General features: G+C 47.5%; 103 protein-coding genes, 1 pseudogene and 1 riboswitch (1 of these 105 cut by a window edge). Of the genes and pseudogenes, 69 read left to right on the plus strand and 35 right to left on the minus strand.

Annotated features, from left to right (window positions below):
* From DXZ20_RS07855 to DXZ20_RS07865, 3 genes are all read right to left on the minus strand, one after another.
* Window positions 1–2,689 (minus strand): glycerol-3-phosphate acyltransferase (locus DXZ20_RS07855; protein WP_163703434.1); only part of this gene is annotated, 2,689 nt, incomplete at its 3' end.
* A gap of 247 nt (window positions 2,690–2,936) precedes the next feature.
* Complete coding sequence (locus DXZ20_RS07860) at window positions 2,937–7,832, minus strand: WD40 domain-containing protein (protein ID WP_163697494.1); 4,896 nt, start codon at window positions 7,830–7,832, stop codon at window positions 2,937–2,939.
* A 58-nt stretch (window positions 7,833–7,890) separates the two neighbouring features.
* The gene (locus DXZ20_RS07865; protein ID WP_163662805.1) at window positions 7,891–9,207 is read right to left on the minus strand and encodes a P-loop NTPase family protein; all 1,317 of its coding nucleotides are present in this window, start codon (window positions 9,205–9,207) and stop codon (window positions 7,891–7,893) included.
* A 264-nt stretch (window positions 9,208–9,471) separates the two neighbouring features.
* Between DXZ20_RS07865 and DXZ20_RS07870 the strand changes: the two genes are divergently transcribed.
* The 3 genes from DXZ20_RS07870 (at window position 9,472) to DXZ20_RS07880 (ending at window position 10,679) form a co-directional block, all read left to right on the plus strand.
* Window positions 9,472–9,618: a hypothetical protein gene (locus tag DXZ20_RS07870; RefSeq protein ID WP_163697496.1), complete on the plus strand. Its 147-nt coding sequence runs from the start codon at window positions 9,472–9,474 to the stop codon at window positions 9,616–9,618.
* A gap of 184 nt (window positions 9,619–9,802) precedes the next feature.
* Window positions 9,803–10,288: a hypothetical protein gene (locus tag DXZ20_RS07875; protein WP_163697498.1), complete on the plus strand. Its 486-nt coding sequence runs from the start codon at window positions 9,803–9,805 to the stop codon at window positions 10,286–10,288.
* A 79-nt stretch (window positions 10,289–10,367) separates the two neighbouring features.
* Window positions 10,368–10,679: an antibiotic biosynthesis monooxygenase family protein gene (locus DXZ20_RS07880; RefSeq protein ID WP_163697500.1), complete on the plus strand. Its 312-nt coding sequence runs from the start codon at window positions 10,368–10,370 to the stop codon at window positions 10,677–10,679.
* A 168-nt stretch (window positions 10,680–10,847) separates the two neighbouring features.
* Here DXZ20_RS07880 and DXZ20_RS07885 read toward each other — a convergent pair whose 3' ends face one another.
* Window positions 10,848–12,008, minus strand: a complete 1,161-nt coding sequence (locus tag DXZ20_RS07885; RefSeq protein ID WP_163662794.1) for a pyridoxal-phosphate-dependent aminotransferase family protein — start codon at window positions 12,006–12,008, stop codon at window positions 10,848–10,850.
* A gap of 206 nt (window positions 12,009–12,214) precedes the next feature.
* On the opposite strand from DXZ20_RS07885, the gene DXZ20_RS07890 reads away from it, so the two are divergent.
* On the plus strand, window positions 12,215–12,922 hold the full coding sequence (locus DXZ20_RS07890; RefSeq protein WP_163697503.1) for a C40 family peptidase: 708 nt from the start codon (window positions 12,215–12,217) through the stop codon (window positions 12,920–12,922).
* Between the two features lie 166 nt (window positions 12,923–13,088).
* The gene (locus DXZ20_RS07895; RefSeq protein ID WP_163697505.1) at window positions 13,089–14,396 is read left to right on the plus strand and encodes a lysylphosphatidylglycerol synthase domain-containing protein; all 1,308 of its coding nucleotides are present in this window, start codon (window positions 13,089–13,091) and stop codon (window positions 14,394–14,396) included.
* A 58-nt stretch (window positions 14,397–14,454) separates the two neighbouring features.
* Here the strand turns inward: DXZ20_RS07895 and DXZ20_RS07900 are convergent, their stop codons facing one another.
* Window positions 14,455–15,447, minus strand: coding sequence for a M28 family peptidase (locus DXZ20_RS07900; RefSeq protein ID WP_163697507.1), 993 nt, complete (start codon window positions 15,445–15,447; stop codon window positions 14,455–14,457).
* 14 nt (window positions 15,448–15,461) lie between these two features.
* Between DXZ20_RS07900 and DXZ20_RS07905 the strand changes: the two genes are divergently transcribed.
* The 9 genes and pseudogenes from DXZ20_RS07905 to DXZ20_RS07940 all read left to right on the plus strand — a co-directional run bounded on the left by DXZ20_RS07905 (window position 15,462) and on the right by DXZ20_RS07940 (window position 22,394).
* On the plus strand, window positions 15,462–15,944 hold the full coding sequence (locus tag DXZ20_RS07905) for a VanZ family protein (RefSeq protein ID WP_348918550.1): 483 nt from the start codon (window positions 15,462–15,464) through the stop codon (window positions 15,942–15,944).
* A 175-nt stretch (window positions 15,945–16,119) separates the two neighbouring features.
* Complete coding sequence (locus DXZ20_RS07910) at window positions 16,120–17,118, plus strand: coiled-coil domain-containing protein (RefSeq protein WP_163697509.1); 999 nt, start codon at window positions 16,120–16,122, stop codon at window positions 17,116–17,118.
* 1 nt (window position 17,119) lies between these two features.
* Window positions 17,120–18,214, plus strand: a complete 1,095-nt coding sequence (locus DXZ20_RS07915) for a coiled-coil domain-containing protein (RefSeq protein WP_163697512.1) — start codon at window positions 17,120–17,122, stop codon at window positions 18,212–18,214.
* A 193-nt stretch (window positions 18,215–18,407) separates the two neighbouring features.
* A complete protein-coding gene (locus DXZ20_RS38455; RefSeq protein WP_348918551.1) occupies window positions 18,408–18,752 on the plus strand; it encodes a DUF4145 domain-containing protein in 345 nt (114 codons plus the stop codon).
* A 73-nt stretch (window positions 18,753–18,825) separates the two neighbouring features.
* The gene (locus tag DXZ20_RS38460) at window positions 18,826–19,290 is read left to right on the plus strand and encodes a type I restriction endonuclease (RefSeq protein ID WP_489670953.1); all 465 of its coding nucleotides are present in this window, start codon (window positions 18,826–18,828) and stop codon (window positions 19,288–19,290) included.
* Window positions 19,274–19,837: pseudogene (locus tag DXZ20_RS07925) on the plus strand (N-6 DNA methylase); the annotation flags it as partial. The gene DXZ20_RS38460 and the pseudogene DXZ20_RS07925, both read left to right, overlap by 17 nt.
* Window positions 19,838–19,840: 3 nt before the next feature.
* Window positions 19,841–20,446, plus strand: coding sequence for a hypothetical protein (locus DXZ20_RS07930; RefSeq protein WP_163697513.1), 606 nt, complete (start codon window positions 19,841–19,843; stop codon window positions 20,444–20,446).
* A 209-nt stretch (window positions 20,447–20,655) separates the two neighbouring features.
* Window positions 20,656–21,492, plus strand: coding sequence for a restriction endonuclease subunit S (locus DXZ20_RS07935; RefSeq protein WP_163697515.1), 837 nt, complete (start codon window positions 20,656–20,658; stop codon window positions 21,490–21,492).
* 107 nt (window positions 21,493–21,599) lie between these two features.
* Window positions 21,600–22,394, plus strand: coding sequence for a restriction endonuclease subunit S (locus DXZ20_RS07940; RefSeq protein ID WP_163697517.1), 795 nt, complete (start codon window positions 21,600–21,602; stop codon window positions 22,392–22,394).
* A 353-nt stretch (window positions 22,395–22,747) separates the two neighbouring features.
* On the opposite strand, the gene DXZ20_RS07945 is transcribed toward DXZ20_RS07940, so the two are convergent.
* Window positions 22,748–22,972 (minus strand): helix-turn-helix domain-containing protein, encoded by a 225-nt coding sequence (locus tag DXZ20_RS07945; RefSeq protein WP_163662767.1) that lies wholly within the window; start codon window positions 22,970–22,972, stop codon window positions 22,748–22,750.
* Window positions 22,973–23,206: 234 nt separating this feature from the next.
* Here DXZ20_RS07945 and DXZ20_RS07950 point away from each other — a divergent pair, with 234 nt between their 5' ends.
* From DXZ20_RS07950 to DXZ20_RS07965, 4 genes are all read left to right on the plus strand, one after another.
* Window positions 23,207–23,374 carry a hypothetical protein gene (locus tag DXZ20_RS07950; protein ID WP_163662764.1) on the plus strand — a complete coding sequence of 56 codons (168 nt, stop codon included), beginning with the start codon at window positions 23,207–23,209 and terminating at the stop codon, window positions 23,372–23,374.
* Window positions 23,375–23,527: 153 nt separating this feature from the next.
* Window positions 23,528–23,782 carry a DUF4926 domain-containing protein gene (locus DXZ20_RS07955; RefSeq protein WP_163703436.1) on the plus strand — a complete coding sequence of 85 codons (255 nt, stop codon included), beginning with the start codon at window positions 23,528–23,530 and terminating at the stop codon, window positions 23,780–23,782.
* A 99-nt stretch (window positions 23,783–23,881) separates the two neighbouring features.
* Entirely contained in the window at window positions 23,882–24,379 is a 498-nt protein-coding gene (locus DXZ20_RS07960) for a hypothetical protein (RefSeq protein WP_250565676.1), read from the plus strand.
* Window positions 24,380–24,472: 93 nt separating this feature from the next.
* Window positions 24,473–25,306, plus strand: coding sequence for a hypothetical protein (locus DXZ20_RS07965; RefSeq protein ID WP_163662760.1), 834 nt, complete (start codon window positions 24,473–24,475; stop codon window positions 25,304–25,306).
* Window positions 25,307–25,398: 92 nt separating this feature from the next.
* Here DXZ20_RS07965 and DXZ20_RS07970 read toward each other — a convergent pair whose 3' ends face one another.
* Together DXZ20_RS07970 and DXZ20_RS07975 are read right to left on the minus strand one after the other, a co-directional pair.
* Window positions 25,399–26,007, minus strand: coding sequence for a Uma2 family endonuclease (locus tag DXZ20_RS07970; protein ID WP_163697520.1), 609 nt, complete (start codon window positions 26,005–26,007; stop codon window positions 25,399–25,401).
* Between the two features lie 58 nt (window positions 26,008–26,065).
* Entirely contained in the window at window positions 26,066–27,490 is a 1,425-nt protein-coding gene (locus tag DXZ20_RS07975; RefSeq protein WP_163697522.1) for a hypothetical protein, read from the minus strand.
* A 128-nt stretch (window positions 27,491–27,618) separates the two neighbouring features.
* On the opposite strand from DXZ20_RS07975, the gene DXZ20_RS07980 reads away from it, so the two are divergent.
* The 9 genes from DXZ20_RS07980 (at window position 27,619) to DXZ20_RS08020 (ending at window position 36,355) form a co-directional block, all read left to right on the plus strand.
* Window positions 27,619–28,650 carry a plasmid pRiA4b ORF-3 family protein gene (locus DXZ20_RS07980; RefSeq protein WP_163697524.1) on the plus strand — a complete coding sequence of 344 codons (1,032 nt, stop codon included), beginning with the start codon at window positions 27,619–27,621 and terminating at the stop codon, window positions 28,648–28,650.
* A gap of 164 nt (window positions 28,651–28,814) precedes the next feature.
* Window positions 28,815–31,115 carry a hypothetical protein gene (locus tag DXZ20_RS07985; RefSeq protein ID WP_163697526.1) on the plus strand — a complete coding sequence of 767 codons (2,301 nt, stop codon included), beginning with the start codon at window positions 28,815–28,817 and terminating at the stop codon, window positions 31,113–31,115.
* A 198-nt stretch (window positions 31,116–31,313) separates the two neighbouring features.
* Entirely contained in the window at window positions 31,314–31,658 is a 345-nt protein-coding gene (locus tag DXZ20_RS07990) for a rhodanese-like domain-containing protein (protein WP_163662752.1), read from the plus strand.
* Window positions 31,659–31,776: 118 nt separating this feature from the next.
* Window positions 31,777–32,247, plus strand: coding sequence for a globin family protein (locus DXZ20_RS07995; RefSeq protein ID WP_006516398.1), 471 nt, complete (start codon window positions 31,777–31,779; stop codon window positions 32,245–32,247).
* A gap of 37 nt (window positions 32,248–32,284) precedes the next feature.
* The gene (locus DXZ20_RS08000) at window positions 32,285–32,965 is read left to right on the plus strand and encodes a V4R domain-containing protein (RefSeq protein ID WP_163662750.1); all 681 of its coding nucleotides are present in this window, start codon (window positions 32,285–32,287) and stop codon (window positions 32,963–32,965) included.
* A complete protein-coding gene (locus tag DXZ20_RS08005) occupies window positions 32,965–33,255 on the plus strand; it encodes a hypothetical protein (RefSeq protein WP_163697527.1) in 291 nt (96 codons plus the stop codon). The genes DXZ20_RS08000 and DXZ20_RS08005 overlap by 1 nt, the downstream gene beginning before the upstream one ends.
* Before the next feature lie 57 nt (window positions 33,256–33,312).
* Window positions 33,313–33,807 carry a globin family protein gene (locus DXZ20_RS08010; protein WP_163662744.1) on the plus strand — a complete coding sequence of 165 codons (495 nt, stop codon included), beginning with the start codon at window positions 33,313–33,315 and terminating at the stop codon, window positions 33,805–33,807.
* 87 nt (window positions 33,808–33,894) lie between these two features.
* On the plus strand, window positions 33,895–34,560 hold the full coding sequence (locus DXZ20_RS08015) for a V4R domain-containing protein (protein ID WP_006516394.1): 666 nt from the start codon (window positions 33,895–33,897) through the stop codon (window positions 34,558–34,560).
* A gap of 37 nt (window positions 34,561–34,597) precedes the next feature.
* Window positions 34,598–36,355 (plus strand): serine/threonine-protein kinase, encoded by a 1,758-nt coding sequence (locus DXZ20_RS08020; RefSeq protein ID WP_163697530.1) that lies wholly within the window; start codon window positions 34,598–34,600, stop codon window positions 36,353–36,355.
* A gap of 9 nt (window positions 36,356–36,364) precedes the next feature.
* On the opposite strand, the gene DXZ20_RS08025 is transcribed toward DXZ20_RS08020, so the two are convergent.
* Window positions 36,365–38,284, minus strand: coding sequence for a DUF1565 domain-containing protein (locus DXZ20_RS08025; protein ID WP_163697532.1), 1,920 nt, complete (start codon window positions 38,282–38,284; stop codon window positions 36,365–36,367).
* Between the two features lie 313 nt (window positions 38,285–38,597).
* On the opposite strand from DXZ20_RS08025, the gene DXZ20_RS08030 reads away from it, so the two are divergent.
* The 5 genes from DXZ20_RS08030 (at window position 38,598) to DXZ20_RS08050 (ending at window position 44,316) form a co-directional block, all read left to right on the plus strand.
* Window positions 38,598–39,635 carry a thiamine phosphate synthase gene (locus DXZ20_RS08030; protein ID WP_250565677.1) on the plus strand — a complete coding sequence of 346 codons (1,038 nt, stop codon included), beginning with the start codon at window positions 38,598–38,600 and terminating at the stop codon, window positions 39,633–39,635.
* 21 nt (window positions 39,636–39,656) lie between these two features.
* Window positions 39,657–39,884, plus strand: a complete 228-nt coding sequence (thiS, locus tag DXZ20_RS08035; RefSeq protein ID WP_163662735.1) for a sulfur carrier protein ThiS — start codon at window positions 39,657–39,659, stop codon at window positions 39,882–39,884.
* Between the two features lie 210 nt (window positions 39,885–40,094).
* Window positions 40,095–41,048 (plus strand): DUF1517 domain-containing protein, encoded by a 954-nt coding sequence (locus tag DXZ20_RS08040; protein WP_163697534.1) that lies wholly within the window; start codon window positions 40,095–40,097, stop codon window positions 41,046–41,048.
* A 307-nt stretch (window positions 41,049–41,355) separates the two neighbouring features.
* Window positions 41,356–42,450 carry a YdcF family protein gene (locus DXZ20_RS08045; protein ID WP_163662731.1) on the plus strand — a complete coding sequence of 365 codons (1,095 nt, stop codon included), beginning with the start codon at window positions 41,356–41,358 and terminating at the stop codon, window positions 42,448–42,450.
* A 117-nt stretch (window positions 42,451–42,567) separates the two neighbouring features.
* Entirely contained in the window at window positions 42,568–44,316 is a 1,749-nt protein-coding gene (locus DXZ20_RS08050) for an ABC transporter ATP-binding protein (RefSeq protein ID WP_163697536.1), read from the plus strand.
* 111 nt (window positions 44,317–44,427) lie between these two features.
* On the opposite strand, the gene DXZ20_RS08055 is transcribed toward DXZ20_RS08050, so the two are convergent.
* The 3 genes from DXZ20_RS08055 to DXZ20_RS08065 form a co-directional block, all read right to left on the minus strand.
* Complete coding sequence (locus DXZ20_RS08055; RefSeq protein WP_006516386.1) at window positions 44,428–45,648, minus strand: type II secretion system F family protein; 1,221 nt, start codon at window positions 45,646–45,648, stop codon at window positions 44,428–44,430.
* 124 nt (window positions 45,649–45,772) lie between these two features.
* The gene (locus DXZ20_RS08060) at window positions 45,773–46,924 is read right to left on the minus strand and encodes a type IV pilus twitching motility protein PilT (RefSeq protein WP_163662728.1); all 1,152 of its coding nucleotides are present in this window, start codon (window positions 46,922–46,924) and stop codon (window positions 45,773–45,775) included.
* A 143-nt stretch (window positions 46,925–47,067) separates the two neighbouring features.
* Window positions 47,068–49,080 (minus strand): GspE/PulE family protein, encoded by a 2,013-nt coding sequence (locus DXZ20_RS08065; protein WP_163697538.1) that lies wholly within the window; start codon window positions 49,078–49,080, stop codon window positions 47,068–47,070.
* A 458-nt stretch (window positions 49,081–49,538) separates the two neighbouring features.
* On the opposite strand from DXZ20_RS08065, the gene grpE reads away from it, so the two are divergent.
* The 5 genes from grpE to rsgA all read left to right on the plus strand — a co-directional run bounded on the left by grpE (window position 49,539) and on the right by rsgA (window position 55,322).
* Window positions 49,539–50,240: a nucleotide exchange factor GrpE gene (gene grpE / locus DXZ20_RS08070; RefSeq protein ID WP_250565678.1), complete on the plus strand. Its 702-nt coding sequence runs from the start codon at window positions 49,539–49,541 to the stop codon at window positions 50,238–50,240.
* 437 nt (window positions 50,241–50,677) lie between these two features.
* Window positions 50,678–52,690, plus strand: coding sequence for a molecular chaperone DnaK (dnaK, locus tag DXZ20_RS08075; protein ID WP_163662723.1), 2,013 nt, complete (start codon window positions 50,678–50,680; stop codon window positions 52,688–52,690).
* A gap of 102 nt (window positions 52,691–52,792) precedes the next feature.
* Window positions 52,793–53,920: a molecular chaperone DnaJ gene (gene dnaJ, locus DXZ20_RS08080; RefSeq protein WP_163697540.1), complete on the plus strand. Its 1,128-nt coding sequence runs from the start codon at window positions 52,793–52,795 to the stop codon at window positions 53,918–53,920.
* A gap of 38 nt (window positions 53,921–53,958) precedes the next feature.
* Window positions 53,959–54,210 carry a sulfurtransferase TusA family protein gene (locus tag DXZ20_RS08085; RefSeq protein ID WP_163697542.1) on the plus strand — a complete coding sequence of 84 codons (252 nt, stop codon included), beginning with the start codon at window positions 53,959–53,961 and terminating at the stop codon, window positions 54,208–54,210.
* Window positions 54,207–55,322, plus strand: coding sequence for a small ribosomal subunit biogenesis GTPase RsgA (gene rsgA / locus DXZ20_RS08090; protein ID WP_163697543.1), 1,116 nt, complete (start codon window positions 54,207–54,209; stop codon window positions 55,320–55,322). The genes DXZ20_RS08085 and rsgA overlap by 4 nt, the downstream gene beginning before the upstream one ends.
* Window positions 55,323–55,400: 78 nt before the next feature.
* Here the strand turns inward: rsgA and DXZ20_RS08095 are convergent, their stop codons facing one another.
* The 4 genes from DXZ20_RS08095 to petC all read right to left on the minus strand — a co-directional run bounded on the left by DXZ20_RS08095 (window position 55,401) and on the right by petC (window position 59,340).
* Window positions 55,401–56,105, minus strand: coding sequence for a TrmH family RNA methyltransferase (locus DXZ20_RS08095; protein ID WP_163662715.1), 705 nt, complete (start codon window positions 56,103–56,105; stop codon window positions 55,401–55,403).
* Between the two features lie 6 nt (window positions 56,106–56,111).
* Window positions 56,112–57,560 (minus strand): cysteine--tRNA ligase, encoded by a 1,449-nt coding sequence (gene cysS, locus DXZ20_RS08100; protein ID WP_163662713.1) that lies wholly within the window; start codon window positions 57,558–57,560, stop codon window positions 56,112–56,114.
* Between the two features lie 210 nt (window positions 57,561–57,770).
* Complete coding sequence (petA, locus tag DXZ20_RS08105) at window positions 57,771–58,739, minus strand: cytochrome f (RefSeq protein WP_163703438.1); 969 nt, start codon at window positions 58,737–58,739, stop codon at window positions 57,771–57,773.
* Between the two features lie 55 nt (window positions 58,740–58,794).
* Window positions 58,795–59,340, minus strand: a complete 546-nt coding sequence (gene petC / locus DXZ20_RS08110; protein WP_163662711.1) for a cytochrome b6-f complex iron-sulfur subunit — start codon at window positions 59,338–59,340, stop codon at window positions 58,795–58,797.
* A gap of 403 nt (window positions 59,341–59,743) precedes the next feature.
* On the opposite strand from petC, the gene DXZ20_RS08115 reads away from it, so the two are divergent.
* The 3 genes from DXZ20_RS08115 to DXZ20_RS08125 all read left to right on the plus strand — a co-directional run bounded on the left by DXZ20_RS08115 (window position 59,744) and on the right by DXZ20_RS08125 (window position 62,918).
* Window positions 59,744–60,055, plus strand: coding sequence for a DUF3067 family protein (locus tag DXZ20_RS08115; protein WP_006516374.1), 312 nt, complete (start codon window positions 59,744–59,746; stop codon window positions 60,053–60,055).
* 763 nt (window positions 60,056–60,818) lie between these two features.
* Window positions 60,819–61,811 (plus strand): ribose-phosphate pyrophosphokinase, encoded by a 993-nt coding sequence (locus DXZ20_RS08120; protein ID WP_163662709.1) that lies wholly within the window; start codon window positions 60,819–60,821, stop codon window positions 61,809–61,811.
* Window positions 61,812–62,114: 303 nt separating this feature from the next.
* Window positions 62,115–62,918, plus strand: a complete 804-nt coding sequence (locus DXZ20_RS08125; protein ID WP_163662706.1) for an ankyrin repeat domain-containing protein — start codon at window positions 62,115–62,117, stop codon at window positions 62,916–62,918.
* Between the two features lie 21 nt (window positions 62,919–62,939).
* Here the strand turns inward: DXZ20_RS08125 and DXZ20_RS08130 are convergent, their stop codons facing one another.
* The 3 genes from DXZ20_RS08130 to DXZ20_RS08140 all read right to left on the minus strand — a co-directional run bounded on the left by DXZ20_RS08130 (window position 62,940) and on the right by DXZ20_RS08140 (window position 64,950).
* On the minus strand, window positions 62,940–63,371 hold the full coding sequence (locus tag DXZ20_RS08130) for an NUDIX hydrolase (RefSeq protein WP_163662703.1): 432 nt from the start codon (window positions 63,369–63,371) through the stop codon (window positions 62,940–62,942).
* Between the two features lie 122 nt (window positions 63,372–63,493).
* Complete coding sequence (locus tag DXZ20_RS08135; RefSeq protein WP_163662700.1) at window positions 63,494–64,243, minus strand: DUF561 domain-containing protein; 750 nt, start codon at window positions 64,241–64,243, stop codon at window positions 63,494–63,496.
* Between the two features lie 80 nt (window positions 64,244–64,323).
* Entirely contained in the window at window positions 64,324–64,950 is a 627-nt protein-coding gene (locus DXZ20_RS08140) for an adenylate kinase (RefSeq protein ID WP_348918552.1), read from the minus strand.
* An 83-nt stretch (window positions 64,951–65,033) separates the two neighbouring features.
* On the opposite strand from DXZ20_RS08140, the gene rpmI reads away from it, so the two are divergent.
* The 4 genes from rpmI (at window position 65,034) to DXZ20_RS08160 (ending at window position 67,042) form a co-directional block, all read left to right on the plus strand.
* Window positions 65,034–65,231, plus strand: coding sequence for a 50S ribosomal protein L35 (gene rpmI / locus DXZ20_RS08145; RefSeq protein ID WP_006516368.1), 198 nt, complete (start codon window positions 65,034–65,036; stop codon window positions 65,229–65,231).
* A 64-nt stretch (window positions 65,232–65,295) separates the two neighbouring features.
* A complete protein-coding gene (gene rplT / locus DXZ20_RS08150) occupies window positions 65,296–65,649 on the plus strand; it encodes a 50S ribosomal protein L20 (RefSeq protein ID WP_006516367.1) in 354 nt (117 codons plus the stop codon).
* 66 nt (window positions 65,650–65,715) lie between these two features.
* On the plus strand, window positions 65,716–66,441 hold the full coding sequence (locus tag DXZ20_RS08155; RefSeq protein ID WP_250564884.1) for a transporter substrate-binding domain-containing protein: 726 nt from the start codon (window positions 65,716–65,718) through the stop codon (window positions 66,439–66,441).
* A 58-nt stretch (window positions 66,442–66,499) separates the two neighbouring features.
* Window positions 66,500–67,042 (plus strand): tetratricopeptide repeat protein, encoded by a 543-nt coding sequence (locus tag DXZ20_RS08160; RefSeq protein ID WP_006516365.1) that lies wholly within the window; start codon window positions 66,500–66,502, stop codon window positions 67,040–67,042.
* Window positions 67,043–67,171: 129 nt separating this feature from the next.
* On the opposite strand, the gene DXZ20_RS08165 is transcribed toward DXZ20_RS08160, so the two are convergent.
* Complete coding sequence (locus tag DXZ20_RS08165; RefSeq protein WP_163697546.1) at window positions 67,172–68,059, minus strand: 6-pyruvoyl trahydropterin synthase family protein; 888 nt, start codon at window positions 68,057–68,059, stop codon at window positions 67,172–67,174.
* Between the two features lie 318 nt (window positions 68,060–68,377).
* A riboswitch (Glutamine riboswitch) is annotated at window positions 68,378–68,486 on the plus strand.
* A gap of 34 nt (window positions 68,487–68,520) precedes the next feature.
* Here DXZ20_RS08165 and pirA point away from each other — a divergent pair.
* From pirA to DXZ20_RS08190, 5 genes are all read left to right on the plus strand, one after another.
* A complete protein-coding gene (gene pirA / locus DXZ20_RS08170) occupies window positions 68,521–68,943 on the plus strand; it encodes an arginine synthesis PII-interacting regulator PirA (RefSeq protein ID WP_006516363.1) in 423 nt (140 codons plus the stop codon).
* Between the two features lie 154 nt (window positions 68,944–69,097).
* Window positions 69,098–69,541, plus strand: coding sequence for a tellurite resistance TerB family protein (locus tag DXZ20_RS08175; protein ID WP_006516362.1), 444 nt, complete (start codon window positions 69,098–69,100; stop codon window positions 69,539–69,541).
* 110 nt (window positions 69,542–69,651) lie between these two features.
* Entirely contained in the window at window positions 69,652–70,812 is a 1,161-nt protein-coding gene (locus DXZ20_RS08180) for a CobW family GTP-binding protein (RefSeq protein WP_163697548.1), read from the plus strand.
* Window positions 70,812–71,267: a D-aminoacyl-tRNA deacylase gene (gene dtd / locus DXZ20_RS08185; protein ID WP_163662690.1), complete on the plus strand. Its 456-nt coding sequence runs from the start codon at window positions 70,812–70,814 to the stop codon at window positions 71,265–71,267. The genes DXZ20_RS08180 and dtd overlap by 1 nt, the downstream gene beginning before the upstream one ends.
* A gap of 258 nt (window positions 71,268–71,525) precedes the next feature.
* Window positions 71,526–72,281: an HAD family hydrolase gene (locus tag DXZ20_RS08190; protein ID WP_163697550.1), complete on the plus strand. Its 756-nt coding sequence runs from the start codon at window positions 71,526–71,528 to the stop codon at window positions 72,279–72,281.
* Here the strand turns inward: DXZ20_RS08190 and mreD are convergent.
* Genes mreD through DXZ20_RS08205 form a run of 3 tightly spaced genes read right to left on the minus strand, consistent with a single transcriptional unit; the run spans window position 72,278 to window position 74,726 of the window.
* On the minus strand, window positions 72,278–72,832 hold the full coding sequence (gene mreD, locus DXZ20_RS08195; protein WP_163662685.1) for a rod shape-determining protein MreD: 555 nt from the start codon (window positions 72,830–72,832) through the stop codon (window positions 72,278–72,280). The two genes, DXZ20_RS08190 and mreD, sit on opposite strands and share 4 nt — an antisense overlap.
* Window positions 72,833–72,856: 24 nt before the next feature.
* A complete protein-coding gene (gene mreC / locus DXZ20_RS08200) occupies window positions 72,857–73,639 on the minus strand; it encodes a rod shape-determining protein MreC (RefSeq protein ID WP_163662682.1) in 783 nt (260 codons plus the stop codon).
* Between the two features lie 46 nt (window positions 73,640–73,685).
* Window positions 73,686–74,726 carry a rod shape-determining protein gene (locus tag DXZ20_RS08205; RefSeq protein ID WP_156828612.1) on the minus strand — a complete coding sequence of 347 codons (1,041 nt, stop codon included), beginning with the start codon at window positions 74,724–74,726 and terminating at the stop codon, window positions 73,686–73,688.
* A 350-nt stretch (window positions 74,727–75,076) separates the two neighbouring features.
* Between DXZ20_RS08205 and DXZ20_RS08210 the strand changes: the two genes are divergently transcribed.
* Complete coding sequence (locus DXZ20_RS08210) at window positions 75,077–75,442, plus strand: single-stranded DNA-binding protein (RefSeq protein ID WP_006516355.1); 366 nt, start codon at window positions 75,077–75,079, stop codon at window positions 75,440–75,442.
* An 83-nt stretch (window positions 75,443–75,525) separates the two neighbouring features.
* Here the strand turns inward: DXZ20_RS08210 and DXZ20_RS08215 are convergent, their stop codons facing one another.
* On the minus strand, window positions 75,526–75,867 hold the full coding sequence (locus tag DXZ20_RS08215) for a hypothetical protein (RefSeq protein WP_163662680.1): 342 nt from the start codon (window positions 75,865–75,867) through the stop codon (window positions 75,526–75,528).
* Between the two features lie 303 nt (window positions 75,868–76,170).
* Window positions 76,171–76,707 (minus strand): DUF2062 domain-containing protein, encoded by a 537-nt coding sequence (locus tag DXZ20_RS08220; RefSeq protein ID WP_163697551.1) that lies wholly within the window; start codon window positions 76,705–76,707, stop codon window positions 76,171–76,173.
* Between the two features lie 170 nt (window positions 76,708–76,877).
* Between DXZ20_RS08220 and mnmE the strand changes: the two genes are divergently transcribed.
* A complete protein-coding gene (gene mnmE, locus DXZ20_RS08225; RefSeq protein ID WP_163662675.1) occupies window positions 76,878–78,257 on the plus strand; it encodes a tRNA uridine-5-carboxymethylaminomethyl(34) synthesis GTPase MnmE in 1,380 nt (459 codons plus the stop codon).
* A gap of 39 nt (window positions 78,258–78,296) precedes the next feature.
* Window positions 78,297–78,704 carry a VOC family protein gene (locus DXZ20_RS08230; protein WP_163662672.1) on the plus strand — a complete coding sequence of 136 codons (408 nt, stop codon included), beginning with the start codon at window positions 78,297–78,299 and terminating at the stop codon, window positions 78,702–78,704.
* Here the strand turns inward: DXZ20_RS08230 and DXZ20_RS08235 are convergent.
* Window positions 78,701–80,992, minus strand: a complete 2,292-nt coding sequence (locus DXZ20_RS08235; RefSeq protein WP_163662669.1) for a RelA/SpoT family protein — start codon at window positions 80,990–80,992, stop codon at window positions 78,701–78,703. The two genes, DXZ20_RS08230 and DXZ20_RS08235, sit on opposite strands and share 4 nt — an antisense overlap.
* A gap of 501 nt (window positions 80,993–81,493) precedes the next feature.
* On the opposite strand from DXZ20_RS08235, the gene patD reads away from it, so the two are divergent.
* The 3 genes from patD (at window position 81,494) to DXZ20_RS08250 (ending at window position 84,196) form a co-directional block, all read left to right on the plus strand.
* Window positions 81,494–81,844 (plus strand): heterocyst frequency control protein PatD, encoded by a 351-nt coding sequence (gene patD / locus DXZ20_RS08240; protein ID WP_163662667.1) that lies wholly within the window; start codon window positions 81,494–81,496, stop codon window positions 81,842–81,844.
* A gap of 123 nt (window positions 81,845–81,967) precedes the next feature.
* On the plus strand, window positions 81,968–82,537 hold the full coding sequence (locus DXZ20_RS08245; RefSeq protein ID WP_163662664.1) for a TFIIB-type zinc ribbon-containing protein: 570 nt from the start codon (window positions 81,968–81,970) through the stop codon (window positions 82,535–82,537).
* A 21-nt stretch (window positions 82,538–82,558) separates the two neighbouring features.
* Entirely contained in the window at window positions 82,559–84,196 is a 1,638-nt protein-coding gene (locus DXZ20_RS08250; protein WP_163697552.1) for a dipeptide ABC transporter ATP-binding protein, read from the plus strand.
* A 118-nt stretch (window positions 84,197–84,314) separates the two neighbouring features.
* Here DXZ20_RS08250 and petE read toward each other — a convergent pair whose 3' ends face one another.
* Window positions 84,315–84,719, minus strand: coding sequence for a plastocyanin (gene petE / locus DXZ20_RS08255; protein ID WP_006516346.1), 405 nt, complete (start codon window positions 84,717–84,719; stop codon window positions 84,315–84,317).
* 437 nt (window positions 84,720–85,156) lie between these two features.
* Here petE and petJ point away from each other — a divergent pair, with 437 nt between their 5' ends.
* The 3 genes from petJ to ftsH all read left to right on the plus strand — a co-directional run bounded on the left by petJ (window position 85,157) and on the right by ftsH (window position 89,396).
* Entirely contained in the window at window positions 85,157–85,495 is a 339-nt protein-coding gene (gene petJ / locus DXZ20_RS08260; RefSeq protein ID WP_163697553.1) for a cytochrome c6 PetJ, read from the plus strand.
* 328 nt (window positions 85,496–85,823) lie between these two features.
* Window positions 85,824–87,398 (plus strand): alpha amylase C-terminal domain-containing protein, encoded by a 1,575-nt coding sequence (locus DXZ20_RS08265; RefSeq protein ID WP_163697554.1) that lies wholly within the window; start codon window positions 85,824–85,826, stop codon window positions 87,396–87,398.
* A 144-nt stretch (window positions 87,399–87,542) separates the two neighbouring features.
* Complete coding sequence (ftsH, locus tag DXZ20_RS08270) at window positions 87,543–89,396, plus strand: ATP-dependent zinc metalloprotease FtsH (protein WP_163697555.1); 1,854 nt, start codon at window positions 87,543–87,545, stop codon at window positions 89,394–89,396.
* Window positions 89,397–89,512: 116 nt separating this feature from the next.
* Here the strand turns inward: ftsH and DXZ20_RS08275 are convergent, their stop codons facing one another.
* Both DXZ20_RS08275 and recN read right to left on the minus strand, forming a co-directional pair.
* Entirely contained in the window at window positions 89,513–91,525 is a 2,013-nt protein-coding gene (locus DXZ20_RS08275; protein ID WP_163697556.1) for an EAL domain-containing protein, read from the minus strand.
* A gap of 373 nt (window positions 91,526–91,898) precedes the next feature.
* The gene (gene recN, locus DXZ20_RS08280; RefSeq protein WP_163697558.1) at window positions 91,899–93,617 is read right to left on the minus strand and encodes a DNA repair protein RecN; all 1,719 of its coding nucleotides are present in this window, start codon (window positions 93,615–93,617) and stop codon (window positions 91,899–91,901) included.
* Between the two features lie 460 nt (window positions 93,618–94,077).
* Between recN and DXZ20_RS08285 the strand changes: the two genes are divergently transcribed.
* Window positions 94,078–96,003, plus strand: a complete 1,926-nt coding sequence (locus tag DXZ20_RS08285; protein ID WP_163697568.1) for an ABC1 kinase family protein — start codon at window positions 94,078–94,080, stop codon at window positions 96,001–96,003.
* Window positions 96,004–96,115: 112 nt separating this feature from the next.
* Here DXZ20_RS08285 and DXZ20_RS08290 read toward each other — a convergent pair whose 3' ends face one another.
* Window positions 96,116–96,565, minus strand: coding sequence for a hypothetical protein (locus tag DXZ20_RS08290; protein WP_006516339.1), 450 nt, complete (start codon window positions 96,563–96,565; stop codon window positions 96,116–96,118).
* A gap of 487 nt (window positions 96,566–97,052) precedes the next feature.
* On the opposite strand from DXZ20_RS08290, the gene DXZ20_RS08295 reads away from it, so the two are divergent.
* Window positions 97,053–97,616, plus strand: coding sequence for a hypothetical protein (locus DXZ20_RS08295; RefSeq protein ID WP_163697570.1), 564 nt, complete (start codon window positions 97,053–97,055; stop codon window positions 97,614–97,616).
* A gap of 48 nt (window positions 97,617–97,664) precedes the next feature.
* Here DXZ20_RS08295 and DXZ20_RS08300 read toward each other — a convergent pair whose 3' ends face one another.
* A complete protein-coding gene (locus DXZ20_RS08300) occupies window positions 97,665–98,894 on the minus strand; it encodes an FIST signal transduction protein (RefSeq protein ID WP_163697571.1) in 1,230 nt (409 codons plus the stop codon).
* Between the two features lie 449 nt (window positions 98,895–99,343).
* On the opposite strand from DXZ20_RS08300, the gene DXZ20_RS08305 reads away from it, so the two are divergent.
* The 4 genes from DXZ20_RS08305 to DXZ20_RS08320 all read left to right on the plus strand — a co-directional run bounded on the left by DXZ20_RS08305 (window position 99,344) and on the right by DXZ20_RS08320 (window position 101,859).
* Window positions 99,344–99,568, plus strand: coding sequence for a Calvin cycle protein CP12 (locus tag DXZ20_RS08305; protein ID WP_006516336.1), 225 nt, complete (start codon window positions 99,344–99,346; stop codon window positions 99,566–99,568).
* Between the two features lie 195 nt (window positions 99,569–99,763).
* Window positions 99,764–100,360, plus strand: coding sequence for a DUF3177 family protein (locus tag DXZ20_RS08310; RefSeq protein WP_163697573.1), 597 nt, complete (start codon window positions 99,764–99,766; stop codon window positions 100,358–100,360).
* Between the two features lie 3 nt (window positions 100,361–100,363).
* Window positions 100,364–100,654, plus strand: coding sequence for a DUF7734 family protein (locus DXZ20_RS08315; protein ID WP_006516334.1), 291 nt, complete (start codon window positions 100,364–100,366; stop codon window positions 100,652–100,654).
* 137 nt (window positions 100,655–100,791) lie between these two features.
* Window positions 100,792–101,859 (plus strand): 3-deoxy-7-phosphoheptulonate synthase, encoded by a 1,068-nt coding sequence (locus DXZ20_RS08320; RefSeq protein ID WP_163662631.1) that lies wholly within the window; start codon window positions 100,792–100,794, stop codon window positions 101,857–101,859.
* Here DXZ20_RS08320 and DXZ20_RS08325 read toward each other — a convergent pair.
* Window positions 101,856–103,094, minus strand: a complete 1,239-nt coding sequence (locus DXZ20_RS08325; RefSeq protein WP_163662628.1) for a hypothetical protein — start codon at window positions 103,092–103,094, stop codon at window positions 101,856–101,858. The two genes, DXZ20_RS08320 and DXZ20_RS08325, sit on opposite strands and share 4 nt — an antisense overlap.
* 371 nt (window positions 103,095–103,465) lie before the next feature.
* Between DXZ20_RS08325 and DXZ20_RS38175 the strand changes: the two genes are divergently transcribed.
* On the plus strand, window positions 103,466–104,911 hold the full coding sequence (locus DXZ20_RS38175; protein ID WP_163697575.1) for a FecR domain-containing protein: 1,446 nt from the start codon (window positions 103,466–103,468) through the stop codon (window positions 104,909–104,911).
* 169 nt (window positions 104,912–105,080) lie between these two features.
* Here the strand turns inward: DXZ20_RS38175 and DXZ20_RS08335 are convergent, their stop codons facing one another.
* Window positions 105,081–107,501, minus strand: coding sequence for a CHASE2 domain-containing protein (locus tag DXZ20_RS08335; protein ID WP_163662623.1), 2,421 nt, complete (start codon window positions 107,499–107,501; stop codon window positions 105,081–105,083).
* Between the two features lie 853 nt (window positions 107,502–108,354).
* Between DXZ20_RS08335 and DXZ20_RS08340 the strand changes: the two genes are divergently transcribed.
* Entirely contained in the window at window positions 108,355–108,873 is a 519-nt protein-coding gene (locus tag DXZ20_RS08340) for a LabA-like NYN domain-containing protein (RefSeq protein WP_006516329.1), read from the plus strand.
* Window positions 108,874–108,876: 3 nt separating this feature from the next.
* On the opposite strand, the gene DXZ20_RS08345 is transcribed toward DXZ20_RS08340, so the two are convergent.
* On the minus strand, window positions 108,877–109,860 hold the full coding sequence (locus DXZ20_RS08345) for a glutathione S-transferase family protein (protein WP_163697578.1): 984 nt from the start codon (window positions 109,858–109,860) through the stop codon (window positions 108,877–108,879).
* Between the two features lie 71 nt (window positions 109,861–109,931).
* Window positions 109,932–110,684: a 5-formyltetrahydrofolate cyclo-ligase gene (locus DXZ20_RS08350; protein WP_163662618.1), complete on the minus strand. Its 753-nt coding sequence runs from the start codon at window positions 110,682–110,684 to the stop codon at window positions 109,932–109,934.
* Between the two features lie 278 nt (window positions 110,685–110,962).
* Here DXZ20_RS08350 and DXZ20_RS08355 point away from each other — a divergent pair, with 278 nt between their 5' ends.
* The 3 genes from DXZ20_RS08355 to DXZ20_RS08365 form a co-directional block, all read left to right on the plus strand.
* Entirely contained in the window at window positions 110,963–112,918 is a 1,956-nt protein-coding gene (locus tag DXZ20_RS08355) for a tetratricopeptide repeat protein (RefSeq protein ID WP_163697580.1), read from the plus strand.
* 593 nt (window positions 112,919–113,511) lie between these two features.
* Window positions 113,512–114,729, plus strand: coding sequence for a glycoside hydrolase family 10-like protein (locus DXZ20_RS08360; RefSeq protein ID WP_163662613.1), 1,218 nt, complete (start codon window positions 113,512–113,514; stop codon window positions 114,727–114,729).
* 117 nt (window positions 114,730–114,846) lie between these two features.
* Window positions 114,847–115,343, plus strand: partial view of an NAD(P)/FAD-dependent oxidoreductase gene (locus tag DXZ20_RS08365; RefSeq protein WP_163662610.1) — the start only. 700 nt of this gene lie beyond the right edge of the window; only the first 497 of its 1,197 coding nucleotides appear in the window; it begins with the start codon at window positions 114,847–114,849; its stop codon lies off the right edge, out of view.

Raw genomic sequence — 115,343 nt, forward strand, 5'->3', positions numbered from 1 at the left:
CCGGACTTGCCCCGATACCTGTTAACAGACGTCCAGTTTGTATAGGTGTCCTAGGGGCGGTAGACAAAGTGATGGGGTCTTTGCCGTAAACCAAATATGGAGGTTTCCATGCACCATCTATCTGACGTTGTTGACGACGAATAGCCACTGAACTAAGAAGGCTTCTATCTTGATCATAGACGGTCAAGCTGGAGGATGTCCCCCATGTCTGAATCTCAGGCCAGGTCAGGAAAAAGATATCCCCCGGTTCCTGTAGGCTGTGGTCGCGAAGGTAGTGCTGTTCTAACGCTAAGAAACAAGCCCTCAATTCCGCTAATAATCGGTTATATACTTCTGCAATGTTGCCTTTTAGATCCAGGCGAGTTTGTACCTGGCGTTGTTTCCAATTGGGTTTAGTAATAGTGCCCTTAGCCCCTTGGGTCGGTGCAGGGGGTTGTTTCAAGAATGTGACTAAGAGTGCTCTGATCGGAGCTGGTTGTTCCTGCCAGATCGGTACTGAAATATCTGTTGCTACCTCACTGAGATAACCATAGGAGGCCAGAAAGTTATCGAGTTGCTCAAAGAGTGGGGCGCTATCGGGTAGTTGGGCCAATGCGTGTAAACACTCTTCGCTATCGTCAGGGACAGTTTCTAGCTGTGGGAGTAAACCAGCATGCTGTCGGGCGATGTCTTTGATAGCCTCAACGGCTGCAAGTTCTGGATTAGAACGATAATTGAGCTGTGCACTATCCACTGTGAGAATTGCCTTACAGAGCGCAAAACCCAGCGGTCCCAAAATGTTATAAAGCGTTGCTCGTTTCAGCAAAGACAAAATACTTTCTATCTGTTGTTTTATGTCTTCGGGGGAGAGTGTATGGGGCGATTTAAGAGAGTGCAGCCCAGGCTGAAAATGTGTTTGATAATCTCGTTTAAAATCTTTGGCTAACTGCCATTCTCTGGTTGCTAGTTTTAGGAGCCCTGGTAAATTCCGTAATGTGGCAGCTAGAGGCGGACGGCTAAACTTTGCGCCACGGGTCAGAAACTCTAAACTTTCGGCAGGCAGACCCATGCGGATAAAAATATCTCCCAGGAGCGTAGCATTAAAGTACGCATGGGAACGATGCAGCATCGCCGTTTGTGAGAAATCTAAGCCAGCTGCCCGTTGCCCCAATACCAGAGTGAAGAGATCTCCCCAAACACCACAGGTGAGGGGCTGATTGATGGACCAGGTCAGGGGATGAATCACACCGGGAATCACCTCAGCTGCAATTTTGCGAGTCCAGAGGGGCCTTAATGTGGTGATTGGGCGACTTTGCAACACCCATATGTGTTCGCCGTCATAGGTCCATTCCACATCCTGGGGAATATCACCAAACCGTTGTTCCAGGTGGCGGGTTAGATAGGCAATTTGTTGAATCAGACGCGGGGGGATGGATTGACCAACTTGAGGGAGAGACGTTCCATGGCAAGTCTCTCCCTCCGTGGAGGATTCCTCATTTGGATCCATTGGTAAATCAACCGCGTCCGACAACTGCCAGTCATCCCCAGATTGCATATCTTCTGGCGTAATTGTCACATGGTATCGCTGCGGTGTAATTTGCCCAGAAACAACCCGACTGGCCGGACCTGGCAGTGCCTCAATCACCACATCATGACCACACCGAGCAATCGGGTCACGACTAAAGGCAACACCGGAGATCACCCCCTGAATTTGCTGCTGCACCAGAACGTTCATAGAGGCTTCAGAAAGCCCCAGATCCTGTCGATATTTGACAGCACTGGGGCGATTGTAGGCTTGGAAGCATGTTGCGATCGCACCCTCCAACCCTGCCTGGCTGACCACATCTGTCACCGACACATACTGCCCGGCTGATGACGCACCTAGACCGTCTTCCCCCACGGCTGAAGACCTTACCACCAGAGGCTGCTGGGGCGACGGCTGGCAAAGACCCAATAACGCTGACGGATCGTCCCCTGCTTGCAGAATGTAACCCATGGGCACCGGATACCCCCACGCCTTTAGCTGAGATAGGGTAGCCGCTTTATTCCCCACCTTAGTTGGGTCGAGCACCTGGTCTAGTGCCTGTAGGGCCGACTCGCCGCGAAAAAAGCGAAACAGCCGTCGCGATTCTGTCCGAGTGCCTTGGGTCGGCAGCTCCAAATCATCCGGCAGCTTCTGATAAATCCAGCCAATCAGACCCATTAAACAGGCCACTGCTGCCACTTGCATGCCATTGCTGTGAACCAATCCCGTGAGAACGGGCAGTAAAACTAATGCAAACATACGTCCCTGTTTTCGTTCTCGCAGTACTGTAAATGCCACCAAACTCAGCAGCCAGCCTAAAATTGCCACCAGCGGGTCGTAAACTAAAAAGCCCCAGCTTACGTTGGTTACCCCCGCACCTCGACTTAGCCAATAGCGTCCCATCACTAGCGCCATTAACGCCACCACTGGCCAGATCGGATCCCCTGGAAAAAAGTGCTGGGCCAGCAGCACCGCGCCAATCCCCTTAAACGCTTCCAGCGCCACAACCCCCAACCCAACTACGGTGCCCCCGTGGTAAAACGCCGCTGACACCCCCACATTGCCGGTGCCCATCTGCGACAGCCGTTTTCCCGTGGCCAGCAGCACCCACCATCCCGTTAAGGGCAGTCCCCCCCATAGCGGGCAAACTAGAAAAATCAAGAGTGCGCCCCAAACCTGTGCCATATGCTGCTCAGTCAAAGGTCACTTCTATCTGAGCACTAGTCGAGGACATTGTGGGTAATCCTTAAGCTCAGTCTTAGCAATGGGTTATTGATTGCAATCAATTAATCCACCCTTCGACTCATGCACCCGTCCACGTCACTAGTGGGTAACCTGACGCCACACAGTACTCGTTCTTGGTTCTTGGGGTGATTATTTTTAATCTAGTGGAGCTTGGTTAAAGGGCTTGAACTCAAAACCCTTGCACCTTTTACTCCCAAAAATCCTCACATACCAAGCGATCCGCGTCGCTGAGGTCGCCGTAGGCTAAATAATCCTCAATCCATTGGCAGCTCTGGCGCATTAGGTCTTGCATTTGTAGATTCCAGAGGCGCACCTGCCCATCGGCTCCGGCTGAGGCTAGACGGTCACCTGTGTTGTTAAACGAGCCTTGCCAGATGATGCCTCGGTGTCCTGTGAACGTGTGCAGCGGTTGACCGCCTGGGAGTTGCCAAAAGCGAATGGTGCCATCATCACTGGCGGAGGCAATGACATCGCCGTTGAGGCCAAAGGAAACGCTGCGGACCCAGTCATGGTGACCTCGCAAAATCTGTAGTAGGTCACCCTCTTTCCAGAGACGGATAGTGTTGTCACTGCCTGCTGAGGCGATGATTTTGCTGTCGGGGGCAACGGCAACGGCCCAGACACTGCCCGTATGGCCTGGCAAAATGGTGCCGGTTTGGTTCGCAAAGCTGGCGTCACCGATGGTTAGACCTGTTAAGTCCCATTGGCGTAGGGTGCCGTCTTCACTACCTGACACTAGATACTTGCCGTCAGGGCTGAAGGCAACGGTCCAGACCGTACCCTCGTGACCGCTGAGTTGACCGATGGGGGTGCCGTCGGTGTACCAGAAACGAATGTTGCGATCGCTCCCCGCTGACGCTAAATAGGTGCCATCGGGGCTAAAGTTCACAGACCAGATGGCATTTTGGTGGCCTTGGCAGGTATGTAATGGTTCACCATCAGCTGTCCAAAGCTTGACGGTATGGTCGGCACTGGCGGATGCAATCAATCGACCATCCGGACTCCAATCAACGCTATAGATACTGCTGTTGTGAGCTTGCTGGGTATGGAGTAGCTTATGGTCTCCCCCTACAGTGGCCCATATTTTTAATGTCTGATCGGCTCCTGCTGATACCAGTTTTGACCCGTTGGGCTGCCAGCACACATCCCAGACGATACCATGGTGTCCTTGGAGACTGGGGATGTCACGTGACTCTAGCTGCCAGAGGCGAATGGTGTTGTCATCACTGGCTGAGATCAGCTGTGTGCCCTGGGGATTAATGCCCAAACTGAGCACGCTGCTGCGATGTCCTTTGAGCGTATCCAAAAGTTTGCCATTCATATCCCATATGTGAATGTTCTGATCGTCACCCGCTGACATCAGGTATGTGCCATCAGGGCTAAAACACAAATCTCTCACCCAGTTTTGATGCCCCTCAAAATATTGAAACAACTCCCCATTTAAATTCCAAAGCTTGATCAGATGATCATCGCCACAGGAGGCAATATGTTGTCCATCTGGACTAAACACAGCCTGCAATAACCAGCCTGCATGGCTACTCATGGCCTGTAGTAACTCACCTTCCGTATTCCAGAGACAGAGGGTGCCGTCTTCTGCCGCAGAAACCAGATATTGACCATCGGCGCTAAAGGCGATGGATCTGACCCAGTCCAGGTGGCCTTCGAGGGTTTTTAACCATTGCCCATCATGGGTCCAAAGTCTGACGGTGTGGTCATTACTGGCGGAGGCAATTAGTTTTTGGGTGGGGCTAAACGCCAGACTATTGACAGCGCCTGTATGGCCCGTCAAAATTTGCAAACATTGTCCAGACATGTCCCAGATACGGACCTTAAAGTCATCGCCAGCCGAGCCAATTAAGCAACTATCATGGCTAAACGCCACATCTAAAACACTGCCCTGGTGTCCAGTAAACACCTGCAACAGTTTGCCGCGAGCATTCCATAAACGCACGGTGCCATCGTCACTGCTGGAGGCCAGGTATTGACCATCGGGGCTGAAACAGGCTGAGAGCACCCAGTCTTGGTGGGCGTGAATGCGATGTTTCTCTCGCACTGTATGCAAGGCTTGCCACAGGCGAAATAAAATTTGATTTTCTAAATACCCCGATATGGGAGTCAGCTGACTTTGTTGTGCCCCTTTTAATGCCTCTAGTAAGGCACCTAAGCCATCGTGGGAGAGCAATAATGCCTGGGAGACCGAGGCCAGGGCCTGCATCTCCGCAGTTTCTGCCCGGTAGCGTTCCTCTGTAGCTTGAGCTAGGGCCATGGCTTGTTCTTGTAGGGCTGTGCGCAGCTGAGTTTCAAATTGTTTTCTACGTCGTCGTTCTGCTTCTAACACAGTGACCAATCCCGGTATATCCTGCTGCTTGATCAGATCCGCCAGATAATCATGGGCGAGTTGATAGCGGACGCTACTGCCGACGTCTCGACTTTCAAAGAGCAGGCCCGATTCTGCCAAAATTTCAAGGACAAGACTCAGCTGGTCAGGGTCTACCAATATGCCGAGAGATTCTAAGGATTCTTCTAATTCTGTCAGGGTTTTTAGCGGGCGTGTTGTACTTTCATCACTCAAGAGATAGAGAATGGTCTGCGCTAAGGTTTCATTTTCAGGTCCACAGTCTCGAATCACCCGATTTAAAAAACTGAGCACCAGCATTCGAATGGGGTCGTCTCCTAATTCTTTTTGATATCGTCTCAGGGTTGTAATGTTTTTACGTTGCAGTTCAGCCCCAACCACCTGTAACTCAATCGGACGCACTTCATGGTCTTCCGCCGTTAGATCAGCTACAAGCGCTTTAATCAATCCCTCTTCCAAATAAAACTGCGCATTGTCCGTCAGCTGACGAAGAACAGCCTCACATTCCTTTGGGGTAAAATTCCCCAAATAGTAACGTACATCCCGGCTCAGGATATCTAAATCGAGGTTGGCCAAACGTTCCCATTCCATTAAATAGTGCAAATAGTCATTGCGCAGAGCGAGCACAATTTTTAGGTAGGGGATATTCAGACAGTCTCGCAAAAAGTAGTAAAGAGAACGACGCTTTTCAACGGTAGGGCGCTCAAAGAAAAACTCTTCAAACTGATCAAAAATAAGAATGATTTGTTGATAGTTATTCTGCGCATGCTGGCGTAGGTGGTTTAATAAGCTCTCGCCTGTGATGGGAAACGAGACTTGGAAGTTGGGAGGGGCTGAGGGTAAGGATGAAGTGACCTGCTGTAGTGCTTGCAGAATCGAAATTTCCCAACTTGTGTATTGACGTATGAGCAGTGGCAGGGTGATGCGACCTTCAGCTGTAGCTTGCTTGAGGGTGGGGACTAACCCACTGCTGAGGAGAGAGCTTTTGCCCACACCTGACTCGCCATGGAGAACCACGAGGGTGTGCTGGGGCTGTAGTAAGCGTCCCACTAGATCATTAATCGCTTGCTGCCGCCCCGAGGCACGCATTTCAATTGGGGAAATGTCACTGGTGGTCTTAGCGGATGGAGCCCGATAGGGTTGTAGGGGACTGGCTCCAATAAAAGCCCGCAACCCCATGGAATTTTCCACCTGTCGCTGTTCTTGTTTGATGGCAAACGCTTCTAAGTAAAGCTGTTTGGCAAAATACAGGCTCTGGAGATTGCTAAGAATTTTCAGGTAAAGAGATGCATCATATCGGCGATCTGTTCTTTGGCGAGCATTCTCTAAATCATGGAGCGCTTCATCCAGTAAACTATCATCGCCCTGTAGCGTTTTAGCTTGTCCCCGGAGAAAATAGTAGCGACCTTGATGGTAGCGCAATGCCAATATAACCGCTTCAGGAGAGACCTGTACTGTCCTATCGGCAGTATCCGGCATAATTTGCCCTGAAGCTTGTGTGCTTTTGACAGCTTGAGCTAACAGCCTTAATGCTTCTGTCGCTAATTGTTGGGCCTCTGCTCCATTGATATGGGACAGCTCAGCTTCTGCTAAGTAACCATAGTCTTGGGCCAGACGCACCAGATCGTTTTGATGTAGGTCTCGCCCTTCCTTGGCCAAGGTGATGAGAGCATCCCAATCCTTGAGCTTTCGTAAGGTTTCAGCTAAAACATGAATAAAATTGGCTGTGCGGTCTCTACGGTGTTGTTGTCGAAGAACATTGAGAAAGCGTTCATAAAAGCGACGAGCCTGTCGATAAGAGCCGATGGAGGTAGACGGTTGGAGTTTGCCATGGGTTTGCCACCATAGCCCCAAGTGTAAGAGTAAAACTGCTTGTTGATCGCTGGTGTTTTCAACTGTTTTGTCGACCTGTATCCAGTAGTCTAGGCTCTGTTCGTAATAGTCCCTGGCGACTTTCAACCGCTCAGGTGTGTGGGCTTCTCGACCTTGGAGAAAATTTAAGCTGGCTTGTAAGGCCCCATCCAGTTGAACGTGATGTTGGTTGAGATCTGCGATCGCAAACGATAGTTCCCGCTCAGTTAAGATTTTTAGATGCTGGCTTAAGCTGGGCAACTGCGGTGACGAATAGTCGAGAAAATGATCATTATGGTTGTCTAGAATGTGAGTAAATAGCTCATTAGCACCACGATGTAAGGCCTCAATCAAAGCCTGAATTGGGTAATTCACCCGAATAGGAACCGCCGCAAAACTCTTGAGGTCGGCGGCATAGTGAGTCAGGTTTTGTAGAACTGTGTCATTCATCCACAGCACCACCGGATAGGGAAATTTGGTCAGCAGGGCATTGCGTCCTACATTGGCTGCCTTAAACAAAACATCCTGTGCTTCTACCTGATCAAAGCCAGTGACCATGACAGCTGCTGGCGTTTCAGGGAGTGATGCTTGGCGATTGAGAATTGCTTCGGTCAGAGAACGACTCGAAGCTAACAGCTCGACAGTATGAAACTGGTGAGTTTGGGCCAGAGCACTTAGCAATAATTGAGTTAGGCGTTGATAGTTAGCGCGCACCAGAATTAACGAAAATTGGCCACTGCCCAGCGTCATTGCCCGTTGGAGATCAGTCAGGGCTGTTTGGTTATGGGTAACAATTTCGGGTAGATCAGCCTGGTACATTGGAGGTGGTGGGCAGCCCCACCGGGCAATGGGCAGTGGGCAATGGGCAATGGGCAATGGGCAATGGGCAATTGTAGGGGCTTTCCTTGTGGGTGCCCTGCTATGGGTGTCCTAATTAATTATCAGCAAGCCAATTCTTAAAGCGATTCGTCTCCTTCAAGACTGGATTGAGATCAAACCAGCGACCGCCATTGTCTCGATATTCATAGAGAAATAAACTGCGTAGCAGCAAAATATAGGCTTCATTGCCCTGGGTGTCGGGGGTGCTAATTGCTTTAAACATCAGCTGCCATTCGTTTTCATCAATTAGCGCCATGAGAGAATCTCTTTCATCTCGAATGACGGCCTCAAGAACGGCTGATTGGATCGGTGGATCACCCTTTTGTAGACAACCATAAAGCAGCCTCATGAGATTGCGCATATGCCCACCACTGAGGCGACAAAGACGGTTGAGCACAGCAATATTTTCAAAAACGTCATTGATATGGTCGATGCGCTCGTTGTAGTTTTTATTGGGAAAAGCTCGGGCCAGCACCATTTGCTGTAACAGTGCTAACCCTGGCTCTGAGGTGGTGCCATCGCGCTGGGTGACGGGCACCATGGGTAATACTTTAGGAGAAACACCAAACCGATTGGATAAACGCGGTAGGTCGTCAGAGAAAACAAGAGCAAGGGGAATGGTATATAACAGATGACAGTTCAGACGCTTGAGCTGCTCACCGCGATCAATAAATAGATATTCTGACTGGGTGCGACCATTGGCCCGTTCTACGGGATCAATGCGGTCGAGGTTGTCGACAATGACCACCAGCCCCTTTTTGCCTTTGGAACGGAGTGTGGCGATCGCAACTTCCAGTAGCTCTTCATTAATGGCATCAATAATGCTCTTCGTCCGTGGTTCCAAATACTGACGCATACGACTACGCATTTCTGGACTCTCTTTTGCCCTGGCCGTAATCGCTGCAATCCCAACCGAGAAACTGACATCGGCAATTTCCATGGGTGTTTGTAGAGTTTCCGCTAGATTGCGAAATAGATTCACTAAAGCCGATGGTTTCAGCGTAATGCCATCATTTTCTAAACTCTCCACCACCTGATGGGCAATCATCAGCAGAATATCACTGATATCCACATCAGCCATTTCTAAGTCCCGGTCTGACTCAAAATAAACCACATGCAGACCCTGCTGCTCTAGCTGGGCCTTGAGTCGTAGTAGTTCTGTCGACTTGCCACAGCCAATATTGCCTGTAAAGAGTTGTGTGGTAGCCTCATCAGGAGAAAGTAAGGTAATTGTACGCTCCAGTTCTCTGACAATATCTCCGCCTCGCACTGACGAAAAGTCAATGTAATATTGCCGATCCTCAGCCTGTACTAATCGTAATGGACGGCTGGGGTTTGCAGCACGATAAAAACGAGGCAGATCTAGAACCATTGATACAGAACATCACAATATTCGTCATCCTAGACGAATTTATAACCAATGAGTTGCGTGGTTTGAGTGCTGTTGATCACTAACTACCTAAGGGGGGGTGATAAAGACTACCTATTTTTAAGACATGCAACAGGGTTTGTCACATTATTCTACTGAAAGTAAAGATTTCCTTGGGGGTGTAGAGCCTCTAACGATCTGCCTAAACTAGATGCTGAAATATCTGTGTGCATCATCGACAAGCAGTCTAAAGGAAGCTAAAAAACGATGACCTTAATGCCAGATCATAAGCGTAGTTCCCAGGCAGGCACTTATCCCGACAATATCAACTACGCAATCTATGAATTAATTTGGGCTTTAGGTATTGTTATGGTTTGCCTATTTACAGCCATGGCGTTGATTCGCCATTCTTAAAATCTTTCGGCGTTACTGCTCCTCAGGAAGATTTAATCTGAAAAACATAGGCCTCGAATAAGCTTGCCAGATAGAAGATATTATGTAGTTCTATGCTGGGGAGGTAATTGCCTCCCCAGTGATTGTTATAGATATCATGATGGTTTGTATGACTGCTATTACCCGTAGGCTGATGATAAGCATTATGGTTCCATGTTTATCATTCATTGGCAGCTGTGTCGTTGAGGATTCGGTATCGTCACAGGTGATAGCAGAGCAAACTCAGGCAAGTAACAATATGGAACAGGGCATTCAGGGCAAAGTGATCCAGCTGTCTGGTGATTTTATGCCACAGCTTGGAGCTACAGGAGAGTCACAAAATAGTCAGTCTGCTCTAGCTACCAATGTTTGGGTATTTACTGGCAAAATTCAGCCAGAAATTCTCGATCCTCAGTGGATATCAACGGTAAATGCGAGGGACCATGCTCAGTTGTTACAGGTTGTTGAGTCAGACAGCAATGGTGAGTTTTCCATTGCTCTAGAGCCCGGTGTCTATACTCTTTTCTCTCAAAATAACGAGGCTTTATATCTTAATTCTTTTGATGGTGAGGGCTATTATGCTTCTGTTGATGTCAAAACAGGGGCTATTAGCGCTGTTGAACTCGTGAATAGTGAAGGAGCTGTTTTCTAGAGACTGATTGATTAGAGGTTCAAGCCCTTTGTTTTGTATTGATTCCTAAGAGACCTTCCTGGACTGGCTGCGTGGAATTATGGTGCTAGAAGTCGCTATTTTGAATGTGAAGTCAGGAGAGGCTGTCGCGTTTGAACAAGCATTTTTGCAAGCTCAATCGATTATTAGTTCTATGAATGGCTATGTTAGTCATCAGCTACAGAAGTGCATGGAGCAAGAGAATCGCTATATCTTGCTGGTGACATGGCAAACCTTGGAAGATCATACTCAAGGTTTTAGACAGTCAGCTGAATATCAGCGATGGAAAGCCTTGCTTCATCACTTTTATGATCCATTTCCTGTGGTTGAGCATTACCAATTGCTCGCAGGCAACAAGAGGTTGGAAAGCTAAACACTAAAGAGCTGAGCCCCTAACCAAGAAGCTCAGCCGATTGTTTCGCGCAGATGACTTATACCAAATCCGAAATTATTATCCCCGATTAAAATTGGATAATCTCGTAGGGGCAATCCCTTGTGGTTGCCCTTCGATATCGGGGGCAGGTAACCAGGGATTTTGTAGTTAGATGTCTGCCATGACTTTTTCCCAGACTGCCAATAAGCGATCTACATTCTCGGGCTGGCTGTTGTAGCCCATGAGGCCAATACGCCAAACCTTGCCGCCCAACTCACCGAGACCATTGCCGATCTCTATGTTGTGGTCCTTGAGCAGTTTGCTAGTCACTGCTTTTGCATCGACACCCTCAGGTACCTTCACAGTTGTCAGGGTGGGTAAGCGATACTCCTTGGGCACGTGGCAGCTCAGACCTAACTCTGCCAGACCGTCCCAGAGCTTTTCTGCAGTCTGTTGATGACGGTCCCAAGAGTTTTCTAGACCTTCTTCAAGAACTAGACGCAGAGCTTCACGAATAGCGTAGGTCATGTTGACAGGAGCTGTGTGGTGATAAGTACGCCCCTGGCCCCAGTAGTTGCGCAGTAGGGAAATATCTAGATACCAATTGGCCACTTTAGTCTGACGTTTGTCCAGCTTTTGCAAGGCCCGTTCACCCATGGTAAATGGAGAGCTTCCGGGAGGACAGCTCAGACCTTTTTGGCTGCAGCTATAGGCCATATCCACTTTCCATTCATCTAAGAAGATGGGGACACCGCCGAGGCTTGTAACGGTATCAACCAATAGCAGACAGTCAAACTCACGACACAAGTCACCCACACCTTCGAGGGGCTGACGCGCACCTGTAGAGGTTTCAGCGTGGACCAAGGCTAAGATGGCTGGACGATGCTCTTCCAGGGCCGCACGCAATTCGCTAAGGCTGAATACTTCACCCCAAGGCTTACTTATGCTGCGGACGTCGGCACGGTAGCGACCGGCCATATCAAATAGGCGATTACCAAAGTATCCGTTGATGCCCACTAAGACCACATCACCAGGTTCTATCGTATTGGCCAGGGTGGCTTCCATCGCTGCTGAGCCGGTGCCACTGATGGGCAGGGTCATGGGGTTTTCAGTTTGCCAGACGTAGCGCATCATGGCCTGCACTTCGTCCATCAAGTCGAGGTAAACCGGATCTAAATGGCCGATGGGCTGACGGTTCATGGCCGCTACAACATCGGGGTTGGAGTTGGAGGGGCCAGGACCTAGGAGTAGTCGCTCAGGGATGTCCAGAGCTTTGGGGGTGATGCGAAAAGTTTCATTGACCTTGGGTCGGGATGCAGTCAGACTCATAACGATTATTAGCGGACAGCGATGGTGATATCTAGCAAACGGTAGCTAAGGCGACAAAATATTTTTTTCATTGTCTGATGTAATGGCTCATTCGTTAAATCAAGACACTAAATAAAAGCGGTAGCTATGATATGTGACGCTTTGCATTACAGTATTTGCGACAGAAGACGTTGGTGCTCTGGGATCAGGGTGGAGGGAGTGAGCAAATGCAATTGGAGGAATTAAAGAACCGCTGGCGGTTGGCCCCTGGGACTGAATATCGTTGCGATCGCACCCTCAACCTTTACAAAACCCCCACAGCTGCCGAATTAGTCACCCAGGCTGCAGCGGGACGTCAGCTAAAAATTGTGGCCATTGAAGCTAATAGCTTGCATGTGATGCTCTGTGCTGACGATTATCCAGGCTGGCTGCGATTAGGCGATGTAGATGCCCTTGACTTAGCGAGTGCGCCTTACCATGCTCTGATGGTTACCCGACCTGATGTGGAACAGGCAATTCCTGGAGCCATTGCCTTTGCCGAGGCGGCCATGGCTGTGCCCAATGAATATTTGTGGGGAGGCACTGTAGCCCCAAACTATGACTGTTCTGGTCTGGTGCAGGCGGCCTTTGCTGCGGTGGGCGTGCCGCTGCCCCGTGATTCCTATCAACAGGAGGACTTTACGGACACGATTGAGATCGGTGAGTTGCTGCCAGGGGATCTGATCTTTTTCGGTACTCCAGAGCGGACCACCCATGTAGCCCTGCATCTGGACCAGGGGCGCTATATTCACAGTTCGGGTAAAGACCAGGGCCGCAACGGCATTGGCATTGACTCAATTTTTGATCTGAGCAATCCCGTTAGCCAGGCTTACCACATCCAATATCGGTGTTGTGGCCGTATTATGAAGGGCTATGCACCCCAGAAGACACACTGATAGGTAATGTGTTGATACTGTGTGCTAAACCTATATCCAAATACCTGGCTCAAATTCAAAGTCTGGATTTCAAAACCTGGAGTTTTAATGGTGAACACGGTTTAATACTCGTGAACACGGCCCAATTGTTTCACACCGACGTTTTATGCGCTGGTTTCCTATATCTATGGTTAAACGCATCTTTCGCTGGTTCTTATTTGGCGGCATTCTATTTTTCTTGGCCAAAACGCTTAAGGATCATTGGCAAGAAGTTAGAACCCTTGAAATTACTAGCGCTACATTGTCCCTGTTAACCATAGCTTTGGGCATAAGCTTGATTGCTCACATCTGGTCGGGATGGGTCTGGCATTTAATCTTAAAGACCATTGGCCAGCCTCGAGATGGCCGCTGGTCTACAGCGATTTACCTGAAAACTAACATTGCCAAATATTTACCGGGTAATGTGTGGCATTTTTATGGTCGTGTGCTGGCGCTGAAGTCATCAGGGTCGTCCACAGGTGCAGCCATTGTGGGAGTAGTGCTGGAGCCTGTGCTGATGGCGGCAGCAGCTCTAGGATTAGCGGCTATCAGCTTTAGCTTGACCGTCGGAAACCAGTGGCTATTGGTGATTCCTCTGGGGGCTTTGGTGGCCATGCTGGTGGCGATTCATCCCCGTTTTCTTAACCCCCTACTACGTAAGTTGGGCAAAGCAAAAGCTCAGTCCCAGGGCTTAACGGTGATTACCAGTACGCTGCGGATGCAGTCTTATCCATGGCACTCGCTTTTGGGAGAACTGGGGTTTGTCTTCCTCCGGGGCATGGGTTTTATTATGACGATTGTGGCGCTGCAGCAGGGGCTGCAACCCAGTCAGTTTTTCACGATTTTAGGTTCGTTTAGTTTGGCCTGGTTATTGGGCCTGTTAGTGCCTGGTGCTCCCGGTGGGGTGGGTGTGTTTGAAGCAGTTGCGATCGCACTCCTGGGTAATCAGCTACCCAACGGCCTGCTGATCAGCAGTGTCGCCCTCTACCGACTGGTGAGCACCATGGCCGAAGCCCTTGGAGCTGGCCTTATTTGGCTAGAAGAACGGATTGCCGATGTTATGGCACCCATGGCCAATATGAGAAAGCGGCTTTTATTATTGCCACCTGCCAAGGATGACATTTCTTATGAAGCAGATGAGCCAATGTCCGCTTTGCTCGAAACAGATCCGCAGGAGATATCCGAGGTTTCCTATGTAGTCCCTCCTCAGGAACCGTCTTCGTCTGAAGAGACATCCCTCCCAGAAATCACCATGTATGGTGAAGATCCTGACGCTGATGACTTAGAGGGAGATTTTGTCGGTGACGAACTGAGCGAGGACCCTGGGGAAGATGCCCCTGCCCCTGTGGATTTAAACAAGTCAGGTCCCATGCTGCCATCTTTTGTTCCCCAGGCCTTTAAGGGGGAAGGAGAACCTACTTCAAAGTCTTTTTCCCCTAGAAATAGTAGTTATTAGCATTAGTTTTAAGTTCTAAGTTTTGAGTAGGAAGTGATATGGGAAGTTTAGGCTCTTGTCAGTTGTTTTGCAGCAGGCCTGTGACTCGATCAACAATGTAGTTGGCCGTCTGTTCTAAAAACATCAAATCTAAGGTATCGACAGTATCGCTGGCTTGATGGTAGTTGGGGTTGCGAAAGTTAGCGGTGTCACTCACCATGACGGCTCCAATGCCTTTTAGCCAGAAGGGGGCATGGTCGCTACGGAATAGATCTGGCATAAAGGGCAGTACTCCGATGGGGACTGGTAATGTGACTGCCTTGAGGGATGAGTCCGATGCAGTGGCGGGCTTAGTCTCAGTTTCAGTGGCAAAGGTCGCTAACAGGTCTGGATGATCGGTATCACCAATCACGCCAATAAAGTCTCCTGTGGATGGTAAATCTTGTTGTTCTAACCCTGGTGGGTAGGTTTGGCAGCCGGTTTCATAACAGGCGTACCCTAGCATTTCTAGAATAACTGCACCCGCTAACCCATCAAGGTTAGCGGCATCATTAACAAATGCATTACTCCCTAACAGACCAGCTCCTTCTGGCTGCAACTCTTCCTGATCAAAAAAGACGACCTGTAGGGTTTTATGGGTGGGGTAGTCGGCAAACAGTCGGGCAATTTCTAACGCGGTGACGACAGCGCTGCCATTGTCGTCTGCGCCGGGGGACCCTGCCACTGAGTCATAGTGTGCGCCGACTAGAATTTTTTGCTCCGGTGTTTGGGTACCTGGGCGAATAACGCTGAGATTAGTGCCTACACTATCGCCAGAGCCGAAGGTTTGGGTGCTGGGTTCGTAGCCGTAGCTTTGGAGTTCTTTGATCAAGTAGGTGCGGGTGCGGGCCAGGGCAATGTTGGTGTAGCGTTCAGCGGCCAGGGTTTGAAGGTGCGATCGCAACCGCCCGCTATCCACCATGAGGCCTTGGGGTTGGGCTTTGGAGGATACCTCATAAAACATAAACATGCCGACGGCTAAGGTCAGTAAGCCTAGCCACAGTCCTACTCGACGCCTAAATTGATTGCCCATAACCTATATCAATTGTGGTTGATGTATCCGATATGGAGATGTTGCCCACTGTAGATAGCGATACTGAAAACCGTCTATCAGCAGCTTATTTCTATTTTATGAAAACGTCATCGAAACTTGGTCAGTCTAACCAGCGCAATGTTGTTTGGCTAGCAGTGGGCTATGGTGGATTATTTTTACTGATTCTGTGGGCCGCTTACACCAATAATTTACCGCTCAAGTTACTGGGGAGAATCCCCTACTACGACAAGATTGGCCATGTGGTGCTTTATGCTCTAGCCAGCTATTTGGGCCATCGAGTGCTAAATCGACGTCACTTCAAAGGCATACGATATTTACCCATTTTCCCAGTGCTGTTTAGCTTGGTGATGACGGCAGAAGAGATTGTGCAAGGCCTATCTCCCTATCGAACACTGGATTCCCTCGATTTGGTGTGCAGTTTAGGCGGTGTCGTGTTGGGCTATTTTCTGGCCCAAGGCCCTGGAAAACGCAGTTAGAGATTTGTTAAAAAGCATATCCATCGTAGGGGTGCACCGCCGTGCGCCCTTCGACATGTACGCTATAAATAACTTTGATAGACGGCGAGAGTTAAGTTTAATCAGGATCTGCATTGCTGCATGGACCCATCGGTGCAAGAATTAGTCCAATGATGCGTCAGCTGGAGTCATCGTGATGGTTGCATCGCAGGATAGTAACGAACAGGTTTTAGCGGCCTTCCAGAAAATTCTTGCAGACCGCAAAAAGCTAGGGTCCCGAATTGCCACAAAAGAGCAGGAAGCTGCAGCTGCCAAAAATGCACAGATGCTGGATGTGGCATCTGCCTATACTGTTGACGGTATTGTTAAAGGCCTAGCCGATCTGCAACTGGAGTTTGGCAGCATTGTAACTGAGCTATCAGAAAAATTAACCGCTGAATCCTTAAAGCTGGGGGAATTGGATCAGGCCATTGAGATCGAAACGCGTCATCTACAAACTCTGAAGCAAATTCGCGTGGTGGCTGACACCCTCCATCTGCTGACCCAAGAGCATCAGGACAAACTCAGAAGCCTTGAGCAAACCGAAACTGAACAGCAAGCGGCTCTGGAAAAAGAAATGACTGAAGTGCGATCGCACTGGGCTAAAGATCAAGCCGATTTTGAGCAGACCGTGCGCGAGCAGACAGAGCGGTTAACCAAAGGACGAGAGCGACAAGAAGCAGACTATCAATATGAACTAGAACGAAAGCAAACCGTTGATGCCAATGAGTTTGACGAGATACGCCGCAATCAAGAGAAAGAATTACAGGATACCGGGCAAGTCAACGACCGGCAGTGGACTGAGCGAGAGAGAATCCTAGAGGAGAATCAGTCCCTTTTAGAGGACTATCAACAGCGTGTAGATGTCTTCTCAGCTGAGCTCAGTGAGCTAGTCGACATAACGAGAGAAAATGCGGCGACTGCCGTACAGCAGAATGCAGACGTGCAAGCCGAACTGCTGGAGAAGGAGTGGGAAGCCACCAAACAGGGCTACGAGTTTACCATTCAATCACTGGAACAGAAAATTCAAGAACAAACTCAGCAAATTGAAAGCATCAATACTCAATTGCAAGAGACCATGCAGCAGTCCCACACGCTGACTATAAAAGCGTTTGAAAAATCTTCCACGGCTGATTCTCAAGAAAGAGGAGGTTAGCATGACCGATATACCAACGAATAGAAATACAAAAGCGCAGATTCTAGACGCTTATAATGAATTGCTCAAAGAACGAAATAAGCTAGAAAAGCAGCTCGACAAACTACAGCAAGAGCCAAAGGCAAGTCCCACAACCGTTGTAGAGACAAAACCCTCTGAACCTGTGAAAAAAATGAGCCAGCAGCCCGTCGATCAACCACAGGACAAAATGACCGCTACCATCAACACCCTGGCTGGGTTACACGCGGGATTTGGTAGTGCCGTCAGTGAGCTGTCCGAAAAGCTGACTTCGAAAGCGGCTCAACTACAGGCTCTCCGGTTAGCCGTTGCCGAGGAACTGGCGCAACTGGAGGCTTTGCACAATTTAGATGATATCCAAGCCGATACCCTGGATACCCTAATCCAAACCTGTGAAGACAACAGTAAAGCCTTTGAATCCGACTTTAATCAAAGGAGTGACACCCTCGAAAATGAACTACAGGACCTGAAACAGTCCTGGGCAAAGGAGCAGGAGGAGCATAAGCGTTCTGTGAAAGAGCGTGATGAAGAACAGCAGAAAACCAGTCAGCGGGAGGCTGAAGAGTACGACTATACTCTCAATCTCCAGCGTAGTTTGGCGCAGACGGAATACGATCAGGCTCAAGAGGAACGTTATAGGGAATTAGCAGAGGCTAAGCAGACCCTGGAGGAACAGTGGGCTGAACGGGAAAAAGCCATTGCTCTTCAAGAACAACAATTTGCTGAGCTAAAGGCCCAAGTCGAAGCCTTTGAGAAAGAAAAAGCAACGGCCATCAAGCAGGCCAAGGCAGAAGGAGAACAAACAGCCGGTGCCCAGACAAAAATAGCAGTGGATCTGCGCAATAAGGAATTGGATGGCTTTAAGCGTGTGTATGAACTGAGGATTCAGGCCCTGGAACAAACGATCACGACCAGTGAGGAACGGATTCAGACCTTATCGAAACAGCTGGCGGCAGCCCTAAAACAAGTTCAGGATTTGGCAGTGAAAGCCATTGAAGGCGCATCAACTATTCAATCCTTTGAGGCGTTTAAGTCCCTGGCAATGGAACAGGCCAAAACCCAAATGAAAGGGAAATAGTCTAGTCGGTAGCGGCACATTTTGCGAATGCGGCAGCATCCTTGTATTTCCCTGGTTGCATCATTCTGACGTGGAGTAGCTCGCCTGTAAAAATGGATAGATACACCTATTGATATTGATAAGTTTTTGTTCGTACAAGGGAACCTTAAACCTGAGCTAATTCCCCATCATCCCCGCAGTCAGGGCCATTCCTATGCAGGTTTCTAGGAATTTTGCATTTCTCAAGGTTCATAGCTTAGCGCTTGTCAGGCTGGGTACGCTAGCTGAAAATTATTTTGCAAACGATCCGAACACCTGTCTGATTAAGCTGCGTCAGTTTGGGGAGCAACTGGCTCAGTTGATAGCTGCTACGGTTGGTCTCTATGAAGACCCCGATGAAAGCCAATTTGAACTCCTGCGGCGGTTAGAGAATCGTGGAGCAATTACGGGACAAACCACCCAACTGTTTCATGAAATTCGGAAGGTGGGTAATCGGGCTACCCACGGTAGCTATGGCGAACATGGGGCCGCACTGAGCCATCTGAAATACGCTCGGTAGCTTAGGCATCTGGTTTCATCGCTTAATTGATGCGCAATTGCGCGAGGCGGGTTGGGAGGTTGATACGGAAACATTGACCTATGGCAATGGCACTCGTCCCCAGAAAGGGAAAAATCTAGCCATTGCTGAATGGCCCACTGCCGGTGGACGGGCTGATTATATTTTATTTGTGGGGTTGGATGCGATCGCAGCCGTCGAAGCCAAACGTAAAAGTAAAGATGTATCTGGGGCAGTAGACCAGGCCAAGCGCTATAGCCGGGGATTCCAGACAGCCCCACCCGGTGGTCCCTGGAGAGACTACAAGCTGCCGTTTGTATTTGCCACCAATGGCCGAGAGTTTTTGCCCCAACTTGAAACTAAGAGCGGCATCTGGTTTTGTGATGTTCGGCGTCCAGAAAACCTGCGCCGTCCCTTACGCAGTTGGTATAGCCCAGCTGGTTTGCTCGATACCCTAGCCCAGGATATCGATCAGGCCCAGACGCAACTGGCTCAGGAGCAATTTAACTACGGCTTTGACCTACCAGCATATTTATCGTAGTTTGAAGCCTGGAGGGCGGGCAGCGGTGGTACTGCCGGATAATGTGCTGTTTGAGGCGGGGCAGGGGCAAAAGATTCGGGCTGACCTGATGAATAAGTGTAATCTCCATACGATTTTGCGATTGCCCACGGGGATTTTTTACTCACCAGGGGTAAAAACAAATGTGTTGTTCTTTCAGCGAGGTAAGACAGAGAAGGGTAATACGGAAACGGTGTGGGTATACGATCTGCGGACGAATATGCCCAGCTTTGGTAAACGGAACCCATTGACACGGAAGCATTTTGAGGAGTTTGAAACCTGTTACGGGGAGGATGCGAATGGGGGGAGTTCCCGGAGCGATCAAGGAGAAGAGGGGCGGTTTCGGTGCTTTAGCCGAGAGTTTATTCGGGAGCGGGGGGAGAATTTAGATATTTCCTGGCTGCGGGATGAGAGTTTGCAACCGGCGGAGGATTTGCCAGAGCCGGATGAGATTGCGTCAGCGATAATGGAGAAGTTACGGGTAGCGATGACGGAAATGGAAGCATTGAGCGCGTTGCTGGAGGAGTAAACGATGCCTAAACTATTGGATAAAGATGCCAGCTACACGTTTCGTTCGTATTTTGAGCTGCCTTACGATACGGATGAGGTGTTGGCAGAATTTGGCTATAGCTATACTCAAAAACGGTTGAGTCTACCCAAAACCGATAAGACATTATCTGGTCTCGATCAGCTTAAGACCCAAATTGAGGAAACGCTGCCCTATGTACAACTCACCAGTGAAAGTGCCAAGCGTGAGGTATTGGTCGCCCCTGTTTTGACGCGCGTTGCCACACTTTGTCACCAGGTTTTGCGATTCGAGTATTCATTAAAGGTTAGTAATTGGTTACAGGGTAATTTAGATTATCTAATTCGTGCGCAACATCAGGTGATTGTGGTTGAGGCAAAGCGGGATGATCTTACCCGAGGGTTTACGCAACTGGCGGTGGAGATGATTGCTTTGGCGATGGTGGATGATGCGCCGTCAACGATTTATGGGGCGGTAACGATGGGGAATCTATGGATTTTTGGGGTGTTGGATCAACAGAAGAAATTAATCACTCAGGATATTGGGGGATATCAGGTGCCGGATGATGTGGAGGATTTGGTGCGGGTATTGGTGGGGATTTTGGTGGGGTGATGGGGGACTATGTTGGTGGACCGTGTTTACCCTGCATGGGGCGGTTGGTAATGGCGTTAGGTGTTGCGGGGCTGGCACAAGGCACAGCCCCTACGAAATGATCTATTTTGAATGGGGTTAATAAATTTGAACTTGGTATCGACATCGACATCGACTCGTAACCTTTACCCTGACCTAACCGTAACTCTCACCTCACCTGAATTGTTGCGATGAAGGACAACTTACTGTCGGGGGGTGTGGGGGAGTTAGGCCCCCACGAACAGGAGGGTTTCAGGGAGGAAAGCCCTGAGCAACTCTTATCGCGATTAGGCAGTTTTCAACCATTGTTGCTTGAGAGAATGGAGGATTTTTTGAGTAGCCCTGAATTAGAGCATATTCCGCCATCTTGGCAATGGAGCACATTATCTGAAATCGCTGCTATTAAAGGCGGTTTAACAAAAGGAAAGAAACGGAAAGAAACTGATAAACTTTTGACGGTTCCATATCTACGTGTCGCTAATGTCCAAAGAGGTTTTTTGGATTTAGAAGAGATCCGTTATATTCAGGCAACTGAGGATGAACTGAATCAGCTAAAACTAATTTCAGGAGATATCCTTTTTACTGAAGGTGGTGATAGAGATAAATTAGGACGAGGATGGATTTGGGCAGGAGAAATTAAGGAATGCATTCATCAGAACCATGTTTTTCGTGCAAGATTATATCTACAAGAATTATCACCTAAGTTAATCTCTCTATACTCAAATAGTTTTGGTCAAAAATACTTTCTTGGGGTTGGAAAGCAGACTACCAATTTAGCTTCGATTAACCTGACAAAACTTTCGAATCTGCCCATTCCCATTCCCCCCCTCAACGAGCAACACCGCATCGTCACCAAAATCGAAGCCCTAACCACCCGCAGTCGCAAAGCCCGCGCAGCCCTCGACGCCATCCCCCCATTGCTGGACCAGTTTCGGCAGTCCGTCCTCGCCGACGCATTTCGGGGTGACCTGACGGCAGATTGGCGGGCACAGAATCCCGATGTGGAACCTGCGGGAAAGTTGTTGTAGCGGATACGCGCGGAGCGACGGATACGATGGGAAGCAGCTGAACTGGAGAAGATGAAGGCGAGGGTAAGCTTCCGAAGAATGATAAGTGGAAGGAGAAGTATAAGGATGTGGGCGTGATTGATAAAAGTATCCTTACTCGACTTCCTCAACTACCTGATAAATGGTGTTGGACAACATGGGAGTCAATTCTCGCGTATGACGACCGAGCATTTAAACGTGGACCATTTGGTAGCGCGTTAAAGAAATCTATCTTTGTTTCTTCAGGATACAAAGTGTACGAACAATATTGCCCAATTAATGACGATTGCTCATATGTCCGTTATTACATCACTCCGCAAAAGTTTGAAGAGCTAAAGGAATTCGCTGTCAAAGCAGGTGATTTCTTAATAAGTTGTTCGGGAGTTTCACTTGGCAGAATAACTCAGGTTCCCCAGGATTTTGAGGAAGGTGTTATTAATCAAGCATTATTACGTGTTCGTCTGCATAATGATGTCATTGATGATCAGTTTTTTACGTGGCTGTTTAGATCTCCAATTTTTCAAAAGCAGATATTTAATAATGCAACAGGTTCTGCGATCTCAAATGTTAAGGGAGTCAAAGAATTAAAGGCTATGTTCGTTCCTATTCCTCCTTTGGAAGAACAGCCTGTGATTGTTGAGAAGCTTTTATGTCAATCAAATGGAGGAGACATTATTGCAGAAGAATTACAAGAATCTCAAAAATCTCTCAGTTACCTCGACCAATCCATCCTCGCCAAAACCTTCCGAGGCCAACTCGTTCCCCAAGACCCCAACGACGAACCCGCCAGCGTGCTGCTAGAGCGTATTCGGGTGGAGCGAGAGAAAGTGGGGAAGAAGAAGGGGAAAGGGAGAGGGAAAAGAGTGAAGGGATTAGGGGAGTAGGAGAGCAAGCCGGAATGTTTCACGTTCACCAGAGAAAATTTGTAAGACTTACCACTTCGTTCATACCAATAGAAACATGATCGGAGGGAGCCAAAACCGGCTGCTTGGGGCCCCTCCGAGTTCCCCAAACCCCCATGGCTAGGGCCGGGAGGCCGCCCTAGGACCCCGCCTACTGGGTTGTCCCCAATTGCATTAAAGTAGGGGTTACGGCGGGGTCGATTAATCAGGTTATCGCATTGTTGTTTGGTCCATATTCAAGTAGAGTATGCCTTTGCTCGAATAGGCTTTCAATGCCTTCAGATTTTCTGTTCAGAAAATGAAACAGCCCTGGGGAAGCAGGGGCGGAGATGTCTTTAAAGATCTTCCAAATACAGTGTTTTGAACTCTTCTGCCGCCTGGGGTTGAATTTGCTTTAAAGCCTTAATCAAACTAATGACCGTTTCAGAACTAGGATCCCGCACCTCATTGGCCCAACGATAAACATTAGATGCACCGATCCCCATAACGGCAGCCAATCGCCCCTGGCTAATGCCGTGGCTCTCCATTACCACTTTAAGTACCTTACCCGCTCTGCCCATGCCTTTGATCCTTACAAAGGCTGCGACATTTCGTATACAGTCCAATTGGACTGTGATATCCTGATTTAGTCCAATTGGACTGTGCCTATTTTAAGGATAGGCATTGCCTTTATCGCTGAATCCTTTTCTATGGAAACCCAAGCCTTTGTGACACTCCCTCAGCCTGGTGTCACGCCTGAATCTGCGCTCCAGGTTTAGGCACCGCATAAAGCTGACCGGGAGCCGGTAAAAATCTTGATTATCGGTTCCGAAGCTGCCGTCAACACCATCATCCATAGCCTGCACCACCACCGCTTTGCCGAACCGTTTGAGTGGACCCCATTTTTACCCACGGATCGTCCGATTCAGATTCAGGCCGGGGAGGCGTTGCGATCGCTAGTAAAATATCTGCCCCGTTCGTAAACTGCTGCTGTGGGCAGAGCCAACACCCTACGCTCCAGGCAGAGCCTATACCCAACGGGTCAATACAATAGTAAAGTCCTGCAACTAGGAGACCGAAATTCTAAAGCAAGGGCCATGAAGCTGGAAGGCGAACTGATTATCCCCGAAGCCAAGATGAATGAGTCCACCGTCAAACTCTATGACCGCATCTCCCTGAACCGCGACTTTCCTGAGTACAACCTCAAACAGGGCGATGTGGCCACTTTTATCGACACGGTTCCCGATCCCGAGGGTATCGAAGAAGGTTATATTCTCGAAGTCTTTAATGCCCTAGGCGAATCGATTGATGTCGTGACTGTACCCAAGTCCGCCGTGGAACCATCACACCCTAATGAAATCCTTTCGGTGCGTAACCTGGTTCAGGTTTGATTTGCTCAATCCAGAGCTAGAGCTATCCCAACCACCTGTCCCTGGTCTTGCCACGGCTATACAACGCCGCTTTGCAAATATTTTTGAATAGACCCCATTTTGACCCACGGATCGTCCGATTCAGATTCAGGTGGGGGAGATGGTGCGATCGCTAGTGAAATACCTGCCACGTTAGTAAACTTCTTGCTAGTGGCAGAGCCACCACCTACGCTCCAGGCAGAGCCTGGGAGCAAGTTACATGAGAAACACATTATGCAAGGCGAAATCGACCAATACGGCTTCGAACGCATCCAACTCACCAGCCTGATCGCCCTCAACCAGTTAATTGCCGAGCGCTTTGACCTCCCCCCACGTCCCTACACCACCGATCTCCGTGCCGCTCTGGAACTCGTCATCTGGGCCTTAGACCACGACGACTTTCCCTACTTCGCCATCTTCAAATCCGCTGACGAAGCTTTTCCCAGTAAACCCTTTGGCGTTGGCTTTGCTCGCAAAATGTGGCGGTATGCTGAAACTGGTGCCCTAGCCATCTGTCTAGATGCCCTCTATCAACTCAAACAAATAGAAGTAGACCTTAAACTCGATGAAGCAGAATAGCCCATCACGATTAATCCCATGACTTGACATCACGGCTGAAGCACCCGTAATTTGCTCAGTATTCACCGCACTACTCTGGCCCCAAGCATTTCCATGAAACTCGATCCTGCTGACGTACAGCTCTTCTTTGATTTGATGCTGCCCTTGCAATGGTACGTTAGCCAGCAAGCAAAACTATTACCCGACATTAAGACCTTTAAAGCCTACACAGACAGCTCCATGGATGACAAAATAATTGTCAGAGATTATCTCTTTGACCATCCTGAGCTAATTGATCAATTCATCCAAGACAATCCAAACAATCTGGAGGCGGATAAACTCAGCCTCATCGACCCATGGAAAAACTTTATTCATGGCGACTTTTTTATTGAACGGCTGCTCAAAAAATACAGCATTTTTATAGACGATAAAGAAAACGTCTACGCCGTGCTAGGTCTCATGGAAGGTTTGGATGCCTTTATGGACAAGCGGGATTTACCAGTGCGAGTACAAACCATTCTGTTGCCCTTTAAAGGCAAGATTATCTATGATGGTTTCTTCCGCTGGTACAACATCTTCTTTGGTGGCGGCATCAAATCATCCCTCAAACAAACTTACCTGATTGCCAAAGATAACAACGCCATTATTGACACCCTTGAACCAGACGCCATACCGACCGAGAAGAAGGGTAAAAAGGTTCGTAAACAATCCACTGATCAAGACTGGGGACCACTCCTAGATGAACTGGCCGAAAAAGCTAAAAAGCTACGGGGTGGCGGCGGACAGCCCGCTACCTACAGCCCTATTTTTAGCCTGGTGCGTACCAGTATTGAACTGGCCCAACTGGCCACCGCTGATTCACCTGATATCGATAAACTGTTCAAAAAGGGAGCCCGACTCGATACGCTGCTACAACAAGTGGAGAAGGCCCTGCTGAGAAATGTATAACCGATTTATACTGCCCACTGATCATTGGAGGTGCGATCATAAGTGGCAAGGCCACCACCACTACTCGCTCCAGGCAGAACCTTGGGAATGAGTTAACTTACCTCACCACGACTCTCTTCAGAAGTCTCAAACTCAATCCCTTCATATAAATCAGCCAGGGCAATCTCAACGGGTACCGACACCAGCTCAAAGGACGCATTTAATCCTTGATACTCTGTCAATAGCCATTGATGCTCAGATTGTTTTACGTGATGTTCCACAAAAGGACGATACTGGTCAATCAACACATAATCCTGAAATGTCTCAATGGTGCGATAGTGAACAAACTTATCGCCGCGATCATAGTTTTGAGTGGATCGTGAGAGAGTTTTAGCAATCAAGATCGGATTAATAACCGTATCCTTACGTCCTGGTTTCAGCCCAAGTGGATCCGCAACCACCATCACATCTGGATACGTGTATAGATCAATCACTGGAATCCATAATCGCTGATCCGTCACAAACACCGTATAAGGTTTCTTCCGTAAGCCAAACCACAGTAGCGCATTCAACGCACTCGATAGTTTATTATGCGCAGGTGTACCCCCTGCCATTTCTACAATTTCTCCAGCCTGATATTCATGGCGCAGCTCAGACTCCACTTCTAAAGCCAGGTACTCTTCAGCTGTGTAGGTCTTCGGTTTAGATGTGGCAATCGTCATCGCTTTGCCCCCGTGTGCTAGCTCAAATGTAAGTTAAACCGATAATTTTAGCTATTCACTAAAATCCTTTACCCTTCTTTTTCTTTTTTGCCCCTTTACCTTTCTTACCCAATGCCTTGACCTCTTGCAATGGTGACTTACGAGGCTTTACAGGCTTAAGGGGCTTTACAGGTGCTGGAGGCTCAGCAGGCGCTTTACCAACGGAAGACGGTTTCTGCTCAGCTTGATTCGGTGTCATTTTCCCAGCCACATCTGAGAACATAGCCCCCCAGTCGCTTTTTTCAGAAGGCTCAGTGCTCAACGGTTCAGATTCATTAAACGTGTCAGTAAACCGTTTAGCCTCCGCCTCAAAGTCTGCCTCCGTTTGACAGTCTGGCTTACCCCAACGATGGATAAAGCTATACTGCCAGAGAGGTCCCGGCCAATGCTTTAGCAATGTTCCTTTGTGATTAGTTGCCACCTGAATGGCCGACTCATAAACCGAGTCCGTAATCACCCCTGCCGTGCGCAAAAAGTCATATACATGGGGAATTCCCCACAGCGTTGCAAATCCCTTCGATTGGCGGGAAGACAAAAAGCCACCAATCAGCTGGCTGACATAGCGATCCAGATTCTTTGCATTAATGCTAAAGAAAAGGTCTGAATGGGAGAGTTGTTTTTTAGACAGATCCCGTTCTTCTAAAGCACTCATGACTGCTGACCAAATCGCCTGACTACAGACAAAACTCAACTGATGCTGATTCGCCATGTGGATATTGAATCGCAGCGATAATTGAGGAAAGACTGCGCTAAGCTTCTTTTGAAATAACGCTATGATTTCAGGCCCATCCAGCACCTGGCCAGATAGGTTTTGGGAAATTTCCTGTTGTATTTCCGGTGTCTTTTCAAAGTCAAAGAGTTTAGCATCCTTTCCCCAAGCCTCCCAATCAACTGACTGGCCTTGCTGAACTTGCCGATAGGCTTGCTCCAACAAATCAGCAATGACAACTGTACCAAACGTATCTGATGAGCCTCCTATCAAGTCTCTGGAGGTGGCGACAGGCGTATACACAGCACGGCTTACCTCAACCGCCTGATCTCGGGCATCATAAAAGCGCAGATCATCCATCATAGGCAAAAGAAAATCGATGCTTTTAACTGGGTTTTGCTGATAGCGAGCCAGTTCTGAGGCGATTAACTCTAACTCTCGGTTAAAAAGCGCTACTCGAATGGGGAAATTGTCAAAATAATAGAATGCTTTCTGGTATAGCTCAGGCTGTTGCTGCTGAAAGATTTCTGTAAAGGCTAATGCCTCCTCAATTAAGTTGTTTCCCTCCAAGTCACATTGCACATCTATCAGCAAGGAAGCAATATCTTCCTTTTCCGCAAACGTTAGCGGAATGGGTTTAGAAATAGCCTCTAGCAAAAGCTGGTGCTGCTCCTGGGGAGACGCCTCACTAAAGTGTTCGTACCATTGATCGAAATCTTCTATAAATAGAGACATAGCAAGCTGATAGCAGGTGAGCCTTGGCCACATGCTATCGCGATCCTTATATGTTCCTGTAGCTACACCTTAATGTTTTAATACAGAGCAATAATGATCACGGTAGGTCAAGTACAGGTGCACTTCAGATGGCGAAGGTCAAAAAGTCGGAAAACGTACCCAAGGCCATGCAGGCCAAGTTCGACAGCATTGTGACCATTACCGACGAGTTTGCCAAACAATATCTGAATGATGAATATGCTCAGTTCATTCGCTATGCCGTTGCAGCCCTATGTCGTAAACGACCATCGCCGTTAGCCAAGGGGCGCGATAAAACCTGGGCCTGTGGCATTACCCACGCCATCGGTATGGTCAACTTTTTGTTTGATCCGTCCCAAGACCCACATATCAGTGCCAAGGAGTTATATCAAGCCTTTGGAGTAAGCAGCAGTACTGGACAAGCCAAGTCAAAACTGGTGCGCGATATCCTCAACACCCATCAAATGGATCCTGATTGGTGTCTATCTAGCAAGTTAGACGACAACCTCATGGCCTGGATGATTTCGGTGAATGGATTTATGGTAGATGCCCGCTCAATGCCCAGACATATTCAAGAAGAAGCATTTGCTAAAGGCTTGATTCCCTATCTTCCTGACAGTGAAGAGGAGGCTCAGGTAGATGCCTCAATGCCAATCCATAGTAAAACAGAAGCAACGAAGCAATCTGATGAAACATTGTTTGTTTTATATGTCGTTATCATTGCTGGGCCAGTAACAGACGAGTTTATAGAAGAAAATCCTGAGATCTCGCGCACCATTGAAATTAAGGGCAGTCATACACTTAAAGATCTCCATAGGCTCCTGTTTAGTGCCTTCGATCGAGAAGAAGAACATCTCTATGAATTTCAGTTAGGGGGACGGGGACCCAATGACCCTAATGCAACCAGGTATGGGGTGCCAATGCCTGGTGACCCCAGTTCTGTCAACGATGTTGCTAAAGCTAAACTAGCCTCGTTAGGGTTATCTCAAGGAGACTTCTTTGGCTACTGGTTTGATTTTGGGGATGACTGGTGGCATCAGATTGCGGTGATGGATATTAAAGAGAAAGCACCTAAAGGGAAATATCCCAAAGTGACCGCAAGAGTTGGTGCTAGCCCACCCCAATATGCAGAATTTGATTGAGATCAAGGTATGAAGCCTCACAGAGAATTAATCGGGTTGGATTAATATCTCCTAATCGTTGTTTTGTATCAGATTATTGCTTGATTTCTCTATCCTATTGGCCCAAGGGTGCTACCACGTATACTACTGAGGAAGGTGTCATATAAATTGGGATAAAATCATCAGTGTTTCCTAAATACCTCCAATATTGGCGCAAAATAGGGCTAATTCCCACCCTTGCTTTTAGCCTTTTCTGCATTACCTCAAAACTGCCCCAAGCCAGTGTCTTAGCAGAAACGTCAGGTGCTACAACTGCCACCTTTGACCTCAATGCTGATCTGCAAGAGCAAGCGGAATTTTATAATCTGCCCTACCCCTCAGACTTTCGTCTCGATGAAAATGGACAACCTGATCTGTCAGGGTTTCCTGTTTTCTCAAAACATGGTGTTGGTCTATTTAAGCGCCTAAAAAGCATCGCTAGCGATCGCCCTGGATTTCCTACCACTGCTGCAGGCTATTTTCGTTTTAATCAACCCCTCGCACCCCTCAATATTGATGACCTGATCCCAGCTGACAGCGATTCTCCTATTCTCTTGATCGATATCGATCGCAACTCGCCAGAACGGGGTCGCCTGTTTCCCATCGTTGCCACCACTCCAGAACCTGATCCCTATTACGTGCCTGAATATTTACTAGCAGTCTCTCCCTATCCGGGCATTGTGCTTAAACCCAATCGCCGGTATGCCTATGTGGTGCAAGATTCCCTAAAGGATATTAACGGCCAAGCGCTAAAGACCACCGACATCTTTGCCCAACTGAGAACAGGTAATATTCCTCAAGGGCAAATGAGACGCAAGTTCCTGGCCTACGTTCTCTATCAGCCTCTGTGGGAAACGCTTGACCAATTAGGTGTTGATCGAGAGAGCGTAGTGGTTGCCACGGTGTTTACCACGGGTGATGTGGTGGCTGACATGGCCAACCTTTCTAATCAAGTCTTAGAGCAGTACCGTCCTGATGTGCGCTCATTCGCGTATGATCCCAATCACGTTATCTCGGATCTTGACTACTGCAAATTTACCGCCAGGATAAAACTACCCCAATTCCAAAAAGGCTTTCCACCCTACTTCTTTTCTGAAGAGCAAGAAGGTCTGTTTGTGTTTGATGCCAGTGGCGACCTAAAACGCCAACGTTATCAAACTGTTCCTTTGGTAATTACGTTGCCAAAAACGCCGATGCCGCCAGAGGGCTATCCATTGGTCGCTTACTACCACGGGACTGCTGGGCTGAGTACCCAAGTGGTCGATCGAGGACCCGTCCCCAGACCTGAAGTCCATCGATTGCTGAATCAAAGACCAGTACCGGAACTGAATCGATTGCCCGATCGAGGACCGGCCGATGTAGTGGGTCGTCATGGGTTTGCCTCAGTGGGCAGTGCGTTACCGCTGAATCCAGAACGTCTTGATAATGTTTCAGCGGTTGTTTTTTCTGAGTTGTTGGATGGTCGTATATATTTGAATCCGGTTAATCTCTCTGCCTATCGCGATACCTTTCGCCAGGGAGTGATTGAGCAACGTCTTTTGCTGTCAGCTTTGGAGCGTTTACAGATTCCAGCCGAAGCACTAGCAGGTTGTGAAGGTCCCTCGTTACCTATGGGAGAAACTCATTTTCGTTTACAAACGGATTCAGTCATTGCTTTGGGGCAATCGCAAGGGGCCCAATATGCCGTGATGATGGCAGCGGTTGAGCCAAAAATCAAAGCTGTTGTTCCCACTGGCTCAGGAGGCTTTTGGGCTTTATTGTTTTCCATCTTGACGAATTCTGATCAACGTCAGGAGGCTTTAGCAAGATCTTTGCCTGATTATTGCCAAGAGCTCTTGTCGAAAGGTTTGCCTGAAGAAGAATTACCAGGTGATTGCACAGTAGATGACTTTCGAGAGATTGGCAGACTATTAGGGCAGGTGCTCGAACGCTCGGAACCGCTAAACCATTTGTACCCGGCGTTGCGTTTACTACAAAGTTCTTGGGAGCCGGTAGAGCCCATGGTATATATGCCTCGGATTGCTAGACGACCATTGCCTGATCATCCGGTGAGATCGATCTATCAACCTGTTGGGCAGTTCGATAGTGATTTCCCTGAAGACGTCTTCAATGCAATGGCGCTGGCGAGTGGTGTTCAACAGGCGGGACCTACACTTTGGCCTGGAATGCAAGCATCTTTAGCATTAGAGGGATTCGATGGAATCTTGTCCTATCCGGTTTCTGACAATTTGATCAGTGAAACAGGCGTTCCTTACACTGGGATTGTGGTGCAATATGAGGGAGATGGTATTAAAAACTCCCACACTATTTTTTCTCAAAGTCTCAGTGTGAAATACCAATATGGTTGTTTTATGGAGAGCATTCAGGAACAGGAGTCAGCTACTATACTGGCTCCCCGAGCATTCTTGCCTCCTTGTTTGTTTCCATCCATATGGCCATTGCCTTAGTGCCATGGCATAGTGTCACGTCTATGAAAAGATGCAATATTTTGTTTTATGAGGTGTAGAGGATGTCTTCAAAGATGGCGAGCTTGGGTGCTGAGTCAATCATTTCCATTGAACTCAACTATTGTTATTTAGCTTAATTCAGAGAATTAAAGCGTTACCCTAATCAGAGATAGGCGATCAGTCGATTAGGAAGGAGCTATGTACGGAATTGTAGGTGTTGAGGAAATATCAGCTCCGGACTTTGCCCAGCGGCTGGCAGAGGATGGGTTACAGCTGGTAGATGTTCGAGAACCAGAGGAAGTTGCGATCGCACACCTCTCCAACTTTATCTATTTGCCTCTGAGCCAATACGCTGACTGGGCCGATCAAATCTTTACCCATTTAGATCCCAGTCTTGAAACCATTGTCATGTGCCACCATGGCATTCGTTCAGCCCAAATGTGTCAGTGGTTACAGCGTCAAGGGTTTGAGCGCACCAAAAACCTGTCTGGTGGTATCGATGCCTACTCTCGCCTAGTAGATAATACCGTTCCCCGTTATTGATGACTTAGAGGGGCTGCCTCTGGTAATTTGGTAAATCTAAGATTGAGTTGAGAGTCTATGTTTGGCCAGCTACTGCTAGGGCACTAGCTCCACTCACTGCTCACCACTCAAAAATTCCATGCTTAGCCAGCTTCAAACCCTTGTCCGTGAAGTTGATGGACGTTATGCCACCGACACAGAGCTAATGTTTTTGCAAAATTACCTGCAAACGGCTCGTCTACGGTTTAGTGCCTATCAAAAAATTCAGAAAGCCGAGACCGCTATCATTCAACAGGTCAAACAAAAACTAAAGGCTACTGACCCTCAACTGCTCCGGCGGGGCAAAGTTGATCTCAGCGCTAAGTGGCAGCGGGATGCTGTGATCGGGTTTCGCTACTGTGCCCATGCGCTACTAGTAGCTGACGAAGAAGGATTAGAGGAGCGTCTTTTGCTGTGGTTTCAGTCCATCATACGTTCCTTTAAGGCCCAGCAAAGCTGCGACATTACCTACAAAATTATGCAGGATGTAGTGCGTCAGCATCTAACGCCGCAAGAAGCAGAGCTATTTTGTCCAATTTTGGCCCAGGCTAGACTTTTGCTAGGGCAATAGCGTTACCCTGAAGGTACGCTCATGTATCGCAGGTCTTATGGATATTCCATCGGTTGGCGCCCACAAGTTGCGTCAGCAATATCCCAATAAACACAATTACTATAAGTTTGCCGATTTTTTCCAGTTCAATGCATCTAAGGGCACTATTTCTGACTGGCATGGCAGCCGTAATATCCTGACAAGTGAAGATTTCATCATTGGTTTGTTAGAGGGCTTGGAAGAAGAAGTGGGAGCCGCTTCAGCCGCTGTGATGTACTCCATTGGTTTGGAATGGGGTAAACAAGACTCATTATTTTTTGACCAGTGGTTTGAGCGGGAGTACAACGTTAGTCCCCAGCAGGCTAACCTTATGTTTCTATTAGAAACCTGGTGGTGGCCTTTTACGGCCCAAGGTTGGGGCCGTTGGGAAATTGACATGGCCGATCGCACCCAGGGGTTTATGTTCATTAACCTCTTTGACTCAGCCGTTGCACGCACTTTGGGGGATGTGGGTAAACCCGTCTGCTATCTGTATGCAGGACTGTATGCTGGCTTTTTTACTGAAATGGTACGTAAACAGCTTAGCTGCATTGAAATTCAGTGCTATTCCATGGGGGAAACCTACTGTAAGTTCTTATTGGGGGCCCGAGAACGAATTGATGCGGCGGCGTTTTGGCTAAATGAAGGGGCGACAGCTAGCGATATTCAAAACCGGCTGCGTTCCGGAGATTCATTGTGATGGCTAACGATGTAATCAAGTCTAAAGTGAGCAGTCAGCCCCTGGAACTTATCTCAGTTGGGGAGTTTTTTCAGCAAATCAACTGGTATGGCAGGACAATGCCTGGTATGGATGAGGCAGACCTGGCGAATACTCCCTATGAAACGGTTGGGCAATTTTTTGCTACATTTCCTTGGCAGGGAGCAGGGGGGGCTACGACTGCTGACGATTGGGATGCAGTGAAAGATGATGAGACTGCCCCCATTGAACAAGCTACTCTCACGCTAGAAGACCTATCGGCGCTATTTTAGGTCTGTCGGTTATTTTGAACACGCTAGTTTTGAATAAAATTGCCCTCTAGCATCACCATGACAACGCCTCCTAGCCAGCACATTTTGCGACAGATTGAGCTTCAACCAGATAAGAGCTATCTGACACCTCAGGAGTTGAGTAGTCTGGGCCGGTATGTTGGCAGCTTAACGGACCGTGTCCGCGCATATCGCCAGCTGCGTGAGTGGGAGGTTAACCTGATTCAAGAACTGGTGGATCGGCTGCCGACCGAGCTGAAGGAAAATACTAGGGCACTGGAACAAAGTATCAAACAAACGATCTTGATCCTGCGCTATGCCGCTTTAGGCATGCTGGTGGATGACGTACATCTAGGGCGACGTCGCTTAGAGGGATGGTTGCCAACGATGGTGATGGTTTATCAGACCCAATCAATCGATGTATTGCTGCAAAAATCCCTCAATCAACAGCTGCCCAGGCTATTAACTGACTCCCAGTTTGCTTTACTACAACCAGCCCTAGAGTCAGCACAACAGCTCTTAAAAGATGCCGTAAAAGAAGAGGGGGCAGAATAGAATTTCCATTCTAAAAAACTTGCCGATGATAAAATTTCTCCACGTAAGCGTAGTTTCAGTACGAGAACCTTTGAGGGACTCATTGTAATGGTATTAGTCGCCGATTTACTTGCAGACACTAATCTGACGTCCAACTACTTTGCCAGTGATGTCTATGTGCATGGCAGCCTAGATCTGGGGTTATTGGAGAATCGTCGTGGTGATCGGCTACTGGCTTTACCAGAAACCCTGATTCGGGCAATTTATTCAGGGTTAGATAATGAAACTGGTCAGGCCTCAATGTTGGTGTTATATAACTGTGGGCGCTGGTGGGGGAAAAATTTTTACACACGCTTTTGCGAAGAGCTAACTGATTACCACAATCGTTCGATATCCAGTTTGTCAATGTCTGAGTTTATACAGGCTTTGCAGCAGTGTTGGGTGACCCATGGTTGGGGGCAAATCAGTTTGGATAATACCTATAAACCTGACGGATTTTTGGTGGTAAAAATCCGCGCATCGGCTTTTATTGACTATGCTCCTCAGTTAGAAAGACCTGTAGGATTTCTAGAGATGGGCGCATTACAAGCATTTTTCAGTGAATTGAGTGAGCAAACGTTGCACTGTGTACAAACAGCTTGCGAGTCATTGGGGGCTGAAGAAAATTGTTTTGTTCTGGGTGTCGAAGAGCGATTGGCCCTGGCAGAGGCAGGTGTAGAACAAGGGCTTTCCCACGCTGAAATTATGAGCTTACTGGTGGGCCAGGGAGCTTAGTCGCGTGCCAACGGATTGATAACGGGATTTAGTGAACATGAGCCATCAGCGGTCTAGCTATCGCCTGTTGGGGCTGGTCGGCAACGGTCAGTTTGGGCGTGTGTATTGCGGTGTGCATCGCAAGACCGGGCAACTGGTCGCCATTAAGTATTTACATCGTCATAGCTTATCAACCCATGCGTTTTTGCGAGAGCTTCACTGCTTATTGAGTTTGTCGCATCCCCATATAGTTGCCTGTCACGCTTTAGAGCATTGTGAGGATGGGCGGCGGTTGGTCTTGGAATATTGTGCCGGTGGTACATTGCGATCGCACATGCTCAGCCCCCTCAGCGTGGCTGATATTCTCACCCTGGTGTCAGATGTGCTCTCGGGGCTGGCCCATGCCCATCAGCAAGGCATTATCCACTGCGATATTAAACCCGAGAATATTTTGCTCAGCTACAGCGATGGTCGCTGGCGAGCCAAGATCTCAGACTTTGGTATTGCCAAACTTACCCAAGACCAGCAAAATCACGAAGGCACAGGACAGACGGGATCCCCGGCTTACATGGCACCAGAGCGTTTTTATCGCCAGTACTCCCCATCAGCAGATGTATACGCAGTTGGCGTGATGTTGTTTGAGCTGCTAGTAGGTCAACGCCCCTTCACCGGTACGCCTATGGCCTTGCAATCAGCCCATTTAAACCAGCCTGTGCCTGATGCAGACCAACTTAGCGAACCGCTGAAACATATTATTGCCAAAGCCTTAGAAAAGTTGCCTGCGCGCCGCTATCCAACCGCTGCGGAAATGTTGGTTGACCTCAAACAATTAGATCCCTCTAGTCTGAATCTTGGACAGTCGCTTAACGCCCCAAAGATCGATTACGTTTCCTACACGGGCAATCCCCTACATCGGCTGACTCAACCAGTCACCCATTTTCAAAAGCTATCAGCGGCATCCATTACGCAGGATGATGAGTCAGCTGTCGAGTCCACAATGCTGATGGTCCACGGTTTACAGCTTGCTACTCTCCAACAGCAGTCACTCAACGTCTCACCGCAAATTCTTGATGCGTCAGTACAAGGGCTACATCTATCCCCAGCCGGACTGATGGTGAGTACGGCATATACCCTTTGGCGTGGTGCAACCCCTGAGTGTTTGACCTCCCTGAGTCATTGGCCATTGCCTGCCATGGCTGCCGTGGCACCGCATCAACGTTGGATAGCTACGGTTAGTCCCAGTACCAAACAATTGACCATTACCCAATTACGTGAACCGACTCAGACCCCTGTACGTCGGCCCTTGCCTCCAGATATTGAGATCCATCAGGTAGTGGCGATTGATAAGGCCCACATCGGTATTTTGGCCAGTAGTGCTGGTTCAGGCAGCCAGCTGATGTTGTGGAACCGTCGAGGCATGTATCTGACCTCACTGGATTTAGGGATCACGCTGCAGCAGCTTACGCCCACAGATCAGCGCCATCAATGGATGGCTATCGATGTCCATGCACCTCACACCGTTGTCTTTCTCACCCTCAAACCCCTGCGCATGACACGCATGATTTTGGATATTTGCCCGGCGCTAATGCTGGATTTGCCCTGGGGATATCTTTTCAGCAACACTGTAGGACGCATGTTACTGCTTGACCGCGATTTCTATCCCATTGGGGGGATTCAGGGGCCAGCTGGGGTAACTGCACTGACTGCTATGAGTGCCCATGAGTTACTAGTGGCCACATGGCAAAACAAACCGATTGGGCTCGGGGCGCTCCATAGGTTAAACCTGCAAGAATTTGATCTGGGTATGATTTTTTAAATGCCTCAGTTAATTGCGTAAATTGACTTGTCCATCAATGCCATTCTCTTCCAGCCATTCTAAGCGCTCTTGAGCATCAGCCTCATTGACATAGGCTCCGGCCTGCATAAATACTTGACTGCCCATCTGTGTACGAAAAGCATCAGGGACCAAGCTCTGAAGTTTCTCTGCATCAGCCATATCTACGAGCACACGATAGCGAAACGTTGCAGTTAGGGCGACTGAGCCTGGCGGTGTCAGGCTCAGTGATCCACTCCGACTGGGAATGGCTATCGATGGCACAGGCAGCCGCTCACCATTGGTTGTGGCTGTGGGTATATCAGGGCGTACATCGGGGGTAGTGAGGTCACTACTGTTCTCTGCTCGTGGAGATGAGGCTGGCTCAGGTCTGCCATTGAGTCGGGTTAACAGTTGCGAAACACCTTCCCGTTGTCCAGATGATGAATTGTTTTGGTTAATATTCGGTGCACTGGCTGGAATAACGGCGATGGGGATAGCATCATCAGTACTGGTTTCGGTTGGAGCCGCAGCAATGTCCTCCGTTGCAGTCGGGGCGGCTTCATCAGCGACATCAATAACGATTTCGTTGGCCTCTGATGATGGGGCCTGGCGGGTGGATGATGGGGCCTGGCGGGTGAGGGATGCTTGAATATTGACGGGGGCTGGGGCAGCCGATGAGATGGCTAGATGCTGTCTGTAAGATGCGATCGCACCCGTTGGCTCATCAGTTTCATTGTCATGAGTCGCTGTGTTAACACGCTCTAGTCCATCGTCTGGTTCATGAGTCTCAGATAAACCTTCTACAACCGGATTGAAATCAGCTGTAGCTTGGTTGATGGCTATATCAGTTGCAGGAATATCAGCTTCGGGCTGTGCCAGTTCTGTTGTTTCTGCTTGCACATCAATAGGACTGCTAGTCTCAGAGCTGTTAGTCTCAGAGCTGTTAGGGGTAGATGCTGGCCTTGTTAAGACCGCTGGCCTTTCCTGTACTGACACCGTAGGTATTCTCGTTTCATGGGAAACCTCAGATACTTTAACGGCGACGATATCAGTAGAATTCTCAGCTATAGCGGCTGTAGTGGTGTCTACTTCCACCACACCATTGCGCCCATTGTCATCCAGAACATTAGCTTCTAAAACAGGACGGGCATTGTTTTTTAAGGCAATTCCCACCTCATTGCGTGTAATGCGATTATTGTTAATAACGGGAGTCGCCGGGTTGGCCACAGTGATGGCTCGGCCTGTCGTTTCAAAATAGTTGCCTCGCACAAGGGCACGACTATTTCCCTGAATGCTTAAACCGTAATGGTTACGGTTGAAATAGCTGTTTTCAATGACAGGATCACCATGGGTAATCTGAATGCCCGCAACAGCGTTAGCAACAAGCGCGACTCTACGCAGAATCGGTGAGCCTGCTGAAATCCACACGCCGTTTCCCTTAGAGTTAGAGATGACGACATTGGCAAGACCGGATCGATCAGCCGCCAATATAGTTGCATTTTGAGTGCCGTTGCCATCACGGAAATCTCCTCCACCCGTAATAATTGTGTTGCGGGTTTGACCTGCATTTCCCTGAATCGTAATACCTGGTCGTAAACGCAACGGAAATTGTTCCCCTGACTCTTGGCTGTAGTGCCCCGGTGCTAGCAAGATTACCGTGCTGGTGTTGGTGGGAGCCATCCGTAAGGCTTGGGTAATCGTTTTATAGGGTTGTTCGGCACTGCCAGCACCTTGTATATCAGTGCCTGTGGCTGCATTGACGTGCAAGACACCATAGCTTTGAGAGGCTTGACTCATGCTGATGGTGTTTTGTGCAGTCGAGCCATGTTGGGCTTGTGCTCGTGCTGGAAGAGCCGTCATGAGGGTGGCCACGCTTAGCAGCACTACCCTGTCCAGCAGGTGTTGTTTTATTCGTTTTGTTGCGTTCATCGTCGAATCCACTATCGTGATTGCCCGGAAAGTCTATTTCTCCCGGCTATTTGCGATGACGCTCTGCCCACCATCCCAAATCTATGGTTAGTACTGCAAATGTGCGGTGGGTGCGTGAGGCAGGATGTCGTTAATGCCTAGATTGTTTATGCCTAGCGATTTTGATGGGGGGGTGAAAAAATGTCAACCCCCTTGTGACAGATTTCTTTGATTTTCTATGCTTGGCCACCACAAAAACTCAGATTAGTTTACGCTGATAACGAATTTACAGCTGATACGATGGGAAGGCTTTGCCTTCATGCTGATCTTGTCTATGCACTCTGAGCCAATTGCTGCAAAACAGTCTCAGAAAGTACTGTATCGAATTCTAGATGCCAACCTGGACCGGGCTCGCGAAGGCCTCCGCATTATTGAAGAATGGTGTCGGTTTGGGTTGAATGATGCCACTTTGACAGAACAAATTAAATACCTGCGTCAGACCCTGGGCGGTTGGCACAGCGATGATATTCGTCAAAGTCGCGACACCCCAGGAGACCTGGGTACGGCCCTGAGCCATCCCCAAGAAGAACAGCGAGATACTATGCAAACAGTGGTAAAGGTCAACTGCTGTCGCGTTCAAGAGGCACTGCGAGTGCTAGAAGAGTATGGCAAGCTCCATGCTAGTGAAATGGCAACGGGTGCCAAGCAGATGCGCTATCAGCTGTACACGTTAGAAAGTAAGCTGCTGGGCCATAATGTGCGGCAACTTCTGGCCAAAGCGCGCACTTATCTCGTGACATCTCCCCATGATCGTTTACTAGATGTTGTGGAGTCGGCTTTGAAGGGGGGGATTGATATTGTTCAATATCGTGAAAAGCAAGCCGATGATGACGTGCGACTGGAGTTGGCCAGCAAGATCAAAGCCCTTTGTCATCAATATGACTCGTTGTTTATTGTGAATGACCGAGTGGATATTGCTGCAGCTGTCGGGGCAGATGGCGTGCATCTGGGGCAACAAGATTTACCCATGGCAGCAGCGCGTCGCATTCTGGGACCATTGCCCATTGTGGGGCGCTCCACCACAAACTCTGTAGAAATGGCTAGAGCCATTGACGAAGGCGCTGACTACATTGGCGTTGGGCCAGTCTATGCCACACCTACAAAACCTGGAAAAGCTGCGGCTGGTTATGACTACATTCGCTACGCTGTAGAAAATGCGCCGATGCCCTGGTTTGCTATCGGTGGCATTGATCTAACCAATGTGGCCTTAGTGCGAGACGCTGGTGCACCCGGTGTCGCCATTGTGCGGGCTATTATGCAAGCCGATGACCCGCTCCAAATCACTCGTTCCTTTAACCAGCATTTTGAGTAATAGATTCCTTTTCCCTTTCCTATGAACACTAGCTCTGAAGCAACCAGCATTATGCTGCAAGTCAATGGTGAATCGAAATCCTGTGCTGAGGGGACGACGTTACCTCAGTTACTGATTCAGCTGGCTATGGATCCACGTTTGGTCGCTGTGGAATATAACGGTGAGATTTTGCATCGTCAGTTTTGGGAAACGACTGTGATGCAAACTAATGACCGCTTAGAGGTGGTGACCATTGTTGGCGGCGGCTGATCGTTCACCAGGCTTCGTTAATCAGTGTTAAGAATCGTCGAGGCTTGTGTGTAGTCGGTCGGCTATGTAGGGGCGGTAATCCCGCCTCTTTTGACTCACCATATGGTCTAACTAAAAACGTTAAAGTAAGGAGGGCTACACCTTGGTGGGTTTTCCCGCCTGAGTAGAGCCTTAGTAGACCTGTCTCAGCGTTTTTCTATACCCTGCATCATGAGTCGATTTAAGCTAACCCGATTTACGTCTTGGTTACGCCCACTGCTCAAGCCGTTCTTGGTTTGTTTCCTGGCATTGGTTCTAGTGTTCTCTCAGGCTGATAGCGCTTTAGCTGCCCGTGCTGGCGGGCGCATTGGTGGCGGCAGTTTTCGGGCTCGCCCATCCTCTGGTCGGACGTATTCGTCGCCCCGTAGCTATCAAGGTCCGTCTCGTGGTTACTATCCTGGCGGCGGGTTTGGCTTTGGTTTTCCACTGGTGATGCCGTTGTTTGGTTTTGGTGGCGGTGGCCTATTTAGCTTGCTAATCTTTTTTGCGATCGCATCCTTCCTGGTCCGCAGCTTCCGCTCCACTGGCTTTGGCGAAGGAGAGACTTACACGCCTAATCCAAAGGTTTCTGTCGCTCGTTTACAGGTGGGATTACTGGCCAAGGCTCGCCACCTTCAGGACGACCTTAACCGCTTAGCAACCTCCTCAGACACCAGCTCATCGGCTGGGCTGAGCAAAGTACTACAAGAAAGTACGCTGTCGCTGCTACGTCATCCCGAATACTGGGCCTATGCAGATACTGAAACCGTCCAAACCAAGCTAACGTCTGCTGAGGTGGAATTTAATCGCTTGGCGCTGATGGAGCGAAGTAAGTTCAGCCATGAAGCAGTTTCTAACGTTAATAATCAAATCTCTGGTGGTAATAGCGCTACGTTGCCCGACGCTGACGGCAATTTACAGAGTGGTGAATACATTATTGCAACCATGATTGTTGCTGCCCAAGGTAAGTTGACGCTGCCTAACGTGAATTCCGAGCAAGACTTGCACAAAGCCTTAAACCAAGTTGGGGCGATTCCGAGTGATGAACTCGTGGCGGTTGAGGTAATGTGGACGCCCCAGGCCAGTGGTGAAACCTTAACGAATGATGAGGTTATTGCCCAATATCCAAATTTGAAGTTGGTTTAGGACTGTAACTTATCAGTTGTAGCGACATTGATTAGCGATGCTTAAACGGGAGTCCATCTTTTGGGCTCCCGTTTTTTATTGGACCCTTTTTTATTGGGTGACTTAGGCCCTGCATACGTGAAATTTTGTTTTGACGATTACCTTGATGTCCTATTGTTTTGACAAATGTTTTTCACTTTCGAGCCTATCTAAGTACAGATCCGGGTATAGTGGTTCCGGCTTGAGGGGCCGACCCGGTAGCCGAAAATGAACTAATGTGCTTAACTTTTGAACAATCTCCCTTGCGCCTGTTTTTTAGAAGGTTCCCATGCTTGTTCTGCTTACCCGTGTTTTACTTTGGGCCACTCTTGGACTCTTAGTTTGGTACATTCTGACTAAAATCATTCCAAAACAGTACCTGACTTGGTTTGGCGGAGTAATTGTTCTGATTCTGATTGTTGCCTCCTTTGCAGATCCCAATGATGAAACAATTGGAACTATTTGGCGGCTGCTCTCATTGCCATTGACGCCTCTCGGGGCAACAATTTTGCTGTTGGGATCTGCAATCAGTGACGGTGTGGGAAAAGTAAAAGGGCAGCAGGTGGCAGCGGCCTTGGCTATTTTGGTCATTACCAGCCTGCCGATTTTTAGTCGCTTCATCGTTGCCCGCTCAGAGCTAGAAGTGCAGCAGGCATTTGCTGCAAGAGCGGCCCAGTGTGCTGAGGTTTGTCCTGCCGGTTTAGAAGGACCGCGATTAGACCGGACAGGGGCGATTGTGGTGCTGGGTAATGATGCTGGAGATTCGCAAGGAGCCGTTGCCTTTCAAAGTGCGAGTGATCAAGCATATAACTCAACGCTGGTACCCCGCTTAATTTATGGATCTCAACTTTATAATGAGGCTCGTCAAGCAGGTGCCGATCCGTTTGTAATTGTGACCGCTGACCCCGGTGGAAGTGGTGAAGCTAGTCAGGTCAAGCGCCAGAATATTAGAACGGTTCTGGTTAATAATGGAGTGCCTGGAGAAAATATTCGTTTTGAGTCCACTGGTTTGAACGTCCATGGCACAGCTGATAGGGTAGATCGTTTTTTGCGTAATCAGCAGGTACTACCGGCGAGAAATAATCGCAATGAGCCGACCGATCCACGGATTATGCTGGTGGCTCCAGCCATGACGATGACACGCTCGGCATTGACCTTTGAGAATATGGATATGCAGGTCATTGCTAAGCCGACAGATTTTTACTCAGTCAATACATGGTCCGGGAATGATACGTTTTCCCGATTGCCTGACATCATTCCTAATGTAGATGCCCTACAGCTAACATCCCGCTATTGGGATGAAGTGCTGACATCCACCTACTATTTTCTACGGGGTTGGCTCCCTGACTTCGACTTTGGTTGGGACTCTAATATCGAACTCTAACATTAGCCATCACTGCTTAGGGTCATCACCGCTCAGCTTGTACTAAAAGGCAAGCTGGGCTTTAGGGTACTACGATAGTGAAGCAGCGATGGCTGCAGAAGCGTTTCGAGTACTTTTATGGCAAAGTCTAGGCTGCAGTATCTAACCAGCTATCTTCAACCACATCGTCGACATCTTTTCGTGGGTATTTCAACCCTCTTGGTGGTTAATATCCTGAGCGTATGGATTCCCTTAATTATTGGTGATGCAGTTGAGCGCCTCAAAATTGCCTTTAGCCAGGGCACTATTTTGCGCTATGTGCTGTTGATTTTGGTATTAGCCACGGTCATGTGGGTAATACGTATGGCGTCACGAGTGCTGATCTTTGGTGTGGGGCGTAAGGTTGAGTTCGATCTTAAACAGCGCATTTTTGAGCATTTGCTGTCGTTAGAGCCTGCCTATTTTGCAGAAAATACCATTGGTGATCTGATCAACAGAGCCACCAGTGACGTGGATAATATTCGCCGGTTATTAGGGTTTGCCGTACTTAGCTTGGCGAATATCCTATTTGCTTATAGCTTTACTGTGCCAGCGATGCTGCGTATCAGTGTGCGTTTAACGTTGGTGGCGTTGGCTATTTATCCGGTCATGATGCTATTGGTAGGCTCCTTTAGCAATCGTCTGCGGCAAGAACAGTTGGATGTTCAACAGTCACTGTCTGACCTGAGCACCCTGATTCAAGAGGATATGAGTGGCATTGGATTGATCAAAATCTACGCTCAGGAGACAAACGAGCAACAAGCGTTTGCTCAGCGTAATGATGAAGTACTGGAGGCTAATTTATCCCTGGCTCGTACCCGTAATACGCTCTTTCCGTTGCTGGGAGGTTTAGCTAGCCTAAGTTTGGCCATTATTTTAGCGGTGGGGGCTCGCAGCATTGCTGCAGGCACGTTGGCTGTAGGCGATTTTGTCACCCTTTTGCTTTACGTCAATAACCTGGTTTTTCCAACCGCTCTGCTCGGATTTACGATTACGTCCTATCAGCGGGGTGAGGTTAGTGTTGACCGCATTGAGGCAATTTTTGCGGCTCAGCCGAGGGTGGCGAGCGTTGCCAAGGCATCATCTTTGCCTGTGGGTGAAGTATCTGGCCGATTACAGGCTCAAGGGTTGACTTATGCATATCCTGGCACTGATACGCCAGCGATTCAGGATATTTCGTTTTCTATCGAGCCTGGGGAGACCGTTGCTTTAGTGGGCCCCATTGGTTCGGGTAAATCTACACTGGCCAAAACCCTACCCCGGATTTTAGAAATTCCGGAAGGGCACCTGTTTATAGATGATTACGATGTGACCCAGGTAGCTCTGCCAGATCTGCGACGGGCAATTGCTTTTGTTCCCCAAGACAGTTTTTTATTCAGTACCAAAATTAAAAATAACTTGCGCTATGGGGTGCCGTTGGCAGAAATGCCTGAGATTGAGCAAGCGGCAAAACTCGCTCAGATTCGGAACGAGATTGCCAATTTTCCTAACCAATATGACACCGTTGTGGGTGAGCGCGGGATTACGTTGTCTGGAGGTCAGCGACAGCGAACGGCGTTGGGAAGGGCACTGCTGGTGGATGCTCCTATTTTGGTACTTGATGATGCCTTGTCTAGTGTTGACAACCAAACGGCAACTCAAATTTTGGATAATTTATCCCACGGTACCCAGCGCAAGACGGTGATTTTTATTACTCACCAGATGTCAGCTGCGGCAAATTGCGATCGCATTATCGTAATGGATCAAGGTCGCATCGTTCAGACAGGCAGCCACGATAGTTTAGTCCGGCGTGCTGGTTTATATCAGCAACTTTGGAATCAGCACAAACTTAAAGAAGTACTCCAATAGTGCTTATAAAACCCATGGATGTTTAGCTACAGCTAAACATCCATGGGTGCAAAATTGAATTACTATTTGCCATTGTCCAACTCATTCAAACTGGGGCTAATTCAGGCTTCATTAGCTAATTGCGCCGGGCAGTGCAAAGATCGGCAAATACATAGCCACCAAGATTGAACCAACCATACCCCCCAGAAAAATAATCATAATGGGTTCCATAATGCTGGTTAAGGCTTTAACGGCTTGTTCAACCTCATCCTCATAAAAGTCTGCGACTTTCATCAGCATTTGGTCTAATTCACCTGTTTCCTCACCAATGCTAATCATCTGAATGGCCATAACAGGAAAGACTTGGTGTCTTTGTAAAGCCAGGCTGATCATGCCCCCTGTCTGAATCTCTGAACGAGCCTCTTCAATTGCATTGGCAATCACCTGGTTGCCAGAGGTATCTCGAACAATTTCTAAGGCTGTCAAAATGGGAACACCTGAGCGCGAAAGTGAGCCAAATGTGCGGCAGAATCTTGCAGTTGCTGACTTTTGAACTAAATCACCAAATAGAGGCAGCTTCAAGAACAGACGATCCATTGTTTCCCGGCCAGCGCGAGTTTTGTAGTACTGTCTGTACGCAATTCCAGCAATCACTAGGGCTGCAATCGTTAACAAAACCAGGAGAGGATTACGCAGAAATCGGCTTATGTTGATCATAAACTGCGTAAAAGCTGGCAGCTCTGCCCCAAGCTCAATAAAGATCTCTTCAAAGATGGGCAACAGGAAGACCGTCATACCAATAAAAATGGTGACCGCTAGAACCCCTACCGTTACTGGATAAGCCATAGCAGACTTAATCTGGTTCTGTAAGCGATTTAGATCCTCCAAAAGCTTTGCCAGACGATTGAGAACCTCATCCAGCACACCACCGACCTCTCCTGCCTGAACCATGCTCACATAGAGCAGATCAAAGCTAGCTGGATGCTTGCGCATCGAGTCAGATAAGTTGTTTCCCTGTTGGACATCAGAGTTGATCTCCAGCAGGGCTTTCTTTAACTTGGGGTTAGGGCATTGCTCACCCAAAATTCCAATGCCTCTGACTAGGCCAACCCCAGCATTGACTAGAGCCGCAAACTGACGCGAAAAAACAGCCTTATCCTTAACCGAAACCTGAACTAGAGAGGTTTTCATATCCTCCCAATTTAAATTCAAGCCTCGATCTTGCTTAATGCTCTGAATATAAACTCCACGCTCCTTAAGCATGGTGCGAGCTTCACCAGGCGAATCAGCAACAACCTTCTCACGTCGCGTGCGACCTGTGGTGTCTCGACCTGTAGCAACATAGGTAGGCATGGATTTTACCTCTGCAAATTTTAGGCTTATAAGTTATGGAAGGCTTTATACAGCGTTGCCTGATTTTTAGGCAACCCCCAACGTTAACTAGTAAGGAGTTGGTAAATCAGACATCAACCTTTAACTAACGGCGTGCACCAGTAGCAGAACGACCACGCTGTTGATTCCTGGGAGTACCGGTACCACTAGTGGTACCGGCACCACCTGCATTGATCAAGCGCTGTAATTCGTCAGCTCGGGACGATTTGCCTATGGCACTTTCAAAGCTAATCGTGCCAGCTTTATGCAAATCCGCTAAAACCATCTCTAACGTCTGCATGCCCAGCTTACCGCCAGTTTGAATAGCACCATAAATTTGAGCGGTTTTACCTTCTCGGATCAAGTTAGAAATCGCTGGGGTGACCACCATAATCTCTTGAGCCATTACACGACCAAACTCACCAGGTTTGGGATTTGCTTTAGGAACAAGGGTCTGACTGAGAACGGCAACCAGAGAATTAGAAAGCTGTACGCGTACTTGCTGTTGCTGTCCCGGTGGAAACACATCAATCATTCGATCTACAGTTTGCGCCGCAGAACTTGTGTGTAAGGTGCCAAAAACAAGGTGTCCTGTTTCTGCCGCTGAAATTGCCAGGGAGATCGTTTCTAAATCCCGCATCTCACCCACCAGAATGACATCAGGATCTTCCCGTAGCGCTGCCCTAAGTGCGTTGGCAAAACTCTTAGTATCTTCACCAATCTGGCGTTGATGAATCAAACTCTTAATGGGCTCATAGACAAATTCAATCGGGTCCTCGACTGTCAGAATATGCTCAGCCCTGGAATGATTAATATCATTGATCATCGAAGCCAATGTGGTCGACTTGCCCGACCCCGTTGGCCCAGTCACCAAAATCAACCCCCGGGGCTTTCGAGCTAGCTCAATTACGATATTGGGGAGACCTAGTAAATCTGCACTTGGAATTTTAGAACTCAGCGCTCTTAAACAGGCGGCATAGGTGCCTCTGTCCTTATAAACATTGACACGAAAACGCGCTAAGCCTTTAACACCGTAGGAACAATCCAGCTCCCAAGTCTGCTCTAGGTGTTTCCGTTGGGTATTATTGAGCATGCTGAAAATCAGTCGTTGGCACTGTTCAGGTGTCAGCGGTGGATGTTCAGTCGGGGTGAGGTGACCACTAACCCGAATGTATGGGGGCAAACCTGCTGAAAGGTGAAGGTCAGATCCGCCTCGCTCAACCACCTCTTCCATCAAGTCTTCGATCATCATTTCCATAGGGCCACCTCGGGTAGATATCTACAAAATCGTTATAAGCAGAGAAATAAAGGAAATAGAGAAGCTGGTCAGCAGAGCTCAACATAAGTAATGGAGATGATTGTACCCATTTCAACCTTATGAATTACATCTAGTTAGCTTAGTTAACTAGTTTGGAAGCGCGGTGTTAGACAATAAGGACAATCCAACCAGTCGTGGTGTAGTTCGGCACCACAGGTGGAACAGCTTAAAACACTCTTACGTCTGGCCTTGAGCTCGGCCTCCAAGCCTGTATCGGTGAATGTCACGCGTTCTACTTCTTCTAATGTTGTGTAGCCTTGCTCCACAAGATTAAGACTGTAAGACAGCAAGGTTTGCATTCCTTCTTCGACGGCAGCCTCCTTAATATGTTCTGCAGGTGCCCCATCAGAAATCATTTTCTGCAAGCCTTCGGTTATACGCATAACCTCATACACACCTACTCGGCCCTTATAGCCTGAACCCTGACAAGTTTGGCAAAGCGCACCGGTATTATTATCCGTTTCAGCTTGCTCTGGAGAAACCGTATGGGCTCGATAAAACTTAATGTCACCGCTAGAAGAACTAAGGCCAAAGCGGGCCAGCTCTTCACTACTGGGGGTATAGGCTATTCTGCAATCGGTGCATACTCGCCGTACCAGACGCTGTGCCAGCACACCCACTAATGAACTGGATACTTGGAAAGCTTCCACCTCCATTTCATTTAGACGGGAAATGGCACCTGCTGCATCGTTGGTATGCAAGGTCGTTAATACAAGGTGGCCGGTGAGTGCTGCTTCAATGGCTGTTTTAGCTGTTTCGGTATCACGGGTTTCACCGACCAGAATTACATCGGGGTCTTGCCGTAAAAATGCCCGCAGAAGCAGTGGAAAGTCGATGCCTTTTTCACGAATGACTTGTACCTGAGTAATGCCCGGTAGAGCATATTCAATTGGATCTTCCGCAGTACTTATATTGATGCTAGGATCGTTGCGCTCTGCCAGGACTGAATAAAGGGTCGTCGTCTTACCTGAACCTGTGGGTCCCGTTACTAGAATCAACCCATAGGGGGAATTGGTCATCTCCCGAACGATATTCAGAGTTTCATCATCCGTGATCAGCTTATCCAAACCAAGCTGGGTATTGGTATTATCTAGAATTCGTAAAACGACTTTCTCACCATAGCGACTAGGAATAGTACTAACCCGAAAGTCAACTTTACGTCCTTGGAATACTCGCCGAATCCGACCATCCTGGGGAATACGTCGCTCTGCAATATCTAGCTCAGAAATGATTTTTAAGCGGGCTGTAACCGCTGGGATAATCTTTTTAGGAAATTTTTGAAAGGCCTGACGTAGAACCCCATCACGGCGAAACCGAATACGTAAAAAGTCTTCCTGCGGCTCGACGTGAATATCAGAAGCCCCTTCTTGGAGAGCCTTAACTAATATTTTATTAACTAATGCGATAACAGGAGCTGCACCTGCATCCTGAACTGCTGTGCTTAAATCAGCTTCTTCATCCAGGGCATCTTCAAGTCCGGCATCATCAAGGTCTAAATCCTCTAAATTTGAGTTAACATCTACAGCCTGTTCAAAATCTCGTTGCTTTTCCTTGGCAACTTGATCATCTAAATATGCCGAAATCATCCGTTGATAGTCTTCAACGGTGATAACCATGCGGCGTAACTTTAGATTTTTCGGGCGTAAGATGCGATTGAGATCATCCTGAGCCTCTAAATTCTCTGGATCCACCATGGCCACGAGTACCGTGGAAATATCATCTTGGGTGGTTTGAGAAAGCGGTAGTAAACGATGGCGGCGACAGATATCAACGGGAATTAAACTGTCAATTAAATTGCCAACTTTTGTATCAGATACACTTTCAAGCTCTGGATCTAGTGACTCTACCCCGTAGAGGATCTTAAGTTCGAATAGCTGTTGTTTCTTATACTGTCGTAGGAGTTCTGGACTCAGCTGCTGACCAGTCAGTGACTCTAATACATCAGTTAACGAGCGTCCTGACTTTCGACTTTCAACCAATGCCTGTTGCATTTGGTCAGTATCAACGTAACCTGCTTGAATTAGCTGGTTGCTAAATGGTGAAAAGCTTCTTTGTAGAACAAGCGCTTTCCGAGATGATGATGAGGAATTGGTCATAGTCGCCGCAGAAAATCCTTACAGAAGGTTGCCCACAAAACGCTTTTCTGTAGACAGCTACAATCGGGGGCTTTATCCTGTAAATTCAGGATGCTCCCAAACGTTGCAGCGTATCGTACAACGCTGCTTCATTTCCCGATAATAGCTTGAACAATAGCATCCAGCTAGCCGCAATACTGGCATTGTGAGTTGAAAATGAATATGGCAATCGAAAATATATGTGATGCCTGCCCTAATTTTATGTAGTCATTACGTTGCAAAATGCACTATTGTGATACGTCTAAGGTGATTGTATAGAGACTACAGACCAGGGTGGTGTTGGGCTTTCTAGGCTAGAAACGTGGTTTTTGATCTGGATCCTTACATAAACGGGGTCTTAGCGTGGCGCAACTCGCTTAAAATATCAGCGTCTAAGGCAATGGTTACCCCCTATGTTCTGTTATTGATGAGGTTAAACGATGGTAGAGGACGTTAATCCGGCAGAAAACGTTAATCCAGCGGAAAGTAATTCTATGGAAGAGGATGAAGCCTCTGATGTGATCAATGAGGTGGATGAAAATATTGAAGAGCTTAAGGTTGAAGACGCTGATATAGATATAGATTTTGAGAATGAGTTGCCTGAGGTTGCCTCCAATGATGTAGCGGCTAAGGGGGCGGATGCTTCTCCAGATGATTTGGCTGCTATCTCTAATTTGGAAGAACAAGTAGCACAGCTAAAAGTGCAATTGGAGGATAGGAGTAGTCAATATTTAAGGCTGACAGCTGATTTCGAAAACTTTCGTAAGCGTACGAGCCGTGAGAAAGAAGACCTTGAACTTCAAATCAAGTGCAATACCATTAGCAATATGTTAGAGGTTGTGGATAACTTTGAGCGGGCTCGGGCTCAAATTAAGCCTCAAAATGACGGTGAAATGGCTGTTCATAAGAGCTATCAGAGTGTTTATAAGCAACTGGTGGAAGCTCTTAAGCGTATCGGTGTGGCTCCAATGCGAGCAGAGGGTAAAGAATTTGACCCTAATCTACATGAAGCCGTAATGCGTGAACCGACAGATGAGCATGCTGAAGGTACAGTTATTGAAGAATTAGTAAGGGGATATGTTTTAGGGGAGCGAGTTTTGCGTCATGCCATGGTCAAAGTTGCTACTCCTTTAGAGGAATAACTCCGAACTTCCGAACTCTATTGAAGGTAAAAAATACTTGCTCAAAACATAGCTGAGCTAGTTATTAAAGCTAGCTCGGTTATGAAGCTTTCTTGAATATCAAGGTGCTTTATTAGAGTTTATGGTTTTGGGTATTGTATTTATATTGGAGAGTAGCTCAAGCATGTTTTCCAAATGTGCTCATTGCAGATACTTTCTGTGGTTGAGAGTTATCAACAGGGTGTAACCATATAGCAATTTTTTACTTAAAGCATATATCTATATCGGTTAGTCCATACGGCTAATGCTTGCTATAAGTCAGTGCATCCTTTGAATGGTTTTTGCCAATTCTTATTTTTTAGAGAAATATGGATTTACTGTGCAAGCTAATGTTGGTTGGTTGATGGACGTCTATTTCTAAAAAGTTGTGTGATTTTCTGGAGTAAGCAGGCTCTCAGATGGGTAAAGTTATTGGCATTGATTTAGGAACTACAAATAGCTGTGTTGCTGTTCTAGAAGGTGGCAAGCCCGAGGTGATTACTAACACTGAGGGTGGGCGGACTATGCCGAGCATCGTTGGATTTGCCAAGAATGGAGAACGGTTGGTTGGCCAGCTAGCAAAGCGTCAGGCCGTTACGAATGCAGAAAATACTGTTTACAGTATTAAGCGCTTCATCGGGCGTCGTTGGGAAGATACGTCCAGTGAGAGATCCCGAGTGCCTTACACGTGTGTACGCGGAAAAGATGACACGGTGGATGTTCTAATTCGCGGCAGGGCTTACACTCCACAAGAAGTGTCTGCCATGACTCTACAGAAGCTGAAGCAGGATGCAGAAGCTTATCTTGGTGAGGAGGTTACTCAGGCTGTTATTACAGTACCTGCTTACTTTACCGATGCCCAGCGCCAAGCAACCAAGGATGCTGGGAAGATCGCTGGCCTAGAAGTGTTGCGTATTATCAACGAGCCAACGGCCGCTGCCTTATCCTATGGTCTTGACAAGTTAGATCAGGATCAGACTGTTTTGGTGTTTGACCTGGGCGGTGGCACATTTGATGTTTCCATTCTGCAGCTCGGAGACGGCGTTTTTGAAGTGAAAGCCACGTCTGGTAACAATCATCTTGGTGGTGACGATTTTGACAATAGTATCGTCACCGCTTTGTTGGATCAGTTTCGTGACCAGGAGGGGATGGATCTATCAACGGATCGTATGGCTCTACAGCGTATCCGTGAAGCGTCAGAGAAAGCCAAGATTGAGCTTTCGACTCGGGCTACAACATCTATTAATTTGCCTTTTATTGCAGCAGATGAAGCTGGACCTAAACATCTGGAGTCTGAGCTGTCCCGCACTAAATTTGAAGAGTTGGCGAAGCCGCTGGTTGCAGCAACATTAGAACCTGTAGGACAGGCTTTGAAGGATGCTGAGCTGACGCCAGATGACATTGATCGGATTCTACTAGTAGGTGGCTCTACAAGGATTCCAGCTGTTCAAAAGGCTATCACTGATTACTTTAACGGCAAGACACCTGATCGCTCTGTGAATCCAGATGAAGCAGTGGCCTTAGGTGCGTCTATTCAGGCGGGTGTGCTAGGAGGTGAGGTCAAGGACTTATTGCTATTGGACGTGACTCCCCTATCGCTAGGGATTGAAACCTTAGGTGAGGTGTTTACTAAAGTAATTGAGCGAAATACTACCATCCCAACTAGTAAGTCGCAGACTTTTTCAACGGCAACGGATGGTCAAACGTCGGTGGAAGTCCATGCTTTGCAAGGTGAGCGGGCGATGGCTCGGGATAATAAGAGTCTTGGCCGATTTGAGCTGACAGGTATTCCACCTGCACCTAGGGGGATACCTCAAATTGAAGTTTCCTTTGAAATTGATGCTGACGGTATTCTGCAAGTAGCTGCTAAGGATAAAGGCACTGGTCGGGCGCAGAGCATTCGTATTACTAACACAGGCGGTCTAACGTCTAGTGAAATTGATAAGATGCGCGAGGAGGCTGAAGCCTACGCGGACGAAGATGCTCGTCGCAAGATCGTTGCTGAAATGAAGAATAAGGCTGACACCCTCTTCTATAGCTATGAGTCGACGATGCGGGAGAACGCTGAGTGGATCAGTGAAGAGCGTAAAGCTCAAGCTCAGGAGTCTGAGGTTGCATTGCGGGCTGCCCTGCATAATAAGGACATTACGCCTGAAGAACTTCAATCAGCACTAGATGCATTGCAACAAACTATTTTTGCAATCGGTGCTGAGATGTATCGCCAGGTGAATGAAGATAACTATGATATTGCGATGGATGAGACGACTCCAGATATGTCCACATCTGAGCCTGTTGAGCCCATTGGTGCCGAAGCGACTCCAGTAGAAGAACCTGCGTCAGTAGCCACTCCTGAAGCTATAGATCTGTTGGCTGATGATCCGGAGTTTGATTTGGATGCAACTATTACGGCGGATTACGAAGCGATTGAATAGTAACCGAATGATTAGAGTACGGGAATTGCGAATCAGTAATGTGCCGTGCTTACGTAGAATAGTTGGATAGGTTTCCAGTTGTCGTTGTTAAGCTAGCATTCTATGGCTCGTGATTACTATGAGGTGCTCGGTGTTTCCCGGGGGGCCGATCAGGATGAAGTAAAGCGCGCTTATCGGCGGCTGGCACGTAAGTATCACCCTGATGTCAATAAGGATCCGGGTGCAGAAGACAAATTTAAAGAGATCAATCGAGCGTACGAGGTTTTATCTGAACCGGAAATTAGGGCTCGGTATGATCGCTTTGGCGAAGCTGGTGTGGGTGGTGCTGCGGCTGGTGGCGCAGGCTTTCAAGATTTTTCTGATATGGGTGGTTTCGCCGATATCTTTGAAAGCTTCTTTAGCGGATTTTCTGGTGGCCCCAGTCAGGCTAAGCGACGTGGTCCTATGCGTGGGGACGATCTACGTCTCGATCTGAAATTAGACTTCACTGAGGCTATTTTTGGCGGTGAAAAAGAGATCAAAATTAGCCATTTAGAGAATTGTATGACCTGTAAGGGGTCTGGTGCAAAACCAGGTACTCGTCCTCGGACTTGTTCTACATGCGGTGGCTCAGGTCAGGTGCGTCGAGCGACTCGCACACCCTTTGGTAGTTTTACTCAGGTTTCAGCTTGCCCTACCTGTAATGGAACAGGTGAAGTTGTGGAAGAGCGCTGCGAAGTTTGTGGCGGTGCAGGGCGTAAGCAGGAAACTAAGAAGCTTAAAATTACAATTCCTGCTGGCGTAGATAATGGCACGCGTTTGAGGGTTTCCAATGAAGGGGATGCAGGGATGCGGGGCGGCCCACCGGGTGACTTGTATGTATACCTGTTTGTCAAAGAACACAGCAAGTTTAAGCGTGATGGCATCAATGTGCTTTCGGATCTCAAGGTGAGTTATTTGCAGGCTATCTTAGGCTGTGATTTGAAGGTGGATACTGTTGATGGGCCAGTGGATGTGCATGTGCCACCAGGGACCCAGCCCAACACAGTTGTGACGATGGAAAATCGTGGTGTGCCTAAGTTGGGTAATCCAGTTAGTCGTGGTAATCACTTGCTAACTGTTCTAGTGGATATTCCTACTCGGATTAAGACTGAAGAACGTGAACTTCTGGCTAAATTAGCTGAAGTGCGAGGTGATTCAGTCTCTAAGAAGGGGTTGGAAGGTTTTTTAGGTGGTCTGTTTAAGGGCTAGGCTTGGGACGCCGACGATTAAGATATTTCTTTTGTAGTATGACGGATGTTTTGAATCGACCTGACGAAACGTTGGATTTGCGTGGGACACCCTGTCCTCTGAATTTTGTGCGTACCAAGCTCAAGTTGCAACGAATGCCGCTTGGTGAACTTTTAGAAGTTTGGCTGGATGCTGGTGAACCTGTGGAGCAAGTCCCCGATAGCCTACGTTCAGAAGGGTTTCTAATTGAAGCATTGGAAGCAAGTCCAGAAGGGTACTTTGCACTGCAGGTGCGACGACCTGTGGTATGAGGGGAGCAACGGAGTACTTAACCTTATCGTCCATTGAAGGAACTGTAGTTGCCTGTCAGGCAAATTACTATCAAGTTAAGCTGCCTCTAGAAGATGCTGAACCTCATTATTTTTTGTGTACCCGCCGTGCTCGTTTGAAAAAACTTGGGCAACAGGTGGTGGTAGGCGATAGGGTTTTGGTGGAAGAGATTGATTGGCAGGATAAGCGAGGCGCGATCGCAACCATTCAAACGCGTACCAATTTGCTCGACCGTCCCCCTATTTCCAATGTTGACCAAATCCTTTTAGTGTTTGCCTTAGCTGAACCTGCCTTAGATCCTGCTCAGCTGAGTCGATTTTTAGTTAAAGCAGAATCCACGGGCATTCCCGTGACCCTTTGTCTCAATAAACGGGATCTGCTTTGCCAGGAGTCAATTGACCACTGGCAAACGCGCTTAAGTGATTGGGGCTATGAGCCTTTGCTAGTAAGCGTTCGAGAAGATAAAGAGCTACCTGTCGCTCTGATGGAGACCTTAAAGCATCGAGTGAGTGTTGTTGCTGGTCCTTCAGGTGTAGGGAAGTCGAGTCTTCTGAACCGTTTAGTGCCTGATGTGGATGCTCGCACCAATGCAGTTTCTGGCAAGCTGGGTAGAGGGCGGCACACCACGCGCCATGTGGAATTATTTGATTTGCCAGCCGGTGGTTTGTTAGCTGATACCCCTGGTTTTAATCAACCTGATTTGACTTGTCCCGTTGAGACGTTGATGGCATGTTTCCCAGAAATCCGTCAGCGTGCGGGCCACTGTCAGTTTAATGACTGCCTCCATCGCGATGAGCCTGGCTGTAGTGTTCGCGGTGAGTGGGAGCGCTATGACTATTACCTGTCTTTACTCAATGAAGTACTGCACCATCAGCAGCAGTTGGATGATCGTCCCACTGCTGAGGTGACTGAAAAAGTGAAGATGGGCAGCGATGGTCAGGTACAACACGAGCCGAAGCTAGAGGCTAAAAAATACCGTCGCACATCCCGTCGTCGTCATCATCAAGACTTGCAAGACATGTGCTACGACGTGATGGGAGCGAAGTCCATTGATGATGTCGATGATGCAGTTCTAGAGGAATATGGGTTTTGAGTTTTGGCGCATGAGGGGTACGGAGTAGAGAGTATGGAGTGGATATGGGGGCAGAGGCTGTTCTTCACTCTCCATTCCCTACTCCCCCAATGTTTTCCAAAAACTTGCTTCCAATTGCTGACTATTTTTACAAGAATTTCGATACCACTGTAGCCGTAGTGTTTGTTTCTCTGCGGAAGTCAGTTGCCAAGGATGAGTAGAATGGTGGATGCGATCGCAAATACTCTGCAAACAGAGCGCGGCACTAACTGAGATATTAAAGCTCTCACTAAAGCCATACATGGGAATTTTGAGTAACCTATCGGCTTCAGCCATGGCAATCTCTGATAATCCATCCAACTCATTGCCAAAGAGTAAGGCGATGGGTCGCTCGGTTGGCAACGCAGATAGCTCCAAAGCCTCTGTGTGTGGTGTCGTTGCTACGATGCAATAGCCTTTAGCTTTGAGGACTGCAATGCAATTGCGTGTATTGTCCTGTCGTTTGGTGTAACGATGGGTTGTTAACCATTTTTGGCAACCTCTAGTGACATTGAGATTAACCTTAAAGCTCGTAGTTTGTTCGATGATATGTACGTCTTGGATGCCAAAGTTATCGCAGTTACGCAAGACAGCCCCAGCATTTTGACTGGTGTGCAGATCCTCAAGCGCTACAGTGACATAGCGGGTGCGATAGGCTAAAACCGTTTCAATTTTGGCCCTTCGTTCCTCTGTTAAAAACTTTCCCAGATAATTAATGAGTTCCTCGGTAGTCTCATTACTCACCGGACGGTGGGCAGTGCTCATCTGCTCTTACCGATGCCACTCGGTTACACCACCAGGCTTGTCAATGAGAGTTATGCCTTGGGCGGTCAGGTCATTGCGAATTTTGTCGGCCAGAGCGAAGTCTTTTGCCTTTTTAGCGGCTAGTCTCTGCTCGATCAAATTGGCGATTTCCTCGTCACTGGGACCGTCCTGTTCCATAGGACTATCCTCTGGGGTGGCCTCAATACCCAGGACCTGGGCAAGGCAAACGAGTGTGTGCCATTGCTGCCGTAGGCTGTCACTATCTGCATCAGCTTTGCCCTCATGGATCAAGAGATTACCTTGGCGGCGGAGTTCCTTGGCGAGTTCAAAGAGAACGGCTACCGCTTCAGGCGTATTGAAATCATCATCCATAGCGTTCTGAAAACGCTGTACGGCATCGCTCCCATGGTCAAGCTCTAGGGAAGCATCTTGCCACTTCAGCTGAGCACCATGGTTAGCACCAAATAGCAGTCCGTCTTTGAGGGTTTGCCAGCTTTTGGTGGCGGATGCGATCGCATCTGCCGTGAAGTCCACTGGCTTACGATATTGAGCCTGGCAGAGAAAGAGACGTAACGCCATGGGGTGCAGACCGTCATCTGCATCCAGGAGCTGACGAATGGTGGTGAAATTGCCCAAAGACTTGGACATCTTTTCACCGTTCACATTCACCATGCCATTGTGCATCCAGTATTGGGAGAGGGGGTGACCTGTAGCCGCTTCTGACTGGGCTATTTCATTCTCATGGTGTGGAAAGGTGAGATCGCCTCCCCCCATGTGAATATCGATGGTGTCACCCATGCGATCACGCACCATCGCTGAGCACTCAATGTGCCAACCAGGACGTCCTGGACCCCACGGTGATTCCCATGAAGGTTCTTCCGGTTTAGCCCCTTTCCATAGGGCAAAATCAAACGGATCTTTCTTTTTCGATTCGCCACCCGCTACTCGACCGCTGGCACCAGCTTGCATATCATCTAACTTACGACCCGAGAGCTTACCATAGCCATCAAACTTGCGTACTTTGTAATACACATCGCCCCCAGTGGCGTAGGCATACCCCTTATTTTCTAATTCACCAATCAGGCGTTTAATGCCGTCGATGGTGTGAGTGGCGTAAGTATACTCATCAGCCTCCAATATGTTCAGCCGCGCCATATCTTTGTGGTAGGCCTGAATAAAGCGTTTTGACACGGCCTCCATGGTGGTGCCCTCTTGGCGGGCACGGTTCAAAATTTTATCGTCGATATCGGTAAAGTTTTGTACATAATGCACATCGTAGCCGCGCCATTGCAGATAGCGACGTACTGTATCCCAAACCACATAACAGCGAGCATGGCCCAGGTGGCAATAGTCATAGACCGTTACACCGCAGCAGTAAATCTTAGCCGTACCTGCTTGTAACGGCTGAAAGGGTTCCTTGCAGCGGGATAGGGTGTTGTAAAGGACTACGCTCATTAAACGGGTGAATATTACTGCTATGGCTCTCTAGCCTCATCATTTCCTATGGTAAGCCGGTTTGGTGCCGGAAGATATGGCGCAGAGCATTCGCAAAAATGAGATTACGCTCATTGCTCAATCGGTGTCTGTCATACATGGCTCACCAAAAAGGGGCGGTACAAAAAAGTACCGCCCCTCAGGTTCCAAGCTCAAGGTAATGGAATGAATCTAGAAGGTCACATTTGCAGCCTGAACAGTTTCAACCTGCTTCTTCTTGAGCACCAACATAATCTGAGTCACTGCTGCGGCTCCTAAAAAGGCTAGCAGGCCCTTAATGCGACCAGGGCTTTGTAGAACAATCTCAGTGTCATGCTGACCAAAACCACCAACGTTGGGGTCATTGGTTAAAGCAGCACCCGTTTCAACAGTATCGCCCTTAGCAACAATTAACTCTGGACCAGGTTGTAGGCTTTCGGTAACGGTTTCACCATCAGCGGTTTTGATAGTGATCTCCGTACCGCTGTCGCCCTTAACAACATCTGTAATCACGCCACCCTTAGATGCGGTGTAAACCACATTATTAGTTGCTTGACCTGTGGGGTAAAGTTGACCACGACCACGGTTGCCACCAATGTGGATCTGATACTTACCAAAGCTAACGTTGTTATTGGTGGCTGGGTCAGGCGATAGAACAGGGAAAACAATTTCCTGATACTGCTCACCGGGGACAGGGCCAACTAGCAACCAGTTTGGATGCTCATCACTGTAAGGCATGAAATAGGTGCTACCCACTTCTTCCTTAATCTCTTCCGGAATGCGCTCTTCAGGAGCTAGCTGAAAACCGTCAGGCAGCATTAGAACTGCACCTACATTCAACCCACCTTTGCTACCATCGCCCAGTACTTGCTGAGCATCAAGGTCATAGGGTACCTTGACCACTGCCTTAAAGACCGTGTCAGGTAGTACAGCTTGAGGAACTTCAATCTCAGTCTTCTTCTGACCTAGATGGCAGTTGGCACAAACAATGCGGCCAGTTGCTTCACGAGGAGTTTCGTAGTTTTCCTGGGCCCAGAAAGGATAGGCGGCTGCCGATTGAGCATTGGTCAGTACCAAGCTTAGGGTTGCGATCGCAACTAAAGCACTAGAAGCGATGACCTTCAGCAGCTTATTGAACACGCTTAAAAAGTTAAATTCCATCCGTCGCACGCTAGCAATCCAATTACGTAGAGAGAAATCAAATGAAACAGACAACCTAAGCCCACCAGGGAGCATCGCCTGTTCTAAAGTCGGTGTCGGTCCAAGGGCTTAGAGTTACCTTGTCATCATCTTTGGACACACTTGCGTTAGCCAGGGCCAAAGAAAGAGGCGCTGGGCCACGCACTACCTTACCAGTGGCATCATACTGAGAACCATGGCAAGGACACTTAAACTTGTTCTCGCTAGCGTTCCAAGGAACAACGCAACCCAAGTGTGTGCACACGGCATTAACGGCGTAGCTGTCAAGAGTACCATCGTCAGTTACGACCAAATACGTTGGATCACCCTTTAAGCCTTGAACCAAAGAGCGGTCACCAGCACCGTGAGTCTCTAGATAACTGGTAGCTACCACATCGTTACCTAATTCATCCTTAGCAGTAACGCCGCCACCGGCTGAGCCGCTGCTCGGAGGTAAAAAGTACTTAACAATGGGATAGAGAGCGCCCACAGCCGTACCAGTAGCTGCTCCAAAGGTGAGCAGATTCATAAATTGGCGACGCCCTAAATCAGGGACATCAGGGTTTCCAGAAGCTTGAGCCATAACTGTCAGACTATATATGCGAGTATGAATCTAAAGGCTGCATCGCCCAGTACAAACCCCTGTAACAAGTAACCACAAGTACATTTGTGGCTCATATCGTCACAGAAGTTTGCAAATTGCTATGAGTATTATTGCATTTAGCCGCCTCAGAAAAACTGTTCTTCCTAAGGCTCACTGGTTTCAATAGTTAGTAGGTGTCGCTTTTGAAGCTTATTTTGCCATGGCAAAACCATGACTTAAAAAGACGCAAACCCTCACCAGACAGTTGCTCCCCAGACCACACCTCATTTATTAACTATCTGAGCCTATGATTTGAAAAATCTGTATCTTATTTACTTCTCATAGAGGTGCGTTATCTGAAATCGTGTAAATAAATGTAAAATAACGGGCAGTTTAGCGACCTATGACCCCAGAAGACTTTCAAGAGCTACTCATCAATAAATGGGGCTATTCCTTTGACGTTCAAATCCGCAAGACTTCTACCAAGGTCTTTTTCCAAGTGATGTGGCGTTATCTAGAGCAGGTTTCTTTCCCCATGGATGAGGACGAGTATTTGGCCCATCTCAAAGATATTGTGCTGTATCTAGAAGCCATGGGGTGTTTGACGCAGGTGCAAACTGCAATTGAGCAAACGAATGAGCGTCCTAGATTGGGTAAAGCCGTTAGTATCCCTATCGATTTAGGAAGACGAGCTTCTGAGTGGCTGCTTGATTAGTGCATTTCTTTAAAGCAAGTTTCTGAGAGGCCCATTGAAATAATGCATATTTATACATTGGTGGGACTGTGATTATACCCAGCTGAATGCTTGATTTTTAGGTGTTAGAGCCCTACATTCAGGTCTCTAAAGCCCGCACGAACTTGGGCAGGAGTTGGTTAGGAATATTTAGGCAAGAGATGTACTAATGGCTGATCTGTCTGATAAAATCTGAACCAAATTGTATTCTTAAATACACAATCTGCAATACACAAAATATTGCTGAAATCTGGTGGTTCAAGCTACAGCTTTTGAAAACTAATTTGACTTTTTGGTAGTCACCTAAAACTTGCATAAAAGCAGGATAAATGTGTGGCGTCAAAATTTTAAATCTGGCATTAATTACTCATGCAAATCAATTGCCTAAATAACAATTCCACATAAAAATGCACATGCTTATGCCACAAGCCATGATTTGATGACTTGAGTACGCTGAATTTCAGCATATTTCTGTCATTTTGTTCTAAGTGATAGACATTGAAGCGTTATGCTAAATAGCTATTACTGAGGTTAGAGACAGTTTTTCTAAGATGAGAAAAAACTCATGGATGTCTAATTCTCTACTGTTTGGCCACTTACTAAAAACTTGATGTTTTTACTGGTATCAAAAACTTAGTGTGTGTGTGTCGAAGAAATATCTCACTTAGGGAAAAACAGAGCAAATTATTCTAAGACCGATGTTACGATTTGCATGAATTCGCTCAGTATGCTTTGAGGGCCTGCCGTGATCAGCTCTGCAACACTGCCTGCTAAACCCACTGTACCTAGCTTAGAAGACAACAGTCGCCTGAAGTTATTTTCAGGGTCATCGAATCCAGCCCTCTCAAGGGAGGTTGCTCGTTACCTGGGAATTGATTTGGGGCCGATGGTGCGTAAACAGTTTGCCGATGGTGAGCTGTATGTTCAAATCCAGGAGTCCATCCGTGGATGTGATGTCTATCTGATTCAGCCAACCTGTCGACCGGTCAATGATCACTTGATGGAGTTGCTGATCATGATTGACGCTTGTCGGCGGGCGTCTGCTCGTCAGATTACAGCGGTGATTCCGTATTACGGTTACGCTCGCGCGGACCGCAAAACTGCCGGTCGAGAATCGATTACCGCTAAATTAGTTGCCAACTTAATTACCCAAGCGGGTGCTAATCGAGTTTTGGCAATGGACTTACATTCATCCCAAATTCAGGGCTACTTTGACATTCCTTGTGATCATATCTATGGGGCTCCAGTACTGGTTGATTACTTGGCGAGCAAATGCCTGACTGATTTAGTGGTGGTATCCCCTGACGTTGGGGGGGTGGCACGGGCACGCGCTATTGCCAAGCGACTCAACGATGCCCCTTTGGCCATTATTGATAAGCGTCGTCAAGCCCACAATGTTGCTGAGGTCATGAATTTGATTGGCGATGTAGAGGGCAAAACAGCCGTTCTGGTGGACGACATGATCGATACGGGCGGAACTATCTCGGAGGGGGCAAGATTGCTGCGGGCCCAAGGGGCCCGCCAAGTATATGCCTGTGCTACCCATGCTGTGTTTTCACCACCAGCAGTGGAGCGTTTATCCAGTGGGGTGTTTGAAGAGGTGATTGTGACGAATACAATCCCTGTGGCACCGGAGCGTCAGTTTCCTCAGCTGACGACCCTCACAATTGCTAATTTGCTGGGGGAGACTATTTGGCGCATTCACGAAGAAAGCTCCGTTAGTAGTATGTTTCGCTGAGGTCGAATCCTTAGGACTGATCCAGTGTGAATGAACTCTAATAATTCTGATGGAGAGGTTTTTAAAACCTCTCCTATTTTTTACTGATTTTCTCGTGGCCGTCAGTATCTCATGTTTGTAGGAAGCTGATGAAGTCTGGGCCTCTTGTGTTAGTAACGGAACAGTTTGGTATTTAGCGCACGTTGTATGAGCTTAGTACCACATATTGATGAGGCGATGATGAAGGCTGTTGGCCATTGACTATCTCTGGAAACTTTAGGGGTGCATGCATAGACTTGGTAACTACATTGCTGTTTAGAACCCATGGTAAAAAGCACGTCTATCCTCCAGTTGGCTAGTGCTGTTCTGGCCTTGTTGGTTTTTAATCCTAAACTTGTACAGACTCAATTAGCGCGTATACCGTTTTCGCTGTCTGGAGCTGTTGCTCAAGCTGGATCGCTGCAGGCTCGACTGCCTGACCTCGATCAGCGATTGCTGAACGCTGTTCGCAGTGGTGATATACGACAGGCAGAATTGGTGCTTAACCAAGGTGCCAATGCAGATGCTGGCAATCGTTATGAGGGGTATCCAATTGCGATCGCAACTGAACAAGGAAACCGAGCGATGGTCCAGTTGCTAGTGGCCAATGGGGCTGATGTCGATGTGGTTAGTACCGGTGGGCAAACGGCTCTGGGTAGAGCCGTTGACATGGGCAACCTTGACCTGGTCCGAATTTTAATCAACGCTGGTGCATCTCCTGACCGGCGGACTACCTATGGTGTGCCGCTGTTATACCGTGCCACTGAGATGGGCAATCATGAACTGGTCAGACTGCTTTTGCAGGGGGGAGGCAATGCCAATGCTCAAGTTTCTGGCATTACCTCTTTATACAAGGCTGTCGAAATAGGAAATTTGGCAATTGCGCGATCATTGCTGGCGGGAGGTGCAGATCCAGATCAGGCGACTCCGCTATATCGAGCAGTTGAGGTGGGTAATGCAGAGTTAGTTAGGCTATTGCTGAACTATGGCGCTAACCCACGCATAAGTCAGCGCGGTGTGAGTGCATTAGGCTTAGCCCGTGCCCAGGGGAACCGTGAGATCGCTACCCTGTTGCGAGACGCCATGTGATGACGTCATCTAGGTCGTCGCTTAATCGATGTAGGCGTGACAGTTGTTTGGAACTAAATTTAATATGCCTGAACGTACTTGATTGATCGGTATCCAAACAGCATCGTGAGTTTTCTGGCCTTCGATGAGTTTGTACGTCTGATCTAATCGATAAAAAATAGAGTCAGCAAAATCACAACGGAATAGCTGAATCAACTCATGGCCAGGTTTTCCGTTACAAACAAAAATATTGTCTAAGCACGTCAGATACCTGATGTTTATCAAGTCTGCCTGGATTTCTTCTTGAAATTCTCGTTTAAGGGCGTTGACACTAGTTTCGCCAAAATCGATGCCACCCCCCAGAAAACGATAGAAGGGTTTATCTTTGATGCTGTCGTAACCCTTGCTAACAAAAACATGCCCTTGATGCTGAATTAAGCCAAGGGCAATCGGTCGAATACGTGGCTTGCCCATGAAGTTTTCTGCAATGGCAGTAGTGCTGGTGCTATTGGGGTCTACCCAATCATAATCATTGCTCTACCCGAGAATTAGAAAGACTCATCACCTGTCTAATTCTCGGACTTGCACATCAGAATTTATACCTTTTCGATGGCACGGGTCACTGTCTGTAGAGATTCCCTCAGGCTACGAACAGCAGCAATCATAGCAATCTCATTATTCAACTTATTAACTGCTGAGCCGACACCGACACCGGCTGCACCGGCTGCAATAGCCATGGGAGCTGTGACATCTGAAATACCTGATGCGCATAGCACAGGAATACATACAGCGCGTGAAATAGCATGGGCTGCCGCTAGGGTTGGCGTCGCTTTCTCGATTAAGCCAATACATCCAGAATGTCTGGGTTGGCTACTGGTGCCCCCTTCAGTTTGAATAATGTCTGCTCCCTGAGCCACAAGATTTTCGGCCAGCTGTACTTGCTCATCCAGGGGCAGTGTATGAGGGACTGTGACTGACAACGTGATATGGGGCAAAAGCTCACGAGTTTGTTGAGTGAGTCTTAAGACGTCATTGGCGCTGAAAGTTAGCCCTTGAGCATAGAAAGCATCAAAATTACCAATTTCAATAAGTGTGGCACCGGCGGCAACAGGCGCTAAAAATGCCGTTGGATCAATGGCTGAAACACAGATTGGTAAGCTAATTTGCTCACTCACCTGATGGACAAGATCAGCATCCGCTGCAATATCAACAAATGTGGCACCTCCTTGCTGAGCGGCCTTAGCTATGGCCAAAACATTGGCTGCATCAAAGTTGGTCAAGCCACTGATAATCTTCAGCGCATGGCCTTGAGAAAAGGCAGCATGGAGGTTGGGGTGGATAGTCATAGGTGTCTCAGACAAAATCGATCAGGCTTATTGTGCCAGAGGTTGGGGGCAGGCAACAGTAAAGAATCGAGCCTCTGCTTCTAGCTAATGCCTCCTAGTATCTCTCGCTTAACGTCGTCAGGTGGTTGATTGCCATCGATGCGTAGGAGTCGTTGGCGATAATCGTAGTATTCGAGCATTGGAATCGTGGTTTCGGCCAGGGTCTCAATGCGACGGCGTAGGGCTTCAGGGTTATCGTCAATAGCTGCTCGGTTTTCAGAACGTTCAATCAGAGCATGGGCAGGTAGTTCCAGCCAAATGGCATAGTTCACTTGAGTATTTAAAGTATCGAGAAAGAAGTCGAGTTCTTCCGCTTGGAAGGCGGTGCGGGGATATCCATCTAGGATCCACCCTTTGGCTGCATCTGGTTGCTGCAAGCGCTCTTTAATTAGAGCGATCATTAACTTGTCAGAAACCAGCTCTCCTTTGGCCAGAGTTTCTGAAACTTGCTGCCCCAGGGGTGAATCAGCCGCAATTTCTGCTCTGAGGGTATCTCCTGTGGAAATCCAGGGAATGCCAAAGTGCTCGCTGAGCTTTTGCGATTGAGTGCCTTTGCCTGAACCAGGACCGCCTAAAATCAATAGCCGCATAGATGATAAATATCCTTTTTCATATCCTCCCCGTAATAACCCTAGTCTGGGTTTGCGGAGTCGGATTGCTTTTTCCACGGATCTTAACTGGACTATTGAAGCAAGGCCTGAAGACGTAGTAAGCTATTAGACCGTGTAAAAGTTTATCCAAGTGCAAAACTATGCCCAAGCTTAAAACCCGTCGGGCTGCTGCAAAGCGCTTTCGCCGTAGCGGAAGCGGTAAGATTATGCGTCGTAAGGCGTTTAAGAACCACTTATTGCAGCATAAATCCACTGCCCGCAAGAGCCGTTTGTCTAAGAAGGCGGTTGTAGTAGATGCAGATGTACCTAACATCGAAGGCATGATGCCTTATTTGTAGAGTTGCATGCAACGTCTCTGCAATCAATTGATTGTTTTTTGTTTTTAGCTATTAACGACCTAATATGGCACGTGTAAAACGCGGCAATGTAGCTCGCAAGCGCCGCAAGAAAATTCTCAAGCTTGCGAAGGGTTACCGGGGTTCCCATTCTAAACTCTTCCGGACTGCAAACCAGCAGGTGATGAAGGCCCTGCGGTATGCGTATCGCGATCGTCGCAATAAGAAACGTGATTTTCGCCGGTTGTGGATTACGCGTATTAATGCAGCAGCTCGTCTCAATGGCACTACCTACAGCCGTTTGATTGGCGATCTGAAGACCGCAAACATTCAGGTAAATCGTAAGATGCTGGCTCAAATGGCTGTTCTAGATCCAGATACCTTTACCAAGGTGGTTGAGCTAGCTGGCAAGAAAGGCTAGTATCGCCACATGTGGCGATATATTTGGCAACATTTGCTAGGCATAAGTTTACTGTTAGGGGCACAGATGTCTGTGCCCCTAATTGCTATATCTGCTGAATTAGCTGAGATTGAGGCTCGCGGTCGGTTAATTGTGGCAGTTAAGGATAATCGGTTCCCCTTGGGATATCGTGATGCAACAGGCGAGTTAGACGGATTTGAAATTGAGATTGCCCGTCGATTGGCACTGGATCTCCTTGGGGACGAAACAGCTGTAGAGTTTCGTTCAGTGCATAATGTCGATCGTGTCAATGTGGTGGTTAATGGTGACGTGGATATTGCGATCGCATCAATTACGGTGACCGCTCAGCGTCAGCGCATTGCTAGTTTTAGTGAACCTTATTATTTAGATGGCACTGGGTTTATCACCACATCAACCCAGATTAAGACCTTAGATGACCTCGCCCCTGGTCGTATTGCGGTGCTGGCCAATTCCAGTACCCTGGCCCATGTCCGTTATCAATTACCTGATGCCAATCTGGTGACAGTGTTGTCTTATCAAGACGCCATTGCTGAATTGGCTAGGGGGCAAGTAGATGCCTTTGCTGGAGATGTGTCGCTACTGACTGGATGGCAGCAGCAGGATAATCGCTATCGGTTGTTGGATGAAGTAATTTCAGTGGAGCCGGTTGCGATCGCAATTCCTAAAGGGACTCAGTACAGCGACTTACGTCGAGCTATTAATGATGCTATTCGTCAATGGGATGACGAAGGTTGGTTACAAGATCGAGCTACCTACTGGGGGTTACCGTAGCTACCATGGGAGAATAAAAGTAGACCACTGCAGTACGCATAACTGATAGAGCGAGTTCATGGAGAATAGCACCCTATTTTTGACATACCTGGGCATTCTTATTGCCCTACTAGGGCTTTCAGCCTTTTTTATAATTCGCCAGGTATTTAAGACTCGCCGTATTGAGACCACACTAGGCCGTTTACAAAAGAAGCTCACCAAAGAAAAGGGAACCGCCCAAGAGTATTACGAGCTAGGAAGTCTCTTGTTAGATAAAAAGCTTTTTTCCCAATCAGCTCTCTATTTGCAACAGGCCCTAAAGGCTTTAACAGAGGAAGAAGAAGCTGAAAATGCACCGCTAATCTATAACGCCCTAGGATATACCTACTTTGCTCAAGGGCAGTTTGATCTAGCGATTCGTCAGTATAAGGCAGCATTAAAAATTGCCCCAGGTTATGTAACGGCTCTCAATAACCTGGGACATAGCTACGAGAAAAAGCAACTGACCGTTCAGGCGCTAGAAAGCTACGATCAGGCCCTTAAGGTTGAGCCTGATAACGCTACTGCGAAGCGTCGGGCACAGTCTTTACGTAAGCGTGTAGTCATCCCAATGAAGCAGTAGTCGTTTTACGTTGACACGTCTGGAGTTAAAGTTTTGGGGCTAACGCATGACATGACATATGTCTGACTAGCCCCACATTTTCGACGGTATGCAGCCGTTCAGACCTACAATGCAAACCCCGGAACCCGTTTAGACAGCTGCTAGTTCTGGTGTCGCTGACTGTTTTGGCGTAGTAGTTTCAGCCGTTGCTTCACAATAAACCTCAGCTGAATTATTGGGGCTCTCGATTAATTTCACCTTATGCAGGCTAGCTCCAATTTCCTTAATAGGCCCGCGTAGTAAATCCCGAATGTGCACTGCGATATTCTCAGCTGTGGGTACTACTTCGGCAAAGTAGGGAATATCCTTATTCAAAAACGTGTGGTCAAAGGGCTTCACCACATGGGTTTTCACGGCATTCTGAAACTCCACTAGGTCGGCAATCATGCCCGTGCGTGGGTCCATCTCCCCCTTGATTGTGACCTCCAGATGATAATTATGGCCGTGACCATTAACGCGGGCACAAAGACCATAAATTTCGCTGTTTTGCTCCAATGTAAGGGTTGGTAGAGCCAGGCGGTGGGCAGCACTGAAATGGGTGGAGATGGTCAAATAAGCTTCCATGGCGTTTCCTTTATAGTCGGCCCAGAGGGTAGAGGTTTCAAATAGTTGGACGTTGGTAATGGGTAAGTGGGGGACTAAACGCTGCCAGATGACACGGGCGATATTTTCTGTAGTTGGCAGCCCTCCCTTGGGAGTGTCAATTTGGAATTCGGGCCAAACATCATTCAAGTAGGAAAAATCAAGCTGACTAGTGACTTCACGCTTAATTACCTTTTTGACATCGGACAGATTAAGCACCATGCCATACTCATCTAAATCGCCTTCCATAGAGACGAACAACTCATAGTTGTGGCCATGGCCTGGGGCACGGGTGCATAGACCAAACTTGGTCTGATTTTCATCGTCACTCAGTTCGGGCAGCCAGTAACGATGGCTGGCGGAAAACTGAGCCCGACGGTTGATGGTGCATTTCATAGCAATACCAAAAACAGCGAATCAAATATTAATTTTTGCTAAATCTTTTCCCTTAAGCATAGACCATCGTCAAGAAAATGATGGTCTAAGTATCCTATGGATACTAGTGTGTTATCTCAGGGGATGGAATTTGATACGCGGGTTGCTTTAACGTGAGCGATAGTAACTCAGGTCATGAAGTTTTGACACGATTTTATTACCTAAAAACCGTCAAATCCTGAAAAGCCTTGCAAGCTCTCCTGTTTAGGATTTCTCAGCAGAAATATCAGGAGTTGCTAATTTAAGTTGTAAACGGTAAAAATAGATACAGAACAAATCCTCGTTCATCTCCAAGAATTCGTCCCCTGTTCGACGATGAGACGGAAGTAGGGTGTCCTGTATGACTATGGTCCCATAGGTTATATTGGCCTGCCCGAAGGAACGCACGCGTAATCGGTGCTCATTCAGGAGGAGACACACTCATGAAACTTACTTACCGTGGTGTCGACTATGACCACAATCCGCCTATGTTAGAGGTTTCTGAAAGCGACATTCTTTGTAATTATCGTGGCCGTCAACATCGCTATACGTATGTGCGCCATGTTCCTTTTCCCCAGCCTAAAGCAGAGCTTACCTATCGTGGTGTAGCCTACCAGACTGATCGTCATGGTCAGCGTCAGGTTGCAGCTCAAACTGAGACTAAGTCAGTTTTCTCGGCGTTTCAGCGCAAGCTTGCAGAGCTGACTCCTCTAATGGATGAGCGTCGTCAGTTGCTACGTGAGGCAGCTCGTAGCCATAGCGATAGTATTCACCGCTCTTTAGAGCATCGAATTGCGGTGGCCCGTGCACAAGGCAACATGAATTTGTTACAGCAGCTGGAAGATGAACTGCGTCAAATGGCTTAAGGGCTGTTTTTTTACCGCTTGAGTTCCCAGATTCGTGGCTAGAGTAAGTTAGGGAGAAGCTCCCAAAGCTTCTCCTTTTTGTTTGTCCCCATCATGTTTCACAATAAGTTTGGTCTGACTATCAACGGCCAAATCTTATTCGCAAAAGGGTGTTATGGGACTATTTGATAAGGTTTTTGACCCGTCGCCAGAATCGCTGTCTATGAATCCAGCAGAAGCACTGGCGGCGATTTGTTTAGTTGCGATCGCTGCCGATGGATACCTTTCTGACCAAGAGAGTCGCGAAATGGACATGCTGTTAAGCCGTATGCGACTGTTCAAAAGTTACTCTACAGAGATGATGACTCGGATGAAGGATAGATTGCTGCAGCAGCTACAGCAGCATAGTCCTAGCCGTTTAGTAGAAGCGGCTAATACCGTACTTCCAGTTGAGCTAAAACCTACAGCTTTTGCCTTAGCAACAGATCTAGTACTTGCCGATGGTAGCGTGACACCTCAAGAGCAAGCCTTCCTGGATGACCTCTATCGCATTCTGGAAATCCCCAGCGAACAAGCGCTCACCATTGTCGAAGTCATGACCATCAAAAATCGAGGATAAAGAGTCAGTCAAAGTTTTTACTTCAGTGAAGCCTGAACCTCATTTTCTGACAAATACGAGATAATAAACTCTGCACTAACTCCAATCGACCCCACCATTTATTCTTGTCTATGACTGCTGCAATTTCAGCTCCATCCAAACAGATGGATGACTCCAAACACGGCTTGCCCGTAACGATTATTACTGGTTTTTTGGGGAGTGGTAAAACTACTCTGCTTAACCACATTTTGACTAATCAAGACGGCCTGAAAACAGCGGTGCTGGTCAATGAGTTTGGTGAAGTCGGGATTGATAATGACCTGCTCATTACAACAGATGACGATACTATGGTGGAGCTGAGCAACGGCTGCATCTGCTGCACCATCAATAATGATTTGTTAGAGGCAGTTTATAAGGTATTAGAGCGTAAGGACAAGATTGATTATCTAGTTGTGGAGACAACGGGGCTGGCGGATCCGCTGCCAGTAGCCCTTACGTTTTTAGGCACCGAGCTACGGGATCTCACTCGATTAGATTCTATTGTGACGCTAGTAGATGCAGAGAACTACAGCATCGATTTATTTAACAGCCAGGCAGCCCATAACCAAATTGCCTATGGTGACATTATTCTGCTGAATAAGACAGATCTAGTGGATGAAGCTGATCTAGATCTGCTGGAAGTTAAGGTGCGAGACATTAAAGAAGGTGCCCGAATCTTACGGACAACTCAGTCTCAAGTCCCGCTACCGCTGATTTTGAGTGTAGGTCTTTTTGAGTCTGATAAATACTTTGAACCGGCTAAAGAAGAGCACCACGATCATGGGCACGAGCATGAGCATGGGCACGAGCATGAGCATGAGCATGGGCATTCCCACGCAGAACATCACGATCATGCCAATTGCGATCATGAGCATGGCCACTGCGAACATGATCACGAGCATGATCATGAGCACGAGCATTCCCACCTGGATGTAGATGGATTTACATCGATTTCTATTGTTCGTGATCAACCTCTAGCGATTCGAAAGTTTCAGCATTTCTTGGATAACAAGCTGCCGGATAACGTCTTTCGAGCCAAGGGTATTTTGTGGTTTGACGAGAGTGAAAAGCGCCACATCTTTCATCTCAGTGGTAAACGATTTTCTTTAGAAGATGAAGAATGGAATCATCGACCTCGGAAAACCCAACTGGTGCTCATTGGTCAAAATCTTGACCATGAAGCCTTAAAAGCTGAAATTGAAAAATGCTTTTGCCTTGAATCCAAAGGTCGTGGTAGAGGTTTCAGCAGCTAGTGCGCGTTGTAATTCAGCGTGTATCAGCATCCCAAGTCATGGTTGACGGTGAGGTTGTGGGCTGTATCGGTCGTGGGCTTAACCTTTTGATTGGGATCGCTGAAACCGATACAGAAAAAGAACTCGATTGGATGGTCCAGAAGTGCCTTTCATTAAGGCTTTTCCCGGCTGAAGGGTCAGGGCGTTTTGATTTATCGATTCAAGATGTTCAGGGTGCCTTGCTTGTTATTAGTCAATTCACACTTTATGGTGACTGTCGCAAGGGACGACGTCCTTCATTTGACCAGGCAGCTTCACCTGACCAGGCCGTTAAGCTATATGAACAGTTTGTAGCTAAACTGCGACAGAGTGGGTTACAGGTAGAAACAGGACAATTTGGTGCCCATATGCAAGTCGCCATCGATAATGAGGGTCCGGTTACGTTGGTCTTAGAACGAGACGCCCGGGTAGCCTAGCTTTTACTTGGGGCTGACATGCATGTTCTAGCTCGTCCTGGGGGGACTATGGGCGATCGTTATTCTTTAGAGGAGATAGTCACTACACAAGCAATACAGAGAATATGCCACTTTATTTTCTTTGGCTGCGCTTGTGTCAGTTCCGGTTTCCCTTGATAAGGTAAAGAAATGTTAAATGGTCTAGCAACCCTTCCTACATAGAGACGATCCCAGAATACGACTATCACAGGTCCCTTTATGCTGCACAGTATTAATCTAATGTCCTCGTTTCAAGTGCCTGCTGGGCAGGTTTTGTTCTGTGACTTTGATGGTCCTATCGTAGATGTTTCGGAGCGTTACTACCGAACCTATCGCTTAGGACTTTCAACTCTGCAAGCTAGTTACCAAGAGAGTCATGGTGCAGCGTTATCGCTGCAAATACTGTCTAAAAAGCAGTTTTGGTGGATGAAACGCAATCGAGTGGCTGATACCGACATTGCTATTCGTTCGGGGGTACCTACAGAGCTGGTCGATACTCTTTTACAGCAGGTTCAGCGGATTGTGAATCATCCCCATTTGCTACAGTGGGATACTCTACAACCCGGTGCTGACAAGGCTATTCATTATCTCAACCGTGAACGAGGTCTACGTTTAGTTCTAGTAACACTACGCCATCCTCGACAGGTGCAAGCCTTTTTACAGGCCCATGATCTGAGTCAGTATGTTGACGAAATCTTTGGGGCATCTGATATCAATGCCGCCCACTTGAACCGAGCTGAGCAAAAGGTGGCGTTGCTAGAGCGTGCGATCGCAGCTCAGAAAAGCCAAGGTTATCAAACGTACCCCACTTGCATGATTGGGGATACAGAGGCAGATATTATTGCCGGACAACGAGCGGGCATCGTTACTATTGCCCTCACCAACGGCATTCGTAGCTGTGAACACCTAAAGCGATACCAACCAACCTCTATAGAACCTAGTTTGCTCAACGCGATTCAAAGCCGTCATATGACACAGGTTTTACAGGCGGCCTAACCCTTCCACCAGCGATGCAATGGATAGTAGAGTGCTGGTGTCCATAGGCTGCTAAGAATTGCTGAACTGAGGGCTACTCGCTGATGGGTACGCCAAATTTGCCAAAGGCTCAGGTAGGGTGAATCAGGCCATAGCAGATGGCGAAAACTCATTTGCAGAGCCATGATTGTGGCGGCAACCACAGCCATGCCAAAAACAATAAATGCCACTAGCACGACATTTTCTTGAATCAACCGCTGTCGCTGTAACCTAGCTGTCAACATACCTACTACTAGCAAGCTTAAGGCATGGGTGGGAAAAGGACCTGTCAGACCGTCCTGTAATAATCCCAAGACAATCCCAGCGATGGCCCCATCGATAATGGGATGGTGAATACTCCAGATAACGACCCAGATTAGTAACCAGTTTGGCGCGATACCCAACAATTCGATGCCAGGAAAGCGCATAGGAGATAGCAGCAAGCAAATTAAGCCTGAGCCCACCACAATAACGATATTGAGGCAAGTTTTTTGAAAGTCGGATAGCGCTTCCTTCCCTTTAGATGAAGTCATATTGTCTCAGGTAGCGCTATCGCGCTATTCATTGTCGATTATCTCTGCGGGAGGCGCATTAACGTCGGTTTTGGCTTCAAAGGGATGGATAGTAACCCATTCAAGAATATTTAGAGGAGACGATAGTTTAATCACAGCTTCAGGAGCGGGACTTTTCTTTAAGTCCATACTTTCGATACGCCCGACGGGAATCCCTTGAGGGAAAAGACGGCTGTAAGAAGACGTGACAATGACATCACCCGGTTTGACATCAGGCGTAGTCTCAAAAAACTGCATAACGACCCGACCGTCAACATTGCCACGTACTACGCCTAAGGACCGGCTGCGACTGACCTTCACACCCATCTGGCTAGTGGGGTCAGTAATTAACAAAATTTGACTAGTATTTAGAGACACACTAGTAACTCGACCTACTAAACCCCCGGGCCCCGTGGCCATGTCACCTTCTGTAATGCCTTCCAAACTACCTTTATTGACCGTAATTTGCTGCCACCAATTATCGGCACTACGCCCAATCACAGCAGCAACGGTAACCTTGCCTTGACTATCAGCATAGTCAATATTTTCCCGCAGGCTTTGATTTTGGTTTTCTAATTCAATCACCCGTTGTTGCAGCTCTAGGATGTAGGCATTTTCCAGCCGCTCTGCTTGTGTAAGGCCAGGTTGAAGCGGTGCTGTTAGTACCTGATAGATTTCATAAATGACAGCACCCTGGCTTTGACGCATAGCCCAGGCTAAGACGATAACAAGGGTGGTAATGCCAGCCCTCGTTGCGTATCTATCCCACCAGCGTCTCAGTGCAAACATAATTTGCAAACAATAGTTGTCAACCTGTCAACCGTCTACGGAAACCTTAGAGATCGCGAGAACGAGCACTAAATACCCGCTCCATCTGACTAAAGTTTTCAAGCACACGTCCAGTTCCTAGGACTACACAACTCAACGGATCAGCCGCAACGTGAACTACAATGCCGGTTTCATGGCTAATCAGGGTATCTAGACCTTTTAGTAACGCTCCGCCACCTGCCAGCATAATACCCCTATCGATAATATCAGCTGCCAACTCTGGAGGAGTTCTTTCCAGGGTTCGTTTCACAGCCTCAACGATCACCGACAACGGTTCTGCCATACTTTCGCGGATTTCAGCACTTTTTACAGTCACTGTTCTGGGTAAACCGGATAGCAAGTGTAAGCCTCGAACATCCAAAACATTTTCACTGTCATTAGGACTGGGATAAGCAGAGCCAATATTGATCTTGATTTCTTCGGCTGTGCGCTCACCAATGACCAAGTTATGGACTTTTTTCATGTATTGAGAAATGGAATCACTCAGCTCATCACCAGCTACACGTACCGATTCACTTAAGACAGTGCCTTGTAAACTTAGCACTGCGACTTCAGTGGTACCGCCACCGATATCAATAATCATGTTGCCTGTGGGCTCAGCTACGGGTAACCCAGCGCCAATAGCTGCCGCAACGGGTTCATCGATGAGATAGACCATACGAGCCCCAGCCTGTAGAGCTGCATCCATAACTGCCCGACGCTCTACACCGGTAACACCACTGGGAATGCCAATCACGATGCGGGGCATTCCTAACGCTCGACCTTCATGCACTCGTTTAATAAAGTGCTTGAGCATGAGCTCGGCAGTATCAAAATCAGCAATCACACCGTCCCGTAAAGGACGCAGAGCCGTAATGTTGCCTGGCGTACGTCCTAGCATTCGTTTGGCTTCTTCTCCAACAGCTAAGGGCTTGCCGTCCTTATCCCTAGCTACAACGGAGGGCTCTTGCAAGACAACGCCTTTACCCGAAACATAGACCAGAGTGTTAGCTGTCCCCAGGTCTATTCCCATGTCACGGGAGAATGAAAAGCGATCGAGTAAACTCACTGTTAGACGTGCCCCCAAACGAGCTGTGAAAAAACAAATGGATGGTTTATTAGGCCGGTGTGGATTTTATTACGTTTTATATCTGTACGTCTAGTCCGCACTTCTGAACGCAACCAATATTCGGCCTATGGCGATGATGTTGAGAAACATCCTGAGGGAACGTTGACTATTAATCAACCTGCGCTATCTACCATACTCCAAGGTTACACGGTCTGAAATTCTGTAATCTGGAGTACCGGGGGTAAAACCTTATGCCCATCTACTTCAAAGCGTAAGAGATAAAGATAATTCTAGACGGTGGTGTATCTCTCGCATATAAAGTAGTTAGCACAGTAGCTGGTGAAATAGCGATGAGTCTCAATGTTGTAAATCTTGTAGGGCGAGCGGGACGAGATCCTGAGGTTCGCTATTTTGAGTCAGGCAATGTGCTGTGCAAGTTTACGATTGCTGTGAATCGACGTACTCGTAATAGCGATCAGCCTGATTGGTTCAACCTAGAACTCTGGGGACGCAACGCTGAGGTGGCTGCTAATTACGTCAAGAAGGGTAGTCTTGTCGGCGTAGTGGGCGCGCTTAAGCTTGATAGCTGGCAAGATCGCGCTACGGGTGCACAGCGCTCTAGTCCTGTTATTCGAGTAGAACGCCTTGAGCTTTTAGGGTCTAAGCGAGACAACGCTGCTCCCATGTCAGGTAACTACGATGATGACCAGTTCTAATGCCTGCTACTTAGAGAAGGCATTAGAACACGTTTTATTATTTTTTACTCAGTGGGCAAAGTCGAAATTAGGCAGAGTGAATACTAGCTAGCTAAACGATCGTTCTGCTCGGTCGTTTCGCCATCGGCTTGAATGCTGGCTTGAACCTCGCACCAAGCAGCCCCAGGAATCACCTCAATTTTGCCACGATTAGGGAAACGCAAATCTTCCACAGCTGTAACACCGTTGGTAAAAAGGTATTCACGTAAAAGCTGATAAGCCTCATCTATATTGCTAACTGTATAGTTGGCAGCGTATAGATAAGGCTTTAAGCGATCTTGATTGCGAGGGGCAGTTTCTCGAAACGTGACGCGAGTTGTCTTAGGTGAGCTATGTTGGCAGCTGATCCGATACTTAATGGTGTGACAAGCTGTGTTGGGGAACATTTCACTGTGAAAAGATGGAACTCTGGAGAAGCTGCCAGGATTATCCAGCTAGCTGAATAAACGAGCAATAAAGATTTACGGGAATATTTCCTCTAATAATACAAACTAGTACTAATAAACGAACCGTAATCTATATTGTCTGAAGTTGTCAAAAGTAATATTGGGTTACCTGTTACATTTGATCAACTTTTATCAATGCACCCGATGTTCATAATAACGTCCATTAACGTCAATTATCGAAATTATTTGAAATGGATGCTGGGATGCTCTTACGGCTAGTAAGTCGCAAATAATAAATAAATTCTAACGGCTATTACGGTTGGATTGGATATGGTATGCCATATGTAAGCAGCCATAGTAGCTGAGAAAAGCTAAAATCATCCCTACGAGAGTACTGCCTACCATTAGGGCAACTGTGATATCAAGGCCAAGGTTCATCCATTCTTGAGGAGAACGCCCTGTCAGGCTGGTTGCTGCACTTTGTCCTAAAACCCAGCGCCCAATTTGGTAGTTGAATGCATAAATAGGAACATAGGTCAGTGGATTGCTAATCCAAGTGCCGGCGGCTGCAACAATTTTATTGCCTCGAATGGCTACAGCGATCGCAACGCCAATGATTGTCTGTAACCCAAACAAGGGATAGCTGCCGGCAAAAACCCCCGCTGCCAGACCCCTGGCAATGGCTTGAGGATGGCTTCTGAGACGGATAAAGCGAATATAGACATACCTGGCCAGACGCTGCAATTTACCTCGCTTCTGGCGTTTTAGGGGGCGATGTGATCTTTTGTAAGATTGTTTGCTGGATTGATTATCGTCAGAATGACCTTGTGGGTCTGCCACGGCTGGATTCCTTGTGAAAAATTGACATGTAATGGAGCAAGGCCGCCGTCCATGGGCTACTAGGATTAATTATGACAACATAACCAACTTTGGTCATTCCAGGTGGACTTGCGTGCAAGGCGGCACAGGGGGCGTTAAAGTTTGATGTTGGCAGTGTTTGAGTCAGGAATGTGGGTGAGCCAAGGGAAACAATTGTGCAGGGTGAAACCATTGCTGCGATCGCAACCGCGATTGTGCCACAGCAGGGGAGTGTCGGCATTGTGCGACTCTCGGGTTCCACAGCAGTTTCCATTGCTCAACAGGTGTTCCACAGCACTGCACCTTGGGAAAGCCATCGTATTCTCTATGGTTACATTGCCCACCCAGAGACTCGGCAGACGATTGATGAAGCTTTACTGCTGTTGATGAAATCCCCACGTTCTTATACCCGTGAGGATGTGGTGGAATTTCACTGCCACGGTGGCATCATGGCGGTGCAGCAGGTATTGCAGTTATGTATTGCCCAGGGAGCGCGCCTGGCAGAACCAGGGGAATTTACTCTGCGGGCCTTTCTCAATGGTCGTCTAGATTTAACCCAGGCCGAAGGTATTGCTGATTTGGTCGGAGCCCAATCACCTCAAGCGGCCCAAGTGGCATTGGCTGGAATTAAAGGCAAGCTGACCCAGGTGATTCGCCAATGTCGCAGCCGGTGTTTAGACGTGCTGGCGGAGGTGGAAGCTCGCATTGACTTTGCCGATGATCTTCCCCCTTTAGATGAAGATCATGTGCGTAATCAGGTGGCGGTGCTCCTGGCTGAAGTATCCCAAATTCTGTCTACAGCCCATCAGGGGGAGCTGCTGCGGACAGGGCTCAAGGTGGCAATCGTGGGGCAGCCCAATGTGGGTAAATCCAGTTTGCTGAATGCCTGGAGTCGTTGCGATCGCGCCATCGTCACCGCCTTACCCGGCACCACCCGTGATGTGGTTGAATCGCAGCTGGTGGTTGGTGGCATTCCTGTGCAGGTGCTCGATACAGCGGGCATTCGTGATGCCACTGACCAAGTAGAGCAACTGGGAATTGAACGTTCCCAGGCAGCGGCTAAAAATGCAGATTTAGTCTTGCTGACCGTGGATGGCACTGTCGGCTGGACTGATGCGGAAGCCGCACTATATGGCGATATTCAGCATAAACCTCATATTTTAGTGATCAATAAGGTAGATCTAGGGCCGCCGGTTAGTCTGCCTGGGGTGGATGGGCCTGTTGTCCACACAGCCGCCGCCCAAGGTCAGGGCATTGACGATTTAGAGAATGCCATCCTTACCATTGTGCAAGCGGGTAATGTCAGTGCTGCCAACATGGATTTAGCCATTAATCAGAGACAGGCAGCGGCCCTAACCCGTGCCCACAGTGCGCTTAAGCAGGTGCAAGCCACCATAGAAGCTGTGCTGCCCCTTGATTTTTGGACCATTGATTTACGGGACGCCATCCGTGCTTTGGGAGAGGTAACCGGTGAGGAGATGACCGAGTCGATGTTAGATGAGATTTTTAGCCGATTTTGTATTGGTAAGTAATGCCGATTTTGTATTGGTAAGTAATAGTGGATCATACCTATGGCAATAGTTAACGGCGATCCTAGGGTGGGCATCGTCCACCCTATCAAAATGCAGGACGCCTTCGTGACCCTAGCCAGTGAAAATCTACAGGCCTTAGTGGAGTTTTATCAGGGCTTATTAGGCCAAGCACCCCACCGTTATATCCCCCAGTGTTATGCAGAATTTGTGTTACGAGGTTTAAGGCTGGCTTTATTTAAACCTGGCGATACTCAGGAGTTTACTGGACCAGCCGGGAGTATGAGCCTGTGTCTTGAGGTGGAGGATTTACGAGGTGCGATCGCAACTGTAACAAAACTAGGCCATGCACCACCGGATGACATCATCCACGCCAGCCACGGCCAAGAAGTCTATGTATACGATCCAGCTGGGAATCGCCTGATTTTGCACCAATCATCGGTGCCTTAATCCATCTGACTAAGGCGCTTAAGTTTTAGCACATCGGTCATCTTGCGCAATTTCTTAATGGTTCGATCAAAATGGGCATGGTCTTTAACATCAAGGCCCAAGTCAATTTCAGCAATTTGATCCGGAAATGTCGTGACTGTTGCTCGATGTACGTTGATCTTAAGATCTGATAAGTGGCTCAAAATATCCTTAAGAACACCCACCCTATCAATAACCTCCAGTTTCAGCATGACTGGGTAGGTTTGAGGTCGGCCAGTGGCGGCTCCCACTGAATTCCAACGTACTGGTATGAGGCGATCCCCAGGTACCGAGGCCACATTCGGACACCCTTGACGATGGATAGCAATGCCCCGAGCACCCATTGATACGGCCCCGAGAATCGGCTCCCCTGGCAGTGGATTGCAGCAACCGGCAATATGATGCAGTAACCCCTCGACACCGATGATGGAACTGCCTGATGCACTACTATGGGTATCGCCGCCCCAGCGAGTACGAACGACTGCGCCTTCATTGATTTGCTCTGCTAGGGCTTCATCGTTTCCTTCGTCTATTGGCTGGAGTTCTTTAGTGGCCTCTTGCAGACGGTTAACCACCGCATTCAGTGTGATTTCTCCGTAACCTAAAGCTGCCAACATATCCTCAACACAGGGATAATTGCTGCGTCGCGCTGCTGCTTGGGCTGGAGCTGATTTCAACAAAGAATCTAGACCATCACGCCCCATGACCTTTTCCAGCATGGCATGGCCACGGGCCATGTTCTCATCATGGTGAGACTGCTTATACCAATGACGAATACGGTTACGAGCACCGGCGGAAACGACAAAATTTAGCCAGTCCAGGCTGGGGTGGCTGTGTTTGTTGGTCAGAACTTCAACAATGTCACCGTTTTCAAGTTGGGTATCGAGGGTGACAATGCGATCGTTTACCTTGGCCCCAGCACAGTGATGCCCTACTTCTGTATGGATACGATAGGCAAAATCTACAGGCGTGGCTCCTTGACTTAAGGCAAATACATCACCTCGGGGACTGAAGACATAGACTTCTTCATCAAAAAGGTTATCTTTAACATCGCTCAAATATTCCTGGGCGTCTTTGAGATCGCTTTGCCATTCCAGGAGTTGTCGCAGCCAGGTGAATTTTTCGTCTTCTGCGTTGACCTTGGTATTACTGTTACCAGTTTCCTTATATTTCCAGTGAGCAGCGATCCCATATTCGGCAACGTGGTGCATTTCCATCGTACGAATCTGCACTTCAATGGGGCGACCTTGCTCGCCAATAACAGCCGTGTGTAATGACTGATAACGGTTCGCTTTAGGTAGACCAATATAGTCTTTAAAGCGTCCAGGAATTGGCTTGAATTGATCGTGAACGACCGCTAGAGCTCGATAACATTCCACCTTGGTACTAACGATGATGCGTACTGCCGCAATGTCATAGATCTGGTGGAAGTCTTTTTTCTGACGCTGCATCTTGCGATAGATGCTGTAAAGATGTTTGGGGCGACTGCTGATCTCAACACAGTTGATCCCGTCATTGGTCAAATGAGTTTCTAATAATTCGGCAACCTGTTTTAACCGGGCCTCTCGGTCTACACGCTTTTCAGAAATTAAGTTTTTGATTTCTTGATAAGAAGACTCTTCTAGGTACTTAAAAGAAAGGTCCTCTAGTTCCCACTTCATACGACCGATCCCCAGTCGATTTGCCAGTGGGGCAAAAATTTCGATGGTTTCGCAGGCTTTTTGTACCTGCTTTTCGGGTGGCAGATGTTGCAATGTCCGCATGTTATGGAGGCGATCTGCCAGCTTAACTACAATGACTCGGATATCTTGAGCCATAGCCAAGAACATACGGCGGAAATTTTCAGCTTGACGCTCTGTTTTACTGTTGAACTGAAATTTTGATAGCTTGGTGACCCCTTCTACCATTTGGCGGACTTCTGCCCCAAAATGAGCCTCGATTTCATCCGCTGAAACATCTGTGTCTTCTACGACATCGTGTAAAAAACCGGCTGCAATCATAGCGCTGTCTCCCCCTAGACTGCGCAAGATATTCGCGACGGCTACCGGATGGGCAATATATGGTTCCCCAGAGGCCCGCATCTGCCCTTTGTGGAGTTGATAGGCAAATTCAAATGCGCGACAGACTAGCTGATTGTTATCTTTAGGACGCTCAAGCGGGACCTGGCTGTCCCCATGGATCTCTATTGGCTGGCTGTGTTCTAGGATGCAAGACCTAAGCCAGGTCGGTAAGGTACAGTCTTTGGGGATAACAGGGGCTACTGGTGTCATGGTAGATCGGGGGAGAGGATAAAAACTGCAAAAACCACATTGGCTCCGGGTGGTCTGAATAGGGCCAGTACCGATACGCTCTGTTCTACTGGAAGTTGCGTTAATTCAAAACGTCGGTACCTAGTGAGCAAGCAAGATCCGCAATCATCTGTCTTATGTAAGAAATTACGCCTGTGGCACGATGCATCAAAGTTTCAAGTGCCATCTTGACCAAGACGTTTATCCTCTTAATTCGTAGGATAGATTACAGAGTATAAATTCTTACAATTGTAGCTTTATGGTGAGGTTATTAGTGGTCGTTACAGACGATTGCCTGAGTTCTGTAAGTGGATAATTTCAAGGCTTAGATTAGTGCTTACATCAGTTACCAGGCGATTTGCTTGCCTTTACTATTAGAATATGTGCGTAATTAAAGAACAATAAAATACTTATATAAAAGCTATAGAGATTAAAAAAAAAGTTCTAAATGGCTTTATTAAAATCTTGCATTATTATTAAATCATGACATTTGCTACTGTAGTTGATGATCTCAATGCCTATAGTGCTCAATTAGCTCAGGTAAAGTTGGCATTAGGGCAGATGGAAGGGGCTGCAAAGGCTAATATTCTGCAACAGTTCTTTGCTCAAACCCTTTGGCCTCAGCTAAGTCAGACAGATATGTTGGAGCAGCCTCAAGGGCGTGCAGCGATAACGGAAATCCATCGTCACATGCGGCTTTTGATGGTGGAGGTCAACTTTGTGACCTCAGCTAGCCACGGTGATACTCGGCAGCAGCGTCTACAGCAAATGGAGCAGCGTCTGCAGCAGTTAGAAGGGTTTACTCAAGTCTTAATTAACCTCTGTAATCAGTGATTTGCTCCTAGATTTGCTCCTAGAAAAACTTGAGTTTTCCCCTGCTAAAAACTACAGTTCTGGATGTAGACGCGATTTAGTACATGTGTCTGTATAGTTTTTGTACTTTATTCACGGAGGGCGATGTTCTGTCCAAAGCATCCGCAGGAATCGCTGCTGATAGGTGAGCTAGTAGATGGGCTAAAGGCTTCTAATTGTCCAACCTGTAGTGGCTCTTGGATAGCTCCTGAGGATTATCAGTCTTGGCAAGCTACCCAGACAGATCCGTCTCTTAGGATTGATGACTTGACGTTGCCCATTAACCAAGACATTGATTATCAGCCAGCTCGCTACGACAATCGAGCTGGCCTTTGTCCGAGCTGTGGATTTTATTTAGTTAGAAGCAGAATTAATCTACAAAAAGTTGCATTTTTTCTGGAACGCTGTCCTGCTTGCAAAGGTGTTTGGTGTGATGCAGGGGAGTGGGATGTGCTTAGTGAGCTTGGTCTGAGTGCCTATATCCCTGTGCTTTTTACCGATGAATGGCAAAGCCGTGTGCGTGTTGCTGAGGCCGAACTGCGTGAGCAGGTGGCGACAGCGGAGAAACTTGGGCCAGAAATTGCGGAGAGACTTTTTGAGCTAGCAACTTTGCTGGAAAATCACCCCAATGGAGATTTTGGGGTGGCTTATTTGATGAGGCGATTTGAGAAGTGAAATATCTATGTTTTGAGTATTATGACTCCTCCCTTGCTACAGCTTGATGACTTTGGTGTCGCTTATCCACAGCAGGAAAGTTGGGCAGTTGAGAATGTGTCTTTATTGCTACAGCCTGGAGAAATGCTGGGGCTAGTGGGAGAATCTGGATGTGGCAAGTCCACCTTGGGGCGAGCTGCTCTACGGTTGTTGCCAAGGGGTAGTCAGACTAAAGGACGGTCACTGTTTGAAGGGCGCGATGTGTTGGGCTTTTCGAGCAAGGAAATTCGGCGGTTTCGAGGAGAAGCGGTGTCATTGGTGTTTCAAGATCCGATGACGCGACTCGATCCGCTGATGACCATCGGGGATCACTGCGTAGAGACCCTGCGCGCCCATCGCTCCGATGTGTCTAAGCAGGTTGCGAAGGAAATTGCGATCGCAACCCTAAAATCCGTCAGTATCCCTGCCAACCGCTGGGATCAGTATCCCCACGAGTTTAGTGGTGGTATGCGGCAGCGGGTTGCCATCGCCCTGGCGCTGCTACTCAATCCCAAGCTGATTGTGGCAGATGAACCCACCACCAGTTTGGATGTCACGGTTTCGGCGCAAATTTTAGACCTGCTGACTCAGCTGTGTCGAGAACGGGGGATGGCCCTGATCCTGATTTCCCACGATCTGGCATTGGTTGGGGAATATTGCGATCGCATTGCCGTCATGTATCAAGGCAAACTTGTAGAGCTGGGAGCGACCGCAGACGTTTTGTATCATCCTCAGGCGGATTACACTCAGTCTTTGCTACAGGCGGCCCATCAGTTGCAAAACTATGAGGCTGATGATTCGGCATTAGAACAAGAAACCGCAACCGCTCCTCTTCTGCGAGTACAAGATCTAGTAAAGCACTACACCATTGAGCAAAATTTGCTTTCGAAGTTGTTTAATCGAGCACAATCGGAGGATATCAAAGCCGTTGATGGCATTTCTGTAGACTTGCATCCCGGTGAGATCCTGGGTCTGGTGGGAGAATCAGGCTGCGGAAAAAGTACGTTTTCCCGTGCATTGATGCAGATTATTCCACCGACATCAGGGCGGGTGGAGTTCATGGGACAAAACTTGGTAGGCATGTCTCGGGCTCAACTGCAGGTGCAGCGACGCAATTTTCAAATGATTTTCCAAGATCCCCATGCTTGTCTCAATCCTATGATGACCGTGGGGCAGGGGATTGCTGATCCGTTAATTATCCATGGTTTGGCGAATGCGTCGGATGCCAAGCAGCAGGTCCGTGCCATGTTGAAGCGGGTGGGACTGACGCCGACCGAAGACTATTATGGCCGTTATCCTGGTGATTTGTCTGGGGGGCAGCAGCAGCGCGTTGCTATTGCCCGTGCCTTAATTACTAAACCTAAGCTGGTGATTTGTGATGAGCCAGTGAGCATGTTAGATGCGAGCGTTCAGGCCCAGGTCCTAGAGCTGATGCTGGAGCTGAAAGAAGAGCTTGACTTAACCTATCTATTTATTACCCACGATTTATGGGTGGCGCGGTATCTTTGCGATCGCATAGCTGTCATGAATGGTGGCAAAATCGTTGAAATTGGACCAACAGAGCAGATTTTCATATCACCGCAGCATTCATATACGAAAACGCTCTTGTCGGCTGCCCCTTTATTGGCAAAACAAACATGACTTTAGCGATCTCTGAGCATTGCTGTGTCCAGTGAGAGTTCTTGAGAACGACAAAAAGGTCGGGCCATTGACCCGACCTTTTGCGTTACATTCAAATGACTTGATTAGCAATCATCATCTATTCAACGATAATCTTGCCAACCATGCCAGCACCACGGTGAGGGGCGCAGAAGTAGCTGTACTCACCAGGCTCAGTGAATTTGGAGGAGTAGGACTCACCAGGGGAGAAGGTTAGCTGTTCTTGGGATAAGGCGTCTGCAACGTCTTTGCCGCCAGGAACCTGAGCTGCATCAAAGATAACGTTGTGGGGGGCCATTTTGTTGTTAACCCAAGTCACTGTATCGCCAGCCTTAATGGTGAGGGTTGCAGGCTCAAACGCCAGCAGACCTGCATCGGAACCCATTTTTACTTGGTAATCAGTAGCGTAGGCAGGAGCTGCATTGAAAACAGTGCCTGCAAAAACCAGAGCAGCCGCTACTAATAGCGCACCCATGGCTCGCAAAGCGCGATTGATAAAGGTCATGGTGATTTCTCAAGGTTGAATTTAGAGGTAGTTAAGCATTCTTAACTACAACATGCTTAGTTATTTTAGAATGCCGGATGTCGTCGTAGACAAATAAACAAAAAATAAAGCGTTGTTCAGCAGTACCAGACCTCTAGTCAACTATTCGATAGCGTTTCGGACACGTCTAATGGTCTCTTTCTCTAGATGTTAAAACTAGGGAATGCCTTTCAGCATATAGGTTTGAGTCGATCTCCAAAAGACGTGTGCCATGGCCTAATAGTTAGCTATGGCTGGCTAAAGCTGATGGCAAGGCTCTTTACAGTTGTTAATGTTTGACCTGCTGTCATTTGACGCGGTCTGAAAAAACTGGAGACGATCATCTTTAGTCAAACTTTAAGCTTTTGGCTGAAATCGTTTGATTATTAGACTGTGACTTTTTTTGAGAGGAGTATCCGATGAAGTCTATTTTGGCTACTGTTGTAGCGTTTGTAGCAAGCGCAGTTTTCTTGATTGCGCCTCCTGCTATGGCTGCTGATGCTGGTGCTGGTGCTGGTGCTCAGGTATTTGCTGCTAACTGTGCGGCTTGCCACATTGGTGGTGGTAACGCAGTTAACCCTGCTAAGACTCTAAAGAAGGATGACTTGGTTGCTAATGGCAAAGATACTGTTGATGCAATTACGACTCAGGTAACAAATGGTAATGCTGGTATGCCCTCTTTCGGTGGTCGTTTGACACCTGAGCAGATTGAGAACGTTGCATCTTATGTATTGGCTCAATCCGATAAGGGCTGGTAGTCACGTCCTACTTTTGAACCAGTTATATTTTGATTAGCCTTGGCTTTCACCTAGCCTAATCCTCAATTTGAATTAATAAAGCCTGTTTTTAGGGGGATTCCCCCCCTGGAAGCGGGTTTTTGTATTAGGTAACGTAGTTCTGAAGCCTAAAAAAATCTCAAGAACTCTGAATGCGCTATCACATCCGTGTAAAAAATATTACTTGGTTGGCGGAGTGCTAATCGTGGATAATACGTGACCGATACTGGACACAGTTGTGAGGCTATATAATGCTCGCTTTGCTTGTTGAAACAATGAGTCTCCCTGCGATCGCAGGTGGTGCAGTCCAGTGGGTTCCTTGGTGAGTTCAGGACGACTGGCATCCTTTGCCAGGCGCTCGGCAGCTATAGCCTGTGCCTTAGGAATGGGAGGATGTCAGGTAGCTGCCCAATTGCCCCCCTCAGCGGGTGGACGACAGATTACGAGTTCCCGTTCGGTGATCGTTCAGCTATTTGAGTGGCGTTGGCCAGATGTTGCCCAGGAGTGTGAAAGTTGGTTAGGGCCAAAGGGTTACGGGGCTGTGCAAATTTCTCCCCCCCATGAACATCGGATAATCGCTCAAGACCCCACTCCATTTCCTTGGTATCAGCGCTATCAGCCGGTTAGCTATAAATTGTCAAGCCGTAGCGGTGGTCGAGCTGAGCTAGCAGATATGATCAAGCGCTGTTATGACTCGGGTATCAAAGTCTATGCCGATTTGGTGATCAATAATATGGCTAGTGCTGGCGCTGGCAAAGGCAGTGACGGCAGTGATTTCGATACAGCGACGTTTTCCTACAACGAGGTGCCGTACATTAAGGCAGACTTTAATGCCCCATGTACGATTGCGCCTCGGGACTATGTTGAAGACCCCTGGCAGGTAAAGCACTGCCAGGTGGAGGGGCGTCAGGATTTGGATACGGGGAGTGAGACGGTGCAAGCTGCGATCTCAGCTGCCATGAATGAACTGTTAACCCTCGGTGTGGCTGGTTTTCGTATTGATGCTGCCCAACATATTCCACCACAGCACATTGCCAAGATTCTGCGGCGTCTGCATCCCCTAAGCCCCCGATTCTATCCCGATGGAGGGCGTCCATTTATTTACCAGGAAATCACGAGCCCCGGAACAAACGCTATTCAAGCCAGCGATTACTTTAGCAATGGTGCGGTTACCGAGGTCCGCTATGGTCGTAATCTGGGTGAGCAAGTGCGCCATGGTGAACTAAAAAACTTGGTGCTATTTGGGGAAGCCTGGGGATTAATACCGAGTCATAAGGCTGTTGTTTTTACGGATAACCACAAAACTCAGCGTAGTCGCGATCGCAACATAATCACTTTTTATGCACCAACCGATGGCGGAGCACGATATCGGCTAGCCAATATATTCATGTTGGCATGGCCCTATGGCACTCCAAAAATTATGTCCAGCTATGACTGGCCGCGAGAGCAGGGCAACTGGGTAGGACCGCCTGCGGATGAAAACGGACAAACCTTACCAGTGAGCTGTGGTGATGGCTGGGTGTGTGAACATCGCTGGTCTGACATTGCCAGTATGGTGGAGTTTCGCAATGTGACCCAAGGTGTTTCTACCATTGACCATTGGTGGGATAACGGCAAGAGCCAAATCGCATTTGCCCGTGGCAATCGGGGGTTTGTAGTTATTAATAACGAAAATAATACTCTCAGTGAAATATTGATGACAGGATTGCCAGCGGGTGGTTACTGCAATGTTTTGTCTGAGACATCGATGGCCGAATCTGGTGAAACACCTAGCGAAACGTTAGACAGTTGTAAACGCTTGATTACAGTAGATTCAGAGGGTCGAGCTCAGTTCGATGTAGCGCCTCAACAGGCCGTAGCATTGCATATTAGAGCTCGTCTGTAATGACACCTTTGACCGAGGTTGCTTTCAGACCTGCTCACAAAGCGTTGAAAACCCGACCACTGGTGTACGGTTTTCAATCAAGTTTTTTCTTCAGCTGCGTTGATAGGCTAAAGCTAAGGACGTATCTGTAAGGAATTTCAGCCCATGCCAGTCAATAAGGACCCACGCCCGCCACGCTCTCGACAAATTGGTAATTTGCTATTTTTGCTAGGGGCAGTTTTGCTGGTCCTAAATATTTTCCTACCTATTCAGCGTACCCCACGTACTCCTTACAGTATGTTCCTCCATCAGGTACAAGAGCATGAGGTAGTCAAAGCATCGGTGGGGCAAAATGAAATTCGCTACCAGGTGAAAAATGAGCTAGGAGAGCCTGGTGCGATATATTCCACAACGCCAATTTTTGATTTGAAGCTACCGGATTTGCTAGAAGCCAACGGTGTGGAATTTGCGGCCACTCCCCCGGCTCAAAATCAGTGGATTGGTAGTTTACTAAGCTGGGTGATTCCGCCACTAATCTTTATTGCGGTTTGGCGCTTTTTCTTAGCCAGAGGTGGAGGTCCTCAGGGTGCACTTTCTATTGGTAAAAGTAAAGCCAAAGTCTATGTAGAAGACGAAGCCACCAAAATTACCTTTGAGGATGTCGCTGGTGTTGAAGAAGCCAAAACTGAATTAGTAGAAATCGTTGACTTTTTGAAAACACCCAAGCGGTTTACCGATATTGGAGCCAAGATCCCTAAGGGGGTATTGCTGGTGGGACCACCAGGAACCGGTAAAACCCTATTGGCTAAGGCGGTAGCGGGTGAAGCCGGAGTCCCTTTCTTTAGTATTTCGGGGTCTGAATTTATTGAACTATTTGTAGGTGTCGGGTCTTCAAGGGTGCGTGACCTGTTTGACCAAGCGAAAAAGCAGGCCCCTTGTATTGTCTTTATTGACGAGCTAGATGCCATTGGTAAATCTCGTGCTTCCGGTGGTTTCTATGGTGGTAACGATGAGCGAGAACAAACACTAAACCAGCTGCTCACAGAGATGGATGGCTTCAGTGCCGGTGATAATACCATCATTGTGCTGGCAGCCACTAACCGACCTGAAACATTGGATCAAGCACTGCTACGTCCAGGCCGATTTGATCGTCAGGTACTGGTCGACCGCCCCGACCTCAAAGGACGTGAGGCGATTCTCAAAATTCATGCCCAGGAAGTCAAGCTGGGCGACGATGTGAATCTCAATGCCATTGCTACACGTACCCCTGGATTTGCAGGGGCTGATCTGGCCAACTTGGTGAATGAAGCTGCCCTGTTAGCCGCCCGTAATAACCGTCAGGCAGTTCTCCAGACTGATTTTGCTGAAGCTATTGAGCGTGTTGTTGCGGGGCTTGAGAAAAAGAGTCGTGTCCTCAATGCAAAAGAAAAAGAAATAGTCGCGTACCACGAAGTTGGTCATGCCATGGTGGGCTCACTCATGGAAGGGGGTGGGCAGGTAGAGAAAATCTCTATTGTGCCAAGAGGTATGGCGGCGCTAGGGTACACGCTCCAACTCCCCACGGAAGACCGATTTCTCCGCAGTTCTGACGAGTTAAAAGGTCAAATTGCCACATTGTTGGGGGGCAGATCGGCGGAAGAAGTTGTGTTTGGCTCCATTACAACGGGGGCAGCAAATGATCTACAGCGGGCAACAGAAGTGGCTGAGCAAATGGTCACCACCTACGGTATGAGTGATGTCTTAGGACCATTAGCCTACGACAAAGGCCAACAAAGCTCATTCCTAGACAGTGGTATGCCCAATGCTCGACGCAATATGAGTGAAGAGACAGCGCGAGCAATTGATGCAGAAGTCAAAGGACTAGTAGAAGCAGCCCATGAGCAAGCTCTGACAATTCTGCGGACTAATCGGGATTTATTAGAGAGTATTTCTCAACAGCTGCTAGAGGAAGAAGTGATTGAAGGAGACACGCTAAGGGAAATGCTGGCACAAGTTCAACCCTTAGAGGTATTGGTATAAAAACTTTTGCTGATGGCCCTCTCTTGCAAAAAGGGTGCGCAGAGAGGGCCATCAGCAAGTTTCCGAAAGTCACCTCCATTAGTTCAAATACCATAAATCAAAAACTGGTATAAGGGCTATGCGCTGATCGATGGTAAGGGCCTAGGCTTACTAATACCGTAACCCTGAGCATAACCTATGTTCAGAGTGCGCAGTCTTTCTAAAATGGCATCGTTTTCAGCAAACTCAGCAATAGTTTTCATGCCCATCATGATAGCCACCTGATTGACCATATCTACAATTGTTCGAATGTACTCTTCTTCATCAATGTTCCGAATTAAATCCCCATCAATTTTGAGGTAATCAACGGGTAATCGTCGTAAATAGCCAAAAGAAGAAACGCCACTGCCAAAATCGTCTAAAGCAAAGCGGATACCAAGCTTTTTCAAGGTGTTGATAAATTTAAGTGCTTGATCGAGCTGAGAGATAGTTGTTGTCTCAGTTATTTCAAAGCATAGTCGTTCTGCTGGCATAGCAGACTGTTGCAACAACTGTGTCACAAACTCAGTAAATCTCTCGTCACTTAAACTACTACCTGAGAGATTGATAGCTACTATTGTGTTTGCTTCAGGATAGTAGTGGTGGTAGTTTGTTAGCACAGTTTTCACTACCCAGCGGTCTATAAGACCTATCATTCCATAGCGTTCTGCCATGGGGATAAACAGATTTGGCTGAACAATATTCCCGTTCTCGTCAGTCAATCGCAACAAAATTTCAACATGTTGATATGAGTCATTGAGCAGTGAAATGATCGGTTGTTCCATCAGGTAAAACCGGTTTTCTTCAATTGCTTGAGGGATATTAGCGATATGGACTAATTCAAGATGTTGTCGATCAAGTTCTGTATCATTTTGGTCGGCTAAATAAACGCGACCTCGCCCTAGATCCTTGGCTTTATAACAGGCCAAATCAGCTCTGCTCAGTAGGTCAATCACATTAGAGGCATCACCTAATATGGGCACTAGTCCAATACTTACCCCCACCTGAAATTGGCGGCCACGCCATACAAATTGATAGTCCTTAATTTTGTCGACGAGATGCTGAGACAGTTTTTGGCCTTGCTCTATAGAGCAACCTTCCAGCAATAAGCCAAACTCATCACCACCAAGTCGCCCTAAACTATCAGAGCTACGAATATTTTGTTGCAGCAGCTGTGCAAGTTCTGTCAATAGCTGGTCACCGATGAGGTGACCAGCTGTATCATTAACGATCTTAAACTGATCTAAATCCAGATAGCCCAATACTGATTGAATCCCACGATCACGTACGCGCTGAATAGCTTGCCTGAGTCGGGTGTCAAACTCGTTACGATTAATTAAACCCGTCAACGGGTCATAGGCAGCTTGATAGGCAATTGTCTGGGTGAGATTGTACTCTTCTGTAATTTCCCGTTGTAAACCTCGATACCCCTGAAAGACATGATGCTCATCAAATAAAGGATGGGCGTTGAGTTTAAAGATGCGTAGCGTTGTGTTGGAAGTGTGTAATCGTAGAGTGAAATTTTCCAGAGGTTGGTGCTGAAGTAATCGCTCGTTCAGTTGCTCCCAGTTGGCCTCCAAATTAGAAATAGTTTTTAGGGCTTGACCCAAGGCTTGACCTTCTAATCCTTCACATTGCAGATAGTGAAAGTTCCCAGACAAATAGGAGATTTTTAGATCTTTATCTAACTCCCAAAATAAATCAGCTCCCAATGTCGCCAGATCTTGGTATCGTTTCTCATTTTCTTGTAAAAGATAGGTATGTTGATTGTGACAGCGATATATGACAATCAGCAATGCGCCAATCCAAAGACTTTCTAAGCATAGGCAAACGATCAGCCACATGATTGCTGAAGTAAATCTAGTATCTTGCTTTGCTAACTGTGCCCAAAAATATGTATTTCCTATTTTCACGCCTTTCTGTTCAAAAGATAACCCTGTCTTGGTCTGTAGCTCGGCTTGTAATAAAGTTGGGCCATATTTAGGGATGATGTCTCTGGTGAGTTGGTTAGCAGGTGTTGTACTGGAGGTGATTAGCCATAAAGCACAAGCGTTTGCTCCAATCCAGGGAATCTTTAGGGCATGCCATGGAATAACAGGAGGATTAATCACGGTTTTGAGCAGATAATAGCTATAAGCTGGCAATAATGTTGACTATTGCTGCCAATGAAGAGTCGATAAGTAACCGGTTACTCCCTATTGATATCAACTATCACCCACGGTGTGCATGTGCTGAATATCGTATATGTTGCCTTGGCCTTCAAGAATCGATGGTTGAACTCGGGTTCAACATACCCAAGCCGTGGCGGAATGTATAACTTAGGTGTTGCTGAACCTCGGGATGGTTTCAGCTGTTAGATCTAAGCTGTTAGGGAGTTTTACGGATCGATGTGTCCTTTCAGCAACGGTAACTGACGTATACCCAGATGACAGTATGCCCCTTGCGTATGAGTCAGTTACCGTTGCCCATGGGTGTGGCTCTTGCTTAAGTTTCACGGATAGAGGCTGCCTGGGCTAAAAGCGATTCAGCAAATGCAATGCCTTCCTGATGGGAGCGACCCCCAGCTAACTGGGCAAGCTCTTCCCGACGGGCATCTTCATCTAAGCCAGTGACCCTAACAACTGTTCGCTCATCGGTCTTCTTTTTGCCGTTTGTGACGACTTGTTTGTCAACATGAAAATGGGCATCAGCCATAGCTGCAACTAAGGGTTGATGAGTAACACAGAGCACTTGGCGATTCTGACTTAACTGATAAAGCTTTTCTGCAATTGTCTGAGCAACACGTCCTGAAACACCTACGTCAATTTCATCAAATATGAGGGTGCCAATCGGATCTACTTTGGTAAAACAGGCTTTGAAAGCTAGTAAAAAACGGCTCATTTCTCCACCAGAAGCAGTTTCTGTCAGTGGTTGTAAGGGCTCGCCGGGGTTGGGACTAAACAGAAATTCAACCACATCGGCTCCATGGGGTTGTGGGGATTCCAGGGGGCTCAAATCGGCTTTGAACTTGACCCGCTCCATAGCTAAGGGTTTGAGTTCCTCAACCAGTTGTGATTCCAATCGTTTTGCCGCTTTCTTGCGAAGTTTGGTGAGCTTTGCACATTCAGCTTCTAATGTGGTTTGGGCTTGTTCATTCGCTGCTTCTAACGCTTCAATGGTTTGCCCGTCACCATTGAGCGCATCTAGAGCCACTTGAATTTCTTGGTAATACTCAATTAACTCGGGTAAATCACGCCCATATTTCCGACATAGCTGCTTGAGATAACTCATGCGTTCTTCAACCTCAGCTAAACGAGTTGGGTCTGTCTCTAAATTTTCACCATAGGTATTGATTTGACGACCTGCTTCTTCTGCTTGGGCCAGGGCATCGCTGACGAGATCCAGTATGGGTGTGACGTCTTCATCAAAGCGCTGCATGGAGCTGAGTAGCTGTTCTACTCGTCCTAGTAAGTCAGAGCAGCTGTCAAAGCTACCGTCACTTTCATAGAGCACTTGGTAAGCCTCGTAGCTTTGTTTTTGTAGCTCGACGCTATGGCTCAGGCGTTGATGCTCTTGCTTTAAGCGATCTAGTTCATCTGGTTCTTGCAAGTTAGCTCCGCTCAGGTCTTGGGCGTGATATTCAAATAAATCTAGCTGCTGTTGCCGTTGTTGTTCAGCGCGATGACGACGGTCTAGAGCCTGTTGTGCATTGCTGGCGGCTGTGTAAGCTTGGGCCACTACCTGGCGTTGTTGTAATTGTGGATTACCGCCAAAGCCATCTAGCCAATTGCGCTGAGCATCTACAGACCCGAGCTGAACTGTTTGCCCTTGAGCGGTAATTTCTACTAATAAGCGCCGCAGCTCTTCTAATTGATTCTTTTTGACGACAACGTCATTGAGGCGACTACGACTACGGACGCTGCCTCTGCCTGTAGTGAGTTCGCGGGTACATCGTAAGCCATCGCCGTTGAACGGGATATCGTTGGCTGTGAGCCAGTCGGCTACGGCAGGAGGTGCATGGAAAGTAGCTTCGATTACGGCTTTTTTCGAGCCGGTACGCACTAACCGCCCACTGGCTTTTCCTCCCAGGACTGTATCAATGGCATCGAGAATAATAGATTTACCGGCTCCTGTTTCTCCGGTCAGTACATTGAGGCCAGGCTGTAGCGATAATTCAAGCTGATCGATCAGGGTAAAATTATCGATTTTTAAGGAGGTTAGCATGGCCATTGCCTCCTGGATGCAAGTGTTAATAAAGAGATGTGACGACTAAACCAGATCACAGTGTGGGACAGCCAAATAACGGCACTGCTCGGTCGGCGAGCTAATCAATTTTACTGTGGATTTTTTACTGTGAAAATCATCGGTGAAGTGCCAGTTGCTGCCGACATATAAAATCCTTACGCTTTTTTAGGCGACAATTATGGCACTGAAGATCGCTAAGGACATTTTGATGCAGCTTGAAGGAAAGTAGTGGGTAGGAACTTCGGTTTCTTCGACTGTCGCTTTCCTGCCGAGCAAATTATGCTGATATTGACGCTAGGGGATGAGGAACGACGGGGGGACTTGTTACAATATTTAACAAGTATGCCAGGCTTGGTGTTAGTTTCATTGAGCCAAATGATATATCGCTAAGTCGCGATCGCACTTATTTAAAAGCTTATAGATAATAGAGATATAACCTATGCGTGCTGCGTCAATGTCCTCTAGCCTGAATGATCCTATGGTGTCGCCAGTACGATCTTTAGATGAGCTGCTCACTTATGATCCGGTTGAGATTGAACGTTACTATCGCTCTCGACCATTCCAAATTATTCTGCGATTGCTAGAGCTCGTTTGGACATTTCTTGGATTGGGTCTTGCCGCTCTTTGGGATAAGCAAACTGGCGGTCAAGCTAAGAATGAAGTTAAACGTGCTGTCCAGCTTAGGGAAGCGTTGACTAAACTAGGGCCTGCCTACATCAAAATTGGCCAGGCCCTATCCACACGGCCTGATTTGGTGCCTCCTGCTTTTATGGAGGAACTAGTCAAGTTGCAAGATCAGATTCCTCCTTTTTCAAACGAAATTGCCTTTCGTCTGATTCGAGAAGATCTGGGCCAGGACCCATCCATTATCTATGGTGAGATCTCACCAAATCCAGTCGCTGCGGCTTCCCTGGGACAAGTCTATAAAGGTAAATTGCAAACGGGTGAATATGTGGCCATTAAGGTGCAGCGGCCAGGGCTGACTGCCCAAATTACCCGTGATATTTACCTGTTACGACGATTAGCACAGTGGGCGTGTAATAACTTGAGTGTGGTGCGCAGTGACTTAGTCAGCATCATGGATGAGTTTGGCACCCGCATCTTTGAGGAGATGGACTATAACCATGAAGGAGAAAATGCCCAGCTGTTTGAGGCCCTCTATGGCTATATGCCTGACATCATTGTGCCGAAGATTTACACTGAGCTGACGGCTCGTCGAGTGCTGACCATGGAGTGGATTAATGGCACTAAACTGACCGAACCCCAGGCACTTGAATCTAAGGGACTAAAGGCGACTGAAATTGTTGAAATTGGAGTGCAATGTTCCCTCAGGCAGCTGTTGGAACATGGGTTTTTCCATGCTGATCCTCACCCTGGCAATTTACTCGTAACCGACAATGGCAAATTGGCCTATCTCGACTTTGGCATGATGTGTACCGTAGAGGAGTATCAGCGCTACGGTTTGATTGAAGCGATTGTTCATATGGTAAATCGCGATTTTGATGGTTTAGCTCACGATTACGTCAAATTAGAATTTCTTACGCCTGAAACTGACTTAAATCCTATTATTCCGGCATTGGCCACTGTTTTTAACAATGCTTTAGGTGCTTCAGTGGCAGAGCTTAACCTCAAAAGCATCACGGATGAGTTTTCAGCCCTGATGTATGAATATCCATTTCGGGTGCCTGCCTATTACGCCCTGATTATTCGTTCCCTTGTCACCCTGGATGGTATCGCTATTAGCGTTGATCCTAACTTTAAGGTGCTGAGTAAGGCCTATCCCTATGTGGCTAAGCGGTTGCTGACTGATCCCTCTCCAGAATTACGTCGATCCCTGCAAGAGCTTTTGTTTAAGGATGGTGATTTCCGTTGGAACCGTCTGGAAAATCTTTTGCGCAATGCTCGTTCGAGTCAGGACTACGACTTGGAAAAGGTTTTACAGCAAACCATTGACTATTTGTTCTCAGAGCGTGGCGATCACATTCGTGACTATCTTGCGGATGAGTTGGCTAAAAGTCTTGATCAGTTTGGCCATAGCTTAGTCCAACGTCTGCAAATCGCAGTCAAGAGTGAGCCTACTAAACCCACTGTTGCTGTCGGTCCATCTTCCAAAGATTGGGAGCATATCAGCCGTATCGTAGGTCTTTTGGGAGAAACTAAGGGGGTGAGTGGTGGCACTGTCGTCAAACTAGTGCCTCAAGTCCTTTCTAAACCAGAGACTCGTCAGATGGGGCAGCGCGTGGCTCGAAATCTAGCACAGCGTGCGGCTGCTAGGCTACTTCGCGGTATTTTTCTGCAAACGACGACTCAACCGCAGTCGGTTTCTGTCAGTGCGCCTCTTTTATCCGCCCAAAAGTCGGCATAAAATTTGGCGTATTAGGTAAAGCTAAGGCCTGATTCGAGTAAGCATGCAACAGCGACGGCTCCCCTATTGTGTTGATTGAGTTTCGTTCTGTCGCTCTATAGCGACTGCACCTCTACTGTGTTGATTGAGTTTCGTTCTGTCGCTCGATTTCTTCCTGTTCCAGCCTGAGTTTTTTTTCTAATGCTTGAATTTCGTCGCGTCGAGCAGCAGTCTCTAAAGCTCGACGACGAATTTCCTGGCTCTGCAACGTTAGAGACTGACGCCACTGTTCGGCCCGCTCAACTTCTTGATGGAAAAACTGTGGGGTCACCCCCTGGGTCAAAAATTGAGACACTAAATCTAAAATCCAGTCCGTTGCTTCCTGGATATCAACCACTTGATTTGACGCATCTAGCTCCACTAAAACTAGGGTGCCTTCATTAAAAGTTACAGGTAGAGTAGATACGACTTCTTGATCACCGATAGATAATTCCCAAAGATAGTCTTCGAGCTGACGCGCCAGAAATTGTAAGACAGGCGCGCCCTCAGACGTGGTGTGGCAAACTTTGGCCAAGTGCTGCATGGTTGGATAAGCAAACGGCTAAAACCTAGTATACCCTTACCCCCTACGCCGTTTATCTGCTCTGTCGGGGAGGTTCGTCAAGATTTCGTACCTGTCTCGTATAAAGGGACACAAAATTGAACTTATGGGGTCTTCAGATTACCATTGAGCGAGTCATAATTCGATGAATAATTTTATTCGGCTACTGCTCTCAGCCTCAGCTCAAAATAAGGGTGGGTTTTATCAAGGACCGCGTTCGGATTACTTAAATATGATTTAAATTCCGTCAAAAAAGTCTTTGCGTTCCGGATACTTTTTGCTATGCCCAACGTCTGATATCTCAAGTGCAATAGTTAAGACGCTGTTTACAAATGTAGATCGTCTGGTTTCAAATACCTTCCTTTCGCCTTGGGTAAAGACGAGGGTCTTTGGAACAGACGCTACGCTTATATCTCTTAGGGGATTTGCTTTCAGAGTTTAGGGTTACTAATTAAGTAGAGTCCAAATTATGTCCTTTCATCATGCTCAGCCTCATAAAAGTGGCTCGTCTGGTAATTGTGAACCTTTGGATGGTTCACAAAAGCATGCCGGTGGCGAACATCGTGAGTTTTCTGCGGTTGATGCCTCTGACCAAAGGACGTCTAATCGTGACAGTTATGACGAAGAAGCACGTTTTGAACTTCTCAGTGCCTATCTAGATGACGAAGTCACTGCTGAAGAGCGGAAGCTTGTAGCTCAGTGGCTGATGGACGATCCCAATACCCAGCAAATGTATCAAAGGTTGTTGATGTTGCGTCAGGCAATTCGAACAGCGCCGGTACCATCCCAACCATCCTTGCAAGTGCCTAACTCATCACAACAGGCGTGGGGAGCTTGGTCCCTATGGCCAATGCGTCGAATGTTGGTCTGTGCCATTGCGATCGCACTGTTTAGCAGTCTTAGTCAGTTGGGCACTGCTTGCGGACGTCAGCAATTACAAGAGGCCTGGCAATTTATTAAGACCTTACCCCAGGGGACCTTATGGGAAATTGCTGCAACTGTGACTGAGCTATCTTCTAATCCTGATAAGTAAGTGTGAGCATACGTCATGAGAAACTGTCTGGAGTTAGCCAGTAAAAACTTACTTGTCCAATTCTCGGCAAATCCCAAATACTGAAGTAAAACCGTGGAGAAACGTTGTATTTCCAACGGGACCAATTTCGCCACTACAAAAAAAACCTCCCAGCGGCACTGGTCCCAGCTGGCTACTAAACTGTTTTGTGTCACAGTTAGGCGTATCAAATAGACTGGTACCTCGTCCATTGCAGGCAAACAGCAATGCGCCCGACGGAGCAGATCGTGCTTGATTTTCCAATCGGTAGGTTTTCAGCAGTGCTACCAAGTCGTCTTTAGCCGTGTGAGCATCTCGCAGATGGAACTGAATTCTCTGACCTGGACGAATTCGATCGGCAATGGCAATGGCACCCACTTTTGGGTCTACTCCCACCAGGTTGCGAATAAGAAAATCACCCTGTCCTAAGGCTTGTTTAAAGCTACTTTGCGCAAGACCAATAAATAATGATTCTTGAGCCAGTTGTCGATCAGTTTCATCTAAATCCTGGAACAATTCCTGGAGTGCTTCCAAGGGCGTTTGGGTATCAGCTTCATTTTGGGAGGCTTGAGCTGCTACTTTCGTCACGACATTGCGGTCCCCTTCGACTACGCGAAAGGTGGGACCTATGGGACGGCATCCCTGGGCGACAATGGCATCAATGACGATGTTGCCCGACAGGGCTACCCCCACGACGCCTTGGCGATAGAGCTGTTGCCCGCAGAAGAGTCCACAGCTACGGCTAATACTTTCGATGCCTGCGAGTCCTCCCACCTTGACTGATTCTGGATAGGCAAAATCTAACCCTTGTAGAAGGTCATTCATTCCTGATGCAAAGGGATCGGCCATTAATAAAAAGTGAGGTTTCTCTGCCGGTGACACGCCAATGATTTCAGTCCATTCGCTAGGAGGACTATCTAAATCAGGGAGTTCATCAATTGACAAATGAAATCCCTGGATGTTGACATCGGGAAGATAGGCAACGGTTAGACTGATTCCTGCGGTTTCTTCGACTTCAACTAACTCACCTGTATTACTTCTGCCAATCACTCCGCCGCCACTGCAGCCAACGATGTGGGCACCACCCAGAGGACCTTTGAGTAAAGGCAATACACGGGAATATTCACTAGCAAAGGCTGATGAAATAAAGATAATGGCTAAGTTAGGTGCCATTTCTAGCTGGGTTAATACCCGCTCAATCACCTCCCGCAGTGCTAATTCCAGTGAAGGATGGGTAGAGACGGCACTAGCCCATTTCATAGCGTTTGGTGGCGATGATGGCAAACTCAATACTCTCAAAAATAAATCAAGATGTTAATAGTCTAGCTTCCAGCCTATTGCCGTTAAGTTAAATTCCAGAGGGGAGCAACGACTCTATTGATGCCTTCATCCGATGGACTTAGACTGTCTTGGCTACAAGATTCTACATAATGTGGCTATAAAGCTAGGCTTTACAAGCTAACCTTACCCAGGTGTTAGGTATATCTGCGGCTTTAAAGCATACCTTGCTGCTGGAGCAGTTCCATTAATTGCAAAATGCTTCTTTAGATACAACGAGTTTGAAAAAACCGAAGCTAACATAGAAGGGTAAACCACCTCCATGCAATGCTGTTCTCAGTGGGGAACTCTAAGCAGGCCACTGGCAACTGCTATAAGCACACTTTCAAATCAAATACTTCGTTGAAAGTAAAGGTAGATAATTAAAAGCTATGAGCGATATTCAAGAAAAGATCTCTGAAGAAATCAAAGCAGCTCGAGATGTCTGCACCACTGACGGTAGCGGTTCTGATGCATGTGCAGCTGCTTGGGATGCTGTGGAAGAACTTCAAGCTGAAGCCTCTCACCAGCGTGAATCTGAGAAGCCAAAGACCAATTTTGAAACCTACTGCGATGAAAACCCTGAGGCAGATGAGTGCCGCATATATGAGGACTAAGCACAGGCTGTGATTCTTGTAAGACTGATAATTTAATGCCGTAGAGCTGAATGATTAGTCTGATTGGGTACATTAGGCCGAGCTCCCATAAAAGGAGCTCGGCCTTAATAGTGCTAGAAGAGGGGGATGGCTCTCTATTCTCGCGGCCCAACGGTGTTAACCTAGAGAGCGTTTTGATAGCACGCCATAATTTCTATGCCGAGTTCTGAACTCCTACAGTCATTGGTTTGGATGGACTATCGCCTGGCCGTAATATTCACGGTTTTATTCCCCTTACTCCTTTTAGTATGGGGACTCATTGGCCGAGCGGAAGTGATTCAGCAGCTGTTAGTGATCTATTGGAAAGTCTCTAGCCTGCTGGCAATTACCGTTTATCTGATGATTGCAGGGTTACCCTTCAGCTTTTTGACTGCTGTCATGGCGAGGGTCATGATGCCCGTATCTTTGTGGTTCTGGGCCGATCTCAATGAAGAACTTCGAGAGCAACCCTTCTCTGGGTTAAAACTTGTGTTTACATCTTGGCGCTGGGCGCTAACGTTCTACTGCGGTTTAGGTTTGCTTTTCCAGCTACCCTTTTTGCGGTGTAGTTTTTCTCGTGTTGCTTTTGCCGCTGAAAGTTGCCAAGTTTGGTTGGAGGCTCCCAAGTTATTTAGGCAATCCTTTCATACTGGCTTTACCCCTGGATTCCTGGGATTCTGGGCAATTTTAGCGTTAGTCATTTACCTGCTAACCCTGAGCTACTTTATTTTTGTAAAGTTGGGACGTCAAGGACGGTCAGCACTCAACCAGTAGATCATGGCTATTTCAATTGAGAAACAACTTGAGCAATATACGTTGCAAAACCTCCAAGAGGTTTTATTGGTGACTGTTGAGATCGATGGAGAAATAGATGAAATTCTTGTCTTTCGAGGCTTTTCTAGCTCTCTGATGCGACCAACTGCCGCAGACCCAGATGTGCCAGTGTTACCTGATGATGCTGTCATTACTACGATTGACCGGTTGGCGAGTCCCTATCAACCTGACTGTCCAAATTATCTAGAACGGCAGATTAGTTGGGCAGACTTTTCCCAACGTTTAAACTCCTAACTAATCCTTCAGGTCACACGCGTTACGTTCAAGACCTGTCACAATAGATACAAGCTGCGGTATCCTAGGTCGTCCCCAATGTAATCCTGTGTGGGACTGGCTGTTTTGCTAGCTTTACATCGCGATTTTTCCTGGTTATGTATCAAACGCAAGATTTACACGTAGTTGAGACTCGACCACTGATCAGTCCCGCTCTGCTCCATGCGGAGCTGCCTTTAACTCAATCGGCTGCGGCTCTGGTCGCCCAAACTCGCGATCGCATCCGCAATATTCTCTACAACGAAGATCGTCGCCTACTTGTCATTGTGGGGCCTTGCTCTGTGCATGATGTAGATGCTGCCCATGATTATGGCCGCCGGTTAGTGAAACTACGGGAAGCTCTAGCAGGTCAGCTTGAAATTGTGATGCGAGTCTACTTTGAAAAGCCTCGCACCAACATTGGTTGGAAAGGGCTGATCAATGACCCCCACTTGGATGGCAGCTATGACATCAACCGGGGGTTGCGCCTGGCCCGTCAGTTGTTGATTGATCTTGCGGAGATGGGGTTGCCAGCGGCAACCGAGCTATTAGATCCAATCACGCCTCAATATATTGCTGATGTCATTTCTTGGACAGCCATTGGCGCTCGTACTACCGAAAGCCAAACCCATCGCGAAATGGCGTCGGGGTTATCCATGCCCATTGGTTTTAAAAACAATACTGATGGTAGTTTGCAGGCTGCGACCAACGCCATGATGGCAGCCAGTCGCGCTCACCATTTTCTGGGGATCAACCACAGCGGCCTTGCCAGCATCGTAGCAACCACAGGTAATCCCGATGGTCATTTGGTGTTACGGGGTGGCAAGAATGGACCTAATTATGATGAGCAAAATGTTCAACAGGCTGTGCAGCAGCTCTCCAAAGCAGGCCTCAATCCCCGCTTGATGGTGGACTGTAGTCATGCCAATGCTAACAAGCAACACCAACAGCAGTCTGTGGTTCTCGAAAGTTTAGCAGACCAGCTCAAAACCGGTTCTCGCCATATTCTTGGGGTAATGATAGAAAGCCACATTAAAGCTGGCCGTCAATCAATTCCTGAAAATTTAGATGACCTCGTCTATGGTCAAAGCATTACTGATGCCTGTGTTGATTTTGAAACAACCCAAGTCATGCTAGAACAGCTTGCTGCCGCTGTTGAACCGCATCTCTCAGCTGCGTCCCTTTAAAAAAGAGGCACATTGACGTTAATACTTGCACCGTAAATAATGTCATCAAAGTCGACATTCGACAGAGAAGATCGACCAAATCGAAATCCAGTGAATAAGCTCAATCGAGTTGTACTTGATAGGTCGTGGCTAAACTGAGCCAGGATCTGATGATAGGTATCGTGGCGCTCTATTTCTGTGTAGTCATCGAGAAACAGCTGATATAAGAAGCTTACGCGAGTTTGAGGATCAAAACCGTAGTTGATAGAGCCAGTGGCGATCTGAGTGAAGCGACTGAATGCTTTTGGATCGCTAATGCTCAAACGAGCCTGATAGTAAGTGTCTAACCAGGTGCGGTTATTGAGAATGTCACGCCGACTAAGCAGCAACTCGACATAGTTGGCCTGAAAAAATGAGTCGCTACCAGGGGTGCTGAGATCCTGATAACGCCAATTCAGCTGTCCATAGCTGCTTTGCCCTAAACGCTGACGAATGCCTGCTTGAAACTGTAATTCGTTGTAATCGACGATAGATAGGTCTTCATAGCGAGCTAGATTGGCTTCGGCGCTGAGCAACAAATTAGTGCCGTCTGCAATGCGTGGAAATGCGAAAACACCGATTCCTGTTTGATAAATGCGATCGTCAATGGGGTTGGGAGTGCGGAAGAGGTTGTTGCCTCCGTAGACGTTAGCTCGACCTGTTAGAAAGACGGTTGTTTGCCGTGTAGGTTCTGGCTCTACTTCCAGGGGCACATCTTCAGTGGGGCGAATGCGCAGGATCCCTAGCTCACTATCAATGCCAATGGGTTGCGATCGCACCCGTAAAATACCTAGCTCATCATCAATTGCTCCGTTTCTTTCATCTTCATCTTCGTCAGTTTGTGATTCATCTTCAGTGCCGAGTTCTTCATCCTCTGCAATCTCCAGGCTGACGCTACCAATATTGCGATCGTTGTCGCTATCCTCAAAAGATATTTCGGAAGACTGCTCTAATAGCTTTGACGGAAAGCTAACACCCGTAACATTCTTCCTGGCGGTCAAGAATTGCTTATGCTCTAGATAGGTGAATGGCTCTGTTAAAGGCACAGGTGTACCCGTTGTTTCAAGTAGCTCTGTAGCTGCTGGTCGCCTATCAATGACTCTTTTTAATGGAAGTGACGACTGAGCATCCGCTTGATGGCTCAGTCCTCCCCAACTTCCTAGGCACACTGCCAAAAACTGTATGCTCGCCAATGGCCCAGAAAACAGCCTCATCATCAACTAATTTTCCATCAATACTAATTAACCTATCTGTATATCTAATTAATTTTCCCAACATGAAAGACTGAGCTGAGTCTTGATATCCCCAGAAAAGCGCAGCATTTGTAACTATAGTTCACAAGAACTACCACTATGGATTGATGTCGTCTGTCTAAATACTTAAAGCATTCTTCCCAGACTCAAAAAAATACCGAACAATCAGGATAAAGACCAGGTAAATTACAAAATTTGGGTAGCAATTTAAAGAAAGTATGAATACACTATGGCCATGATGCTGGAAAGTTAGGTACTATTACTAATGGAGCAGAGGAAAAGCTTCTGCCCGGTGTATTTGCCCAGTACTTCTGCCCATTAGCCCTTGCTTCACTATGTGCAAAGTTTCTGCTCGCTGGTATTCGCTTTTACTGGGTGCTGCTCTAATTTTTGGGCTGCCAAGCGCCGCTTTAGCTCAGTCCACTCTTACTTGGGCTAAGGTTGAGAGATTGCGTAACCGGGTACACCTTATTCCTAATAATCGTAATGCCCGACGTGCAAGAGTTGCGGACGTTATGGGTGTGGGTGATGCTCTTCGTACAGCTGCATCATCGCGAGCTGAGCTAAGTTTCAACGATGGTTCTCTGGCGCGGGTTGGCGAGCAAGCTACCTTTCGATTCACTCCCAATACCCGTAATTTTCAGTTGTCTAATGGGACTGTCCTATTGTTGATTCCGCCCGGTCGTGGTCGCACCACTATACAAACGCCCAATGCAGTTACCGGGATTCAGGGCTCTGCTTTATTTGTTCGTGTGCGTTGTCTAGCAGAACTGTCATCTGAAGGCCACTGTCCATCTCCTGTAACTTTAGTTGGAGCTCTAACTAATAATCCTGCTGGTCCCATGGTTGCTTACAGTGGAAGCGGCTTTCAACAGCAGCCTATTTATGCAGGAGAAATGGTGGTCATTGAGGGTGATGTCATCACCCAGCGGCACCAATTTGATTTAAAAACTTTTTACGAGACAAGTGGGTTAGTAGAGGGGTTGCAACTTGATAGTTCTACTCCTCCTGCCAATTTGCCTTTGGAGCTTCAGGAAGTCTGGCAAGAGATTCAGGATGCTCTAGAACTTCAAGGAGATTTTGATAATCAGGGTTTAGTGGAAGAAATAGTTGAGAACCCTGGTTTTATTGCGCCAGTCGTCAATGCTTTTCATGATGAGCTAAATGAAACCGCAGGAGACGATTTTTTTGTTGATTTCCCACCGTTCGCATCTTCACCTGCTGCTGCCTTCCACGGCACAAGTGGGCAAGTTGCAACTTCTCAATCAGAGGATCCTGCTACGGTGACGGTCACTGAGGTGCCAAGAGAAGTTGACACAACTGTAACTAGTGCCATTGTAAGAGAGGCCTTCAATAATACAAATAGGGGTATCTCATCGGGGGGGCCTACTGTAGGTGTGTCATCTCCTGCGACTCCGGAGGTGCCAACAACGGTAACGCCAACGCAACCCGAAGTGCCCACAATTGTCTCAACACCGACACAGCCTGAGGTACCTTCTACTCCAACGGTACCAACGACGCCAACGCAACCCGAAGTGCCCACAATTGTCTCAACACCGACACAGCCTGAGGTGCCCTCAACTCCGATTTCCAAGCCTACGCCTGAAATTCCGACTACGCCAGTGGTCACTAATCCGCCAGAAGTCGTAACACCTGATTTAGAACCTGATCGGGTACCTGTGGATTCTGAAGAATTTAACTGGCAACAACCCTCTGGTGCTAACGATCCTGACGTCTTGCAGGGGCCTAATTTTTCAATTGATGGCTCAACTGTCAATTGATATTGTTAGTTTGCAATATTTTTTCGCCATTGCTGATGGATGGGGATGAATCGTACTGACAAAATCGCTATTTCAGCATTCTTAAGAAAAAGCCTTTAATTTTGAGTATTAATTACTTAATAATGCGCTTGAGTGGAATGGAGCGGCGTAATTCTGTGTGGCTATAAAATTAACCAACATCTAACTCATCCTGCTTATCCAGCACCGTAGTTGCATTGGGTAGCTTATAGTTTTGGTTCCAATCAGTTGGCAAAATGACCGTAGATAGCTTAGCTTCTTCGTCATCTTCAGGAAGACTTTGAGCAGGAATTTCTTTCTCAGGGGCTGCTTCTGATAAAAACTCTAGCTTTAATTTTCGGATATCCTTAAGAACAGCTTGAGCTGTTGCGTATCTTTGGTTAAAGTCATATCGCACCATCTTATCGATAACGTTAGCCAGACCAGGATCTAAGCCTGGGACTTTATCGGTCCAGATAATTTCTCCGTGAGAATCGCGCTGAAGTGCATGGGGGGGTAACCCTGTGAGGGCCTCTATCGTTGTTACTCCCAGAGCATAGAGATCGCTACTAAAATTTGGTAAACCAGCCGATTGTTCGCTGGGCATATAGCCTTGAGTACCAATGCCAACAGTTGAAGTGATGCGAGCATTGGTATCCGTGAGACGATTAGAAATTTGTTTGACAGCGCCAAAATCAATTAGAACATACCGCTGATCGTTATTACGAGAGATGATATTGGATGGTTTGATGTCACGATGAATAACGCCCTGGGCATGGACTGTTTGAATAACTGGCAATAAATCCAGTAAAAACTGGGCGGCTGAGCGCTGTGACATTGGCCGCTGTGGATTGAGCTTATCTTTGAGTAATGTCCCTTCAATCATTTCTTGAACTAGATAGAAGGAATAATTAGATTCAAAATACGCTAACAGGCGTGGGATTTGATCGTGTTCACCTAACCTTTCTAAGGTGGTAGCTTCTGATGCAAACAAACGTTGGGCTAGTTGGTGAGCTCTGGGATTATCACTAACAATTTTTAGTTGTTTGACGACGCAGATAGGATTGCCAGGACGCTGCATATCTTTTGCAAGATATGTGTCGCCAAATCCACCTGAACCCAAAATCTTACTGATGCGATAACGTTCGCTTAAGAGAGTGCCAATTATCTCACTCTCATGGGCCGCCAGCAAATCTTTAAAGTCATCTTGTTGACTAATAATTTCTTGAACAATAGGGGACGTTACATAACGTGCCAAGGTGCTACGTAATGTCTTTTTCTGTAGCTGCTCACTAAAGAAGCCAATGGCAAAGTCAGCCATGGCAAATCCCAATACACTTAAAATTGGCATGGCAATGGGAACAAAAATGCCTCCTGTCGTAAAGACAACAAAACTTACGAGTCCCCAAGCCAAGCCCGATGCAGTAGCTCCCACCAGTCGGCGAAATGGTGTTCGAGATGAGATTCTACCAATGACTATGGCCATTCCTCCTAACCAGCCAGCCACAATTAAAGCACTGGGTAGGGGGCTTTGCACCAGAGAATATAGTGCCAGGTCATCTCTGAGCGTTGCAACAGTGTTGGCTAAGATTTCCACCCCAGCCATAGGCGTAGAATGTAACCAACTTTTAGAAAAAGGAGCTGCATGAAAGTCTTGATGTAGTGAAGCTGTAGAGCCTACGAGAACAATTTTGTCCTCAAAAAAACGACCATTATCCAACTGAGATTTCCACAGCTCGTCATCTAACAGATACCAAAAAGGAATATGTTGGAAGGTTTTTGCCGGACCATGAAAGAAAATGTGATCGCCACTACTGTTGGTATAGTCAACTTGAGATGCCTTTAAGGTAGCTTCGGCAAAGCTTAAAACTGAAGGGTCTGAGCTACTTTCTAGAACTAAATCTTCACCTAAGAGTTCTGCTTCGACGACCTGAAGTGTTTTAAGAAATTCACGGCTGAGACGATGAATCTTGCCGTTAGGTTCCAAGATAAAGTTAATTGCACCAACTTGAACTGGCATTTCTCGAAAGTCTGGCAAGGGTAACGTTGGTTGTAGTAATGAGCCTTGCCGCAGATCGATATCACCATACTCTGCAGCCAACACTACCTGTGACCCCTTATCAGCTAGAACTTCAGCAAAGGCTTTGTCATCTTCAGGACCATAGCTGCTGGGTAATGCGAAGACAATATCTAAAGCAATAGATTTTGCGCCAGCGTTTAAAATTTTGTCTATTGCTGAAGCATAGGTCGCCCGTGGCCACGGCCATGAACCTATGGCTGCTAATTCTGGATATGCTTCAGGCTGATCTAAAAAATGTTGCCCTTGGGATAAAGATTCTTCATCTATAGCTAAGATAATGATGTCATCTGGGGCTGCGATCTCACCTCGTAATTCCCACATCAATGCCTGCCCCTGATGCTCTAATGAACGAACAAATCCAGGACTTAGCCCAGTCACTAGTGCAGTTGTCCCAATCAATAGGCCATTTATGCAAGCACGCCATCGCTGTGCAAAATTGATGGTAGGTATAAATTGACGCAGACGATCCTGAGATGTCAGCGTAGCTGTGATATCTGCCCCATCTTGTTTCATTCGTATAAATGTGGGTATTTAGACACGGTACAAATCAAAGCAGTAGATGATGCAACCTGAATGAAACTAGGGACTACCTTTAGAGGTAGTTCAATCTGAATAATTTCAGTATTTATAAATCATGGTGTATAAAATTACATAAACTGTGGGATAGTATTACGGTCATCGAACAATCTAGAACCATAATAGCTTGAAGCTATTGCTAGTAGTCTATTCTGACTGAGAGTACTAGCGATTTTTCTTGTACTGACGTGAATGTTTTAAAGGGTAGGTCTGTGTCACTAGTAGGATTTGCTGAAAGTTAGAGGAATTCTGGGTTGCCCCGCATGATAGTCAAATCTGCCTTATAGTAGTAACTTGACCCTTTAAAACGAGGTTAAAGATTTAGCTCAAGCCATGACTTATCTAAGTATTAGAGCGTTTTTAGATGATTGTCATTGTTTGCCGTAAATAGTTCCATACAGCGATGATTATTTATGTGCTGAAATTGCGCATTCTAATTGAAAAGGTATGGATATAAAGCTCTATGAATTTTTATAAGTGTTCTACATATGAGGCAAGTAAAAAACGTCTAGTCAATTAAAGTTGCATCAATCAAGTCCATCTACAGTTTTGATTATTTATATATCGTCACCTTCAAGCTCTACATAAGTTGGTTTTAATTACCTACTATTGGGCTATATTCTGTATCTTTCCTGACGTTAAGGCTTACGTACAGATCACGGACAGTTGAGTCCAACCGTATAGTTGCTTTTCTATATTTGTTTCTGGACTATTACTAAGTGGTTGAGCCGACTATTTACCTTCGGTTATAGCTATTTAGTTTCCAGTTATTGTTATTGTTTTTACTTCTATGCATACGCAACCGTTAAGTCGACTTTCTATATTTGTAGATGGCAATAATATGTTTTATGCCCAGCAGAAGAATGGCTGGTTTTTTGACCCTAAGCGTGTCCTTGAGTACTTTACCCATGAAACAGTTCCGTCTACGTTAATCAATGCTTTTTGGTATACAGGTCTCAAAGATCCTCAAGACCAGCGTGGCTTTCGTGATGCCCTCATTAGTCTTGGCTACACGGTGCGTACAAAAATCTTGAAAGAATATTATGACGATAATTCTGGGCGTTATTCCCAAAAAGCTAATCTAGATATTGAAATCGTCGTTGACATGTTCAATACAGCGGCTCAATATGATCGAGTTGTTTTGTTCAGTGGCGATGGTGATTTTGAGCGGGCGATTGAATTGCTGCGCTCTAAAAATACTCACATTACGGTAGTGTCGACTGAAGGTATGATTGCTCGAGAATTACGTAATGCAACCGATCGCTACATTGATCTAAATTCAGTCAGACGCTACATCGAGAAGGATTAGGTGCTAATTCCCTCGTCCATGGGGAGCGTTCAAGTTTTCTAAGTCTGGTCCTAGGGGGATGATGCCCCCTGGGTTTAGAGGAAATAGATTGCCGAAGTAGTCTCGTTTAATGGCGTTGATATCGCATGTGGCAGCGATGTCAGGAAGTTGGTAAATATCCCGTACATAACCGCTGAGATGTTCATACTCGGCGATACGATGGCGATTGCATTTAAATAGACAATAGTAGGCAATATCAAAGCGAATTAAGGTAGTGAACAAGCGCACGTCAGCTAGCGTTAACTGATGACCGCAGAGATAGCGCTGATGGGCTAGAGTTTGGTCAATAGTATCTAAGGTATCAAATAATTCATTGCAGGCGCTTGCATAAGCGGTTTGGGTTTGCGCAAAGCCGCAACGATAAACTCCATTATTGACTGTGTTGTAAATGCGAGTATTCCATTGGTCAATGTCTGTTTTGAGCTTGTCAGGATATAAATCGAGGTCAGGCTGGGTTGACCAAGCGTTAAAAGCACTATTCAAGATTTCAATAATCTCGGCACTTTCGTTATTAACAAGGGTGCTTGTATGGCTATCCCATAGGGCTGGTACGGTAGCACGTCCCTGATAACCTGCCTTAACTTTGGCGTAAAACTGTGGCAGGGTGCGGCAGCCTAAAGAGTCTGTTTGGCTGGGCTGTTCAAATATCCAACAGCCTTCATTACCGGAGGGAGAGACCACTGTAATCGGAATAGCGGTTTCTAACCCTTTAAGGGCGCGAACAATTAGAGTTCGATGGGCCCAAGGACACCCCATACCCACAATGAGGCGATAACGTTGTGCTTCAGGTGGAAAGTGTTCAGATGGAATGCGATCGCAAAACTCACTTTTAGGTCGCTGATAGGCCCCTCCTTGATCGCTCGGGGCCATTTGGGACATCATAGTGCGCCAAAGTGTGGTCCAGATCGTTTTGGCAGTACGGATCAACAGGCTGGGGGGGAGAGCCATGGGAAGAAGAGAGTCTACAGAAGGTGAGTAGGTGCAGGTGAGCACCACCCACCCTATTTATAGCTCGGTGTTTAATCGAGTTGTTTCGACCAGGCTTGCAAAATCGGAATGCTGGCAATCTGATCCCGTTGAATTGTATCCCAATCTAGACCCTGGGGCTTAGGATAATGATTCTCGGTCGTGAAACACTGCGTAGGCGTCACAATCAAATCAAGGCTCCAATCATGGGCTTGCATCGGCAGGTCTGCGGCATTGACCAGTTGTAAATCATGGACGGTGGTGGCAATGGGGGTTTCCTCTGAAATGAGTTGGCACTGCCGCAGCATGGCTAATTCCAAATCGGCAAATCCTGCGCCTTTACCTGTACGGCCGCCGTTCATGGCTACAGCTACACAGCCTACTACCACCAAATCAATGGGCTGCATTTCGACAAAGGACACTAATTGCCCATGGGCCATGGCTCCTCCCATAGAAGCCGCTGCCTTCAGGGGAACTCCTTTTGCTGCAAGGGCAGCTGCTGTGAGTTCAACAAAACACTTTTTGCGAGATAGTCGAGGGACTGCCATATAAAGGATTTTGCCATCAGCTAATGCCCTGAGTCTGACAGCTGTATGGGGAGAGTCAGGATTGCATTTAATCACATGAGCCTGTTGCCATAGGTCCGTGTTGGCCAGATTGTCAGCGGCAATGCCAGCTCCAATAAAGTTGGGAATGTGACCTACCGGATCGCGACGAGTCGCCTTGTGAATTTTGAGTGTGGCCCAGATGTGTTGCCGCAGTGTATCTTTGCCGGTGTGGCGACCGGACCAAGTTGAGGTAGACATGGCAACGGGAGGAGAGGAGAAAGACAATAAAAGTTGACGTGCTGATACCTGATTCAACATTAAGCTTATTCAACATTAAGTCAGGCTTCAACTCTGAATGTGGCTCAGCAATGGCTGAAGTTTCTAGAACGTTTCGTTTCCTGTAGAGGGCCTGGCGTGAGCAATTCCCTGCAACCTACAACTTCAAACTCGTTCACGCCTTACTAAATGTTTTCTAAATCTTTTGGATAACTGGGATAGCTTGACTCTAATGTGGATGAATCTACTGGGGATTCCCGATGGCGAAGAAAGCAAAGAAGAAAAAGAAACAGACCGTACTCAGCCGTGGTTTTGGCAGTCAATCATTAACAACCGAATTAGCCCATGTAGAGGCTTTACTTCGTCGAGAACAGTGGCTAGAAGCTCATTCTCTTCTTATCCGTCTGAAAGCTTCCCATCCTAATAATTTGGATATATTAGCCTATTTGTTAGAGGTGCATTACGAGTTAGGGCATCTGCTACAGTACCAGGCCACCTGCGAAGACTTTTTAGCCATTAAGCCCAACGATGCACGGGTCAATTTTTTGCTGGGTTATGCTTATGTTCTCAATTACTACCCGCTATTGGGGATAAAGCAATATCGATATGCCATTGAGCGTTGGCCTGATCATCCAGGTAGCGTCGAGGGTAAAGAACATTTAGCCATGATTGAACCCAATTTATCAGAGGTTTTAGACTCTATGGGGCTAAAAAATCCCGATGACTGGGAAGTGGGTCTACTTTACGAGCAAGCTCGGGCATATACGGAAACAGGACAAGCGGCCAAAGCGATTACATCGGCAACGTCTCTGATTGAAAAACGCACTGATTTTTTGGCTGGGTACAACATTTTGGCGTTAGCCTACCTGGCTAATGATCAGTATGAGGATGCGATCGCAACGCTACAATCTCAATTAAAACAACACCCAGACAGCATTCTTTTACGAGCTAATCTAATCAGATTTCTCTCCTTGCGGGGAAACTTTACCGAAGCTGAAACCCATAAGTCCCAACTGTTGGCTAATTCCAGCACCGATCTGGATGATCTGACCCGTAAAGCCGAGGCTTTAGCCTATCTAGATGATATGGCGGCCATCGTAGATTTATTAGCGACCGTTCCCCCAGATTTAGAAAAAGACAATCGACCCTTGGTCTCAGGTCTATTTCACCATTTGGCAGCCGTGGCGCTTGTCTGTCAAGGGGATGTCAAAGCTGCTAGAAAACAGTGGAACCTGGCACTAGAACTATATCCAGACTTAGCGGTAGCTAAGGAAAACTTGGATGACCTTGATATGACATCTACCTTTAAGGAGGGGCCCTGGCCGTTTGAACTCAACAGTTGGGTAGAGAATGGGGCCTATCAAGACCTGCGTCAGGTGGCCATTGCCATGACTCCGGAGCGTACGCCCCAGCCCGCTCTAATAGCGACCGTTGAGACGCTATTAACAGATTATCCATTTATTAGTGAGCTAGTGCCAGTCTGGCTTAAGCGAGGGAGTCCAAGGGCACGGATGTTAGCCATGATCATTGCCAAGAGTTGCCCCAATGAAGCCCATGTTGCAGCTGTTAATGAATTTGTTGCTGGCACTGACGGTAGTGAGTCCCAGAGATATCACATGGCATCCTATTTTGCACAACGGCACCAGCTGACAGTACCAAAAATCTGGCTCTATGGTGAATGGCACAGAAATCCGCTACTGGCGACTTATGAGATTGTGCCTGATCCGGTTGTTCTCCAGTCACCTGAGGCCGAGCAATTATTGCATAAGGCGTTGAAGAAGATCGCGCTGGAGTCTGCTAAGGCAGCAGAAACGGCTGAGGTGTATTTGAAACAAGCCTTAGAAATAGAGCCTAACAATCCTGTATTACTCAATAATCTGGCACTAGCCTATTCTCATCAAGAACGGTTAATCGAGTCGCGTCAGGTGACTCAGCAGATTGTTGATGAGTATCCTGAGGATATTGATAGTCGCGTTGCGATCGCACAAATCTATCTTGAAGAAACAAACTTGGATGCAGCTGAAGCGGTTTTGAATGAAGTGCTGCGATGCTCTTGTTTGACCGAAGATGCGCTAGTTAGCCTGCTGCTAACCCGAAGTCGTTTACTGATGTTGCAAGGAAAAGAAGACATGGCTCGTCTTTGGTTCCAAGAAGTGTTGCCCATGGTGAAAGAGCATCCACTGCTACGCCAGTTGGGGTTTGGGGCACGCAAATGATATGGGTAGTTGTTTTTCTCTCAAACACCTCGATCAATCTCAAAGAGATAGATGCCACAATGGATACACCATTTTTAACAAGGTCTATTTGAGAGAAAAACAACTGCTCGTTTGAGGCAAAATAACAACAATTTAAGATGGTCATAGAACAGTCTCACACTTTGTGTGAGACTGTTCTATGATTTTTTGATATGGATTTAGGATACGAAATCCTGACTGATAGCGTTCAGTATCACAGGGCATCCACCAGGGAGTAACCCCTACAGGATTGTCCATTGTTAATCGAGTTTAATGAATTCGGATTTGGTATGAGACATAGTTGGACCTGGCTGCTTGTGATTATATGAGTTTTCCTTTGAACGATATCTTCTATGGCTAGGATTGTATTTTGCCTGGGCTAGGTGGTCTTCTTACCCAAAACTTGAAATTTCAGTGTCGCAATAGCTGTAGAATTTTCATGCTGACGACTTTTAGGATGTTCTGAAACAAGTGGCAGGTTCATGAATAACTAAAAGTATATCGGCTATATCCATGGGTACAAGCCGCCCTATGGAATAGTAAAAGCCCTCTCTTTGGATGCTGCCTGAAAGATTATGGACTCATGCACCTGGCGCTGGAAGCCGCTGTCAATTCTACTCTTTGGACTATCGTTTTTCGCTGCTATTACTCTGCAATTATTAACTCCGGCAATGGCGTTAGTCAGGCCTGTGCCCCAAGAAATTCGTGGTGTATGGCTTACCACCAACGATACGGATGTGTTGATCGATCGCCCAAAGCTCCACAGGGCCATTGATGAACTAGCCGAGTTTAATTTCAATACTCTTTATCCTGTTGTTTGGAATGGCGGCTATACTTTCTTTGATAGTGGTACAGCCCGACGGGAAGGCATTCAGCATTTTGTGCGGCGTGGCATCCAGGATTACGACATTCTGGCGGAGCTGACAACTGAGGCCCATGCTCAAGGGATGTCAGTCATCCCCTGGTTTGAATTTGGCTTTATGGCTCCAGCTACTTCCGAACTGGCTACGTTGCATAGCAGCTGGTTAACCCAAAAACAAGATGGGAGTCGAGTAGATATGAGCCGCGAGGGTGGCGATATGGTTTGGCTCAATCCATTTAGACCTGAGGTGCAGCAGTTTATTACTAACATGCTGTTGGAGCTGATCAGTCGTTACGACGTTGATGGTGTTCAGTTTGATGACCACTTTATTTTGCCGGTAAATTTTGGCTATGACAGCTATACCCGTGCTTTATATAAAGAGGAAACGGATAGAGATGTGCCTAATGATCCCCATAACCCCCACTGGGTGAAATGGCGCGCCGACAAGCTAACAGAGTTTGTCAAAACGCTGAATGCAGATCTTAAAGCTCGACGCCGCAATATTGTTTTCTCAGTTGCTCCAAATCCCTACGACTTTGCTTATAAGGGGCAGCTCCAGGATTGGCTTACCTGGGTGCGCCAGGGGGTAGTAGATGAGCTGATTGTGCAAATCTATCGCAACAACTTAGGCGTTTTTCGCCAACACCTCTATACCCCATCTATGCGTGAAGCTCAGCGCACTATTCCCACAGCGGCAGGTATTCTGACTGGACTGCGTAACTCTCCTGTCCCAATTAGCTTGATTGAGGCTAAAGCCCAGTCTGCTCGTTCTGCTGGGATGGGTATGGCTTTCTTCTTTTACGAAAGTCTTTGGGAGGATGCGCCTGAGCCGGCTGATACCCGTCAGGCTAGTTTCAGGGATTTGTTTGCCACACCCATGCAGCGGGCAGAGTATAGCGCAGAGGTGCCTGCTGGTGCTTTGAGTGAGTAAGGGTAATGGGGTTTGAGTTTTGAATAGATTCGCATTTGGTGTTAAAACTCAAACTCGCTAATTTTGCTAGCCACGTTATCCTAATAACCGATAACCCACACTATTAGTGATAGCTCAATGGCAGTATCAAACCAACGTGTTGTGATTTTGGGTGGAGGGTTTGGTGGTCTCTACACCGCTTTGGCCCTGAGTAAGTTGCCATGGGACAAAGCGATCAAGCCAGAAATCACGTTAGTTGATCAGCGCGATCGCTTCTTGTTTGCTCCCTTACTGTATGAGCTGGTGACCGATGAACTCCAGACTTGGGAAATTGCGCCACCCTATGCCGAACTCTTAGCAGGAACAGGAATTAAGTTTCATCAGAGTGGTGTTTCTGGCATTGATGCTGTCGCAAATTCGGTGTGTTTGCAGGATGATGCGGTACTGCCTTACGACTATCTAGTCTTGGCTCTGGGGGGTGAAACTCCCATGGACATGGCTCCAGGGGTAAAAGAATATGCGATAGCATTTCGCACCCTCAGCGATGCCTATGCCCTCAAAGAACGGTTACGTGAACTAGAAGCCTCTGACGCCGATCAGATTCGTGTGGCGGTTGTAGGCGGTGGTTACAGTGG

The sequence above is a fragment of the Adonisia turfae CCMR0081 genome, assembly GCF_011009555.1.
Classification (GTDB): Bacteria; Cyanobacteriota; Cyanobacteriia; order Phormidesmidales; family Phormidesmidaceae; genus Leptothoe; species Leptothoe turfae.

Coding starts and splice junctions, on each gene's coding strand:
- DXZ20_RS07910 (WP_163697509.1), top strand. CDS start 16,120: ATGGTTGCATCGCAGGATAGTAACGAACAGGTTTTAGCGGCCTTCCAG.
- rplT (WP_006516367.1), top strand. CDS start 65,296: ATGGCACGTGTAAAACGCGGCAATGTAGCTCGCAAGCGCCGCAAGAAA.
- DXZ20_RS08345 (WP_163697578.1), bottom strand. CDS start 109,860: ATGGCTCTCCCCCCCAGCCTGTTGATCCGTACTGCCAAAACGATCTGG.
- DXZ20_RS08210 (WP_006516355.1), top strand. CDS start 75,077: ATGAGTCTCAATGTTGTAAATCTTGTAGGGCGAGCGGGACGAGATCCT.
- DXZ20_RS08175 (WP_006516362.1), top strand. CDS start 69,098: ATGGGACTATTTGATAAGGTTTTTGACCCGTCGCCAGAATCGCTGTCT.
- cysS (WP_163662713.1), bottom strand. CDS start 57,560: ATGAGCGTAGTCCTTTACAACACCCTATCCCGCTGCAAGGAACCCTTT.
- DXZ20_RS07975 (WP_163697522.1), bottom strand. CDS start 27,490: ATGTCTCTATTTATAGAAGATTTCGATCAATGGTACGAACACTTTAGT.
- ftsH (WP_163697555.1), top strand. CDS start 87,543: ATGCCAGTCAATAAGGACCCACGCCCGCCACGCTCTCGACAAATTGGT.
- DXZ20_RS07970 (WP_163697520.1), bottom strand. CDS start 26,007: ATGACGATTGCCACATCTAAACCGAAGACCTACACAGCTGAAGAGTAC.
- DXZ20_RS07880 (WP_163697500.1), top strand. CDS start 10,368: ATGGTGCTAGAAGTCGCTATTTTGAATGTGAAGTCAGGAGAGGCTGTC.
- DXZ20_RS08190 (WP_163697550.1), top strand. CDS start 71,526: ATGTCCTCGTTTCAAGTGCCTGCTGGGCAGGTTTTGTTCTGTGACTTT.
- DXZ20_RS08300 (WP_163697571.1), bottom strand. CDS start 98,894: ATGAAATGGGCTAGTGCCGTCTCTACCCATCCTTCACTGGAATTAGCA.
- DXZ20_RS08040 (WP_163697534.1), top strand. CDS start 40,095: ATGAGTCGATTTAAGCTAACCCGATTTACGTCTTGGTTACGCCCACTG.
- DXZ20_RS08015 (WP_006516394.1), top strand. CDS start 33,895: ATGGTATTAGTCGCCGATTTACTTGCAGACACTAATCTGACGTCCAAC.
- DXZ20_RS07965 (WP_163662760.1), top strand. CDS start 24,473: ATGAAACTCGATCCTGCTGACGTACAGCTCTTCTTTGATTTGATGCTG.
- DXZ20_RS08025 (WP_163697532.1), bottom strand. CDS start 38,284: ATGAACGCAACAAAACGAATAAAACAACACCTGCTGGACAGGGTAGTG.
- mreC (WP_163662682.1), bottom strand. CDS start 73,639: ATGTTTGCACTGAGACGCTGGTGGGATAGATACGCAACGAGGGCTGGC.
- dnaJ (WP_163697540.1), top strand. CDS start 52,793: ATGGCTCGTGATTACTATGAGGTGCTCGGTGTTTCCCGGGGGGCCGAT.
- DXZ20_RS07995 (WP_006516398.1), top strand. CDS start 31,777: ATGCTTAGCCAGCTTCAAACCCTTGTCCGTGAAGTTGATGGACGTTAT.
- DXZ20_RS08155 (WP_250564884.1), top strand. CDS start 65,716: ATGTCTGTGCCCCTAATTGCTATATCTGCTGAATTAGCTGAGATTGAG.
- DXZ20_RS07980 (WP_163697524.1), top strand. CDS start 27,619: ATGGCGAAGGTCAAAAAGTCGGAAAACGTACCCAAGGCCATGCAGGCC.
- patD (WP_163662667.1), top strand. CDS start 81,494: ATGACATTTGCTACTGTAGTTGATGATCTCAATGCCTATAGTGCTCAA.
- grpE (WP_250565678.1), top strand. CDS start 49,539: ATGGTAGAGGACGTTAATCCGGCAGAAAACGTTAATCCAGCGGAAAGT.
- DXZ20_RS07945 (WP_163662767.1), bottom strand. CDS start 22,972: ATGGGCAGAGCGGGTAAGGTACTTAAAGTGGTAATGGAGAGCCACGGC.
- DXZ20_RS08290 (WP_006516339.1), bottom strand. CDS start 96,565: ATGCAGCACTTGGCCAAAGTTTGCCACACCACGTCTGAGGGCGCGCCT.
- DXZ20_RS08320 (WP_163662631.1), top strand. CDS start 100,792: ATGTATCAAACGCAAGATTTACACGTAGTTGAGACTCGACCACTGATC.
- DXZ20_RS07870 (WP_163697496.1), top strand. CDS start 9,472: ATGACCTTAATGCCAGATCATAAGCGTAGTTCCCAGGCAGGCACTTAT.
- DXZ20_RS08245 (WP_163662664.1), top strand. CDS start 81,968: ATGTTCTGTCCAAAGCATCCGCAGGAATCGCTGCTGATAGGTGAGCTA.
- DXZ20_RS07875 (WP_163697498.1), top strand. CDS start 9,803: ATGGTTCCATGTTTATCATTCATTGGCAGCTGTGTCGTTGAGGATTCG.
- DXZ20_RS08230 (WP_163662672.1), top strand. CDS start 78,297: ATGGCAATAGTTAACGGCGATCCTAGGGTGGGCATCGTCCACCCTATC.
- DXZ20_RS08325 (WP_163662628.1), bottom strand. CDS start 103,094: ATGATGAGGCTGTTTTCTGGGCCATTGGCGAGCATACAGTTTTTGGCA.
- DXZ20_RS08095 (WP_163662715.1), bottom strand. CDS start 56,105: ATGAGCACTGCCCACCGTCCGGTGAGTAATGAGACTACCGAGGAACTC.
- DXZ20_RS08235 (WP_163662669.1), bottom strand. CDS start 80,992: ATGACACCAGTAGCCCCTGTTATCCCCAAAGACTGTACCTTACCGACC.
- DXZ20_RS08060 (WP_163662728.1), bottom strand. CDS start 46,924: ATGGAAATGATGATCGAAGACTTGATGGAAGAGGTGGTTGAGCGAGGC.
- DXZ20_RS07895 (WP_163697505.1), top strand. CDS start 13,089: ATGGTTAAACGCATCTTTCGCTGGTTCTTATTTGGCGGCATTCTATTT.
- DXZ20_RS07935 (WP_163697515.1), top strand. CDS start 20,656: ATGAAGGACAACTTACTGTCGGGGGGTGTGGGGGAGTTAGGCCCCCAC.
- DXZ20_RS08020 (WP_163697530.1), top strand. CDS start 34,598: ATGAGCCATCAGCGGTCTAGCTATCGCCTGTTGGGGCTGGTCGGCAAC.
- recN (WP_163697558.1), bottom strand. CDS start 93,617: ATGCTAACCTCCTTAAAAATCGATAATTTTACCCTGATCGATCAGCTT.
- DXZ20_RS38175 (WP_163697575.1), top strand. CDS start 103,466: ATGTGCAAAGTTTCTGCTCGCTGGTATTCGCTTTTACTGGGTGCTGCT.
- DXZ20_RS07885 (WP_163662794.1), bottom strand. CDS start 12,008: ATGAGTCTGACTGCATCCCGACCCAAGGTCAATGAAACTTTTCGCATC.
- DXZ20_RS08360 (WP_163662613.1), top strand. CDS start 113,512: ATGGACTCATGCACCTGGCGCTGGAAGCCGCTGTCAATTCTACTCTTT.
- DXZ20_RS08065 (WP_163697538.1), bottom strand. CDS start 49,080: ATGACCAATTCCTCATCATCATCTCGGAAAGCGCTTGTTCTACAAAGA.
- DXZ20_RS08005 (WP_163697527.1), top strand. CDS start 32,965: ATGGCTAACGATGTAATCAAGTCTAAAGTGAGCAGTCAGCCCCTGGAA.
- DXZ20_RS07930 (WP_163697513.1), top strand. CDS start 19,841: ATGCCTAAACTATTGGATAAAGATGCCAGCTACACGTTTCGTTCGTAT.
- DXZ20_RS38455 (WP_348918551.1), top strand. CDS start 18,408: ATGCAGGTTTCTAGGAATTTTGCATTTCTCAAGGTTCATAGCTTAGCG.
- DXZ20_RS08355 (WP_163697580.1), top strand. CDS start 110,963: ATGGCGAAGAAAGCAAAGAAGAAAAAGAAACAGACCGTACTCAGCCGT.
- DXZ20_RS08310 (WP_163697573.1), top strand. CDS start 99,764: ATGCCGAGTTCTGAACTCCTACAGTCATTGGTTTGGATGGACTATCGC.
- DXZ20_RS08165 (WP_163697546.1), bottom strand. CDS start 68,059: ATGAAATGCACCATCAACCGTCGGGCTCAGTTTTCCGCCAGCCATCGT.
- DXZ20_RS08000 (WP_163662750.1), top strand. CDS start 32,285: ATGGATATTCCATCGGTTGGCGCCCACAAGTTGCGTCAGCAATATCCC.
- dnaK (WP_163662723.1), top strand. CDS start 50,678: ATGGGTAAAGTTATTGGCATTGATTTAGGAACTACAAATAGCTGTGTT.
- DXZ20_RS08250 (WP_163697552.1), top strand. CDS start 82,559: ATGACTCCTCCCTTGCTACAGCTTGATGACTTTGGTGTCGCTTATCCA.
- DXZ20_RS08050 (WP_163697536.1), top strand. CDS start 42,568: ATGGCAAAGTCTAGGCTGCAGTATCTAACCAGCTATCTTCAACCACAT.
- DXZ20_RS08030 (WP_250565677.1), top strand. CDS start 38,598: ATGCACTCTGAGCCAATTGCTGCAAAACAGTCTCAGAAAGTACTGTAT.
- rpmI (WP_006516368.1), top strand. CDS start 65,034: ATGCCCAAGCTTAAAACCCGTCGGGCTGCTGCAAAGCGCTTTCGCCGT.
- thiS (WP_163662735.1), top strand. CDS start 39,657: ATGAACACTAGCTCTGAAGCAACCAGCATTATGCTGCAAGTCAATGGT.
- DXZ20_RS08085 (WP_163697542.1), top strand. CDS start 53,959: ATGACGGATGTTTTGAATCGACCTGACGAAACGTTGGATTTGCGTGGG.
- DXZ20_RS07865 (WP_163662805.1), bottom strand. CDS start 9,207: ATGGTTCTAGATCTGCCTCGTTTTTATCGTGCTGCAAACCCCAGCCGT.
- DXZ20_RS08055 (WP_006516386.1), bottom strand. CDS start 45,648: ATGCCTACCTATGTTGCTACAGGTCGAGACACCACAGGTCGCACGCGA.
- DXZ20_RS08160 (WP_006516365.1), top strand. CDS start 66,500: ATGGAGAATAGCACCCTATTTTTGACATACCTGGGCATTCTTATTGCC.
- DXZ20_RS08315 (WP_006516334.1), top strand. CDS start 100,364: ATGGCTATTTCAATTGAGAAACAACTTGAGCAATATACGTTGCAAAAC.
- DXZ20_RS08215 (WP_163662680.1), bottom strand. CDS start 75,867: ATGTTCCCCAACACAGCTTGTCACACCATTAAGTATCGGATCAGCTGC.
- DXZ20_RS08350 (WP_163662618.1), bottom strand. CDS start 110,684: ATGTCTACCTCAACTTGGTCCGGTCGCCACACCGGCAAAGATACACTG.
- petE (WP_006516346.1), bottom strand. CDS start 84,719: ATGACCTTTATCAATCGCGCTTTGCGAGCCATGGGTGCGCTATTAGTA.
- DXZ20_RS08010 (WP_163662744.1), top strand. CDS start 33,313: ATGACAACGCCTCCTAGCCAGCACATTTTGCGACAGATTGAGCTTCAA.
- DXZ20_RS08180 (WP_163697548.1), top strand. CDS start 69,652: ATGACTGCTGCAATTTCAGCTCCATCCAAACAGATGGATGACTCCAAA.
- pirA (WP_006516363.1), top strand. CDS start 68,521: ATGAAACTTACTTACCGTGGTGTCGACTATGACCACAATCCGCCTATG.
- DXZ20_RS07990 (WP_163662752.1), top strand. CDS start 31,314: ATGTACGGAATTGTAGGTGTTGAGGAAATATCAGCTCCGGACTTTGCC.
- DXZ20_RS08335 (WP_163662623.1), bottom strand. CDS start 107,501: ATGAAACAAGATGGGGCAGATATCACAGCTACGCTGACATCTCAGGAT.
- petC (WP_163662711.1), bottom strand. CDS start 59,340: ATGGCTCAAGCTTCTGGAAACCCTGATGTCCCTGATTTAGGGCGTCGC.
- DXZ20_RS07955 (WP_163703436.1), top strand. CDS start 23,528: ATGAATGAGTCCACCGTCAAACTCTATGACCGCATCTCCCTGAACCGC.
- DXZ20_RS08045 (WP_163662731.1), top strand. CDS start 41,356: ATGCTTGTTCTGCTTACCCGTGTTTTACTTTGGGCCACTCTTGGACTC.
- DXZ20_RS07890 (WP_163697503.1), top strand. CDS start 12,215: ATGCAATTGGAGGAATTAAAGAACCGCTGGCGGTTGGCCCCTGGGACT.
- DXZ20_RS07900 (WP_163697507.1), bottom strand. CDS start 15,447: ATGGGCAATCAATTTAGGCGTCGAGTAGGACTGTGGCTAGGCTTACTG.
- DXZ20_RS08340 (WP_006516329.1), top strand. CDS start 108,355: ATGCATACGCAACCGTTAAGTCGACTTTCTATATTTGTAGATGGCAAT.
- DXZ20_RS08305 (WP_006516336.1), top strand. CDS start 99,344: ATGAGCGATATTCAAGAAAAGATCTCTGAAGAAATCAAAGCAGCTCGA.
- mreD (WP_163662685.1), bottom strand. CDS start 72,832: ATGACTTCATCTAAAGGGAAGGAAGCGCTATCCGACTTTCAAAAAACT.
- DXZ20_RS08115 (WP_006516374.1), top strand. CDS start 59,744: ATGACCCCAGAAGACTTTCAAGAGCTACTCATCAATAAATGGGGCTAT.
- DXZ20_RS08285 (WP_163697568.1), top strand. CDS start 94,078: ATGCGTGCTGCGTCAATGTCCTCTAGCCTGAATGATCCTATGGTGTCG.
- DXZ20_RS08125 (WP_163662706.1), top strand. CDS start 62,115: ATGGTAAAAAGCACGTCTATCCTCCAGTTGGCTAGTGCTGTTCTGGCC.
- rsgA (WP_163697543.1), top strand. CDS start 54,207: ATGAGGGGAGCAACGGAGTACTTAACCTTATCGTCCATTGAAGGAACT.
- DXZ20_RS08295 (WP_163697570.1), top strand. CDS start 97,053: ATGTCCTTTCATCATGCTCAGCCTCATAAAAGTGGCTCGTCTGGTAAT.
- DXZ20_RS07915 (WP_163697512.1), top strand. CDS start 17,120: ATGACCGATATACCAACGAATAGAAATACAAAAGCGCAGATTCTAGAC.
- DXZ20_RS08130 (WP_163662703.1), bottom strand. CDS start 63,371: ATGGGCAAGCCACGTATTCGACCGATTGCCCTTGGCTTAATTCAGCAT.
- petA (WP_163703438.1), bottom strand. CDS start 58,739: ATGGAATTTAACTTTTTAAGCGTGTTCAATAAGCTGCTGAAGGTCATC.
- petJ (WP_163697553.1), top strand. CDS start 85,157: ATGAAGTCTATTTTGGCTACTGTTGTAGCGTTTGTAGCAAGCGCAGTT.
- DXZ20_RS08135 (WP_163662700.1), bottom strand. CDS start 64,243: ATGACTATCCACCCCAACCTCCATGCTGCCTTTTCTCAAGGCCATGCG.